This window comes from Bacteroides sp. K03 (genome assembly GCF_019734355.1).
Classification (GTDB): domain Bacteria; phylum Bacteroidota; class Bacteroidia; order Bacteroidales; family Bacteroidaceae; genus Bacteroides; species Bacteroides nordii.
Genome location: NZ_JAASHC010000013.1, coordinates 1 through 115,343, shown reverse-complemented (window position 1 = coordinate 115,343; position 115,343 = coordinate 1). Strand labels below are relative to the sequence as shown.

The following is a 115,343-nucleotide window of genomic DNA, read 5'->3' as shown; positions in this document are numbered from 1 at the left end:
AAATATATGAGAACAAGAGAAATTTATAATCAATCTTGGTGAGGTGTACCAGAGACTAATGGTACTACATATTTCAAAAGAAATGATGTCTCGAAATGATCATTCATTTGTCAGGATAAGTCCTGTAATAATATTTTTTTTACTTATAACTAATAATACAATGAAAAAAGGAATATTTACTAAAGTTTTTTACTTGGTAGCTATCTTATTGCTGGCTACGCAAGATATTTTCGCAGATGTTAGTAATCCACCCCAAACAATCCCTGTTCCCCCAACTCAGGAAGCAGCTTCTGTCAAATCGATTTTTTGTGAGGAATATACCGATATTACATCTATTAAAGGCTTTAGTGGGCGAGGAAGCGCTACTGCAACTGTAAAGTCTGTGATGGGGAATGATATGATTTATTTTGATCAGGGCCTTGGTGGATGGTCTTTTGTTGAATTAGGGACTACGATAAATCTTGATGATTGCGTAGCACTTTGCTTTGACATTTATGTAGTTAAAACCGGATTTACTTTAAAAGTTTATTTTGGACAGGGTGCTTCTGTCACAATACCAACACCTTTAGTAGAAGGATGGAATAAAATCGAGATTAAACTGGATGATTACCGAAATTTGCCTGCTGGAAAAATACCTGATCTTACCCAGATAAGTAAAATAGGTTTTATAAATGGCGGTGGATATGATAGGACTGTCTATATTGATAACATTTACGCTTATGGGGATTTAGGCGGCGATAATCCCTCAGTGGATCCGAATGCACCTACGGTGGCTGCTCCTACACCTAAGCATAAAGATACGGATGTAAAATCGATTTTTAGTGATGCCTATGACAACATTACTAATTTAATTTTAAACAATCCCGGCAGCCCGGCAGCGGAAATGGCAGTAGTAACACCTTTTGAAGGCGATAATATGCTTAGGTTCAATTCATTAAACTGGGCCTTGGTTAAATTTGACCCGACTCTAAATCTTGATGGCATGGATTATCTCCATTTTGATGTTTGGGCAGAAAGTACACGTACTATTAAACTCGGTCTTGGTAATTGGTCGTCACAAGCAAACACAGATGCTCTAACCTTAAATGCCGGATGGACAAGTTTTGACATACCGATGAGTGTGTTTAAGAGTGCTGACTTAACTAACATTATTGTTTCTAAAATATTCAGCGGCAATGGCTTTGCTATTACAAGGTTGTATTTTGATAATATATATACGTATAAAGGTGATCCGGTTGGGACACCCATAATATATATAGAACCTGCGCCGGAGCCGATATTAGCCCCTAAAACTGTTAAGTCTGTTTTTACGGACAAATACAACAATATAGCCAATCTTGAAGAAGGTGGTACTGTTGGCCTCACGGATTTTGATCTTGTATACCGTCTTACGGAGGCTGATAAAGTCTTGAGAATATGCTCTCTTGAAGAGATGACACTCCATACAACTGCTACACTTGACTTTAGTGATATGGAGAATATACATTTCAGTATGTATTGTGATGGCGAAGGAGGGAGTGGTACACTTGAAATTGGATTCCAGGCCCAAGGATCGGAAACGGCTTATTATTCCTCGTTATTTCCTGTTCTCAAAACAGACGAATGGAATTATGTGAATATCCCGGTTCACGAGTTGAAAGAAGCCGGACTGGATTGTTCTAAGATAGATAAAATACTTTTCCGTGGCTCGGGTAATATCTATATTGATAATATTTTTGCTTTTAAAGGTGACTATGCTATGGGATTAGGAGAAGAAGGGACTATTTCTGTTGACTGGAATTTGGCATCGGCAGATGATGTTCTTCCTGATAAGGAGAAGGCTTATTTAGGTGTAAATCTGGCGCAAGGTTCAGGGGGAACAGTTCATGGTGTATTTAATACAAACTATTCTTATCCAACATTTAAGGATCTTCACTATTTTAAATCAAAAGGTGTACGGCTTATTCGTTTTCCTTTTCGTTGGGAACGTGTACAACATGAAGTAAATGGACCGTTGGATATGGAACTTGATATGAAAAAGATCAAGGAGGTAATTGCTGAGGCCGAACGTATCGGTATGTATGTGATGCTTGATATGCATGATTATTGTCGTAGGAATGTTGATGGTGTAACTTGTAAGATCAGTGATTCTGGAAAATTGACAAAAGAACATTTAGCTGATGTGTGGAAGAAAATAGCTGTTGAGTGTCAGATGTACAAGAATATTTGGGGATATGATATAATGAATGAACCTTATGGTTTAGATAAGGGCGTATGGTATTCGACAGCACAAGCTGTTATTGATGCTATTAGAACTGTAGATATGCAAACGCCTATAGTAATAGAGGGTGAAAGTTATGCGTCTTCATCTACGTGGCCTTCAACCGGTGGAGGATTAATTGGATTGAATGATCCGGCTAATAATTTGATTTTTCAGGCACATTGTTATTTTGATAAAGATAAAAGTGGGCATTATAATTTGGGAGATTTTGATAAGGAAGTTTCTGATCCACAACAACATATTAAACGTTTGCAACCATTTGTAGAATGGCTGAAAGAACATAATCAACGTGGAATTTTAGGTGAATTTGGGGTACCAGGAAATGATGTTCGCTGGTTGAATTTGCTGGATGAAGTTATTGCTTATCTCAAAGAAAATCGTGTTGCTGCTACATATTGGGTAGCAGGTGGATGGTCATCTAATGATAAGGTAAGTATTCATCCGCTGAAAAACTATACTGTGGAAAGAGCTCAAATGAGAATTTTTGAGAAATACACAAAAGATTATGATAACACTTCGTCAGGAACAGGATGCATTTTACATAATGAATCTGGAGATTTGGAAATTTATTCTGATGTAACAGCTGATCATGTGTACGTTAAAGCGGATAAGGCTATGAAAAGTATTGCCCTGTTTACTATGTCCGGGCAGTGTATAAAGAAGGAAAGTATTGGCTCATCTGAAGCAAGAATTGTAACTGACGGATTAGTTCCGGGTGTATATCTGATCCGGATTCTTATAGAAAACGGAAGTGTTAGGAATTTTAAATTTGTAAAATATTAAAAGATGAAAGTTTCTCATATAATAGGTATTGTTTTATTTTTTTTTATGGCAGGAATGGTTTCTTGTAAGGAAACAGTTAAGCAATCCTTTAAAGAACCATCTGCCTTAAAAGTAAAAAAGAATGTTTTTATTAATGATTCAGGAAAGATTGTTAGATTGTGTGGCGTGAGTTTCTCAGATCCGGATAAGTTGAAAAAAGAGAATCAATGGAATTTACGTTATTTTGAAGAAGCGCGGCGTTGGGGATGTAATGTGATACGTTTACCAATACATCCTTACACATGGCGCTATCGCGGAGTAGAAGATTATCTAAAAATACTGGATCAGGGAGTGGAATGGGCCAGGCAAACCAATATGTATGTTATTATTGATTGGCATGCTATCGGTAATCTGCCGGAAAATGTTTATCCTCATTTTAATTATGCTACCAATTGGGCAGAAACTATAAACTTTTGGAAAATTATAGCTGAACATTATAAGGGTAATTCTACTGTGGCTTTTTATGAGTTGTTTAATGAACCATGTGATCAAGGAAAACCATTGAGTTGGGATGCGTGGCAGCCCCTGATGGAACAGTTGATAGATAGTATCAATATGATTGATGATCAGAAAGTATATTTGGTGGCTGGAATGAATTGGGCTTATTTACTTGATGAAGTCGTGCAAAAACCGGTAGATCGTAATAATGTTGCTTATGTGACACATCCTTATCCTCAAAAGGTAGATGCACCTTGGGAGGATAAATGGGAAAGAAACTGGGGGCATGTCGCTGACCATTATCCGGTGGTGGCTACCGAAATGGGATATGTGGTGAAAGGACAACGTGGTGAACACATTCCATGTATAGGTGATGAAAAATATGGTGAAGCTATTATTAATTATCTTGATAAAAAGGGAATTTCATACACAGTGTGGTGTTTTGATCCTTCTTGGGCACCTGCGCTTTTGGACGATTTTGACTTCAATCTCACACGACAAGGAGAATTCTTTAAAAGAAAGTTACAAATGAAATAGTTGTTTTTACTTACATTAAAATTTATTATTATGAAAAAGTTTTTATTCGTGTTGTTGGCCGTATGGGTTGCTACCACTAATCTTACGGCGCAAGTGGCTTCAGATGTCGTGATTTATAAAGGAACAGATATTGATCCGAATGGAAAGGCGGATGATAATATTTGGAAGGATATTACACCGGTTGATATAACTAACGTTTTTAATTATGAGGAGCCTACGGTAACCTCTTTCTTTAAGATGTTTTACACCGATGAATATATTTATGTCTTGGTTGATGTCACTGATGATGTTCATTATCCGGCTTGGTTGGCCAACGATGTAAAAAATCAATGGAAATATGATAAAGTAGAAATTTATTTTGATATTAACGATAATCTGAAAGATGGGCAAGGGCCTGCTTACATTGATGGTGTAATGGCACCTGGACATTACCAAATAGCACCTGCATTGACAGAAGAAGGTTATGGAGAACCATTTGTAACAGAGGGAGTATTATATGGGACTATGAGTGATATGGCTACAGTTTGTTATGATATGAAGCCCGACGGAAAAGGATATGTTGTAGAGTGCCAGATCCCTATTTATGCATTTGTTAATGATAAAGGCGAAGAGTTGGATGTAGATAAACTTACTTCTTTACCTCAAGGTATGGGCTTCGATATAATAATTGTTGATAATGACAATGATGGCAAAGGACGTAAAAGAGCTGTTTGGAAGAATATCGGACCTACTGAACCTTATAATAATATGGATGCCTGCGGTGTAATAACTTTTAGTACAGCTACTCCTTCCGGGTTATCTCAAACAGATACATCCTCTGTTTATGTTCACTATGATAAACGAGCGGAAACAGTTGCTGTTAAAGGTGATTGTAGTAGAGTTGTATTTATCGCTGCCTCTGGTTCAGAAGTGAAAACTGCTGAAACAAATATTTCGGAAATAGATGTGACTGATTTACAATCTGGTTTGTACCTTCTTAAATTATATTATGGTGACCATTTGCTGAAAGTGGTTAAGATCGTTAAATAATCTAATACTAAAGTTTATGAGAGAAAGTAGTTTAATACAGAAAGTTTGTTATAGTGCTTCTCGTAAAACATTTTTTTATTGTAAAATTACATTGTTGATATTATTGGGTGGGTTAATTCAATTGAATAGTACATATGTGTATGCGCAAAAAAATGTAAGTGAGGAGAAGGATAAAGGCGGGACAATTACAGGTAATGTAAGGGATGTAAACGGTGAACCGATTATTGGTGCTTCAATATTAGTAAAGGGCACAACGGCAGGTACTACAACTAACTTAGATGGATATTATACATTAAGTAATGTTGCTTCAAATGCAGTATTGATTATAAGCTATATTGGCATGAATACTCAGGAGGTGCATATTAAAGGAAAAGATCTGATAAATGTGACATTGGAAGATGCCTTCATTGGTATAGATGAAGTAGTTGTTGTAGGATATGGTACGCAAAAGAAGGTAAATCTAACAGGCGCTGTGTCAGCTGTAAAAGTGGATGAACAATTGGCAAGTCGTTCATTAACAAGTACATCATTGGCTTTGCAAGGGAAAGTGCCAGGATTATCAATAACGCAGAATTCTGGTATGGCTGGTCGTAATGATGTTAAAATGCTTGTTCGAGGAATGGGAACGGTGAATAATGCTGATCCGTTAGTTGTCGTTGACGGTATGCCTGATGTTGATATCGATCGTATTAATATAGATGATATTGAAAGTGTTTCTGTGCTGAAAGATGCTTCATCCTCTGCTATTTATGGTTCGCGTGCGGCCAATGGTGTTATTTTGATTACTACTAAATCCGGGCATGAATCAGCCCCCAAAATAAATGCTTCGGCTTCTTATACTATAGGTACTCCTACCCATGCATGGGAGTTTATGGCAGATTATCCACGGTCACTGACTTTGTTGCAACGTGATGCTGCTGTTTCTACTTTACCTGGTAATATAAGGTTCAAGGATGGTACTATCGATCAGTGGATGGCATTAGGAATGATCGATCCAGTTCGTTATCCGAATACTGATTGGTATGATGTTATTTTAAGAAATTCACAAGTTCAGAAATATAATCTTTCTGCGTCAGGGGGAAATAAAGTTTCTAACTTTTATATTTCTCTCGGAGTTATTGACGAGAAAGGTCTTCTTATTAATAATGATTATACTCGTTATAATTTGCGTGTGAATTATGATGCTAAAATTCGTTCGAATATGCATGTAGGAGTAAAAATTGCAGGTAATTGGTCGGATCTGCAGTATGCATTAACCAGTAATTTTGATGGTACTATCGATGCCAATGAAATGAGATATGCTATTGCGGGAGTAACACCTTATGATCCTATTACAGGATATTACGGAGGAGTGATGGCTTATGGTGAAGACCCTCAGATTTTTAATCCTTATAGTGCTTATAATACGCAGCTTACACAGAAAGAGAGACAGGAATTGAATGGTAATGTCTATTGGGATTGGAGTCCGGTAAAAGGATTGACTGCACGTTTGGACTATTCTTTGAATTATGGTAATGATTTTAGGTATCAGGCAGATACTCCTAATCGTGCTTATAACTTTCAAACGAATGATTTTGGTGCTCGCTATTTCGTAGAAGATAATGCTCCGATTTATAATTATACCAATAATAGCTATAAAACTCAGTTTAGTGCACGGTTAAATTATGATATTACCTTTTGTAAACATCATACGCTGAATGCTATGTTTGCTTTTAGTGAAGAGTATTGGCATACTCGTTATCAGATGTCAGGACGCAATGATCGTTTGCATTCATCTCTTCATGAAATTGATGCAGCTCTTACAGAGAAACAGTACACGGGAGGGAATTCAAGTGCTGAAGGATTGGTTTCTTATATCGGGCGTATCAATTATGCGGCGTATCAACGCTATTTATTTGAATTCAACTTGCGTTGTGACGGTTCATCTAAATTTCTTGACGGTTCTAAATATGGATATTTCCCATCAGCTTCAGTGGGATGGATTTTTTCAGAAGAGCCATTCATTAATAAATATGTGAAAGGATGGCTAAATCATGCTAAGTTGCGTGTATCTTATGGTGTGTTAGGAAATAATAGTGGTGTGGGACGCTACGAACAACAGGAGACTTTGACTACCAATAATTATATGATTGATGGCAAGATATTGAAAGGGTATGTCAATAAGAAAATGGTAAATCGTGATTTGAGTTGGGAAGAAACATCAGTTACCAATATCGGGTTGGATATGAAGTTTTTTAATAATCGTTTATCGGTTGAACTTGATTACTATGACCGGCTAACTAGTGGTATGATTCGGCCTTCAGATATGTCTGTTCATCTGACAGGTGCATATTCTGCTCCTCGTAAAAATATTGGTGAGCTGCGAAATAAAGGAGTAGAGGCCAACATTGTCTGGCGTGGAAGGGTTAATGAGTTTAATTATACTGTGAATGCTAATGCTTCTTATAATGCTACAGTACTGGAAAAGTGGAATGAGTATTTAGGGCGTAATCAGAAAAACAGCAATGATTATGTATTTATCAACATGCCATATAACTATGTATATGCCTATGAAGCTATTGGTATTGCACAAAGTTGGAATGATGTGTATAATGCTACTCCACAAGGTGCTCAACCGGGAGATTTATTATATAAAGACTTGAATGGTGATGGGAAGATTGATGATAATGATATGAAGGCTTTTCCACGCATTCAACGTGATCGTCCCACTACAAACTTTGCATTAAGTGGTAATTTTGAGTGGAAGGGATTTGATCTTTCTATAATGTTCCAGGGAGCTGCTGGCCGTAAAACATTTTGGTTAACTGCCAATAATAATCCCGATTTGCAAGAAGCGCGGCAAGCTACTACTTGGGATCATTGGACTAAACCTTGGTCGTTGGAGAACAGAGGAGGGGAATGGACTCGTTTAGGGGGAGCAAATAATCGAAAAGAATCTACCTTTTGGTTGGATAATCTGGCTTATTTGCGTCTGAAAAATCTGCAATTAGGATATACTATTCCTCAAAACCGGTTAAAAAAAATAGGACTTAGTTCTATCAGAATGTATGTATCTGCAGATAATCTGGCTACAATTACTAAATTTCGTGGATTAGATCCTGAAAAAGAAGGTAATATAAATGATGGTTATCCTCTGGTGAAATCGTTCACTTTTGGTATTAATGTAGGTATTTAAATTTAATATCATGAAAAATAGAAGAAATTATATATTGGGTATATTACTGGGTGGAGCATCAATACTTTTAATGGGGTGTGTAAATAGTCTTTTGGACCAAATTCCTACAACTGAATTAGGTAATACGGAATTTTGGCAAACAGAAGAGGATGCAACGAATGGCTTAATGGGGGCGTATGCTGATGTACGTGGTCTTTTTAGTAGAGATTATTATTTTGATGGGCAAGGTGAGTATGTCCGTGTCAGAGATGGTAGCGGTAGTCTGAGTAATACCACTACCAATATAACACAGGGGGCTGCTTATAAAGGAGGATGTTATTTTCCTGATCCGTCTTACCGTTTTGGAGCAAAGTTCGATACGTATTATAAGTTCTGTTATGGTGGCATACATCGGGTCAATTATGTGATAGAGAATACACTGAAAATGATCCCAAATGCAAAAACGGAAGAATCGAAGAAGAAGCTTGAAACCGTTATCGGTGAAGCCAGGTTGTTAAGAGGAATGATTTATTTTCGACTGATTTCTATGTGGGGTGATGTGCCGTATATAGATCATGTGGTGTACAATCAAACGGAGATGGATAAAATAGTACGTACTTCCATTGCAAAAATCAAAGATTATATTATTGAAGATTTTAACTATGCTTTTGAGAAACTTCCAATAAAATCAGAGCAGATAGGGCGGGCATCTAAGCCTGCAGCTTTAGCGTTTAAAGGTAAACTCGAACTTTATTGGGCTTGTTGGAATCATTTCGGATGGCCGGAACTTGATACTTTTACTCCAAGCGAAGAGGAGGCGAGAAAGGCGTATAAGGCTGCTGCTGATGATTTCCATGCAGTAATTAATGACTATGGATTAAATTTGTTTAGGAATGGTGAACCTGGTGAATGGGGAGAACTGGGTGATGCAAATGTACTACCTAACTACTTCTATTTGTTTCTTCCTACTACAGGTAACGTCAATACTGATGGTGAAATTATTTTTGCATTCACTCATGGAGGACCAGGAACTGGACAAGGGGAATCATTGATGCGTGATTTCGCAGGGCGTAACATTCAGAATTCTCAGTGTTGGGTAACACCTACATTTCGTTTAGCAGATCGTTATCAATCTACTATAACAGGTGATTTCACAGATCCGTTGATTCCAATGAACCCGAATGCGCCAAATGCAAGAACCACTAAAAATTCAGCAGTGAATCCGGAAAGTTATTTGAATCGTGATTATCGTATGAAAGCATCAATGTTGTGGGATTATGAAATGATCCAAGGATTAGCATCTTTAAAGAAAACAGATTGGGTACCATTCATATATAAATCATGGAATGCTAAAGTTACAATTGATGGAAAACAGTATACATCGTATAATACCGATGGTACAAACTCTGGATATGTTTTCCGTAAATTTGTTCGTAACTACGAAGGTGCAGATCGTGGTGAAGGTGACTATAACTGGCCGGTAATTCGTCTGGCTGATGTTTATCTAATGTATGCAGAAGCAACAAATGAATTGTACGGACCACAGGAGGGTGCTATTGCTTTGGTTAATAAAATCCGGCATAGGGGAAATTTACCTCCTTTGGCCTCCAGTAAGATTTCTGATAAAAAAGCTTTCTTTGACGCTATCGAACAGGAACGTATTATAGAACTGATAGCTGAAGGACATCGCGCTTTTGACTTGCGTAGATGGAGAGCTATTGAAAGAGTGTGGGGGGAACCGGGATCTGAAGAGGTTTGGATGGGTGATACACACAGTGATAAAGTATATAGCTGGTATAAGAATTTGAATGAGAGATTGTATCAACAAGCTTATATTTTTCAGATTCCACCTAAAGAACGTGATCGTAATCCGAACTTAACTCAAAATACTCCTTGGCTATAATAGCCAGAAGGCCTATAAAGAATGTTGAATTCAAATTAATAATGAAAGTAATGAAAAAATATATAGTTATTTTTTTTATAGTATTAACCTGGATCGGATGTACAAATTTTCCGATTGATGAAGATGGATTGTTAATTACCGAACGTTCAGAATGTTATGTAAGTAGTTTCGAACTTTTGGGCGTTGATTATCAGACTGTGAGACATGGAGCAGCCGTTATTGATACGATGAAGCAAACCATTCATGTGGAAGTACTGTATGGTACTGATCTGAAGAATCTTTATCCTCAGTTTTCTTTGGTAACAGATGCTAAATTGGAACCTAAGATAGAAGGGAAAGTTGACTTTTCGGATTTGACAAATCCTAAGCAATATACGGTTATTTCGGGTAATAGAAAAGTTCGGAAAATATATACAGTTTATGTTAGTGTACAACAGAAATAAAATGAATACGATGAAGTCTATTGAATATTATTTTTTAATGGTTATCGTTGGTTTATGTTTCGTTTTTACATCTTGTGAGAATGAATACGAGGTACCTGCGGCTGGAACAACTTTACAAAATGATTGTATAAAGCGTTCATTGGGACCTAATCTGGTGGGGGCGAAAATAGAATTTGCTTATGCTATGGCACTTCCTCCTTCCCAAGGAAAGCTGATTTCTGCAAAGGTCAAGGCTTCTATTGCCGGAGCAGACGGTACTTATCTGGAACACAGATCGTTTTATACGGATCAGGGAGGAGATGATAAAGGAGTTGAGATCGGTAGCCCGTCAGTAACAGAAGGAATGATGACGGAAGTTACATTTACGAAAGATACATGTGCAGCAACGTTACGTTACTATTATGTGATTCCTGAAGAAGCTCGTGGTAAGAATATCTCTTTTAGTTTTTATGCGACAGACAGTAATGGTAGAAGTGTCTCATACGACATGGGGACATATTTTATATCTAATATGGATATAAAACTTGATATGATAATTCCTACGGATAGTTATCTTTCTATCTCGGATATGGCAGTGTATACCAATGAGAATATGCCAACTAAAGCGGACAAGATTGATTTGGTATATCTATATCGTAGGATTTCCGGGATTGATTTTTTGCATGCATTAGTTTCACCAGGAGTCGGCTCGGATTATTTACCAGAGATTGTTTTGCCGGAAGGAGTGAATCGGATGACATCATTACAAAGAACTTTTGGAGCTATTGACCAACAACTTGCTCGTGATCAATATGGAACATTTATTGATGATTTGGATTTCTATCAGATGAATTTTAGTAATGCTTCCAATTTTATTGTTAACATAAAGAAAGATGCAGGAACATGGGTTGAAACTGCTGATGGAATATATCGTGCTTTTATTTATGTCAATAAAGTGGATAATGCAAAAAAAACAATGACAATTAGCGTTAAACGATTGCGAGTGAAATAATCGTTTTTTTCAAAATTTATATGTGAGACACTAAGGTGAAGTATACTTGTTATGGAACCTTAGTTGTCTCATGTAACCCCTTTTTCTATTCTCATTTTTAATAGGTTTGTAATTTAATATAAATAATATGGCATTGAAAAGTGTTCGTTTATTCTCTCTGTTTATTCTATTGGGTATTACTTTATATTCTAAAGCTCAGAATCTCCGGATCGATGGATATAAGGGGATTTGGTATACAATTGGCCAAAAGTCGGAGTATGGAGACAAATATTCTGGTGGATTGGCTACTTATACAGCTAATCATACTCCTGTGGCTATCTATGCCTCAAAAGTTGATAAAACCTTTTTTGTTTATGGAGGGACCACCAGTGAAAAAGATAAGCATTTACTGATTATGATATCTTGTTATGATCATAAAAGTGGAACATTGGCCCGCCCAGTTGTTGTGTGTGATAAGATGGGAGTGGATGATCCTCATGATAATGCTTCTCTTACTATAGATAGCGATGGATTTATTTGGGTATTTGTAAGTGGGAGGAATGTTAGTCGTCTGGGACAAGTATACAAAAGTACAATGCCATATTGTATTGATCATTTTGAGAAAAAGTATCAATCGGTAATAACTTATCCTCAGCCTTGGTATATAGAAGGTAAGGGATTTATTCATCTTTTTACGAAGTATACTGCTGAACGTACGTTTGGTAGAGAACTTTATTGGTCGACGAGTCCTGATGGAATAAACTGGACTCCGGATAAGAAATTAGCTGGTATGGGAGGACATTATCAGCTTAGTAATGTATGGAAGAACAAAGTTGTTACTGTTTTTAATTATCATCCTGACGGAGGAGCAGATTCTCGGACTAATGTTTATTTGGTTCAGACAGAAGATATGGGACAAACCTGGCAAACAGTGGATGGTGTGACATTAACTACTCCATTGACTTCTCCGCAAAGTGCAGCTTTGGTATATGATTATCAAAAAGAGAATAAATTAGTGTACTTGAATGATTTGAATTTTGATAAAGATGGTAATCCTATTATTCTGGCAGTTATAAGTAAACATTATCAACCGGGCCCCAAAGGAGATCCCCGAGAATGGGTTGTACTTCACAGAAAAAACGGACAGTGGTACTCACATGTGTTATGCTCTTCTTCTCATAATTATGATATGGGGTCTATTTATGTAGATAATGATGTCTGGACAGTGATTGGACCGACAGAGGATGGACCGCAAAAATTTGGTACCGGAGGAGAAATTGCTTTGTGGAAAAGTTGGGATGAAGGCCAACACTGGACTAAAGTAGCAAATGTTACTAAGAATAGCCCACGAAACCATTCGTATGTTCGTCGTCCTTTATATGCTCATAATGATTTTTATGCATTTTGGGCAGACGGGAATGCTGATAGTATGTCTGTGTCAAAACTTTATTTTACAGACAAAAATGGGAGTCAGGTATACGAAATGCCCTATCGGATGAAAACTGATTATGAAAAACCAATTGCAGTATATAATCAGAATTCGTATCAACCATTTGGTGTGAATTTGGCATGTGCAGAATTTGATGAAGCAAATTTACCAGGTAAATATGATAAGCATTATACTTATCCGAAAGTAGAAGAATTGGATTATTTTAAAGATAAAGGATTGAAACTGATTCGTTTTCCTTTTAAGTGGGAAAGGATACAGCATGAGTTGAATGGTGAACTTAATTCTGTAGAGCTGAAACGGATTAAAGATTTTGTAGGTGAGGCAGAGAAAAGAAGTATAAGCGTGATTCTTGATTTACATAATTATGCACGACGTTATCACCAAGGAGTGAAATGTATTATTGGTACTAATGGGGTAACCTTAGATCACTTTGCAGATTTTTGGCGGCGTTTTGCCATGGAAATGAGTTCATTCTCCAATATCTATGGCTACGGATTAATGAATGAGCCTCATGATTTAGGGAGTTCGGTTTCCTGGTTTCAAATGGCACAGAAAGGTATTGAGGCAATAAGAAAAAGTGATCAAGAACGACCAATAATTATTGGGGGGGACGATTGGAGTTCTGCGGAGAGATGGGTAGAGAAGAGTGATACATTGAAATATTTAAAGGATCCTGTGAATAATTTGATTTATGAGGCGCATGTTTATTTTGATGCGGATGCTTCGGGAAGTTATAATGGATCATATGATACGGAGAAAGGATCTCCTACACGAGGGATAGAAAGGGTTCGGCCATTTGTTAATTGGCTTAAAAATAATCAGTTAAAAGGGTTTGTTGGTGAATATGGTGTTCCGGATGACGATGAGCGTTGGTTGGTCACTATGGATAACTTTTTAAATTATCTACAGAGCGAAGGTGTGAATGCTACCTATTGGGCAGCAGGTCCATGGTGGGGTAAATATCCTCTTAGCCTTACACCAAAAGGTGGGAAAGATGCTCCGCAAATGAAGATAGTAGAAAAATATCTTACTACCAGTTATCGGCATTGGGTAGATGGAGCACTTGCTAAAGCCGAAAAACAGGCTTTATTGATGGCCAGACATCTGAAAGATAAAGAAGGTAAATTACCGCGCTCTTTGAACTCTAATGGAGAACTAGTGACCTCTTCTTCTGATTGGTGGTGTAGTGGCTTTTTCCCTGGTGTATTGTGGTATTTGTATGAAAATAATAAGGGTAGTGAAGAACTGTTTGATTATGCTAATTTATATACTAAACGTATTGAAAAGGAACAGTTCAACACGAGTACTCATGATTTGGGGTTTATGCTGTATTGTAGTTATGGGAATGGATTTAGATTGAATCCGACATCTGAATCAGAGGGAGTTCTTATTAACGGTGCACACGCTTTATCTGCAAGGTATAATCCGGTTGTGAAGTGTATCCGTTCCTGGAATAAATGGCGTGATTATTCTTATCCTGTAATTATAGATAATATGATGAATCTGGAGATGTTAATGTGGGCTTATAAGAGAACGGGAGACGATACTTTTAAGAATATAGCCATTTCTCATGCGAATACGACGAAATTGCATCATTTTCGAGAGGATTATAGCTCCTTTCATGTGGTTGCTTATGATTTGAAAAGTGGTAAAGTGTTGCAGCGAGGGACTGATCAGGGATATGGTGACGATAGTTCTTGGGCACGTGGACAAGCATGGGCACTTTATGGGTATACGATGATGTATCGTGAGACAGGAAATGAAGATTATTTGAATTTAGCATGGCATATCGCAGATTTTATACTGAATCACCCACATCTGCCGAAAGATAAAATTCCATATTGGGATTTTGATTCTCCTGGTATACCTGATGATTATAGAGATTCTTCGTCTGCTGCTATTATCGCTTCCGCTTTGTTGGAATTGAGTAAATATTCGGAGGGTCATCGTTGTGAAAGGTACTACACAGTAGCGGAACAGCAACTTCGTATGCTTGCTTCGGATGAGTATATGGCTGAAGTAGGAACAAATGGTTTTTTTATATTAAAACATGGAGTAGGAAATATTCCTCAGAATTCAGAATTGGATGCTCCTTTGAGTTATGGTGATTATTATTTCATAGAGGCTCTTTTGCGGTATCGAAATTATTAAAAACAGAGAACATATGAGAACTATTTTTCTTTTGATATTCTTTTTACTTTTTCAGGGGGAATTAAATATGTATGCACAAGTATTACCTTCACATCCCCGTATATTAATGTCTGGTGGAGAGGAAATAGAAATTAAAGAAGCTTTATCTATGGATACTCTTTGGACTGGTTTACATCGAAATTTCCTCAAAGAATGTAATAATCTGCTTAATCGGCCATTGTTGGAAAGGAAAAAGGTGGGTATGCGGTTATTAGCTACTTCTCGAGAAGCTCTTCGAAGAATATTATTTTTGTCTTATGCGTATCGTATTACTGGAGATGAAATATATTTTCAACGTGCAGAGGAAGAATTACTTACTGTTTGTCGTTTTTCTGATTGGAATCCATCTCATTTTCTGGATGTGGCTGAAATGGTCTTAGGAGTTGCCATTGGTTTTGATTGGTTGTATACTAAGTTATCGGCTGATTCACGCAGAATCATTAGTGAAGCTATCATGACGAAAGGGCTCTTACCTGCACAGGATGAGAGATATAATTGGTATTTGAAAGCAAATCATAATTGGAATCAAGTATGTAATGCAGGTATAGCAATTGCTGCTTTGGCGGTTTATGAACAAAATCCGGAAATGTGTAGATCTCTTATTCGGCAGGCAGTAGAATCTGTAAAGCTCCCTATGGCTGAATATGCACCTGACGGGGCATATCCTGAAGGGTATTCATATTGGAGGTATGGAACAACTTTTAATGTTCTTTTATTGGGAACCCTGGAGAAAGTTGGTGATTGGGATTTGTTGCCAGCTTTGTCGTCAGGTTTTATGAATACCCCTTATTATTATGAGCAGATGGTTGGTCCAACCGGGTATAGTTTTAATTATGCAGATTGTGGTGATGAGCATGGGTTAGCACCTGTTATGTTTTGGTTTGCAAAGAAAACTGGGGATCTTTCTTTATTATGGACAGAAAAAAGCTTCATGCAAAAAGATAAATGTTCTGGCTATTTGGCAAATAGACTGTTTCCGCTAATATTTTTATGGGGTAGAAATATAGAAATAGACAAAATTGTTCCTCCTGAAAAAATGATGTGGATAGGAGGGGGCATTACACCAGTTGCATTGATGCGTACTTCTTGGACTGATAAAAATGCTTTGTATGTGGGCATTAAAGGAGGAACTTCCAGTAGTAATCATTCACATATGGATGCCGGATCCTTTGTGATGGATGCTATGGGGATACGATGGGCTATGGATTTGGGAATGCAAGACTATGAATCTTTGGAATCGAAAAAAATGCAAATCTGGAGTAATGACCAACATTCAGAGCGTTGGAAGGTTTTTCGTTATAATAATTATGCTCATAATACCCTTACGATTAATAATAAATTACATGATGTAAAAGGGTATGCGTGTTGGAAATCATTTATCGATAGTGAGAGTTTGAAGTCTGCAACGATTGACTTGACTACTATTTTTAAGGATGAACTGCTCTTTTGTCAAAGAGAAATTGCGATGGTGAACGGTACTTATGTAGTGGTGAGAGATAGTGTGAAAACAGATGCTACAAAGCAAGCTCTTTTACGTTGGACTATGTTGACAAGAACTCAGGTAAGAGAGATACAGAAGGATGGCTTTATACTGGAGCAAGATGGGAAAAGGATGAATGTGAAAATTAAAAGTCGGAATCAGGTTCAAATAAAAAAATGGTCTGCACAATCCGGTAATAGTTATGACGCTCCGAACCCTAATGTTGTTTTGATAGGATTTGAAGCTATTATTCCGGCTGGAGAGGAAGCGGTTTTTGAAACAGTTCTATGCCCGGAACAATTGGTTAATTAGTATAGGTTTAAAAAATATCATAGAATAATATGAAAATACGATTTTTTTTCTTGTTAATATGTTTTCTATCCGCTGGCTATTCTTGGCGCCTGCATGCAAAAATTGTATTACCCGCTATGTTTACGGACAATATGGTATTACAACGACAAACTGAAGTAGCTTTTTGGGGAACGGCTACTCCGAGGTGTACTGTAACAATTAAAACTTCTTGGAACAATAAAGAGTATTTGGTTAATTCATCAGATAAAGGTGAGTGGCGGACAAGAATATCTACTCCTCAGGCAGGTGGTCCATATTATATTATTGTCTCAGATGAAACGAGCATTCGTTTGGATAATGTATTAATTGGTGAAGTTTGGCTTTGTGCCGGACAATCCAATATGGAGATGCCAATCGGAAGTTGGGGGAAAATAAATAATTATGAAGCAGAAATTCGTTTGGCTCAATGTCCCGAAATACGTGTTTTGCATGTTGAACGTGCTGCTAGTTTGTCACCACTCAGTGATTTGAAGAAGGTACGTAAGGGGACTTGGCAGGTTTGTTTGCCGGAGTTTGCAGCAAACTTTTCTGCCGTTGCGTATTTTTTCGCTAAGAATCTTCATCGCCATTTAAATGTTCCTATTGGAGTAATTACGGCCTCGTGGGGAGGGACTATTGCAGAATCGTGGATTAGTAAAGAAGCAATAACCCGGATAACTGATTTAGATAGTTGTGAAAAGGATACTCTCAAAGAATATTCCGTTGATAGAGATGGTCCTAATATCCATTCTGTACTTTTTAATGCAATGATTCATCCTATCATTCCTTATACTTTAAAGGGAATCATTTGGTATCAAGGTGAATATAATTGTGCCCGTGCAGAGCAGTATAAAGATATATTTCCGCTCTTGATTACTGATTGGCGTAAACAATGGAAACAAACGCTGCCCTTTTATTTTGTACAGTTACCTAATTTTGGAGAAAGAAATGAGGAGCCGACTGGTGCACAATGGGCTGAATTAAGAGAAGCTCAATTTGAAACGTTGTGTATGGCTAATACTGGGATGGCAGTAACTATAGAATTGGGAGAAGCCAAGAACGTACATCCCAAAAGAAAGAAAGAGGTTGGTGACAGGTTGGCATTAATAGCAAGGGCTAAGACTTATGGAGAGGATATTGTTTATTCCGGGCCTCTGTATAATTCATATATCATTGAAAATAATCAGGTGAGGATTAAGTTTGATCACGTTGATGGCGGGCTAAAGATTAAAGGAGGGGATTCGATAAAAGGTTTCTCAATAGCTGGTCCGGATCACAAGTTTTATTGGGCAGAGGCTGAAATAGATGGAGAAGAAGTAGTGGTTAGTTCTCCTAATGTTCCTTATCCACTTGCAGTGAGGTATGCTTGGGCTGCTAATCCAGAATGTAATTTGTATAACGGAGCTGATTTACCAGCCTCACCGTTTAGGACAGATCATTGGAAATAAAGTATGGTGCTGTTTTAAATTTTGATAGTATGAAAAATGTATTGTTAGGTTCTGATAATAAGGAAATTAGTTGTCAGTGTAATGATTCGTCTGTACGTCTTGAATTACCGTCGCTGAATATAAATGAGCTTCCGTGTTTAAATGCCTGGGTGTTGAGACTGGACAATGCTTTGAAATAAATGATAGAGGGTTTTGTACAACTATTATAAATATTGAAAGTAAAAATAAATTTGATGGATTATCATTCTTTTCTTTCTTGTATTGATTTTACTATTGTTGCCGTTTACTTGGGAGTATTGGTCTTTATAGGATTTCATTTGAAGCGTCGCGCATCTCAGAATCTGGAATCATATTTGTTGGGAGGTAAACATATCCCATGGTATTTGTTGGGATTATCTAATGCCTCTGGTATGTTTGATATTTCTGGTACTGTATGGCTGGTTGGTATAACTATTGTATATGGACTTAAGAGTATCTATATACCTTGGCTTTGGCCTGTTTTTAACCAAATATTTCTGATGGTTTATTTATCGGCTTGGTTACGTCGTTCCAATTGTACGACAGGAGCAGAGTGGATTCGCTTTCGTTTCGGAACGGATAATGGTGCTGTGACCTCTCATTGGATTATTGTTGTGTTTGCTATTTTGGTTGGACTGGGCATGTTGGCTTACGGTTTTATTGGTATGGGTAAATTTGTGGAGATATTTATGCCATTAAAAAGCGTCTTCCCTTTTTTGTCTTTTCTTCCTGATGCATATATTCCTCATGTCTGGGGTGTTATTTTTACTCTGTTTGCAGTATTCTATGCTTTGATGGGTGGAATGATGAGTATTGTTTGGGCAGATGTGGCACAATACATCATTATGGGTTTAGCTTCCGTGGCTGTAGCTATTATTGCGATATTACATTTAGATATCATTGAGTTTTCTTCGTGGTTACCAAATAGTTGGTTTTCTCCGTGGTTTGGGCAAGAGTTAAATATGACTTGGACAGGTAAGTTTGTTGAGTTTAACAATAAAATAGGTAGTGATGGTTACCAGCTTTTCAGCCTTTTCTTTGGATTAGTTCTTTTGAAAGGTGTATTAGCTAGCGTTGCTGGCCCGGCTCCTACTTATGATATGCAAAAAATACTGTCAACTCGTTCTCCTCGTGAAGCAGCTTTGATGAGTGGCTCGGTCACATTGGTATTGATGCCGGTTCGTTATATAATGATTACAGGCTTTGCCATATTAGGGCTTATTTTGTTTAATCAAATACAGGGGCAAATTACTACTCCTGCCGGTGTGATTGATTTTGAGTTAGTTCTTCCGGCAGTAATTAATCACCCTTGGATTCCAGCTGGAATAACTGGGTTGATTCTTGCTGGATTACTGGCTGCATTTATGTCTACTTTTGCAGGAACTCTAAATGCAGTTCAGGCATATATTGTTAATGATATTTATATAAAGTATTTTAAGAAAGATGCGACACCCGTACAAGCCAATCGTGCAAATATTGTTGTGGGTTTAATTGTTGTCGTTGTCAGTATTTGTTTTGGAGTATTAGCACAAGATGTGAATAGTGTGTTGCAATGGATTACTAGTGCATTGTATGGTAGCTATATTGCGGCGAATATCTTAAAATGGCATTGGTGGAGATTTAATGGACGTGGTTTTGCCTTAGGTATGGCTGCAGGCATGATTCCGGCATTGATTCTTCCGGTAGTTCCTTACTTTGATGGAGTGTTACCTTTATACTATTTTCCGATTATTTTTATTTGCTCCATTGTTGGATGTGTATGGGGAACTTATTCAGTACCTCCTACCGATTTAGAGGTTTTGAAAGAGTTTTATAAAACAACTCGTCCATGGGGGATTTGGAAGCCTATTGATGTACTTGTTAAAGCTGAAACTCCTGATTTTAAGGAAAATTCTGATTGCTGTAGAGATCTTATTAATGTTGGAGTTGGGATTATCTGGCAGACAGCTCTGGTGGCGTCGTCGATTTATCTCGTTTTACAGCAATTCATTTATTTTATTGTAGCAGTTATTATTGTTATAATTACTTCAGTAATATTAAAAAGGAATTGGTTTAATAAACTGGAAAATTGAATTTAATAAATAATATTATAGATTATGAAATTTGGATTTTTTGATGACGATAAGCGTGAATATGTGATTACAACCCCACGAACTCCATGGCCGTGGATTAACTATTTAGGAACAGAAGATTTCTTTAGCTTGATTTCTAATACAGGAGGCGGATATACGTTTTGTAAGGATGCAAGATATAGGCGTATTACACGATATCGTTATAATAATGTACCAATAGACGACGGAGGGAAATATTTTTATATCAATGATGGGGAAAATATATGGAGTCCGGGCTGGAAACCTTGTAAAACAGAGCTGGATAAATATATTTGCAGGCATGGATTGAACTATACGGTTATTACTGGGGCTAAAAATGGTCTCGAGGTAGAGGTCTTGTATATGGTACCATTGCATACATGGGCAGAAGTTCAGAAGGTTACGTTGAAGAATACAACAAATCAAATAAAACGATTTAAAGTATTTTCGTTTGTTGAATGGTGTCTGTGGAATGCTCAAAGTGATATGGAAAATTTCCAGCGTAATCTTTCCTTAGGTGAGGTGGAGGTAGAAAACTCAATTCTATTTCATAAAACAGAGTATAGGGAACGACGGAATCATTATTCTTATTATTCGGTGAATGTACCCATAAATGGTTTTGAAACGGATCGTGAATCATTTTTAGGAATGTACAATGGTTTTGATCAGCCTCAGGCGGTAACTCAAGGAAGGGCAAGTAACAGCATAGCACATGGTTGGTCGCCAATAGCGTCTCATTATATTGAAATTGAATTGAATCCGGGAGAGTTAAAAGATTTGATCTTTGTTTTAGGTTACGTTGAGAATGGTGAAAGTGAGAAGTGGGATGAGGAACAAAAACTAAATAAAAAGTGTGCATATGAAATAATTGATAGATTTAATACTGTTGATTCTGTAGACCGGGCTCTTAATGAATTAAAAGAGTATTGGGACTATTTACTGAGTGCATATGTACTGGAATCACCGGATCCGAAACTCAACCGAATGGTGAATATCTGGAATCAGTACCAGTGCATGATAACTTTCTGCTTTTCTCGTTCTGCCTCGTACTTTGAGAGTGGTATAGGGCGTGGCATGGGGTTTAGAGATTCTAACCAAGACTTAATTGGCTTTGTTCATCAGATCCCAGAACGAGCTCGTCAGCGTATTATTGATATTGCATCAACACAATTTTCTGATGGTGGTTGTTATCACCAGTATCAACCTCTGACGAAAAAAGGAAATAATGAGATAGGACAAGGGTTTAATGATGATTCTATGTGGCTGATTTTTGGCACTGTACATTACTTAAAGGAAACGGGCGATTTTTCCATCTTACATGAACAGGTTCCTTTTGATAATCAGAAAGGATCGGAAGCTTCACTCTTCTTCCATCTTCAAGTTTCTTTTGAGCATATTGTGAATAATTTAGGGCCTCATGGTTTGCCTTTAATAGGGCGGGCAGACTGGAATGATTGTTTAAATTTAAATTGTTTCTCAAGTAATCCGGATGAGAGTTTTCAAACTACGGAAAATAAATCGGAGGGTACAAAAGCTGAGAGTTTAATGATAGCTGGATTGTTTGTAATGTATGGACGAGAATATGCAAGACTGTGTAAGATATTAAATAAGAATATTGAGGCAGAAAAGGCATACAAGCATGTGGATGAGATGGTTGAGGCGGTGATGAAATATGGATGGGATGGCAATTGGTTCTTACGGGCCTATGATTATTGGGGGCGGAAAATCGGTTCGGAGGAGAATGAAGAAGGGAAAATCTTTATAGAATCGAATGGTTGGTGTACAATGGCTCAGATCGGATTAGAAGAGGGAATGGTGGAAAAGGCTTTGGATGCGGTGAAAGAAAGATTGGATTGCCAGTATGGTATAGTATTGAACAACCCGGCTTTTTCAAAGTACTATAAAGAGTATGGGGAGATATCGACTTATCCTGAAGGATACAAGGAAAATGCTGGAATATTTTGCCATAACAATCCATGGATTATGATAGGTGAAACCATTCGTGGACGCGGAGATAACGCTTGGGAATATTATAAAAAAATATGTCCAGCTTATCTTGAGGGTATCAGTGAACTTCATAAAATGGAACCTTATGTTTACTCTCAAATGATAGCTGGAAAAGATGCTTATAAACCTGGTGAGGCGAAAAACTCATGGTTAACAGGAACAGCTTCTTGGAATTATTTTGCCATAACGCAATATATTTTAGGTCTCCGGCCAGAGTATGACGGTCTGTTGATTGATCCGTGCATACCTTCTTCATGGCGTAAATTTAGGGTGAAGCGCAGATTTAGGGGAGCTATTTATGATATCGTAATAAATAATCCGGAAGGAAAAATGAAAGGAGTTAAGCAAATTATTGTGGACGGTGAAAAACTTGAAGGTTCTTTCATTCCAGCGATGTTAGCCGGTAATACTTATAAAGTTGAGGTAATAATGTAGTATTTATAAAACGAATAAGCATGAGAAAGAAAATGGATGTTTGGAGAAGAGGGGATGAATTCGGGAGGAAAGGGAGGCAGTCGTAGTTATTGTTAATAGTATTGTGTCTGCTAGAATCTATGTTAGCGATGTAAAAAGAAGGGGATTTTTATTGCTATATGTATAGGTGTAGTGTTCCCCTTTTTTATAAGTTGTTGATGTTACTAATTTGATGTTGAATTAAAAAAAGTGAATCTGATGAGAATCTTGAAACTGCTATTTTGGGTTTCTCTGTTGCCCTTTCTATCTGTACAAGGTAGAATAATAAAGGTCTTGGCTATTGGGAATAACTTTTCTGAGGATGCTGTTGAGCAGAATCTGTATGAATTGGCTGTTGGTGGTGGGGATACATTGATTATTGGAAATGTTTATCGTCCTGGACAAAGTCTACAGTCACATTGGAAAATGGCTATTGCAGAAGAAGTTTTCGAGTATAGAAAAATTGTGAATGGAAAGAAAACAAATGTTCATAAGAAAATACATGAGTGTATTACAGATGAAAACTGGAATTATATTACATTCCAGCAAGCCAGTTATGATTCAGGATTACTGGAGTCTTATGAACCTTGGTTATCTAATTTGTTGGAATATGTGAAGAGATATGTTACTAATTCTACTGTAAAAATAGGGTTACATCAAACTTGGGCTTACGCTCAGAACTCGATTCATTCAGGATTCTCTGTATATGGTAACAGTCAAATAGACATGTACCAAGCTATTGTAACGGCTGTTTCCATAATAGCTCAACGCCATGCTAATGAGATAGCGTTTGTGGTACCTTCAGGAACTGCTATTTCAGAATTTGCGTAACACTTCTGTCGGAGATACTCTTTGTCGTGATGGTTATCATTTGAGTTTGGGTTAGGACGTTATACTGCGGCATGCACTTGGCTTGAGATAATAACCGGACAGAATCCCGAAACGAACTCTTATAAACCTTTTGCATTGACAGAACAAGAGGCTTTGTTAGCAAAAAAGGCAGCGCATACAGCTGTCCTTTATCCCTATGTTTCTTTTAGGATGGATGAATAGGGACTTTCCATAATATGGCACTATCCCTTGGAAAACGTTATTTCTTTTCCTTCTTTAGTACCTTCTCTATTTCATGGCTTAGGCTGTCAGTTGGGATATCTCTTGCAAGTATCCTGCCGCCCGGAGATACGAGTATATTGGTTGGTAATTTCAATATGGCATATTGTTTGGCAGCCTCCAGATTCCATCCAGCAAAGGTACATACCTGTTCCCAGGTTAGTGTATCCTGCTTTATCTTATTTTTCCAGTCTTCTTTATTTATATCGAGCGAAATACCTAATATACCAAATTCTTTGTTCTTTTTATACTTGTTGTTTATCTTGCGCAGTTCCACATTTGTAGAATCACACTCTTCGCACCAGGATGCCCAGAAATTGATGAGCATATATTTGTCCTTGAACTTATCTAAGCGTGTTACTTTTTCTCCTTTTTGATTGGGAAGGCTGAAGAAAGGAGCTGTCTTACCTTCATTCGCCTTTTCTATTTGAGTGATATTTTCGGTCAACTGCCCAATGGAAGGTTTATCTTGAAGTACTCCTGCCATCACATCAATCAGCTCTTTTATCTTTTTAAAGTCAGGAGTTTCCTTTTGTACAAAATACTTGTCCAGCAGATAAATGCTGACGAAAGAATTGTTGTGCTGGCGGATAAATTCTTCTGCTTTTGCTTCGAGCATTTTTTCGGAGGGTATGGCCGGGTCTTGCAGCGTTGCCTGGAAGGCAGAGAACTCTTCATTATAAATATTTCCCTCAATATTCAGGTGGTCCAGGTTGTTTGCATTACCTTGTACCTTGATTTTCTCTTTTTTATCAAGAAAAATCGGATACTCTGTTTCTCCTTTCAAGAGTAGCATGGCTGTGGTGATGGTGTCTACTTTTAATGAATGAGAGAACTTGTCTCCCTTCACATATATAGTATCTATATGCTGGTAGAGTCCGTCGATGCCGTATAAATAGATTGTATCGTCTCCCAGTCCTTTAATTTCTCCGGTTATGCTTGTTGTATCTGCACTTTTCTTGCAGCCTGTCAGGCAGATTATCAGGATGAGCAGGATATTTATTTTCTTCATTTTTACATCTTTTCTGCGAAAGTACGGGTTTTATGGATAAAAAAAAAGAATTGCTCACCATAAATGGTGAGCAACTCCTTTTTTTCAAATAAAATACGAAGGATTCGTTTATTTGATAATATTCATAAAGTCTGAGTTAACGAAGTATTTTGCGAACTCAAGATCAGTTGCAGCTTTCTTAGCTAATGAAGAGTCTTTTGCAACTGCGCTTTTCAGACTGCTTGTTAACATAGAAAGATTGTTAGTTCTTGCACCTAATACAGCCATCAGATAGTCTGTGTAAGCATCCGGTTTTTCTACACCAGCCAATGTGTTTTTAGCTTTGTTGTAGTCCTTAGCCAGGATCTGAGCAAGAGCAGCACTATTTGTCTTAGCGTCACCGAATGAGTTTACAGCTCTTTCATACTGACCCTGTGCAATGTACAGGTTACCCATTGTTTCGCCCAGTTCTTTAGCACCAGAAGCCTTACCTAAGTAAGATTCAGCAGCGCTCTTATCACCTTTAGCCAAAGCTACAAGACCTAAGTTCATGTTAACTTCAGGAGCAGCCTGAATGTTAGCAGCTTTCTTCAGGTATGATTCAGCTTTGTCAATGTTACCAGCCTGATAAGCCAATTTACCAAGGTTGTTGAATGCACGGTAGTCATTCGGGAACAACTCAGTAGCTTTTGTATAGATTACTTCTTTCTTACCGTTGTCATTAGTCAGCGTTGCAGCATACAGCAATTCTTCCAAAGTCAGTTCTTTAGGATTAGAAGCAGCCAAAGAAGCGATTTCGTCGTCAGACTTACCAATGATTTCATAGTTCAAAGTCAAACGAGAACGACGCAATTGCGGCAGGATTTCGTCAGCCAAAGTTTTGTAAACAGAAGAGATGTTTTTGATTTCTTGTTCTCTTTGTTCAGGATCCTGATACATAGAGAGTACGCGAAGGATCAATTCTTTGTCCTGGATGTTTGATTTAGAAACCAGTTCCTGGAAACCTTCCCAGTCCTGAGCTGTGTATTTAGCATCGATAGCTGCATCGATCTTAGCTTTCTTAAGGTCTTTGCTCAACATCTTAGTCGTGTTGTCTTCACGATTTTCGGCCAGCTTAGTGTTCAAACCTACACCACCATCAGGAGATGCATAAGCAGAAACTTCAATGTTGCTGATTTTTTTGTTAGCAGCATCGTTTACGTTAGCTACTTCCTTGTTGAATTCTTTAGCAGTTTTCAATTCGCTTGCACGAATGTTAGCTTGCTGGATAAGGAACATAATGTTAGCATTGTGTTTCTCTTTGATGATACGTTGGAAAGCGTCGTCACCGTTAGCAGGGTTAGCACTTTGCAGCGTGTTTTCAATCAATTCTGAAGTAGAGATCACACCATCAGCAATTTTCACAGCAGGAATAGCTACTGTCTTGTTGCCGATTTTAGCATTGAATTCAAGGTACAATTCAGACTTAGCCATTGCAGGAACATAGTCAAATGAAGTTTTCATCGTGTAGTTACCACCCATCTTGTAAGAGATAGTCTGGTCGTTACCTTCAACTTTTTCACCTTGGAATACTGCAGGTTGGCCTTTAACTTCGCCACCATTCCATCTTAAAACCGGAGTTACTTCTACAACGGCTTTCTTTTTGAAATACTTTTCAGGAAACTTTCCGTTGATAGTTACAGGAACTTTACCACCCACTGCTTCCAACACCTGCGGAGTTGTAGTAAAGTAGTCAGATGATAATTCACCCATTTTGCTGCAAGACGAAAATGCAACAATCAATGCCATAAGGAAAGGCAAATAAAGCTTCTTAATCATTTTAGGTATAAATTAAATGTTTGTAATTGAAATATTCGTCCATTCATGCCTTTTCCATATTAACCCGGAAAAAGTAACGCAAAGATATTAAATATTAAGATATATATATAGCTAAAGTGTTGTTTTTATTATAATTTAATGAAATCAGCCTTTTTTTTCTTGACGATATTTAATATTACGCGGGTGATGCTCTATTATTTCACTCCGTAACATGTTCCGATCGATGTGGGTATATATCTCCGTAGTGGCAATGGATTCATGGCCAAGCATACATTGAATTGCTCGTAAATTGGCTCCTCCTTCCAACAAATGAGTGGCAAATGAATGACGAAATGTATGCGGACTGATGTTCTTGGTGATACCGCTTATCTGTGCCAGTTCCTTGATGAGGTGGAAGACCATAATACGGGATATGTTTTTACCCCATCGGGCCAGAAAAACAAAATCTTCATACTCTTTTTTTATTTTTCCCCGGTTCCGGTCAATAAAGTATAGTTGTATCTCTTTAATAGCTCGTGGAGAAATCGGTACCAGACGTTGTTTGCTACCTTTACCTTCTACTTTGATAAAACCTTCATCAAAATAAAGATCGGAAAGCTTTAAATTGGTCAGCTCGGATACGCGTAAACCGCAGCTATACAAGGTTTCCAGCATGGCACGATTGCGCTGGCCTTCGTTTTTGCTAAGGTCTATGGCTGAGATGATGGTATCAATTTCTTCAACTGTCAGTACCTCTGGTATTTTAAAGCCTATTTTGGGGCCTTCAAGCAGTTCGCTGGGATCGGCTTCTATATAGTCGGCCATAATGAGAAAGTGGAAGAAAGATTTGATACCTGAAATAATTCGTGCCTGCGAACGTGGGTGAATACCAATATCATGCAGTCCGGCAGAGAAGCGTTCCAGATCATTCAGGCAAACATCCAGAACTCCGGTATTTTCTGCTTGCAGGAAGTTGAGTAACTTACTCAGATCGGTCATGTAAGCATCCTGCGTATTTTTAGACAGAGACTTCTCTAACTTCAGATATTGTTGATACTTTTTGATTATCTGCTCTTGTGTATCCTTCTTCTCGGTTTTTTCGTTTACTTTCATTTCTTTTTTCTACCTTTGCTCCGCGAAGACAGGCTGCACCTCAGCAAAATACAAATAAATTTGCTTCTACATTCGGTTTGCGCTATCTTTGCACCCTGAAATAATGTTCCCGAGACAAAGGTATTAAAATTAGTAGGATTGTGTTATGAGGATACAAATTATTAATGGCCCCAATATTAATCTGTTGGGCAAGCGTGAACCTTCCATATATGGAAGCGTTACATTTGAAGACTATCTGGCTGAACTCCGCAAAGTGTATAAGGATATAGAAATTAACTATTTTCAATCGAATATTGAGGGAGAACTGATTGACTGCATTCAGCAGGTGGGTTTTGAAGCAGATGGTATTATTTTGAATGCAGGGGCTTATACACATACGTCTATTGCTTTACAGGATGCTATTCGTGCGGTGACTGCCCCGGTAATCGAAGTACATATCTCTAATGTACACAGTCGTGAAGATTTTCGTCATGTGTCTATGATTGCTTGTGCCTGTAAAGGAGTTATTTGTGGTTTTGGCCTCAATTCATACCGTCTGGCTCTTGAAGCTTTAAAATAATAATGTGAGGATAAAATAGATTCATATAATTAATGTGTAAATAAGCCGGAGGATAATTGGCATATGGGCACATTATCAAAATTAAATAATTATTTAAGATGTTGCTGAAACAGACTAAAATCGTAGCTTCCATCTCAGACAGACGCTGCGACGTAGACTTTATAAAACAGTTGTTTGATGCCGGGATGAATGTTGTTCGTATGAATACCGCGCATGCCAGCCGTGAAGGTTTTGAAGCTTTGATAGCTAATGTACGTGCCGTTTCCAATCGTATTGCCATCTTGATGGATACCAAAGGACCGGAAGTACGAACTACTGCTAATGCCGAACCCATTCCTTTTCAGATTGGAGAGAAAGTGAAGATTGTTGGTAACCCTGATTTGGAAACAACCCGCGAATGTATTGCTGTTTCATATCCCAATTTTGTACATGATCTGAATATCGGTGGAACGATTCTTATTGATGATGGTGATCTTGAACTTCGTGTGATTGATAAAACAAGTGACTATTTGCTTTGTGAAGTGCAGAATGAAGCTGTCTTGGGTAGTCGTAAAAGTGTGAATGTTCCGGGGGTACGAATCAATTTGCCTTCGTTGACAGAAAAAGACCGCAATAATATATTGTATGCTATTGAGAAGGATATCGATTTTATAGCACATTCGTTCGTACGCAACAGACAAGATGTGCTTGATATTCGTACCATTCTTGATGAGCATAATAGTGATATTAAAATTATAGCCAAAATTGAGAATCAGGAAGGTGTTGATAATATCGATGAAATCCTTGAGGTGGCTGATGGGGTGATGGTAGCGCGTGGTGATCTGGGTATTGAAGTACCGCAAGAACGCATTCCGGGTATCCAGCGTACACTGATTCGTAAATGTGTGTTGGCAAAGAAGCCGGTTATTGTAGCTACACAGATGCTTCACACTATGATTAATAACCCGCGTCCAACTCGTGCGGAGGTAACTGATATTGCTAATGCTATCTATTATCGTACTGATGCTTTGATGCTGAGTGGTGAAACGGCTTATGGTAAATATCCGGTAGAAGCTGTGAAAACGATGACCGCTATTGCCGCACAAGCTGAAAAAGATAAACTGGAAGAGAACGATATCCGCATTCCGTTGGATGAAAATAGCAATGATGTGACTGCATTCCTTGCCAAGCAAGCTGTGAAAGCTACAGCCAAGTTAAAGATGCGTGCTATTATTACTGATAGTTATAGTGGACGTACTGCCCGTAACCTTGCTGCTTTCCGTGGTAAATATCCTGTGCTGGCCATTTGTTACAAGGAGAAAACCATGCGTCATTTAGCTCTTTCTTATGGGGTGGAAGCGATCTATATGCCCGAATTGGCTAACGGACAGGAGTATTACTTTGCTGCACTACGCCGTCTGTTGAAAGAAGGACGTTTGTGTCCTTCGGATATGGTAGGTTATTTGAGTAGTGGTAAAGCGGGAACCCAAACTTCTTTCCTTGAAATCAACGTTGTGGAAGATGCGTTGAAACACGCTGAAGAGACCGTATTGCCTAATAAGAACAGATATTTATAATTTATAATTGGACGATTTACAATTTACGATTGAAATCACTCTTGTTTATCAGAAGTGATTTCAATCGTAAATTGTAAATCGTCCAATCGTAAATCCTTTTTCTCTTTCCATGGATACTATAGACGATTACATCCTGAGCCATATAGATGATGAAGGCGATTATCTGAAAGCCTTGTATCGTGACACACATGTTAAATTGCTCCGTCCTCGTATGGCTTCGGGTCATTTGCAGGGAAGAATGTTGAAGATGTTTGTCGAGATGATTCGCCCCCGGCAGGTACTTGAAATAGGTACGTATAGCGGATATTCTGCTCTTTGCCTGGCCGAGGGACTTCCGGAAGGAGGAATGCTTCATACATTTGAGATAAATGATGAACAAGAGGATTTTACACGTCCCTGGTTGGAAGGATCGGCTTATGCTGATAAAATAAAGTTCTATATCGGTGATGCCCTTGAACTTGTTCCCGGATTGGGTATTGTGTTTGATCTTGCCTTTATAGATGGGGATAAGCGTAAATATATCGAATATTACGAAATGACGCTTGCGCATCTTTCTACCGGAGGTTATATTATAGCCGATAATACTTTGTGGGACGGTCATGTCCTGGAAGAACATCCGCATAGTAACGATTATCAAACAATTGGTATTAAAGCATTCAATGATCTTGTGGCAAAAGATACAAGGGTAGAGAAGGTGATACTTCCTTTGCGGGATGGGCTGACGATTATCCGCAAGAAATAGTGCTAACTTAGTGGGTATGCTATTTCGATAATGAAAACTAAAAATATCATATAAATAGCCTGTCAAGCGATATATTTCTGTAACTTTGTGTTTTATATGAGTAGGTGAAGGTCGCCTGCTCAATATGAATAATTACATTTAATAAACCTGATAAATAACTTTATGGAAACAACCAGACAGAATAAGATATCCCGTTTGTTGCAAAAAGAATTGAGTGAAATCTTCTTGTTACAAACTAAGGCGATGCCCGGTATACTGGTGTCGGTAAGTGCAGTTCGTATCAGTCCTGATATGAGTATAGCGCGTGTATACCTTAGTATTTTTCCTTCTGAAAAGGGAGAAGAGATGGTGAAAAATATCAATAACAACATGAAATCTATCCGGTATGAGCTCGGAACGCGGGTTCGTCACCAGTTGCGTATCATTCCCGAACTGAAATTCTTTGTGGATGATTCATTGGATTATATAGAAAAGATAGATTCTCTTTTGAAGTGAACCTGCCCTTTTATATAGCCCGGCGCTATCTCTTTTCAAAGAAGAAGCACAATGCCATCAATATTATTTCCGGCATATCAGTATGTGGGGTAGCACTTGCTACACTGGCGTTGGTCTGTACACTTTCTGTATTTAACGGTTTCCAGGATATGGTGGCCAGCTTTTTTACAGCGTTCGATCCCGAACTGAAGATCAGTATTCGGGAAGGTAAGGTTTTCGATGGACAAGACGAACGCATACAAGCGATTCGTGCCTTGCCGGAAGTCGCTGTATTCACCGAAACGCTGGAAGAAAATGCGATGGTACAGTACAAAGACCGTCAGACAATGGCTGTAATAAAAGGAGTGGAAGATAACTTTGAGGATCTTACGTCTATTGACAGCATTCTTTATGGGGCAGGGGATTTTCTACTTCATGATTCCATAGTAGATTATGCTGTGATGGGTATCGAACTGGTTTCGACACTGGGTACAGGTATACAGTTTGTTGATCCGTTGCAGATTTATACCCCTAAGCGGAATGCTAAGGTGAATATGGCAAATCCTTCTGCTTCTTTTAATATGGAGTATCTTTTTTCTCCGGGTACTGTCTTTGTGGTCAATCAGCAAAAGTATGATAGCCGTTATATTCTTACTTCCCTTGATTTTGTGCGTCGGATGCTTGATTATACAACTGAAGTCTCTGCTATTGAATTGAAATTAAATCCTGGTGTGAGCACCTCTTCCGCCAAATCAAAGATTGCATCGATATTGGGTGATGACTTTGTTGTGCAGGATCGCTATGAGCAACAAGAAGACGTATTTCGGATTATGGAGATAGAGAAATTGATTTCATATCTTTTTCTCACGTTTATTTTGATGATTGCCTGTTTTAATGTAATAGGTTCTCTTTCTATGTTGATTCTTGATAAGAAAGAGGATGTTGTGACTTTACGCAATTTGGGAGCGGATGATCGTTTGATTTCCAGAATATTTCTTTTTGAAGGGCGTTTGATTTCTCTCTTTGGTGCTATATCCGGTATTGTATTGGGATTGATTCTCTGTTTGATACAACAAAAATTTGGTATTATCTCTTTAGGTGGAGGAGGTGGAAACTTTCTGGTGGATGCCTATCCGGTCAGCGTACATTTTGGGGATGTAGTGTTGGTGTTTGTAACGGTACTTGCCGTTGGTTTTCTTTCGGTGTGGTACCCGGTGCGTTATCTTAGCAAACGATTGCTCTCTTCAGGAGGGAAATAATAAATAATGATGTCTACCAAACGACTTCTATATTAAAAAACAACACCCCATATAATTTAGTACTAAATTATATGGGGTGCCCAAAAAGAACTCTTTTTTCTGTTACTGAATAGCTATCTTATAAGTACTAGTTGTGTTGTCTTTAGTTCGGATACATACAATGTATATACCTGTTGAGCCTACAGGTACTTCAATGCTCTGACTGGCTTCACCATTCGCTATTATTTGTCCCGTAGAAGTGAGTATGGAGTAAGTACAATCTTCTGTAGGGATAATTGTAATATTGGTATCGGTAGCATAAATTCGGGCTATATTCTCATTTGTTTTTTCCAGTCCTGTTCCTTGTGTTATTACACAGGAAGTTGTCTGATAGGGCTCATTGTAATCTGTATAATCAGGATATGCTTTGGAAGAGATAACACAGTAGATTGCACCATCTGGTATGGTATTGAAACGGAATTTACATCCTTCTGTTACCGTGTAGTCTTTTCCTGCACTAAGTTTTTCACCCGTACTGGCAAGATACCATTCAAAAGTAGGATAGACACCATTAGGGAAGTATGAACCGGCCAATCCTTTCTTTTTCACATACCAGTCCGAAAAATCAATTGTCTCATCAGTCCTATAACTGCTTGCCAGTTCATATTTCATCACTTTATCTTTCTGATATATGTATGACATTTTTATCTTCTCACCTTCGGGAAAGTTTGGCATGATCATATAATTGTATGAGCAGTCGATTTCCAGAATCTGATTCAGACTTTCGGGAACCAATATCTTTGTCAACTCGTTATATGAACAATCCAGATACGTCAGGTTGATATAAGAACTTATATCCAGTGTCTTTAAACCATTCTCTTTACATGTCAGAGAAGTCATGGCAGCTGCATTTTCCGGAAGAGTCACTTCTTTTATTCCACTACAGTTCAAAATATGCAAATTGGTATATTCTTTCAGATTAATGCTGGTCAATGCTGTGTATTCACAATTTAATTCTGTTAAAGCTGTTTTTACAGTCGGAAGAGCAAGAGTTGCAAGTTTAGTATTGCTCTTGCAGATTAATTTACTCAGTTTACTGCATGTATTAACATCCAATCCTTCTAATGAAGAATTACTGGTGGCTTCTAATGAAGTTAAATTGGTATACTTACTCAAATCTATTGTCTTTGAGGATAGTTTTTTCAGGATGACAGTTTCTAAATTCTCTGTTTCGTCCGGCAGAACAATTGTGGCGGCACTGGATGGAGCATAATTCAGATTTTTTAGTCCTGACCAATCATGTATATCCAGATTTCTTATATTACTGTTTTCAATAGTCAGACTGGTTATAGTCGTTACATTTTCGGGGTATGTAATTGTTGTGATTTTAGAGCTTTCTTTAATGGAAAGTATTTCCAGTGCTGCACATTTACTTAAATCAACTCCTGTGAGATAATCGCAGTAAGCTAAAGAAATTTCCTTTATTTTGGCTGCATCTGTATAAATTTTAATAACCTTTGTATCTGTAGGTGTACCTTGTATAGATGTTTTTGTTGAATTTATAACTTTATCAACCAGATTTCCATCTCCCCAGTCTATTTGAATGGTTGTATTATCTTCTGTTGCCCCAATAGAGAAGCCAATACTCCTTTCATTGGATGTAGTGAGGCTGATAACCGGATCGGCTGCTTTTTCGATAATTACATCCGTAGTACGATAAGGAGAGTTATAATCTTGATAATCAGGATATGCTTTGGAGGCAATGACACAATAGATACTACCCTCAGGGACTGCATTGAACCGGAATTTTGCAGATTCTGTCACAGAGTAATCTTTTCCTTCTTCCAGTGGCTCTTTGCTTCCATCTACATACCAAGTGAAGGTAGGATAAACTCCTTCCGGGAAATAAGAACCTTTGATACCTTTTTTAAGAATATAAAGTTCGGACAGGTCTATTATATCATTTGTGGTATATCTTTCACTTAGAGTGTATTGTGAGACTTTCTCTCTTTGGTCCATATAGGTCAAATCGATCTTCTCACCTTCCGGGAAATTGGGTAAAAACAGATAGTTGTAAGAACAGTCGATATTGATATCCTGGTTCGGATTCCCGGGAACTTTTATCTCTGTCAGTTCGTTATATGAACAATCCAGATACGTCAGGTTGGTACATGAACTTATATCCAGTACTTTCAGGCCATTTTCTTTGCAAGTCAATGAAGTCAAAGTAGACGGATCTTCGGGGAGGATTGTCTCTTTGATCCCGCTACAATTTAATACCTGCAATTTGCTATATTCTTTTAAGTCTATGGCTGTTAGTGCAGTATATTCACAATCCAGTTCTGTTAAAGTTGTTTTGATTTCCGGTAGAGTAAGAGTCGTTAGTTTGGTGTCTCTTTTACAAATTAGTTTTGTTAACTTGCTGCATTTACTCACATCCAGTGTTTCCAATGCAGAGTGAGAGGTTACTTCAAGAGAAGCCAGATTGACATATTTGTTTAAATCTATAGCTTTTAATGATAATTTACTGAGAACGATACTTTCCAGGTTTCCGGCTTCGTCGGGTAATACAATAGTACTGATACCGTAAGGACTATATTTTAGGTTTTTGAGGCCAGACCAATTATGTAAGTCTATATTTTTTATACTGCTATTGTCAATGGTGAGATTCTCCAGTGTGGTTATATCTTCCGGATAGACAATGGAAGTAATTTTAGAGCTTTCCTTTATTGATAAGGTTTGCAAAGCTGTACATTTACTTAAATCGACGCCTGTGAGGTAATCACAATAAGCTAAAGAAACTTCCTTTATCTTAGCTGCATCTGCATAAATTTTAATATTTTTTGTTCCTGCAGGAGTACCCTGTATAGAAGTCTTTGCGGAGTTTATAACTTTATCAACGAGGTTTCCATCTCCCCAGTCTATCTGTATAGAAGTATTATCTTCAGTAGCTCCTAAGGAGAAACCAATAACTCTTTCATTGGATGTAGTTAAAATGATAGCCGGCTCAGCTGCTTTTTCAATAGTAGTATCGGTAGTCCGGTACGGAGAATTGTAATCCTGATAAGCCGGATAGGCTTTGGAGGCAATGACACAATAAACACTATTTTCGGGAACTATATTGAATTTGAATTTTCCAGGCTCAGTTGTTATGTAGTCCTTTCCTTCTTCCAAGGGATCGCTGTTTCCGTTTGTATACCAGTTGAAGGTAGGATAAACTCCATCTGTAAAGTAGGAACCTCTAATTCCTTTTTTAGAAACGTAAAATTCAGACAGGTCAATAATGTCATTTGTTGTATAACTTTCATTTAAAGTGTATTGTGATACTTTTTCCCGCTGGTCCATATAGTATAAAGTGATGTTTTCACCTTCGGGAAAATGAGGCATGATCATGTAATTGTATGAACAGTCTACAGACAGATTTTTATCCGAACTGGGAGTTTGGATAGAGGTAAGAAAGTTATAAGTACAATCCAGATTTGTCAGATTGGTATATTTACTGATATCCAATGTCGTCAGACCACATTGTTGTAACGTTAAGTCATTCAGAATATCTGTATTTTCCGGAAGTATCAATGTTTCTAATGTTGCATCTGCATTGGATAAGGCAAGTGTCTTAAGCTTTGTACATTTACTTGCGTCAAAAGAAGCCAGATTGAGATATCTACAGTTGATCTTTGTCAATTGATTCTCTGTAGAGGAAGGGAGAATAATTTCAGTTACACCTTGGCAACTTGAACAGGACAGTTCTGTTAATGCCAGACATTTACTGAAATCAAGTACTTTTAGAAGTTTATTGGAAGAGATTTCAATCTTTTTCAGCTTATTGGCATCTCCGTATACGTTGACTGAAGTACCCGAAGCGGAACCATTGACTGCTGTTCCGGTTGTTTTAACCGTTTGTTCTATTGCTCCCTCACCAAAGTCTACCTGGAAAACAGTTTCTTCGGTTGCATACAGTTTAAAACTGATTTTACCGGCAGTACAAGTCATATTGATAATAGGTTCATCTTCATTTTTCTCTGCCCATACGCCAATGACTATCAGTGACATAAGACAGGTAATAAGTAGTCGTTTTTTCATATCTTCCGATGTGTATTAGTGAATAAATATTGTCCGGAACGTCAAATACGGGATTTTACGCCCGGACAATTGTTAAGAATAAAGTAAAGAGAGAGAGTTTTATTTTTTGATGACTTTTATAGAAGCATTGATAGAGCCGCCTCCAACTCTTATCAGGTAAATGCCTTCGGCCCAGTTTGACCCTGTAACAGTTATATTAGCTTCATTTGTAGTCTTCTCATAAACGGTTTGTCCGTTAGCATTGAATACACGAATTAATTTCGATGTATTATCTCCGGTTTTTATGTTGAAGTCAGAGTGGAATACCGTTGGATAAACGCTGATCTTATTGTCTTCTACCTTGTTGATAGAAGTTCCTTTTACCTGATGGAAAGTCATTTCCGGTGATAAATAGAAAGAGAATCCGGTTTTATCAATCTCGTTAAACGGCCAGGGAAGATCAGGTACACAATACCATCCTCCGTTAAGATTTAACTCTGCGGCTCCTGCTGCATGAATCCGGACATAAGCAGAAGCAACTTTATCTGCTCTGTACACATCACAAACCAAAGCTAATTTGGTAGTTGCATCCGGTACGATAGATTCGTCCAGTTCTATAGATAAATAGAATGTTCCTTTGACTTTTATAGGAGTTGCAAATTTAATTTTTCTGATGACATCTTCGTAGTCTACAGAAGTGGTACCGAAAGCACCGCTCATTGTTGTAACATATTCTCCAAATACATTATCCGGATCCGGTGCTCCCCATTTCTCTCCATATAATCTGACTTTTACAGGTTTACCTTTGTTAGTGGTAGCTGCTTTGTATACATACAATCTGAAATGAACGGCACTGACGGTTGCTTCAGCGTCAGCAGGCAGTTCAAATCTTTCAGCAAAGGTGGTATAATATCTATTTATACCACTAACGTAGTCATTTGAACCAGGAACATCTGTTTCCGGCATGAACAGTCCATCGTACATATCAGAACTGTTAGCAACAATGTCTGTAACATCCTCTTTTCCTAAAATACCTACATTTACAATGTCTGAGAATGAATCAGTGGATTTAGAGTTTGTTACAGTCAACAGAGGTTTGTAATCTCCACTCTCCGAATAGGTTACAACCGGACTTTCTTCGGTAGTAGTAGCCGGATTCCCGAATGTGTTCCATTGGTAATCAGTTGCATATTTAGACTGATTAATAAATGAGATAGGTTGTTCCGGATATACATAACGCAAGCGTTCTTTTATATGATTGGCATGAGTTGACCAAAGACCACCGTACGCAACGTATTTAGCTACAGCCGGAAAAGGATTTTCATTATCATAGACTTCAAAATTGTCTATTCCTACACCGTTTGCAGCAGTCGTGGTGAAACCAATTCCGAAGTAATAGATGCCATCGGTTTCAGGTATGAAATCAGCTTCTACTTTCTTCCATTCCTTGTACTTGATATTTTTTAAATCTACCAATGTGATACAATCAGCTTCCTTTGATTGTCCTTTACCAACAGTAAAACGTAAGCTTTCGCTCTTATTGGCAGACTCGGAGAGTCCCGGAGCCAATAACCAGAAACTGGCATGGTAAATTTTTCCGGCTTTCATCTCAAATCCGGGAGTATATGCCCAGTTATTTTCTGTTGCAGAAGAATAGGTACCGAGGCAATTAGGTTCGGAATATATATTTTTCCAACCATTGAATGTAGTGATGGCAAAAGCATCTTTGTCACCTGTACAAACCCATCCTTCGGGAACAGTCCGAATCTCATAACTATCAAAATCATTAGAATAGGGTAAAGTACCTAATGTAGTGGCCCGCGTTGTTACTGTCCGGGAGTTTGTTACTTCCGGTGTACCTACTTTCTCCGTTTTATTTCTTTGTGGCTTGATTTGTTGGGCATTCACCTGTGAACAAGCTAAAAAGACGAATAAAACCATCTGAATAAAAATGTAAAAACTCTTTCTTTTCATATTCGTAATTTTTATGTGGTTATTTAATGTATCTGATTGTTTTGAACCAAACAACGTCCGGGTTATCGTTTCTTCTGAATGTGATTTCACTCGGACTTTTCAGGTTGTTATAAGTCATGTTGTATGGTTCGTCATCACTCATGTATCCCAGAATCATTTTGAAATATTCCATATAGAAGTATCTGGCAAAATCATCTCCTCCTCCGGCGAAAATTATTTTCACCTGGTCGGCATCTTTTATCGGAACGAAGTCCATATAAAAATTAGCACTATACAATTTTCTGTCATTAATCGAATAACTGTATATAGTAAATACTTGATAAGGACTTTGTAAAGAGGCCTGTTGTAACTCTTCCGGACCTTGTCCATAAAGGTCTTTTTTCATGTTTTCGGCAGCAGTATTCCACATGGTAGTAAATCGGGGACCCATCTGTTTCGTGTCAAAGAACCAGTTACCTTTTTTTGTTACAAATGCTTCTCCTAAAGGCATTTGTGTGATTTGTACATTCTCTGCCCCTTCATCTGTACAAGTCAGGTGAGTTCTATCTTCCGAAGCAGTGAAATTCTGTATTGTTTTTCCTGCAATGGTTACGGGCTCTTTGAATTTGATGCCATCTGTAGTATAGATATAGGCCATTCCTTCGGCTGATGAACTGACTCCTTCCGGCAGATTGAAAGTCTGGTAACGTCCTATTTCCTCGGATTCTTCCATTTCTATAGTAGTACCATTTACATTCAAACGCATGGTGAATCCCGGAAAAGCTTCTATCATCTTATCCAACTTATTGCTGTAACTTTCCCATGTCATGTCATTGGGCAGAGGGATCATTTGCATTTTAGTCCCATTCTTTTTCCCCTTTAATTCGATTTTGTCTTTGGCTACATTAAGAATGATGAATTCATAGTCGCCCTCGTAACCAAGTCCATCCGGATTGGGATCGGAGAATTGGTGCAGTATGTGATTGTATGTATCAAAACTTAATATAGGGCCCATATCTCCCTTTATCTGATACATACTTGTAACCTGGTCGCCCGGTGATTCCAGTATGGGCGATTCTGCGGTAATACTTACTTCTCCCTGTTCGGAGAAGACCATGTAGAAACGGAAGCCTCCGTATTTGTTATCTTCGGGATAGTATTCAAAAATCCATCCGTTTTCCGAATCAGTCAGTATTTCCTTACACTGTTGCAACATTGCATTCATCCTGTTGGCAGAAGAACTGTCGAATATGTTTTTTTCATCTGAGCATGAAGTAATGCACAATGTAAACAAAGCAATGATAGTATAAGCTAATTTATTCATTGTATGTTGTTTTTTCATTTAAAATTGAATCAATATCTCCGGAACGTCTGATGATAATGGTTCTTAACTCATCAATGTCAATATTCCATGCAGTCATTAGCCATTCTTTTGCCATATCGAACTTGGTCTGTATTTTGGCAGCTCCCTCCGTTCCTGCATTTGCCAGCATGTTTTCCCAGAAACCATCCGGTTTAACAAGATAGTTGGCTATTATTTCTACAAAGTCTTCTTGTGGTTCCATACCTGCATAAGGAGTAACGAAACCAAGTTTCCAGGCTTGTTGCTCGGTTCTGTTTTGCCAGCCGGTAGACGAATAATCGGCTGCGGATATCTGATTATATTCGGTAGGATAGTTCTTTTTCTGATGCAGGATATGAGCAAATTCATGATGCATTGTTTCAAAATAGTATTCATTCAGCATCTCTACATCTGTAGGATCTATGGCATTCACCTTATATAATATGACTTTGATACCAGCTTCTGCCGAACCTAATACTTCTGTAGAAGAAGAGGCATTGATGGCTGATGAACCAACCAGCAGAATGACTTTGGGTGCATAGGTTCTCATGAAGTCTTTATTTTTTCCGGTTTTGTCGAATATTTCATCATAAGATTCAAGCCACAGATACTTGATAATTTTTGCCAGCTTTTTTGACTTCTCCACTTCGGCCGGAATAAGATTGTATGACATGTCTGCTTCTATGTCTTCCATCCGGTATTTGAAATCAATATTATATTCTTTCACATAGTTTTGAAGCAACCAATTGTCAAATTCTGTGCGCTCACGAGGAGTTGTATCAAAAATACTTTCTCCGAACTTATCATCAGAGCAGGAAGATATCATCACTCCGGTTAAAAAGATTACTAATGTGTATAATAAAACCTTCTTCATATGTTTCTGTACATTTATTTATTATTATCTGGGATTAGGTTGCATACCGGCTCCGATTGCATCTGCAGGTAATTGTAACACTCTTCTGGGGTCGTTTTTAGTCAGGATATCATCGGCTTGTCCGGATATATTGTGTTTGATTTCGATACCGAACCGTTTAATATCAAACCACCTAAGACCTTCGTGTACAGTTTCTATACGTCGGAAGTGCAAAAGACAGTACATAAAGTTTAGTTGCTTGTCACCGTCAATCTCAAACATTGGGTTTAATTCCGGACGCAATGCTTTATCTGCTGTTTTATAATAAGCATTGATGTAATCTTCAGTCAGCGGTTTTACCCCTTTCATCGTGTGTGAATCATACCAGGAAATCAAATCCTTTGCTGCATTGGAATAATCTTTCATATGAATATATGCTTCTGCGCGGCAAAGTAGTGTTTCATCAGTAGTGAAAACCGTATTTACGATATTCAGATACCCTATACCTGATATGACATCCGTATACTCAATAAATCCATAGAGTTTAGGATAGTAGGATGCCTGATCGCCTCCATATATTTTATTTGCATGATAAAGATATTCCGGAGTTACCCAGGGTCCTAAGCTCCAGTAGGTTTCCTGCAGTTTGGCTGTATTCATTGCATATCTGCAATATTTAGAACTCCAGTGGTTGTAATTCCACATAGATGTAGCGGGCATTAACAGGAGATTACATGGTAATTCAGCTTTTACATAGGCAATACCGCAATCTTTTGCAGCGGCAATGCTCTGGTATTGCGTAAGGTTACGGAGCACTTTTGCCGGATTGTCTCCAATGGCCTTTGTGGCGTATTTAGCAGCTTTATCATAATTACCGTAATATAGGTTGAATCGTGCGGCAAAAGCATAAGCTGCTTTCTGATTAAAATGGTATTTGATAACAGTACTTTTGTACTTTGTGTCGTCAATAAGTGGCAGACCTTCTTCTATATCACGATTTATCTTTTCATATACTTCCGCAACAGTACCTCTTTCATATTTTCCGGATACTATTTTTTCCGGTTTTTCTACATAAGGTATTCCCAGGTCTGCACTGCTTGTTTGTGGATTATATGCTTTACAAAAGACATTGGCCAGAATGAAGTGCGAGTAAGCGCGACAGATGAGAGCTTCTCCTTTGGCAGCCACTTCTGTTTCATCGTCTCCTTCGGAGGTGCTGAGGTATTCCATTGCATGATTGGCGGCGGCTATTGCCTTATAGTACTCATTCCAGATAAATTGTGGAGTATCCTGCTGGTTATCTGTAAAATCCTGCCATTTGTAGCTTTCTTCCACACTTTTATTAAAAGAGATATAGAGTGGTCCGTTGTCTGCAACATTGTCAGACATTAATTCTGTAACTTGTACGTAAGTTCCGGTAGGATAGGCCGAGACGAGTAGTTGCAGTACTTTCTCGTTATTGTCGAGCTCGGTTCTGTTATCCGGCATTTTGTCCAGAAAACCGTCACAAGAGGATATCATCAGGAGCATTGCTGTGACTCCAAACCAGGTTGAGTATTTATTTCTATGTTTCATATTCATTGCAGTCTTTTTATAATCCAAGTCTTAAAGTTAAAGTGAACTGTTTGGGTACAGGAGAAGCAACTCCTCCCGAGCGGAAGAATTCCGGATCCTGTCCGTTTAATTTGGAATCCGAATAAATCAGAAATAGGTTTGTAGCTTGTAATTTAAGTTGTAGATTGTTCAGCTTGAACTGTTTGATCCAGGCTGGATTGAAGTCATATGACAAAGAGATTTCTTTCATTCGGATAAAATCACCTTTTGCTACACGAACATCCGAATAGTTGTATGCATTATAGGCATATTTCAGGTTTGGAATATCTTTCACCTGGCGGGTATGAGCTATAACCGGTATGTTGGTATAGGCTTCATCTCCCGGTACGGTCCATCTGTTCCTGAATTCTTTGGGCATGGCGTCCAGATCGGAGTACTCGCTTTTGAATACAGGGTCAAGACGAACTACATTTCCAAAAGAATAAGTCATGAAAACATTCAATTTAAAACTCTTATACGAAAAGATATTGCCGAAACTTCCTGTAATAGTCGGGTCGGTGGGACCTTCATATTTCAGAAAATCTTTCTTTAGGGCTTCCTGGAAGTTGATATCTGTAATTGTGACCTCTCCGTCTTCGTTGATAAAAGTAGGGAGTCCATCTTCATTCAGACCCTGGAAAGGAATGGAAAATAATGCACGTACAGGATACCCTTTTTCTGCAAATCCCATACCGGAGATAAGGCTCATTACACGTGCTTTTGAATCCAGTTCGGTTATTTCATTCTTTGATTTTGAGAAGATGAAATCCGTGGTCCACTGAAAATCTTTAGTACGTATATTTTTTGTTGATAAGGTAAATTCCACTCCGCTTGATTTCATGGAAGCTACATTGGCATACTTAGTACCCTGTCCGCCACCGCCTTGAGTGTTGATAAGCCCTATTAAGTCGTAGTTATTACGGGTATAATAATCCAGGCTCAGATTAATTCTGTTGTCAATGAAGCCAAAGTCGGCACCCACATTAAACTCATGTTTCTTCTCGTAAGTCAATTCACTGTTTTCCAGATCTTCTATTTGCAAACCTGATTCTTTCACACCTGCAAAAGGACGAAAGGGGGAGTAGTTACGATATACAACACGGGAATTGGTGACAAAAGCGGGTCCTCTGTCGGCTGTAAGACTATAGGATGCTTTCAATGTAAAATGAGACAGAGCCGGAGTTAGCTTCTCAAAGAATTCTTCTTCGTGCATATTCCACGCAGCAGCTACATTCCATGTGGGTAGCCAGCGGGCTGAACGGGCTTTACCCAGTCTGTTGGAACCCTCATAGCGGATTGTTCCGGTAGCTGTATATTTTCCCATATATGAATAGGTACCCATCCCGAAAAAAGCGAGGTTACGTGAATAGGTCAAATCGTTGTAGTAATACTGGTTATTCTGTTCTATTCCTTGTTTAAATATAAGATAATCATAAAAGGGTATACCTCCCTTTTCGTATTGATATCCCCATCCTCTTGACCAGTATTGGGTTCGGTCGGCTGAATTGGCCTCTGTTCCGGCAAACAGATTCATGATATGTTTGTCTTTGAAACTTGTGTTGTAGCTTAAACTGGCTCTGAAATCATAGCCCAATAATTTATATTCGTTTTTATCAAATATACCTCCTTCCGGCAAAACGACAACTGGCAAAGAATTGGGGACATCCGGATTTTTATATAATAGGGGATTCCTGTCGCGTATAGTAGCGTCCCCTGCTGCTCGGTATGCTTCCGGTTGGTTTGAATTCTCTTTTATCAGATGGTCTTGTGAAGTCATCTGATATTTTACGGCTCCTACTACATTGGCCTCGAGTCCTTTGATGATTTTCCAGTTTAGTTCACCCTGAAATTTAAGGTCTACTACATCCAGGTCAATATAGTTTTTATCTAATTCATTCAGGATGTTGAAAGGGGCATAATTTCTTGTATAATATACAAGTCCTTCGGCATCTTTCAATGCCAATGTTCTTGAAGTGTTCAATGCGTAGCTATACGGGTTGATGTCAAAATCCCGTCTGACTTCTCCGCTTACCACGTCTATCTCCTGGCTTAAAGTTCCGGGAGCTTTCTGTTTTCTGTATGAACCATTGGATAATAATGTCAGTGTCAAGTTATTAGAAAGATTGAAAGAAGCATTTGCGTTGGCTGTATATCTCTTGACCGAGCTGGCTTTTGTCCATCCCGGGTCATTGTAGATACTGATTGAACCGTAGTATTTAGCTTTCTCCGTACCAGAACTGATACTTATTGAGTGGTTCATGGTAATATTATTGTTGAACAATTCATCAAACCAGTTTGTATTTCTCATTTCGGCCATTTGAAGGTAGGCGGCCTGTGCTTCCGGAGTATTCACTAATCCCCATGACTGATCCTTTGGGTTGTAGGAATTAATGAGCTGGTACATTTTTCCGTATACTCCACTGTTGGAAGCTCTGTAGGTATCAGAAAAAATCAACCAGCCTTTTTCTGCCATTTCATTATAAACACCCATTTGTTCTTGGGACCCCATTATGTTGAAATTGTCATAATTGGGCTTTAATCGGGAGGTAAATTCTCCCGTATAATTAATGCGGCTGACACCGGCTTGCCCTCTTTTGGTAGTAATAACCACAACACCAGCCATCGCTCTGGCACCATATATTGAAGTAGCCGATCCGTCTTTCAAAATTTGAAAGCTTTCAATATCATCGGCACTTAGTCCGGCTATTGCCGAACTTATAAGGGTTACAGCATCACCGGAAGATAAGTCGTCGGCATCAATTTCTACCGCATCTTCCATAACCACTCCGTCAACGACCCATAAAGGTTTCGAACTACCATAAATAGAAGTGGCACCACGGACACGTATTTTCGGGGCTGTACCAAATGTTCCGGATACATTTTGTACAGATACTCCGGCGGAACGTCCTTCCAAAGCACGGCTTACGTCCGGTATACCATCCAAACGTGCATCTTCTGCCTTAAGTCTGTCGGTTGCACCGGTAAACAAACGTTTATCCACCTTAGTCATACCTGTTACAACAACCTCTTCCAGCATTTGGGAATCTGAACTAAGCGTAATTTTTATGTTGCCCTCTTTTATAGGTAACTCTTTGGTTTCCATTCCAATGTAAGAAACAATCAGAGTCTTTGCTTTTTCGGGAATACTTATCTGAAAATGTCCGTCGAGGTCGGTTACCGTACCTACTGTCGCATCTTCTTTGAACCTGACACTTACCCCCGGCAGACTCTCTCCCATATCATCTACTACTGTACCTGATATTTGTTTGTTTTTTCCCTTTTCTGAATTTTGGCGGGGCTTGAATATCTGAATGTATTTATCTTTTATTTCATAATTCAAAGCTTGCCCTTTCAGGATAATGTCTAACGCTTCGTTAATGGACTTGTCTTGGAAGTTGATCGTTATTTTTCGTCCCAGATCCACTTCACTCACATTAAACCATAACGAATAAGTAGTTTTTGCTTTTAGCTGTTCTAAAGCTTCTTTGACTGTTACATTTTTCAATTCAAGAGATATATTTTTCTCTTGAGCAGAAACGATTTGTGCACAGACCAGAAAACAGGTGATTAAAGCCATCTTCATGAGGGCTTTCCATTCTTTTACATACATCGGCGCTATTGTTAAAGTTGTAATTAATTATTTCTTGATATGATTATTTCATCTCCATTGATTGTGTAGTGCAGGTTATTGTTAGCTGCCATAATATCGAGTATCTTCGTTATTGTTTCATCGTTCCGGAAATCACCATAGAAGCGCTCCGTACATAGTTGTTTGTCTTTTATTTCTATTTTGACATTGAATGCACGTTCAAGGTCGCGTACAATCTGGCTTAAAGGTTCTTCATTAAAGAATAGTGTGTTTCTTAATGTCACACTGGGAACCCGGATTGCCGCAGTAGGTTGTCCGGTTACATTGCTCGAAATGGCATCCAGTATTTCCTGTTTGGGCTGTGTCCACATTGCGTAACTTTGAGCATCTACGCTTTTTACAGTTACACGATTTTCTTTTTTATTAATAACAGCCTGTTGGTTGGGGATAAGTAATATGTTTTTTGCTTGTCCTTCTATACTGCCTACATTCAAGCTTCCTTCAACCAAAGTAACCCGGGCACTTTCATCTTCGGCATATGATTTGAAGTTGAATTTGGTGCCAAGTACTTTTATTTTCACTTTCCCGGAAAGAACACTGAATGGGAGAAGTTTATTTTTAGTAACTTCAAAATAGGCTTCGCCATCCAAAGAAACATTTCTATCAGATTGTCCAAAGCTCTCCTGATATGAGAGGCGGCTACCCGAATTTAACCAGACAGAAGTCCCGTCCGGCAAAGTTACTTTAGACTTGGAACCATAAGGTATTTCGATGGTTTGTGCCAGATGGGAAGAAGAGGGTGATGTAGAAAGTGCATAATAAGAGCCGACTCCTAATCCGAATGCGATAACAAATACAGCGGCATATTTCATCCATGGATGAAGAGTGATAGAGTGTAGTTTGCTTTTCCGGGGCTTTTTCAATCCGGTCTTCTTTACAAAATGCGTATATGCAGATTCTATATCCGATTTGAAGAAAAATCTGTTTCTGGATATACGCATGCTTTTTATTAAGAAATAGTATTCTTTGTATAGCTGCCTGTTTTCGGCACTACTTTCGTACCATGCTCTCAAAACTGCTTCTTCTTCTTTTGAAATCCGTTTGGAGAACTGTTTGTCTATAAGATTAAAAACATCAATATTACTATTCATACTTGTCGTCTTTTATAAGTAGGACGACCGAAGAATTCAATAGGGTAGTGAGAAACTATATATTTTCGATAAAAAGTTTATTTTTTATCGAAAAAGATATCACGAAGTCTGCCCGAATCGGATTTTATTGATTAAAGAGATAGAAATATAGAGCTGTAATAGCAAGAATGTAATCTTTCAATTCTTCTCTAAGCAAGCTGAGTGCTTTTTTTATGTGGTATTTTACGGTATTGACAGAAATATTTAGTTCGTCGGCAATCTCAGCATAACTTTTGTCACCGTACCGGCTGAGTAAAAACACTTTTCTACATTCTTCCGGCATTTCCCGGATAATGTCTTCTATTTTATCTTCCAGCTCTGATAAAATAATTTGTTCAAACATCTCTTGATCCGGAATATAGCAACTCGATGAACCAATTTCGCTTTCAAAGCTGACTACTTCTGCTTCCCGGGAGTAACTGCGTAAATAGTCAATACTCTTATTGTGTACGGAAGTTAGCAGATATGACTTTACAGATGTTGAAATGTTCAGTAGTTCTCTTTTTTCCCAAATAGAGAGCATAACATCTTCCGCTATATTTTGGCTTAGGTGATAATCTTCCACATATTCATATGCAATAGAACACATCAAGGCATAGTAATGGTCAAAGATGAATCTGAATGTATCATGATCTCCTTTTCTGATTCCATTAATGAGCTGTGCATCGTGCATGAAAATGTCTTTTTTATTATTCATCCGATCCGATATTCGTGTTATTCTATGAAATGTACGATTACTTTACTGATACTATGTCAGTTGTGTATTCTAATTTTTGTTTTTTTTAAAGTATTTATTATAGCAAATCAATAAGTATGAGTAGTTAATACAAGAAATAAAGAATGAAAATAATGACAAATGTATTGTTCCTACTCTTCCAACAGGGTCAAACCCACTCCCTTTACTGTTTTGATACTCACTGTTTCATCCTCTGCGAATAGTTTTCTTAATTTAGTGACAAATACGTCCAGGCTGCGTGAAGCAAAGTAATCACCTTCTGTACCCCATAGTTTTTCAAGAATAGTTTCCCGTTTTACCACTTCACCTTTCTTTTCACAAAGCATCTGTAAGAGTGCAGCTTCGCGTACTGTCAGCGTTCTGCTACTTCCTGATGCGTACTTTAGCGTAGCATGTTCCGCATCCAGTGTATAATTCTTACCTATCCGGTAGATAGCTTCATCTACTGTTGCTGTATTTGTGGGTGCTACAGGCTTTTCCGGTGCTTTTTGGCTCATCTTCATCAATGCCTGTACATGTGCATTCAGTTCTTCCGGGAGAAATGGTTTTTTCAGATAGTTGTTTACTCCCAACTCATAGCCTTTTACTACGTCTTTGGGCGATACCCGTCCCGAACTGAATAGAATAGGGGTGTCTGTATCCGTTTCACGAATGCGCTTCACCATTTCATATCCATCCATTACAGGCATTTCAATGTCCGAAACGATCACGTCCGGTTTCCATTCCTGCCATATTTTTAATCCTTCCACACCGTTCGCGGCATCTTTTATTTCATATCCGCCAATCATGTCTTCAAGCCCGCCCTGAATAATATACCTTAAGTTGGCATCATCTTCAACTAACAATAACCTTATCATACTATCTCTTTATTTTGTTGTGGAATATTTATAGTAAATTCGCTATATTCTCCTTCTATACTTTCAAGCTTTACGCTTCCGTGATGTGCCCGTACAACATGGAATACATAGTTTAATCCAAGTCCAAAACCCGGAGCTCCTCCTTTTCGATTTCGTTGTACGGCTGAGGCACGTTCAAATTTCTCGAATATCTTTCCTTGCTCTTTCAGTGGGATTCCCATACCGTTATCTTTCACACTGATGTGTGTATATCCATTGGATGAGGCCGAAGAGGATATTTTTATTTGTACACTCTCTTCCGAGTATTTGATGGCATTATCAATCAGATTGCTGATAGCCTCTTTCAGAAACTCCTCATCTGCATATACTTTTTCTTCCTGCAGATCAAGGATAAACTCAACATTTTTTTCTGCTTTGGCAGTAAACTTCTCGGTGAGATCTTCCATAATGGGACGCAGATTTACTTCCTTTTTCTCAAGTAGCAGTTTGCCCTCTTCCAGTTTTGACAAAGTCAGTACTTTATTGACCAATGCCAGCAAATGTTCTTCTTCGTCCTCCATGATATCGAAATACTTTTCCTTCCGTTCCGGTTTATCATCCAGTTTTCCGCTACGCAGGATACGTGTACCCATGAGGATAGAACTGAGTGGGGTTTTCATATCATGTATCATGGCATAGGAGAAGTCTTCGCGTATTTTGGCTATTTTATTTTGTTTCACAATCACTTTGATTTGTTGTACAAGGCAATAGATAACGATGAACAGAAGTAATACCGTTCCGATGAGGAACATTCGCATCTGGAGGATAATCAATTTATAAGGATTGTCGATGGTGGCCTGTATACCTTTGGAGAAATCTTCCCGAATAGGGAATATTTGGGTTTGCATTTCGTTGTGAAGCCGGACAAGGCTACTGTCTTCTGCAAAGTCCTCTACATATTTATAGCGTGTAGAATCAATGTCAACGGAATCTATACGGAAATGGAGTTTTCCGAGATTTACTTTGTCCAGCTCTTCCCTGTAACAAGAGTCAAGAGATTGATAGTTGAGAGGGATGTTATATTCGTGATGAATACTGTGCAGGGCAGTTATCAAAATCAATCTGTCAGCCATATCATTTTTCGCACGTATTTTGGTAGAATCCAGTTGGAGTACGGTACCATTGGGAATATTCCCTTTAAATTGCTTACTTGATTTTGAGGATTCCTGTAATTGTGCTTCCAGAAAAGCATTATTGATTTTTTCGTACAATTCATTCTCCAACAAATGATAGGAGTTGGAAAACCACATTCCTTGCAGTGCTACTACCGCCAGGATAGCAATGACAGTAATATATCGAAATAGCGGTTTATTCATGCTTTTTTCTTTTAATTCGTTGGCAAAGATAGAAAAATAGTTTGTGATTATTCACTTTTTTAAGTATTTGGTAACGTCGAATGTTTTGTACGTATGGAAATCTCCCCGCACAGGAAGTGCTTAACGTAGCGTTAACGTAATGATAACATTGTAATAACATACTTTTAATTTACTCCGTTTTATCTTTGCAATGCCGGGAGTAGAGAAAAATAGAAATCCTTCTTCCTTTATTTATATGGAATGAGATGACGACTGATACAGAAAATAAAAAGCCTCTGTTGGCCATTAGCTGTGGAGCAGGTGGGACGCAGATTATCTTGAGGACGGTTCCGTGTGCTTATTCGTTTATTGCATACGAACTTATTCGTGCATTTTTCTTTCTGTTTTTTGTGAAGCGGGGGGTCCGGTCTGTTTCCTTGACAATGAAGGGGAGGTTATTGTTTGCCAATTGTTCGTGTAGTGAACCTTTATATGTATGGCAATTTGTCATAGTATCTTTAATGCCTGCTCTTCTTTTGGGAGTTCTTCCTCTGTGTTACACTCTGTTTTCCGGACGGTTCGTTTTTCTTTTAATCAGCATTCCGTTTCTGCTGATGGGTATCAATGATTATAAAACAATTTGGCTGCTCAGATATTTCGAGGAGAATAATCTGGTAATTAATTATTTAGAGCGAAAGGAGAGGAGGATACATTAAACCGGGAAAGATAATGTGAACTCGCTGAACTTATTTTCTACACTTTCTACCCTGACTCTGCCATTATGTGCAACCATCACCTGCTGAACATAATTTAGTCCGAGTCCGAAGCCGTTGGCTTTACTTCGACTATTGGCTGAAGCACGCTCGAACTTATTGAATATTTTACTTTGTTCTTTCAGTGGGATGCCCAACCCGTTGTCGTGTACTTTAATTTTAATGAAGCCATTTTCTTCTTCACACACAATACTGATTTTTACTTCTTCGTGAGAGTATTTGATAGCATTGTCTATCAGGTTGCTGAGAATCTCACGCAGACAGAATGCATCGGCATAAACAGAATGACAACGGTGGAATACTTTCGAAAATTCTACCGGCTTATGAGCTTTTAAACGGAATTTTTCTATAAGATCATCTATCAAAGGTTCTAAATTCACATTCTCTTTATGTAACTGTAACTTGTCTTTTTCTATTTGTGTGAGTAGTATTACCCGGTTTGACAAGGTAAGCAGATGCTCGCATTCGTCGAACATAGTACGAAGATATCTTTCTTTTTTTACCGGATTGTCATTAATTCTCCCTGTCCCTAATATATGTGCTCCCATAAGAATAGAGTTCAGAGGTGATTTCATATCATGAATCATAGCATAAGTAAGATCTTTCTGGAACTGTGCAAGGCGGCGTTGCAGGAAGGTAATTTTCACCTGGTAGAATACGCAACCAACAATAAGGATAAACATTAATCCCAGTGAAAGCAGTAATGGCCACAACGGTTTTAGTATTAATAGTTGTGGAGAAGATATTGCTGCCTGTACTACTTTGCTGCTATCATTGTTCAGAGGGATGAACCGGGTTATGAGATCCGGTGCCCCGGTTGTATATCCGGAGCGTGTGCTTTCTTCTGTTTCTAAGGTGGGATATTTCAGTATATTGATACAGACCGGGTTTGTGATTCCTGCTTCCTGTAGATAGGTGATAAATACAGAGTCCATATGATGCAAAGAAAATGGAGCAGGGGTGGAGCAGGAGTTTATTGCTTCAAGCATTTTAAGAGCCGAACGTAGCGTATAATTTGCATCAATTGAGTTGTAGACGTGATAAACATATACTCTTGTTACAGGCGTTTTCGTTCGCATGGCCTCCTCTTTTTGCTTTTGTGCAAAAGGAGTAAGACCGGTTTCCGGGAAGTTGAGTATTACTTTTTTTTCTTTACTGGCCAGATAATGAGGAAACTGATGATAACTTACTTCATTGAAGAATGCTTCTTCAAAGTATGTATTTATTTTGTGTGCAAATGCTTCTTGTCCGGTATTGTATAAAAAAACAATCCAGATTATTAGTAATAGAAATGTACCTGCCAGACTGAGTATAGAAAGTGCTTTGGAAGAACGTTGTTTTTTTCCCTGATTCTGTTGTGTTGCCTCCCGGGCGGCTGTCAGAGTTTCTTCGGTCATCGTAAGCAGTGTATTGCTTTCATTCTCAATTTCCTGCCATTGTTCTTGTACTATTTTAACAGGAATATCAGAAACCGGAGCAGCCATGTTTCCGGCTAATACATAAAAAGAGTTTTCCTGTACCTTTATGGTTTGCTGTTGGCGAATGATGAGTTTTATCTGTGAAATGATACTGCATATTACTACGGTCATCAGGCCGAAAGTAAACAGATAGAGTAATGATACTTTCTTTAAAATCAAGACGTAGGGAGAAACAATAACGGCTTGTACGGCTATATCGTTTTCACGGTCTATAAAGAAAGGTTAGGAGGCTAATACACCTACGCTTCGGTTGAATGCCGGGTTTGTGCTGGCCAATGTCCGGTGAGTTTTCGTATCTATTTTGTTGATTACAACTTCGCTGTCAATATGATCTTGTTTCAGCTTCTTTTTCAGTACGGCTGCCAATTCATCAATAGGAAATTCTACACCGTATTCAGTTTTTAATATCCGGGCCAGATACTCATTACCTCGCAGATTTTGCTCGTCTGTCGGGAGGTCTGCATATGGTTCAATAGGTATATAGGTGACGGTTGTTCCGTCAGGATAGGGAAGCTGGTTGACCAGATTGTCGATGGTTTCGTAAAAGGCAATGGAAAAACTCTTTTTTACTGTGAGTTTCATCATTTCCATATTACTGCGATAGGCATAAAATAGCCCTCCGACTTGGAGTATCAGAGTTAATGTAAGTCCTACAAGGGTGATAATCGTTACTTTACGCGTACGCATCTCTTACAATTTTGTCGTAAAGATAGTACATTTTGGGAGAAGCGTTGTGCGGCTTATCGGTTTTTAGGTAGTTATTAGCTGCTATGGAAGTATTACTTTGAGAAGATTGTAAGGTAACTGAAGATAAAAACAAATGTATAAGATCTGCTTTGTATATAATTATAAACTATATATAGTCAACGTTGGCAAATAAAAGATGAATTTTGAAAGTAAATTGATATAACAATTTTGGGTTTTTGCAAACTGCTGTTTACCAATGTGTTATATAGTCTTCTTTTTTCTCTACGAGGAACGCATCGAAACTCTACGAGAAACGACTCGTTAGTCGTAGAGAAACAGGGCTTTTCTCTACGACCAACGAATTGAATATTTATAAGATTTGACAGAAACAACTGGAAAAGAAAAGACCACTTTTTATCAATGTAATAAAATATGATTTCTTTTTCGGGCTATTTCCATACATGGCTAATTTTTATTGTAGTACACAAACTTTGTGAGTGGTATTGGCTACTTTTACCAGATAGATACCCTGGTTTACTTTTTCGGTTGCTTTATTGTCACATATACCGTTAACGATCTGTTTGCCATCAATCGTGTTAATGACATAAGCCGTACTGCTGTCGCTTTCAATAATAATAGTACCATTGTTTACATATACGTTGGCAGTAACGACTTGAGTATTTCCGATACCACTGCCACCCGCTACATTCGCTACGATAAATTTACCACCGAGGTTACCATTATCCACAGGTTGTACGGCGAATTCATAATCAGTCGTATTGAACCCTTTCATACGAATCTGATGGCTATTAATCAGACGAGCTGCAACTTTAGAATCATAAGTTGTAGTCCCGAATATTTTATTCGCCTGGAGGCTTGCCGGGGCATAGGTATAGGTGTAAGTTACTCCGAAGTCATCTGCTTTTTTAGCTTTAATGTATATATTGTAACGGATGGCTTCTGCCGGAGTTGTATCGTCTGTCGCGTTTCCCCAGAAAATAATTACATCTGAACCGTCTTGTTTAACCTGTACATCTGAATTGCTTACAAATTCGGGAGCTTCATTCATAGCAAGATCACTGGTTAAATTATTGGGTACTGCCCGGTTGAACCAGTTAGGCTCCTTAGGTCCCCATCCACTGATAGAATAGTCGAGCGCACCGTCATGGTTGAAATCAATAAAGTTCACATCAGACTCGTGAGAGTTGGTGTTATCATTCAGGAATTCACGGGTGAAGCTGTTGTCTCCATTGTTGTAATATAAGTTAGTGAGGGAGTAGTCAGTTTCCGTCTGCCCGTCTGTTGATGACCATCCACATTGAATCATAATATCAATCTTACCATCATTGTTGATGTCACCTATGGCGGGCATTGCTCTGGCTGTAAGTAGATTGGTTACTTCTGTTTTCAAAGGATCGGCAAAAGTTCCGTCGCCATTATTGATGTATAAGTTTCCTACGGTATTATTGGTTTCTGTGTCACTATTCTTAAAGTCTCCAAACTCCAGAATATCGGGATAACCGTCATTGTTCACATCTGCAGTAAAGGTCGTACCGCTCTTTTGACCTTCGAAAAAGCCCTGCTGGGTTGTTTCGCGGAAAGTGCCGTCACCATTGTTAAAGTAAATAGTGGTAGTGGCAACCCAGCCGTTAGTCTGGTCATTACCGGATACGATGAGATCCAGATATCCGTCTTTATTTAAATCACTCAGATAAACGGAACCGGTTGTGATTGTTTTGAAGGGGTCAATTCCTTCTCCGTCTTCTCCCACGGGATTTTGTACTTCTTCGAAAACACCTTGGTTATTTCTGTATAGAATCACGTGCCAACTCTCATCTTTACGTGCCCAGCCTGTCATAAACAGATCGGTCCATCCGTCATTATCATAATCGCCGGCTGCACAGAAGTAACCCCGGTGTTGTCCTTCGGATTCTCCGATACCCAGTTCGTCTATCTCTTGCTGAACAGCATGCTCAAAAGGGTTATCGGGATCTCCTGTCCCTCTCCAGATAGCAGTATAATTTTCTCTGTTTTGTCCGCCCTCTCCGTTGTCAGTCACTTTTTTTCCCTGTACATAAAGATCCATGATACCGTCGTTGTCGAAATCCAATACAACTGCACCGGCAATCTCGAGCTTAGGAATATTAACGGGTATGTTGGTAAATTCGCTTCCTTCTTCATTTCTGAACAGATATGCATGACCCATATCCTGGTGTTTACCACCAATAAGGAAACGGTCCGGATAACCATCGTTGTTGTAGTCGAACCATAAGTCCTGTCCCCATTGAAACCAGGAACAGACATTGGCACCTTCAGGATCGCTGGGATCTCCCCACGGTTGTCTGATCACATCTCCCCATTCTACTTTTACAGGTTCGGTAGCGAATGCATTCGAAGCTACTAAAGCACTTAATGCCATTGTTGAAAGTAATTTTCTAATTTTCATAATGTAACTATTTAATGGTTAATACTAAAGTCGTTTATCGGAGCTGAAATCCATTCTCTCCATAATTTAGTTTTTGTAAATGAGTTTACTCTGACTGAGGCCTGGAGTAGTACACTTCACACAGTAATAGCCTCTCGACAGTTGCGCTATTGATATGCAGAGCGGATTATCTTTCTTTGTATAATCCGGATAGAACGGGCGTCCTGCAATATCGTAGAGATGAATGTCGGCTGTAAGTTCCCGTTCTGGGAGTTGTACATAGATACTTTCATTATTTTGTTCGTACCATATCTGCACCTTTTCCCGAAGTGCTGTGTTTTTGACGCTTGTATAGTTGGGATCGGGATAAATGCGCATAACAAAACCACCTCCTTCTGCCAGTTTGAAGCTCATCCGGGTTTGGCTGGTAACATCAATCGTATGGCATTTGCAAGCTGTTGCATCTCCTGTTGTACTTGATATATCATTATTTTTTTCCGGTACGTCTTCTATAATGTAAGCCTTATAAGGCATTCCGCGAGTAAGAAATGAAAAATCGACATCCAGTGTCCGTTCTGTCCAGTTGCTTAGTCCGCCTACATACCATTCCTTATCTGATCTGCGGGCCATGACAGCAAACTCACCTATTTTACCTTGCAGCGGTTTGGTTTCGTTCCAGATAGTAGGCACATGTTTTAGAAATTCCATTATTTCGGGGAACTTACGGTATTCTGTTGGCGCATCGCTTACGAATCCCAATGTCTGATGATATACTACATACTGGGCCATTTGATGTGCACGTGTGCCCAGACTCCAGGGAGCACCTGTCCCTTTCCAGGTCCATCCTTTCCGGGTCTTGTTACGCAAAGACCCAGGAGTCATATCCATTGCTCCTCCAAGCATGCGTAAGAAAGGAACGACGGTGTGATACAATGGATTACAGTTGTCGTTCCATTTGTTACTTTCTTCGCCTGTCACAGCTTCGTAACTGATGATATTCGGATAAGTACGGTGCCAGGCTACCGGTTTCGGGCAACCGTGAAGTAATAACATCAACTGGTATTTGGCGCAGCGTTCCGCCATTGTAGGTATCCAGCCTGACGCCACCTGGTCATCTCTTGACATAAAATCGGCTTTCACCCCCGATATACCCCATTCTTTGAAACGGGCAAGCATCGGTTCATCAACCAGCAGGAAGTTAAAATAGCTCCATACCATGATTTTGATATTCTTTGATTTGGCGTATGCACACAGCTCTTTGATGTATTCTTCTCCCCAGCCGGCATCACAAGTCATCCATTCAAATCCCATTTCCGCAGCAAAGTCTACATAATACTTATAAAATTCAAGTGTATGCGGACGTCCGTCTCCAAAAGGACCATAGATAAAGCCAAGATCTCCTTCAAGTTCTCCGTCGTGCAACCATTCAAAAGCTGTCCGGCCGGCCGATATCCAGGAGAAATCTCTTTCTGCCTGAGGCTTTGCCAGTTTGTAAACCAGGTCATTGTTCATTAATTCCGAATCATCACGGCTGATAATGAATCCACGCCAGGGATAAGTGCGTACGCCCGGTGTCAGGGCAATGTAATCATAACGCTCCAATACTGCCTGTGAATCATATTTACTGTCGTTCTTTATTTTTTTAGGATATTCGGCCCATTTGCCTACCAATTTAGTACCGGCTTCTTTTTTGAGCAGATACATGCCCGGGTAATTTTCTAAATCGGACTCAATAACGGTGATACCTATATTTTTCTTATTATTTCGGAAGAAACAGGGGTTGATGCCATAATCTCCTGTTTTAACAGATTTGACACTCAACTCACGTTTGTAAGGAAGTTCCCATTGACTCATCGTACGCTTGTCTTCATCGTAAGCAATCCATACTTGCGGGTTATCCTTAAAGTTGAATTCTGCTATTTCATTCCGGATGGTGATACTTCCGTTTATTTTACTTTCTATCCGGTATGCCACCCCTTCATCATAGGCACGGCAGTGCAAGGAATAGAGAGAACCCAGATCAAGGATCATTTCATTATAGGTATCATCAATCTGGTCATTTTCGCCTAAATGCATGGGAATTTTCTGACTGATGGAATTCCGGGAACACTTTTCTACTGCCGGATTCTCTCCCAGTGTGATCCGACGTCCGTTTCTCTCTACTACCATTGCTATCGGAGAGATTTCCGAAAGGGCTTCGCCGTCAGCGAATATCTGATAAGAGAGGGTGTCCCGCATGCTGATTTTGAGTTCCAGACTTCTGTTTGGGGAACTGACTGTATATTCTTCTTGCGCTTTTATTGGCAAGGTCGCGGTGAGGCATAAAGCGATGGTTAAAATAAGGTGTTTTTTCATATTCAGTATTGTTATTACAAATTCTATTAGCCTCTTTTATTGGCTGCTACAAAGAAACGGCACATTTGGCACATTTGAAATGGAGAATTCTATTCTGGATATGGATAATTTTACCTTTGCAGAAATAACGATATTGGAAAGTAAGATTATCCATATCGATGGTAAGATTATCTATTTCTTTTTTGCTATCTATCTGCTTATTTTGCACTCAGCTAATAGAACGCAAAAAGGGATAGCTTTTATATATGAAGGTAATTTTGTTTTCAGGATTTTTTGGAGGATATTATTTATAAATACGATAAAATGGAAATGAAAAGAAAGATGAGTAACACATTGGGAGCCGGACTTTTGCTGCTGGCATCCGCTTTTAGTTTTTCTGTTCAGGCACAACAGGTTTTTCTGCATAGTGGCGAGCCCGTTGTTGACTGGAAACTGAAGCCGCAGGCTGAAGTAAAAGGGGATGCAAACACTTTGTGCAATGCAGGCTATAATGTATCTTCATGGGTAGATGCAGTAGTTCCCGGTACGGCTTTTACGGCTTATGTAAATGCAGGGCTGGAAAAAGACCCTAATTTTGGTGATAATATTCATAAGGTGGACCGGGCTAAGTATGATCGTAGCTTTTGGTATCGTACCGAATTTAAAGTCCCTGCTGATTTTGACAAGGAACTGATCTGGCTCAACTTTAATGGCGTGAACCGTAAAGCCGAAGTTTATCTGAACGGACACAACTTGGGCATTTTGGATGGTTTTATGCATCGGGGACGTTTTAATGTAACCGACATTGTAAATAAAACCGGTGAGAATGTACTGGCTGTACTGGTACACATGCCTCAAACTCCGTTGGCCAACTGTGGTAGTCCTACTTATCTGTCGAGTGGAGGTTGGGACTGGATGCCATATGTTCCGGGATTGAATATGGGTATTACCGATAAAGTCTTTCTGAGTAATACCGGCGGCGTAACCCTGATTGATCCGTGGATACGTACAGATCTTCCAACTCGTGCCCGTGCAGATTTATCTGTTCAGCTGGAAGTGAAAAACAATGAAAGCAAACCGGTTAAAGCTGTTGTTACAGGAACCATCAATCCGGGTAACGTTACCTTTACGAAAGAGGTAGATCTGTCTGCAAATACTACTTCTACTGTTAGCTTCGATAAGCGTTATTATCCGCAGTTGATGATTAATAGTCCGAAATTGTGGTGGCCTAACGGATACGGAGAGCCTAATTTGTATACTTGTACCTTTGAAGTGAAAGTAGACGGAAAAGTATCTGAAGTAAAAGATGTCACTTTCGGTATTAAAAAATATACATATGATAAGGAGAATAACACTTTTCATGTTTATATAAATGACGTTCCTGTATTTGTAAAAGGGGCCAACTGGGGTATGTCGGAGTATATGCTTCGCTGTCGTGGTGCAGAGTATGATACAAAGATTCGTTTGCACAAAGAGATGAACTTTAATATGATTCGCAACTGGCTCGGCTCTGTAACCGATGATGAATTCTATGAAGCCTGTGACAAATACGGAATTATGTTGTGGGATGATTTTTGGATTAATTCGAATCCGAACCTGCCTTATGATCTCAATGTGTTCAATAATAATATGATGGAGAAGATTAAGCGTGTACGCAATCACCCGAGCATTGCCGTATGGTGTGGTGACAACGAATCTAATCCGCAACCACCGTTAGAAGGTTGGATGGCCGAGAATATTAAGACTTTCGATGGTGGTGACCGTTATTTCCAGGCAAATTCTCACGCACAGGGCTTGACGGGTAGTGGTCCGTGGGGAGCTTTTGAACCCCGTTTCTACTTTACTAAATATCCAGACGGGCTGGAAGGTGATCCGGCACGTGGCTGGGGATTCCGTACAGAGATCGGTACTGCTGCCATGACTACTTTTGAGAGCTTTAAGAAGTTTATGCCGGAAGAAAACTGGTGGCCACGTGATGAGATGTGGAACAAGCACTATTTTGGTCAGAATGCTTTCAATGCAGCTCCCGAACGTTATGATGCTTCTATCGAGAAAGGTTTTGGTAAACCCGATGGCATTGAGGATTACTGCCGTAAAGCACAGCTTATAAACCTTGAATCCAATAAAGCTATGTATGAGGGCTGGCTCGATCGTATGTGGGAAGATGCATCAGGTATCATGACCTGGATGGGACAGTCGGCTTATCCTTCGATGGTGTGGCAGACGTATGATTACTATTATGATCCGACAGGTGTTTATTGGGGTACAAAATCTGCTTGCGAGCCGATACATATTCTTTGGAATCCTGTAACGGATGGTGTAAAGGTTGCCAATACTACGGCCCGTGATCTGGAAGGACTGACTGCCGAAGTGAAAGTATACAATCTGGACGGTAAACCTGTGGCAGCATATACAAAGTCGGCTACGGTGAATTCGCCAAGCAATACCACTGTACAGTGCTTTACGATTGATTTCAATAAAGAACGGAAGAATCTTTCTTTAGGTAAACCGACCTATGCATCAAGCGTGACTCACGGACAGCCTTCGGATGCTACGGATGGTAAGAAAGATACCCGTTGGGCAGCAGCTAAAGCCGATAATGAATGGATTTATGTGGATCTGGGCAGTGTACAACCCGTAGGCGGTGTACGTCTGGATTGGGAAGCTTCCTTTGGAAAAGCTTATAAGTTACAGGTTTCCAGTGACGCGCAAAATTGGAAAGAAGTGTATAAAACGGATGAAGGCCGTGGTGGTGTAGATGAAATTACATTCCCTGAGGTAGATGCCCGCTATGTACGTATGTTTGGTATCGAATTGGGCTGGTGGTTCGGTTATTCGTTATGGAGCTTTGATGTATTGAGTGGTACACAGCCAAGTGAAGGTCTGAGTGATGTTCATTTTATCCGCTTGACCTTGAAAGATAAGTCTGGAAATGTACTCTCCGAAAATAATTATTGGCGTGGCAATGACCGTTTAGATTTCACCGCTGTGAATTCTTTGCCCAAAGCCGACCTGAAAGTTTCTTCCAAAATGGTGAAGAAAGACGGAGTTGCCGAGATACAGGCTACAATTACAAATCCGGCTTCAGCCAAGGGTGTGGCTTTTGCCGTACATGTACAGGCATATCGCACTTCGGATGGTGAACGTATTTTGCCCGCTATTATGAATGATAACTATTTTACATTAATGGCAGGTGAGAAAAAGAATGTAACAATCTCATTTGATGAGAAACTATTGCAAGGTGGTTCTTATAAATTGGCGGTAACTCCTTATAATAAATAAGGATAAGGTAATTCACCACAGAGTATACACAGGGCACAGAGTTCTAATTATTTAAAATCAATTATATAATAACTCTGTGCCCTTAGTGTATTAATTATAATATTACGTGCTTTAAATAACCATATTGTAGGCTATGATCGTTTTATTGGTATGCCAACGGAGTGGGTGCAGTCACTGCTGGAGTAGTAATAATAACCCTATTTATACTTTTAAATTACCAATACAAATAAGTCTTTTTGCATATTTCGCTTATTATCTATGATATCATGAATTGTATATTAAGAATAATAGTCATTAATTTATTTTACAATATTGTATAAAAAACAATGAGGCACAAAATCTTTATCTTATTACTTACCTTATCGACTGCTTTATATAGTCAAGATATAAATATTCCGGTTTCTCCCAATGTTGCCTCCATGGGCGAATTTGGTAACTTTCCTATAGGATATCATACCGGAACTCCTGTAATCGAAATTCCTTTCTATGAAATAGATTTGGATGGTTTAATCATACCCATAAAATTGAAATACAATTCATCCGGTATCCGGGTTGATCAGGAATCCGGATGGGTAGGGTTAGGTTGGTCTTTAGAAACGGGAGGATGCATAACTAAGGAAGTGAGAGGCTTTAATGATTTTAGTTATGACGATTCTACTACTCCTGAAGGAGTGTCTTTCGGGTATTATTATACATGGCGGTCTAACTATGATCAATATCTCTATAAAATTAATTATAATCCGTTGACTGAAGTGATTGAGCAGATAGCGGGAAATGAATTATTGACTACTGAAGCATCTTACTTGACAGGTCAGGACAACGAGCCGGATTTATATCATTTTAATTTCTGCGGTTATTCCGGTACCTTTTATTTTGAACCGAGGAAAAATGGTGTTCCTATCTCTGATTATATAAAACCTGTAATTAAATCTTCAAATCAATACTTGAACATTACATACAATACGAGAGAGAATAAATGGCTTGTTGTTGATCAACAAGGTTTTAAGCTTATTTTTAAAGAGAATGAATATACCCATGTCTATGCTGAACAAACGGAGCACGAAACTCCAGCTCTCAGTACAGATAAAAGTAGATTATATCTCAGAAAAAAAGGTTCCTGTACGGATACGAACTGTCAGTTGGAATCTATCGAATCCCCCAAAGGCCGAAAGGTTAGTTTTACATATAATCATGAGAATTCGAGTACACCCATAAGTACTTCTTATCAATCTGATATTCCGATATTTGATAAGAGTTTTGGCGATATAATTATTGGAGGCGGAACAAATAAGTATTATAGCTATACCTACTCCGGCATAGAGCAATTACTACCCTCTACTATCAGCTTTGATGGAGGTAGTATCTCTTTTATAACTTCGGCAAGGAAAGATATGGAGCGTTACGCTGATTTATATCGTGTCCGGCCGGGGATTTCATCTTTGCCTCCTCAGAAACTGGATAAGGTTATAATTAAAAATCGATCAGGTAATCATGTCAAAAACATAAAACTTTCCTATAGTTATATGAGTGATACGACGGATGTTAAGTTGAGTCGTTTAATGCTCAATTCGTTTGAAATAACTGATGCACAGGAACAGATACATCAGCAATACAAATTTACGTACAAAGAGGGAGTATTACCTGCCAAAAACTCTTATAATTCAGATTTGTGGGGATATTACAACGGGGCTGTGAATCAAGTCCAGCTTCCTACTTATACAGAATTAAAAACTCAGGGAAATATAAAGAATACTTGTAACTATCCTGAATCTTACATAAAAATAGGTGCTGATAAACTTACGAATGAAAAGTATATGCAGTATGGAACTTTGGATATGATTGAATATCCTACCGGAGGTAAAACACGATTTATATATGAATCACATGATTTCCGAAATGGGAGTAATGGTGGATTTATTAGAAAGTTTCCCTTAAGTTCAGGTGTTTCATACAGCCCGGATGCCAGTTTCCAACAAGGCAGTGAATACACTTATGGAAAAGATTTTGTTTTAGAAGATGATTCGTATCTAAGATTGTCTTTTCACTATCACGTACACGATTCATACAAACCGGCTTTGTCAAGAGCAAGTCGTATCTTCCTTCAGGAAAAGCATGGTAACAGCTATATAGATGTTTATAGTAAATTGATTAATCTGGAAAAAGAAGCTGAAACAATTGATTTAGATGCGGATGCCATTTATCTCAAAAAAGGAACATATAGAATTTATTTATGGAGAGAGGCAAAGGATCAAAACGGACAAAATAAATCTTTCAATTATCATCTATCAGTAAGTACCATGGCTTTTGCCTGGCATAGTGAGAGTAAGGGAGGTGGTCTTAGAATTAAAGAAATACAGAATATAGATAAGGGTGACATAGTAAGTACAAAGCGATATTCCTATTCGGAAAATGGACAATTATCGGGTTGCTTATTATCAATACCCGACTATGCTTTTTTGCAGATTTTAGACCGGACGATAGCGAACAGCACTTATTATGAAGGTATACGAATGAGGATGCTGAAATTTATGGCATACAATAAACAATTTAGTCCCAACTTTGGTACCCCTTTTATTCCCAACAATGGTGCTGCTGCTCAGGTTGTTTGTAAATACGTTGAAGAGAGCTGTGTGGATGCGAACAACCAAACGACAGGAAAAACTACCTACAGATACATGGCAGAGCCCTTCAAAACAAAGATCCCATTTCCAATACCTAAAGAGTATCATATAGGCAATGGTTCATTGCTGGAGGAGGCTCATTATGACAGTGACGGAATTCTACAGAAGAAAAAGATATTTAATTATTCTTTTAAACAGATACCGGGAGCTTTTACACAATATATACCTAAATTTTATGAACCTTTTGATGCCAGTAGGATAGGAATACAGTTCTATGAAGTCAAACCTGAATATTGGAGTTTGGATTCTATTTCGGAGAGTGATTATTTTGACTTTGGCAAGAAAGCTGTTCATAAGCAGACAAGGTATAAATATGATATGGGCAACCGGCTCGTTTCAGAGCAAATGGAGTCTTTAGGGGAAAATGACTTTGTAACCTTAACAAAGTATGCAAAAGATTTTTCAGACCAAATAGCTCTAAAAATGAAAGATAAAAGTATGATTGGAGTTCCTCTTGAAACTGTTACACTCAAAGATGGTAAAATCATATCCGGAAATAAATCTCAATATATTTTTGATGCAAGTTTGGATGCTGTATTAAAGAAAAGTTCTTACTCATTGAAAAAAGTACCTTCTCTGTCTCTGACAGATAATTATTCGCAATACTATGAAGCCGATTATACGGTTGTTAGTTATGATAATTACGGTAATCCTGCTGAGATAGAAAAAAGAGATGGTACTCATGTTGTATATCTTTGGGCGTATAATGGGCAATATCTGGTTGCTGAGATAAAAAATGCTACTTCCTCCACTGTAAATACTGCTTTGGTATCTGTTGGTCTGATATCTATTGATTCTTTGTCAACAAATGTCAATCCTGATAAATCGAAACTGGATAAGTTAAGAACCTTATCTGCCTTAAGTGACGCTCATATTACGACCTTTCAATATAAGCCATTGATTGGTGTAACTCAAATAACTGATCCCTCAGGTGTGACGGCCTATTATGAATATGATTCATTAGGTCGTCTGATACATGTAATGGATACGAATCACAATACTGTTGAAGAGTACGATTACCATTATAGGAATCAATAAAAAATAATACTTTGAACTTATGATTACGGACAATAAAAAGAGAGTCGCTCTGCTACTTCTACTTCTTGTAAGTACGGGCTTATGTTACTCACAATATACCTTACAAAAGGATTATATCCATATACGTGCTAACGACACAGTAGTGAAGCAAGAAGTGAATTATAAGGATCCGGGGCGTAGTGGGACTAATGTTTTCTGGAATTACAGTAATCTCCAACCGGTGAAGTTCCCTTATTGCGTTTGCTATGGTGGCAACGATACGGTGGTTTTTGTGAAAGAGCACCTGACAGAGTATAAATACCGGTTGAACTGTGGTGATTCTTTGATGTTGGAGGGATACCGTAATCGTACCACCTATTTCAATGCTCTTGTACCCGGCCTTGAATTTCGATATCCGTTTCATTATATGGACTCTCTGGAAAGTAATTTTTATGGAGAGGGGAAATATAGTGATAAGTTGGCATTCATTTCACAAGGTCGTGAAAAAGTGAAGGTAGATGCCTGGGGAACCATGTTGCTTCCGGGCAACGATACCTTGAAGAATGTGGTTCGGATGTGTCTGCAAAAAGATATTTGTGAACATATCTCTTGGACGGACTCCATCTTACTTAGAGTACACGGTGATTCTACTGTCCTTCGTAAAGCCCGTATTGAAGAGCATCTGAGAAGCGATACTGTATTACTGCGTCAGACAAATTATCGTTGGTATGCCGAAGGATACCGTTATCCGGTATTTGAAACCATCCGTTGTGAAACTTTTAAGTCCGGTAGCCCGATAGCATATTATGCGACTGCGTTTTATTATCCTCCGGAAGAGCATATCTATCTTGAAAATGATTCGCTCAACAAGCAATTACAAGAGTTACTGAAGGAGAATAGTCTCTCAGCTGGCCAGCATACTTCCAGGCCAGGAGAAGATGAATCTCTCCCTCCGTTGCAATCAGAATTGTTGGTCTTTTACAATATTTACCCCAATCCGGTAAAAACAGATGTTACTTTGGAGTATTACTTATCGGATGACGCACAGGTATGTATCAGTCTTTTTGATCTTAGCGGACGGTTGCTGAAGCAAACAGACAGCGGGAGGAAGCCTGGAGGAACCTATAATGAAACCATCTCAATGGATGCTTGTCCAAGAGGAAGCTACGTATTACGGTTAACGGTGGCTGATAAAACATTTGTTGAAAAACTAATAAAGGAATAGAATGATGAGACGTACATTATTATCCATGTTTATAAGTGGCTTATGTTTTTCTCTGCTGAACGGACAATCTGCTGATCAAAACTATATTCGCATTATTACTCCCAGCATTACTACTTCGGATGCTTCTTCATTGGTACCTTCTCAGTGTATCACTCGTATTCAGTATTATGATGGGCTTGGACGTCCTGCAGAGACTGTGATGAAGGGTATTACTCCACAAATGAATGATCTTGTTTCAATGGTGGAATACGATACTTTTGGGCGTATGTCACACGAATGGCAACCTGTTGCAATGGGTGGTACTTCGGGTGAATACCGTCCTACATCGGATGTGAAAGCACAGTCTTCTTCTCTTTATGGAGATGAATATGCCTATACGAGTACTTATTATGACTCTTCTCCTTTGAACCGTGTCGTGAAGCAAATTGGTCCCGGAGCGGATTGGCATGTCAATGATAAAGCCCAACGGACCGAGTATCAGGTGAATACGGCAACCGGAGAGTTATCCGTTCCTTGTTTCGTTGTTGAAAACAATCGCCTGAAGCGAAGTGGCTTTTATCCGGCTTCGAGCTTGATCATCACATTGACAAAAGACGAAGATGATGTTGCCTGCTATGATTTTGTTGACTTGGAAGGTAAGCACATTAAGTATAAGGGTGTTATTTATGTGTACGATAATCTGGGGCAACTTCGTTATGTTTTACCTCCTTTCTTTTTTAATACTTATGGATCTTCTGTATCGGCTGATGGCTTCTATGATGTCACTCCGGAAACGGGCTTGTATAAAATGTGTTATGTCTATAATTACGATGACAGGGGTAATTGTATCAGCAAGAAACTGCCTGGCATAGAACCTATTTATTACGTTTATGATAAAGCCGATCGACCGGTTCTTTCCCAATCTCCCAACCAACGTGCTCATGATGAATGGAGTTTTACAAAATACGATGCTTTGTCCCGTCCTATTTTGTCCGGTACAACAAAAATAAGTGGGAAAAGTCATGGACAGCTATGTGAAGAATATCGCAATCAACTCTTGAAAGAGACCTTTACAGGTAGTATCGTATCTGATTGTTATGGCTACAGTAATGTGAGCTTACCTACCCGGAATCTAACTATTCTAAAAGTGGACTTTTATGATAACTATACGTTTATAGGCAACCTTGGATTGCCTTCGCCGTTTAATTATCAGATGCAAAGTGGTTTTCCCACCTCTTATCTTACTACTCCTAAGGGGATACATACCGGTAGTATAGTCAAAGTCTTTGATTCTACTGTGACGAACAAGTTTTATTCGGTTTTTTATTACGATACTAAGGGGCGTGTTATTCAAAGCTGCAATAATAATTCCTTGGCAGGTTTTGATACTTATTTCACCTCTTATAATTTCTCCGGTTCTCCGGTTGATGTGCTGCATATCCATTCCAGTAGTACGATTTCCTCTTTGAATGAACGCTATCATTATACGTATGATCATGGCGGTCGATTGACGCAAACTACCCACTCTTTGAATAGTGGGGCAGAGCGAATTCTTGCACAAAATGAATATGATGAACTGGGACATCTTCGGAAGAAGAGTTATCCGGGAAATCTTGATTCCGCTACGTATGGTTATAACGTCCGTGGATGGATAGATCAAATCAATTCTACTCATTACAGGCAGGCTATTTATTACGGTTTTTGGCAGAATAAATCGAACAGTTGTTATAATGGCAATCCAGCCGGTGCATCCTATTTTACTACTTATCGTGATCCGGTTACAGGGGCATTGGCACAAACCGGCGAGCAATTAGCGGAGTACGGCTATAATAACGACATCTTATCTTCCAGTGTATCTAAAAAGGTTAGTAATGGCCAGTTTATATCCAATGTTATGTCAGAGACTATCTCTCCTATCACGGCTCATGCCATATCTCGTAGTTATAAGGGACGAAATGAAGATGATCTACGCCTGAACTTAAAGGGATATGAGTTGGATCGTCTTTATGAAGGTGGTATGAATAATGTTTCTTCCCTTCCTATTCAATTCACTTCTAAATATCCCAACATGACCCCAACTTTCTTCTATGATGATAATGGTAACTTATACAAAGACCTGAATCGTGGTATTACAGGTATTGATTACAACTTGCTGAACCTGCCCGAAAAGATAACTTTTGAAAATAGCAGTAATATCTGTTACCGTTACGATGCCGACGGTACTAAGCTCCGGGCTGATTATAAAACCGTTTTTAATGAACTGTATACTCCCATCGGCTTACCCGTACAAGCAAGTTCCGGTACTTTAACGGTCGAGCACCATATCGATTATTGCGACAACCTAATCTATGAAGATAATGTATTGAAAAAGATCCGAGTTGATGGTGGCTATATCAACTATAATCCCTCTACAAATAATGGTGAATACTGTTATTACATCACAGATCAAATCGGTAGTAATCGCGTTATATTAAGTGAGACCCGCGGTGTGATTCAGTATGCCGATTATTATCCTTATGGCATTCCTTTTTCAGAGATACCTATGGAAGAAGATAATTTCCTCCATGCCGGTAAAGAACTTGAAAAGATGCACGGGCTTTATTGGTATGATAACGGCAAGCGTTGGTACGATCCGATCCTATGTCGTTTTACGACGATGGATCCGCTGTGTGAAAAATACTATGATAAGAATCCGTATTCGTATTGTGCGGATAATCCAATGAGGTATGGAGATGTAAGAGGGGATAGTGTTACTGTGCTTAATCTTGGCAGTGGAACCGATCAGCACATGGGGCTTTTGATTCAGGATGAATCTGGTAAATGGAATTACTATTCATTCAATGGTGCGCCTGTATATAATAAAACATTGGGTATTGTGGGAGGAAGACCTTTTGATGATATAGAGGTTGGTCCTTTTGATTCGCCTGAAAGCTTTATGAACAGCTCTTATAATACGAAAGATAAAAGTAAGGAAGGAAAGGAAGATTCTTCGATTGATGCATATGGATATCCGGAAGGATATGTTATACCTACAACCCAAGAACAGGATAGAACAATTGAGGGGGCATATATCGATGCCATTGGTGAAGGCTATAGTTGGAGTGACAATCATTGCGCCAAAGTTGTTCAGAGAGCTTTGTCAAAAGCAGTTATAAGTGTATATGAATCTACAGTTACCAATCATTCGTATGCGAGTAGCGTAACAAGGACTCTTCCATATTTACCCAGTAATGCTTATTCTGTTATTAAATCAAATAATCCGCAAGGATATTCAGTGTATAAACGCAAATAATATAGTCTATGAAGAAGTTTACTATAAAAAGATTTTTCAAATGGCTGTTTGCTGTGATATTTATACTGCTTGGATTGTATAAATGTACGATACCTGTGTTTCTTTTGCGACCTTATGATATCCATTGTGATTCAATCTCTCAGATAATTAGTACCGAAAGAGATATTTGGTATTACAAACCTTTGTGTGATACCTTGATATTGAAAGATAGCTTGCGTGATATTCGTTTCCATGTACGTCAGGCTTGTGCGTATGAACTTCGTGGTGTAGATCAAATCTATTTCCGTTATTATTTGCCTTGGATTCGCTTTTATGAAATCGATAATACAAAAATATTCGGAATCTGGTTTGATCATATGGCTTTACGTAATAAGTATGATAGAATTACTGGGATTTACTATGATTTGGGTAGAGAGGATGTAGATAATATTTTTGCCGGTCCATGTGGCTGGGATGATGCAGAACGAGGTATTTCATATTATGGGAAACGACTGGGAACGCCCTTGCCCGATACTATTTATTTTTCGGTTTATGGGAATCCTTATCTCTATGTAGAAAAGTCTACCCGTCGAACTCTCCCCGAAGATAAGCGATGGGAGGTTTATAAAAAAAGTCGAGAACTGAAAAATGAACGCCGTATTTTAGGTCAGCTTGTATTTGTAAAGTCGGACAGCCTTATTTTTGAGAATAAGCGTTGTTATGATAATGACAAGTTATTGATAAAGCGTCCGGTAGATTATTGAATTATAGTGTACCACTGGCTTTAAATGCAAGATATAAAATGAAGTAGGGATATTCAGTAAATGTCTTTCTTTCGTAGAAATGAATTAAAAAAAATGACAAATTTGTGAATGAAAGTGTAGTAACAAATATTGTATATGGAGGAAATGCTCAAATCATGGATATTGCAGAGAATACGATAACATTAGATGCTTCTAAAGGTGGTGGAGCAATTGCTGTATTGGCAAGCGAAAACTCTACATTGAAACAGAATACAATTCTTATCAACCCCTCTATTAAAACACAGGCTACTGTATATGCTGTTACTCCAGCGTATTATGTAACACCTATAATCCCTGATAATGGACCACGATTTATAAAAGAAACAATATCTCAAGGTGTAAATGATGTCACATTTCATGAGATAGGTCATGTTATTTACCAAGGTAAAGCTCAAAACAATGTGATAAATTATCACAATAGGGTTAGGAGGATACTGAATTTAGCTCCACGACCATATGATGAAACTCACAATAGAAATGTAAAACAGGGAGTATATTAATATGAATAAGATTTGTATTGCTGCACTATTTTTGTTTGTTTTTGGGGTTCATTTGAGTGCACAAATGAAAGAACTAAAACCCAATAATTATGAGTCTGTATCCACGGATCGTTTGTGCTTACGTTTAGTTAATAAATCAAATGATTGTATGATTTTTGAATTCATTAATAAATCTGATGATAGTTTGTATCTCTTTGATAGTTATCTGAACGAAATTTCAATTTTATCGAAAGAAAATTTGTATGATACTAAATATTTGCATAGATATAATGAAAAAACAAAACAGCGTAAATTTTCTTTTTTACCGCTTTTGCCATACTTATCAGTAGAGTATGTTGATCTTACCGTAATAGGAGAAAAAAGGTTCGTAAGGAAAGGACAGATAATATATCATTTTAGTCCTATTCCTCCAGAAGGAAAACTTTATATTTCAATTCCTGAAACGTTTTTTTATTCAAAGAAATACGTTAAAGATATCTCCCTTAAAAGTTTCTCTATTTTTGATAAAAGAATAAAGTTTGATGATATATTAAAAAAAGAATGTGATCAGATAATAGTTGAATTTGCCATCTATAAGAATGTTGACTTATTGACTTCGATGGATGCTTATTATTTGGATGAGATTAGATTTAATGAACAGGCGCTTTCGTATGAAATCTTTTCTATCCTTATTGATTTGTAATGGTAAGTGTTGGTACGATTCGATCTTATGTCGTTTTACGACGATGGATTCTTTGCGTGAGAAGTATTATGATAAGAATTTGTATACTTATTGTTGGGTTAATACGATGAAGTAATAGTTTTGGAAGGAAAGTTGTATTTCTTGAAGTGGATTTATTCACGATACCTTATGATAGAATGATTACAAACCGAAACTATGATACTTTTACAGCGACTCATGAATTTGGGCATTTAAGTGGCCTTGAACATAATAAGCGTAATCCTTTTAACTTAATGAGGTCAAATGGTTCCTTTTACAATTTAAAACAGTTTATTCGAAATGGAAAAATAAAGAGCTAAATAAAGGATATAATTATGAAATTAACCCCTTAGGGAGGAAAAGGCCCAATAGAGGGAAGGCATCAATTTATGTTAGACCATAATTTGCATCATATGAAAAAGAGAAAAATTCTATTATTATTAGCAATGTCGTATTTTTTGATATTTGTTTCTAAAAACATTTATTGGTATGTTAGAAAGGATTGTACCAATTTGTCTTTTGTTTTATCAAATCATATTACATGTTGGAATGGAGAGAATACAGAGATATCTATTGAGGTTTATATTGATAACAAACTGTATTTCAGGAATAATAGATTCTCTGAGCTTTATTTGTTTATTGATAATATGAATGTATCTATGGGTTATCATCATCTTAAAGTTGTTGTAGATTCTCATTTTGTTGAAACGGAGGGCTTTTTTGTTTTTCCTATAAAATGGATTACTATTGAATGTTGGGGAGAAGGAGATATTGAGAATATTACGTTAGGGTTTTCCTCATCACCTCCAGGGCTAATGTAAGAGAGGATATATGGTAAGTATTTGGGAAGAGTCGGTTATAGTAAATTTTCGTGGTTTACTAACAGAAATGTAGAAAGTAGCCTGCATTCTATTCTTCAAATATCAAAAATATCTACATTGGTTATATTTATTGATACATTTATCACTATATGCGATAACCAATAACACTACATTTGCACACAAACCTTCGAGTTATTAACCAAATTAAAATAAAAATTATGAAGAACATTTTCTCTTTAAAGAAAAGCAGGTCTGCTCTGTCACTTGTTCTTTGCTGCTTACCTTTTATCACTATTACTGCGCAGCAAATGACGGCATTTGAAAGAGTAGGAACAGATGATGAATCTATTCAGGAGTTTTTTCCGGGTGAACACCGGGCTCGCCCGGTATTAGGGGCATATACCAATAGCGGTTATATGGGATTGTTTTGTGGCGGGCAGGATCTGGGAGGCTCCAGTGGCTGGTATATAGATCCGCGTTGGGGAGATTTGGGAGACGGAACGTTTGCCAATCCTATTCTGAATGGTGACTATTCTGATCCGGACGTTATCCGGGTAGGGAATAAATACTATATGATTTGTTCCGAGTTCCACTTTATGGGTATACCGGTTCTGGAATCGGATGATATGGTAAACTGGACCATTGTTGGTCAGATATACAATCATATCGATCTTCCTGGTTTTTCGGAAATGAAGCGTTATGGCGATGGCAGTTGGGCACCTGCTCTACGCTATCATGATGGAAAGTTCTGGATGTTTGTATGTATGCCAAACGATGGGTTGTTTATGTCTACAGCTACAAACGCTGCCGGCCCCTGGACACCTTTACATTGTGTGAAGAGTGCCGGTGGTTGGGAAGATCCTTGTCCGCTTTGGGATGATGACGGACAGGCTTATGTGGGGCGCAGCCAATTGGGTGGTGGTCCGATTTATATTCATAAGATGAGTGCAGACGGTAGTCGGCTTCTTGACGATGGAAAGAAAGTATACGAAGGTCCTGTTGCCGAAGGGACGAAACTCTTTAAGAAGGATGGTTATTATTACATCAGTATTCCCGAAGGCGGTGTAGGTTCGGGTTGGCAAACGGTGATGCGTTCTAAAAATATTTATGGACCTTATGACTCAAAACGTGTATTGGAAATGGGAGTGACGAAGGTCAATGGTCCTCATCAGGGAGCTTTGGTAGATACACCCGAGGGAGAATGGTGGTTTTATCATTTCCAGTCGGCCGATCCGCAAGGGCGTGTTGTACATTTGCAACCGGTGGTATGGGAAGACGGTTTCCCGGTTATCGGCACGGACTATGACAAGAATGGAATTGGTGAACCGATGAAAGTCTGCAAAAAGCCTGCTGTTAAATGTGATGTAACTCCGCATGCACCGCAGGCCAGTGATGATTTTTCTTCTGATAAGCTGGCTGTACAATGGCAATTCAATCATAATCCGGCAAATGAAAACTGGTCGCTTACTTCCCGTCCGGGATGGTTGGAGATCAAAGCATTGAAAGCAGAAAGTGTGCGTGATTCCCGCAATCAGTTTACTCAAAAGACGATGGGGTATAAGGGCGAAGCCGTTATCCGGATGGATTATTCTGCTATGACCGAAGGACAACGTGCTGGTTTAGAGTGTATTGGTGATAAATTTTGTGGAGCAGGTGTTCTGATGCAGAAGGATGATGGAACATTAACCCCGGTTGTTTATTACGAGAACGAAGGACAGATAAAGCTGATTAAAACAATAGAAAAAGCCGGTGATCCGGTGATTTATGTAAAATTAGTGATCGATGCCTTGAATAATAAGCATCAATTCTCTTATAGTCTGGATGGTCAAAACTATCTGGAGTGTGGTGATTCCTTTCAGGAAGGCTCTCGTGACTGGAAAGGTTCTCGTGTAGGGCTTTATTCATATAATACAAAGGAAGAGGGTGGAAGCGCCTGGTTCGACTCGTTCGAATATAAATTTGACGGCCCTGGCGGTCTGGTAACAGAAGAATAAAAGGAGTGGTTTATGAAAAAGAGATTAATTGCTTGTTTGCTTGCAACGTTACCGTGCATCGGAGCTGTTGCTCATGTCTGGGATGAATTAGCTATCCTCGCCCGGCGTAATGGTGATGGTACTTTCACCCTTGAGAAAGACTCTTATCTGGCTGTAAGTACCTATACGAATGCTGTCTTTTTTGATTATAACAATGACGGAAATCTTGATTTGCTGATCATGGGGCAGGGAGGAGACTGGAATGTCAGTAGTGATATTAAAATAGTTGCTTTGTACCGGAATCTGGGAGAAGAGAATGGATATCGTTTTGAGAAAGTTGCTGCTCCGGGTTTTCTGCCATACAAGGATGAAGGATTTTTCAATCCTGTATCCGTAGGCGATTATAACCATGACGGATATACGGATGTAGTTGTGATGAGTTATCACAACGGACGCCGCATTGATCTGTATCTCAATGATCGTGGAAGTGGTGCCTTTATTCGTCAGGAACAACAGGTGTTTGAGGCAGCTACCAATGGATCGGTCCTGTTTGGTGACCTGAATAATGACGGTTGGCTCGATATTGAGTTCACCGGATATAGTGACAAAACTTCTACTGCGCTTAAAACGTATATTAATAAACGTGACGGTTCGTTTGTGGATGAAACGCCTTCAAATATTCGCGGAGCTTTTCAGGGACAGTCTACACTTGCAGATATTAATGGCGACGGTACATTGGATATCATCAGTACCGGAAACGGAGACGGTTGGGTCTGTCTCTCTTCTTTGTATTATAGCACTGTAGATAAAGATGGTAAATGCATCTATCGGTATGTATCCGAAAAAGAAAGTAATATTCTGGGAGTGAGCCGTGCCAATCCGTTGGTTGCCGATTTTAATGGCGATGGGCTGATGGATATGGTGATCAATGGAGAACCCAGTGATGGCTCCGGTTTTAGAAACCGTATTTATTATCAGACGCGGGAGGGTAAGTTTGTTATGGATAAATCCTATCCGGTGGTTCCTGTCAATCAGGATGGTGGTATTAACATGGGTGACGTCAATGGAGATGGTAATATGGACTTGATTGTTGGCGGCTATGTGGGTACTTACGAGAAGGCTCCTGCCTCCTATTATACGGCTCCGTTACGCGTTTATGAGAATAATCCGCAAAAGGTAGGACTTTCCGGAAATACTTTTCCCGAACCGCCATCCAAAGTTACGGCTGTGATGGAAGGTGATGAACTTGTTATCTCCTGGCTACCCGGTTCTGATAAGGAAACGTCGGAAGCTGCTTTGCGTTACAATATTTATGTTCGTAACGAAACGACCGGAGAATTATATACAATGATTCCGGTAGATATTGAAACCGGTAGGCTGAAAGTAGGTACCGACTTACAAACTTCTCTCTCTTCCGCCCTCAACTCCTATCGGATGCGTGTGTTCGGCAATGGTAGATATACTGTAGGTGTTCAGGCGTTGGATCAGTCGTACGCCGGTAGTAAGTTTGCAACCGCCGGTTTATCTGTTGCGACCGGCATTCGGTCAATCGCATCATCCGATCATTTCAGGGTTGTTCCGGTAGATACCGGAGTAATGGTTCGTGGTATGGATAATCACAAAGTAGTTGTGTATACTATGGACGGTAGAACTGTGAATACCGGTTTTTCTAATACGGTTATTCCTTTGTCGGAAAGAGGGGTATATCTTGTTTCTGTGAGTGGAGAAAGAACACCGCTGAAGTGTATGTATTAGTAATGATTGGGTGTATTTGTGCTATCGTAAAACCAAAAGAATAATAAAAAATGAATAGAAGATTATTACTGATTGTAGTAAGTGTGATTTGTGTTTTTTCAACTCAGGCACAAAATAACAGAGACATTTATCTGAATATGGATGCCTCTCAGCATGAACGTATCCTTGATTTATTGTCAAAACTGACCGTTGAAGAAAAAATTTCATTATTACGTGCCACTTCACCGGGTATTCCCCGGCTTAACATAGATAAATATTATCATGGGAATGAAGCCCTTCATGGAGTTCTGCGTCCGGGAAACTTTACTGTATTTCCGCAAGCCATCGGATTGGCTGCGATGTGGAATCCACAACTATTGCATGAAATATCAACGGTAATCTCTGATGAGGCTCGTGCAAGGTGGAATGAATTGGAACGTGGTAAGAAACAATCGGCACAATTTAGTGATTTGCTTACATTCTGGTCTCCTACCGTAAATATGGCAAGAGATCCGCGTTGGGGACGTACTCCGGAGACTTATGGTGAAGATCCTTTTCTGTCGGGCAAGTTGGGCGTTTCATTCGTCAGAGGATTGCAGGGAGATGATCCTCGTTATCTGAAAACGGTGTCGACCCCTAAACATTTTGTAGCCAATAATGAGGAACATAATCGTTTTGAGTGTAATGCCATTATCAGTGAAAAGAATCTGCGGGAATATTATTTGCCCACATTTGAAAAGTGTATTACGGAGGGGAAAGCCGCTTCTATAATGACTGCTTATAATGCTATTAATGATGTTCCCTGTACACTGAATAATTGGTTGTTGAAGAAGGTGCTTCGTCATGATTGGGGATTCGATGGATATGTGGTTTCTGACTGCGGAGGCCCGAGTCTCTTGTTCACAGATCATAAATATGTAAAAACGTTGGAGACTGCCGCTACTTTGTCCATACAAGCCGGGCTGGATCTTGAATGCGGGGATAATGTCTATATAGGACCTTTACTCAACGCTTATAAACAGTATATGGTTACTGAAGCAGAAATAGATTCTGCAGCTTATCGTGTATTAAGAGGACGTATGCGCCTGGGATTGTTCGATGATCCGGATTTGAATCCTTACAATAAGATATCGCCTTCGGTAATCGGTTGCGAGAAACACAGTAAATTGGCTCTTGAGGCAGCTCGTCAGAGCATTGTCCTGTTGAAGAATGAAAAGAATTTTCTTCCTTTAAATCCTAAAAAGATAAAATCGATAGCCGTAGTGGGGATAAATGCAGGAAATTGCGAATTTGGTGATTATAGCGGAACTCCGGTTAATCATCCTGTATCGGTGCTTGAAGGTCTTAGAAACAGATTGGGCGATCAGGTTGAGGTTGTGTATACTCCTTGGGTCTCTTCAGTTTCAGGATATGATATGATAACGAAATCGTATTTTCCGAATGGTCTGAAGGCAGAATACTATGATAATAAGGATTTGACAGGTACTCCTAAAGTACGTATAGACGATAATATCAACTTTGAACCGATCAATCAAGCTCCGGATCCTTTTTTACCGAAATCTCCATTGTCTATCCGTTGGAGCGGCGACCTCGTGCCTACTGCTTCGGGGAAGTATACATTGGCTTTTACTTCAGACGATGGTTGCCGGTTGTATATTGACGGAAAGAAAATTATAGATTCATGGCATAACCGAAGTGTAGAGACGGATAGTATATCTTTGTCTTTAGAGAAGGGGAAAAAGTATAAACTCGTTGCTGAATATTTTGATGGTGGAGGCAGTGCATCTGCAAAGTTGTATTGGCGTGTACCCGATACCGATCAAAGAGCGGTGATTGACTTGTACGGAGAAGCCGGAAATATTATGAGAAAATGTGATTTGACGGTTGCTGTATTGGGAATAAATCAATCCATTGAGCGGGAAGGACAAGACCGTTCTTCAATAGAACTTCCGAAAGAGCAACAAGCATTTATCGAAGAGGCTTATAAAATAAACCCGAATACGGTGGTCGTTTTGGTTGCTGGTAGTTCATTGGCCATAAACTGGATGGATGAACATATTCCTGCTATTGTCAATGCCTGGTATCCCGGAGAGGCGGGAGGTACTGCTATAACCGAGGTTCTGTTTGGAGATTATAATCCTGGCGGAAGATTACCATTAACCTATTACAACAGTTTGGACGAACTGCCTGCATTCAATGATTATGATATTCGTAAAGGGCGTACTTATCAGTTCTTTGAAGGCAAGCCGTTGTATGCGTTTGGTTACGGACTAAGTTATACCACTTTTTCTTATAAAAAACTGAATATTGATTCTTCCGGTGATACTGTGAAAGTAAGTTTCACATTGAAAAATACCGGAAAGTATGAAGGCGATGAAGTTGCTCAGTTATACGTAAAATACCAGGGAACAGATTCGTCTGTAAAGATGCCTTTAAAACAGTTGAAAGGTTTTGAGCGGGTACATCTGAAGAAAGGAGAAAGCAGACAGGTGATTTTGACTGTTCCGAAATCTGAATTGAGATTCTGGGATGAAGCAAAAGGCGAATTCTTTACTCCTTCGGGTGATTATCTGTTTATGGTTGGTAGTGCCTCCGATGCTATACAGCTTCAGCAAATTCTGAAAGACCTCTAGTTAAGGTAATTCAGATAAGATAATTTGTTGAAGAGGGGAGTATATCTTGTTCCTGTAAGTGGAGAAATAGCTCCGCTAAAGTGTATATATTAGCAATGATTAAGTGTATAGTATTTAAATGTTTATTACATAGTGTGTTGTGCGCTTGTTATATGATTTCTTATTATAAAACATCCGGGTGTTATTGTTGAAAACATCCGGGTGTTTTACTCAAGAACATCCCCATGTTTTATTGTAGAACATGGGGATGTTCTTGATTCTTACCTTTGGAGATGATGGATAGAGAAAGCATATTATTTGTAAGAAGAAAGTGTACTATGTTAAGTACAAGACAGTATATGTTTATTGCTTAGTTATAATGTCTGTTTCCAGCAAATATGATAGAGTCTATTGCAGTGGGTAAGGAACTCTTCAATACGGTTATTACATTGAAGTATATCCGAGATTTATTTAGTGTATCTGATGTGTATATGTTAAACTACGATATATATTGGGATACTTAGAGTGGGAAGTAATTCTTTTATTAATATAATACTTTTGTTCCATTTCTTTTTTGGACTGTCTCATGTTGTTTTTTGATATGATTCTGTTAGTATTTGATATATTATTTTTATGCGACATTGTATGGGCAGTCTATCTTTGTGATATAATCGAGCTCGTAAAACTGTTATGAAACAATTAATTTAGAAAATCTATTAAACTATTTTTGTGTGATTTTCTGAAGTTTAATGTTGATTTTAAAATTGTATATTATGGAAATATTCAGAAGATTTTTTTTAGCCTGTATGGCACTTTTGTTACTCACATTTACAGCATGTAAAGATACAGAAGACGAACTGTTACCGGAAACTACACTTTCAATTAGTTCTACACCTATAACTGTTGTAGAGGGGAAACAACTTTATCATTATATAATTACTACGGAAGTAGTCAATCCTAACGGAACTACTGTTATCACGGCTACAGGAGTCCCTTCATGGGCTGTTTTTAGTGATGCAGGTGATGGCACGGCAGAGATTAAAGGAGTTGCTCCGGAAGAGGCTTCTTCTTCAGATATTATTATCCATGCAATAAATAATGGGAAAGAAGTTACTCAATCGTTTAAGTTGACTGTCTCTTATATTCCTAAAGAAACACTTATAAATATTGTACCTATAACTACTCCCGTATTATTGCCCGGTGGATATGATTTTAGTTATACAATAAAGACTTCGGTTATTGACCCCGATGGAGATACTAAAATTATTGCTGATGATGTGCCGGATTGGTTAACTTTAAAAGACAATGGAAATGGAACGGCTGTTTTATCAGGAACTGCTCCTAAAGTGACTTCTGTGCATATAGAAAATATAGAAATCTCAGCAACTAATAATAATGCCGTTGCAAAACTGAATTTTACCATCACCATTAAAGATGTTATAAAAGTTGCTTGTGTTGGTAATAGTATTACTTTTGGCTCTATGTTGACGGATCGGGTAAATGATTGCTATCCTACACAGCTATCTCACTTATTGGGGAATGGATATAATGTAGGTAATTTTGGAAAAAGTGGTGCGACGTTGTTAAGGAAGGGGGATAGGCCTTATGTGAATCAAGCAGAATATACAAAAGCTATAGAATTTGCTCCGGATATTGTTATAATAAAGTTGGGTACTAATGATACGAAACCTATGAACTGGACTTATAAAAGCGAATTTAAAAGTGATGCTAATTATTTGATTGATAAATTTAATGAACTCCCTTCTGTTTCTGCTATTTATGTATGTACTCCCTGTAAAGTTTATAAAAGTAATTATGGTATTACTGATGATGTGGTATTTAATGGGGTAATTCCTATACTAAAAGAGGTAGTGAAAGATAGAGAATTAGTGTTGATTGATATTTATACTGCTGTTTCGGGACATGATGAGTGTTTCCAAAAAGATGGTGTACATCCGGATGCTGCGGGAGCAAAATTGATTGCAAATGAAATTTTTAGAATGCTTTCAGTTAAATAAAAGCAGAATAAAGTTTTGCTTTTAGGGTGTAATTTCATAAAGTAACTGGTTTATTTATGAATTCAGGCATTCGGATCAAGAGTTATAATATAGTTGAATTACAAATATTATTCTAATATGTATGGAAGGTGAAGAGTATATTAACTCTGTATTTATATCTGCCAGATATTAGTGAGATCGAATGTCTGTGCTATATTTTTGAATGAAGATTTAGATTATGTGATTGTTAAACCGGATTATACCTTTTATTATTATGGTGTAATCCGGTGATTTTATGCATTTATTCCATGTCATAATGTGATGAGACCTAGTATCTGTAAATAAATTATTGAAATGCAGGAGGAGAAAAGAATGGTTATTTTAAATATATTCGTATTTTAATAGAGAAGGCTGAATGTATGCTTATGTGTCTGTTGTAAAACATGTTTGATTATGATGTAGTGTATGGTTTATATGTGTATATTTGTAAACACATGCAAAAAAACGAAAAGACGTAATTTTATTTATATGAAGTTCTATTTTCTTTTTTGTGTATGTTAATAGCTAAACATACATAATTATGAAATCACTACTGTTCTTTTTATTGTCTGTTATTATTCCAATTCAGCTGTTTTCACAGCATTCTCTCGGGATTGCAACAAATCTTCCCCGTTCCGGTGATCATCTTCAGAAACAGGAAGTGTCCTATAAATCTCCCGGATCAAAAGGCCTGGGAATCGTTTGGGATTTCAGTGAGTTAGAGAATAAAAATGCGAACTATAAGCTCAGATATACCTCTCTCCATTCTGATTCGGATACCATTATCGGTATCGAGCACCGTACGATGTATTATTACCAATTGTGCGGTGATACTCTTTTTACTCCCGGGTATGAGAACCCTACTACCCGCATCATGTATTGTGAGCCCGAAGCTTTACTTGTATTTCCCTTTCCTTATGGGCGTACCTTTACCAATTTTTTCGGTGGAAAGGGTAATTATTGCAATCGTATGAAAATTGATATTTGTGGTAATTCTACGGTTACGGCAGATGCTACCGGCATGATGGTCCTTCCTGGCGGGGATACTTTGCAGCATGTCCTGAGAATTCATACCCGCAAGTTAATCTTTGAGCAGATGAGTCCGGGATTCGTAAGTATTACTGCCGGTTTGGATACTTTACCTTCTGCGGTTTGTTATCGCGACAGTGTTAATTTGCATCTGGCTAATGATTCTTCTTATTTCCAAATTGACACCTGGCGCTGGTATGCGGAAGGTTATCGTTATCCTGTTTTTGAAAGCATAAACAGTGCCATTTGTACATCCGGCCAGAAATCGACTCATTTCTCAACCTCCTTTTATTATCCTCCTGAGGAACAATACTATGGCTTAAACGAAGATTCTGATAATCAGGAGAAACGGGATCGGATAGAGGCGGATAAACAGCCGGAATCTTTTATCCAGGGAGCTCCTGAAAATGAGAATAACGGTCACGGATATGAGGATGAATTTATTCATTACACCTTCACTTTAAGTGATCATGTGGTATCCTTGAATTATACCCTGAAAGTTGGTTCGGATGTGACTCTCGGTTTGTATGACATTCAGGGCCGTCAACAATCCTCCATACAGAAAGCCTGTCAGGCTGAAGGCAGTTATCAAAAACAGTTTCCGTTGGATGGTCTACCGGGCGGAGAATACCTGTTGCGTATCGTTGTAGGTGATAAAGCATACGGCGAGAAGATTCTGAAACGATAATCATTATTCTTTCCTTAAAAACAACACACTTATGAAACGTACCGGTATATTGGCAATTCTGTTTGTATTTGTTTTTGCCTGTGGCTTTTCTCAGGATATTAATCAAAACTATATCCGTACCCGCGTCATGCTACACGAAAGTGACCCTTCCAAATGTCTTGAAACGATACAGTATTATGATGGTCTGGGGCGTCCGTTCCTGAATGTACAAAAAAATGTGACCCCTTCGGGTACCAATCTTGCCACCCTTCAGGAATATGACGGAGTGGGGCGTGAATCCATATCCTGGTTGCCATATGTAACCTCTTCAGATTATTTATCGCCTCAAAACATAAAAGGTAGTATTTATTCCAGTTATTCCGATTCCCGGCCTTACAGTGAATCTGTTTATGAAGCTTCTCCTTTGAATCGTATTGTCAAACAATATGGTCCTGGTACAGCTTGGGCAACCCATCCGGTATCAACAGACTATCTGATAAATACTGCTACCGGTACGCTTTGCTGTAAATTATATAAAGTGGACACTTCCGGTTCATTGGTGCAGAATGGCAATTATGCCGCCGGTTCATTATACGTTAATCAGGCGGCAGACGAGGACGGGCGTCTATCCTACTCCTTCACGGATATGCTTGGACAAGTCGTTTTAACCAGGCAATTGGTTAGTGGTGAGCCTTATGATACTTACTATGTATATGATGATTTTGGTAACATGCGTTTTGTACTTCCTCCTGCCTATCAGGATACGCCCGATCTTTCTTTATATGGTTATCAATATAAATATGATACCCGCAACCGGTGTGTTGAGAAGACTCTGCCGGGTTGTGAGCCTATATGGTATGTGTACGACAGGGCAGATCATCCGATTCTTTCTCAAAGTGGCGTGCAACGTGCAAAACAGGAGTGGAGTTTTATGCTATATGACGCCCTCAATCGGGTTGTTGTAACGGGAACTATTCAAACACAACGTTCGAGGGAGCAATTGGCAAATGACTACAAGGATGTCTTATTCAAAGGAACACTCAGCACGAATTGTTCTTCTGATCTCAGCAAAGCAGATAACTTGTTGGGATACGAAGCCCCTGTTTTGTCGGGCTATAAAGTTAAGGTGCTGTTGGCTAACTATTACGACCGGTATGATTTCCTTTCTTTGGATTGTTTCAATACCTATGTGATGGATTATGTGGAAGATGCTTCGTTTGGTATCAGGCATGAAAGTGCTCAGGGGCTATTGACGGGAACGTATGTCCGTCAATTGGATGATTTGAAGAAAGGAGAATTTATTGCGCATTATTATGATGTGAGAGGGCGGGAGATACAGACGGTGAGTAAGCTGGCCCCGTACGAGCACTCTAATCTTTGCCAAACCAAGTATAACTTCACCGGTCAGCCATTACTCAGGAAATATCTGCATTCTTCCTCCTATTATATCTATCCCTATCTTCCCGGTGATCCCCGGGCTGAGAATCATCAGCAGGAACTTTACGAATATGACTATGATAATGCCTCGAGATTAATAAAAACCTATCACACTCATAATGGCGGACAGAGAGTCTTGCTTTCCGAGTTGATCTACGATAATTATGGCAGGCTACAGGAGAAGAAACGCCATGACGGGCAAGATACCGTGCGGTATACATATAATATAAGAAACTGGACCTTATCCATAAAAAGTCGGGGATTTGAAGAGGAGCTGTTTTACAATACCGGTTCATTTACCGATGCGGACCCTTGTTATAATGGCAATATATCCGCTATAAAATATCATCAAAACGGGAATAAATATACTTATCAGTTTCTCTATGATGGATTAAGTCGTCTGTCGGCTGCCAATGCTTATGACAGTCAGGGAATCAGGGTGCCGCATCATGAGTTTTATATGTATGACAAGATGGGCAATATTACTTATCTGGAACGCAGACTGAATAGTAGTAAAATAGATGCGTTGGAAATCCGGTACACAGGCAACCAGATAAAAAATGTATCTTTAAGAAATCCTATATCCGGTTATAGTTATGATTTTGGCAGTATGTCTTATCCTGATTTGTCAGATGCAGCCATTGAATACTATTATGATACTAACGGTAATTTAATTAAGAATTTAGATAAGGGAGTTGTTTCTACGCGGTATAATTTCTTAAATTTGCCGGATACCGTTCAATTCCAGAATGGGAATCAGATTATAAATAGTTATTTGGCTGACGGTAGAAAGGTGAAAACCGTTTATAAAACATATAGTACGGGGATAGTTGTTCCCCAGGATTCTGTCTATCATGGTAATGCTTCTTATAGCAAAGCTACGGATGAATGGAACGGGCATTACATGTATCGTACCTGGCAAAACAGTACCCCTGAGATGTTTATGGTTCAAACTCCCGAAGGTTATATCGGTGCAGATCATGTAGGCATTGATTCTCACCGTAACTATGCTTATTATTACTATGTCCATGATCATTTGGGTAATGTTCGTCTCACCCGTAATTCTCAGGGCTATTACCAGGATCAGTCTTTGGAATATTATCCCTCCGGTGTTCTGTTTGACCGTAGTGTTGACCTTTATCGTCAACCTTATATGTTTGGTGGGAAAGAACTGGTGAGCATGCATGGGCTGAATGAATATGACTTTACAGGACGGCGGCAGGATCCGCTTATACAGAGTTTTACTTCGATAGATCCGTTGTGTGAGAAATACTATTCGATAAGTCCGTATGTGTATTGTTTTAATAACCCGATCAAATATTTTGATCCGGATGGAAAGCAGCCCAGACCGGTAAGACCACCGGTTAGAAGAGGATATAGAAACGGCGGAAGACCAAATCCTTATACTTTTTATCCGGGAGGCGCTAAACCACAATCTTATATGCAAACTACAAACCTCTCTTATACAGGGAATGGGTTGAGAGGAACAGTAGCAATGGAACCACAATCTTTTTTGCTAACAGTAAATACAGCGGGAGGAAATAGTGTGCAGATGAGTAATAATAATGCAATAGCTCATTTTGCTACTGGTGTTGCGGAATTTACTGATGCGCATATAGATTTTAAGAACAAGTTAGCAAGTCTTGTTTCTACAGTGAAGTATGGCGAAGATGGTGTCATCCAAAATAGTACAGAACTTGTGATTAATGATCCTGATTTGGCAATACAGCAACTTAGTTATGAGACTCAGGCTACAGAGATGAATGAGAGTTTAGGTGAACTTGACTTTACTGGCAAATCGTTAGAGGAAATGGTAGAGATGTCTGCAGAGCGAAAAGCTACTATACAGAAAAAGTTAGGATTATCACCCAAAGATTTAATAATGATTGAATTTTTTACGAATCCAAATGCTTTTCAATCTACTCAACAAGAAAGAAGATTTTTACCAGAATTTAATCAACGATGATGAATTATGAAAAAGAGAAAAAATAAAAAGTGGACAACTAAAAATACTCATATAAAAAAAGAAAATAAAAGTATTGATATAAAACCTGAAAAATGGTATTTTAAATGGGGAACATGGATTATTATAGCATTGGCCATTTTAATTATAATATTACGTGCTTTAAATAGCCATATTGTAGGCTATGATCGTTTTATTGGTATGCCAATAGAGTGGATGCGATCACTACTTGATTAGTTTGTATAATGTGTATTGCTTATACTTTCTATTTCAGTCAATGTGACAGGTAGGAGGAATTTGGTTAATAATAATGAATTATGAAAAAGAGAAAGAATAAAAAGTGGACAACTAAAAATACTCATATAAAAAGATTTAATAAAAGTCGTGAGATAGAACCTGAAAAATGGTATGATAAATTAGCAACATGGGTTGTTATTGCAGTGGCTATTGCACTTATAATATTAATTGCTCTGAATAATCATATTGTAGGTTATGATAATTTTATTGGTATTCCAATGGAGTGGGTACGATCACTGTTTGAGTAATAGTCTTTTTATGGTTTTAAATTATCAATACAAAAAAGTTCTTTTGTATGTTTTGCTTAGATGGGAGAAACCCAATATTGGCATTATACAAGGCATATTGAGGATATAAGGCTTATAGGGCAGCAAGAGTAGCAGCTACGGCAGTGAGAGTTACGGATGCCACAACAATAGCCACAGCTACCACTGCGACTGCCACTTATAGTTATAATTATTTTCTAAGTCCTGAACAAGCAGCAAAAGCACAGCAATCATTACTTGATGGAATTAAGAGTGTTGTAAACCAAAATTCTGTAGTTTCTCCGGAATATAATAACCAGCGAAAACGTGAAAGGGATGCAAGAGATCAGCGAAATCAAGAACAAGCGAATATTGCCCAAAGTATTGATACTAATATATCAGGTACTATGCCAAATGGTGATCCTGCACCTAAAAGAGATCCTAATGATGGTCAAAAAGGGACAAAAACGGCTATTGGTGTTGTAATCGTTGCTGGTGGTGTTAGGAGTGTATTGGAGTTGACTAACCCAGATCCTAATAAAGATGCGATTGAAGCACATGAAGAAAGGGCTAAAACCTCTTAAACACAACCGGTACAAGATGACCAGGGATTATGGGAGAAATTCAAAAAATGGATGTTTAATGAATAAAGTTTGTTTATGAAAGATTTTTTTATTAATGTAGGTAGAAAGTTATTTATCCCTACGATTACTTTAATAATTACTTATTGTGTTTTGTATCAATATATAGCAAATTTCTCTTATCTTATTGTTATAAAACTAATATTGTTGATTTTATCCGTATTCTTATTTATAGGATGGATATTCGAATTCTTTAATGAGTTAAAACATAACAACAAGAGTCAAAAGCCTACGAAGAAAAGAGTTAAGAACTTCTATTTGAAATCATATGTGATAATTGTTCAAGTATTTTGTTATTATTGTGCGATTTATTTTCTGTTTTTTTTAGATAAGGAATCTATTCTATTCAATTACTTACTATTGTTTTTATTTGGATTATTGATTGGATGTAGAATTACACGTAAAGCCAACAGCTCTTTCGAGAACATTCAAGATAAATGAGTGGTCATGAGTGTGTATCTATTGGTTGTTAATATAATGAATATATTGGGATTGAACAATGAAAACCGTTTATAAAATATATACGATAGGGATAGTTGTTCCACAGGATTCTGTTTATCATAGTAATGCTTCTTATAGCAAAGCTACGGATGAATGGAACGGTCATTACATGTATTGTACTTGGCAAAAAAGTACCCCTGAGATGTTTATGGCTCAAACTCCCGAGGGTTATATCGGTGCTGATCATGTAGGCATTGACTCCCGTCGTAACTATGCTTATTATTACTATGTCCATGATCATTTGGGTAATGTTCGTATCACCCGTAATTCTCAGGGCTATTACCAGGATCAGTCTCTTGAATATTACCCCTCCGGTGTTCTGTTTGACCGTAGTTCTGAGCAGAGTCGTCAACCTTATATGTTTGGTGGGAAAGAATTGGTGAGCATGCATGGGCTGAATGAATATGACTTCACAGGACGCTGGCAGGATCCGCTTATATCGCGGTTTACTTCGATAGATCCGTTGTGTGAAAAGTACTATTCGATAAGTCCGTATGTGTATTGTGCGAATAATCCGATGAGAAATATTGATATTAAAGGTGATAGCACTACTATTTTGAATCTGGGATATGGTTTAAATCAGCACATAGCAATGCTTATACAAAATAATGAAGGGTTATGGCAATACTATTCTGTTAATGGAGATAATGTATATGCATCAGAAAATCATACAGGTGGACGTGAATCGGATGACTTGAGTAAAGGATTTTTTAGCTCTCCTCAAGAATTTATGGACAGTGAATATTAATCAAGCTGGTGATAAGAATGATGAGAACATTAATTCTTATGGATATTCTGAGGGGTACATATTGCCAACCACAGCAGAGCAGGATAATATAGCGAGAGAGACATTTGTTTCTATAAGTGAAAATGAAGAATATAGCTTTAATCCTTTTAATCCTAATCAATGCGCTACAGTTACTCAGAAAGCATTAAATGCAGCGGGAATCAAAACGGCAAGGAATAATATACGTATTGTGCAACGACAGTTTAGGCAAAAAGAATATGTGATTGACATGAAGCCTTATTTGCCTAGTTGTACTTTTAAGTCAATAATAAGGTACAATCCTAATGGTCAAATAATAAATAGAAAAAAATAAGATGCAGTTAAAGTATAAAATATTCTGGAATTTAAAGTTGGGCTATTGGATAGTGCAGGCTATATTACTTTTTGGAATAAAAGGTTATGGTTTACTCCCAGTCATAACAGCCATTGCAATTATATTATTATGTATATATGCTTTTTTTTGTTCCAATAGTCGGAATCGTATGATTTTATCGTTACTATTTATCGCATATACTGTACTTTTTGCATTTATCGCTATTATAAGTTCCGTTTTTATACATGATATTCTCATTAAAACAATGTTTTTTATGATAACTATTGTGAATTTTATTATTTCAATATCAATGTTTGTGGGTGTAAAAAATATTTAAATCACTAATGAAATAAAAATTTATACAAACAATATTATGAGAATTATTGGCTTAATTCCCCAGGTGTACCTGTTGGTCGTAAATAAATGCAGCTTATTCATTGTTGTTGTATTTTCCATGTTGTCTTGTTATTCTGTAAGAGACCAACAAACAAATGATGCTATACAGTATGATGATTTGACAAAGAAATACGTATATACCTTTGTTGAACAAATGCCCAATTACAAGGGTGGTGATGATACTTTTATAAAAGATTTTAGAGATAATTTTAGTTATAGTTTTAAACCATATGAAGATATTCAAACCAAACTTAAAGTTCTGTTTGTTATTGATACAAAAGGGAAAGTAATTGGTGTAAGAATTTACAATAAGGAAAAAAAACTAACTGATTTTGAAAAGGCAGGATTAAAAGCATTAGAGTTAATGCAAAATTGGGAAAGTGGAAAATATAATAACAAAAATGTTAATGTTATATTAACAAGGACGATAAATGTAGATTTTAGATAATCCGTTGGCGGAATCAAATTAGCATACGTTTATCTGTCAACGAGCTAATAATGGTAATTTAATAAAAAAATGAGGCGAGAGAGCACTTTAATCTTGCATAATTTCTTAAATCTGCTGGATACGGTTAAATTTTACCAGGGTTAAGATACATAATAAAAAAATTGAAGTAGTATGAAACAGAATATTTCTATAATATGGTTGATATTAACGCTTTGTATTATGTCGTCTTGTTTTACAGAGACAAAAAGAGAGTTTAAGTTCTATATTTCTGAAGTAAATATGTATGTGACTACTTTCAAACGTCCTGGTAAATTCTATGTTCTTATAAGTCCGACAAGATATGAGACATCACTTTCTGATAGCGTCGATTATATTGAATTAAGAATAGGTGCTTATGCCAATATTATTCTTGATTCATTGGATAATAGGAATGTATTTATCGAAGATTATTATGGAGACAAAAAGCCGAAAATTCATAAAGTTAACTATAATATCAATCTTGTGGAGAGTAATATCTTTTCAAAACAATATTTTGATAATCATCTCGCTAAGAAAGGATATATTCTTATGAACCTATCTACAGATGTATATGGAATAAATGTGGGCGGGAAGGTGATAAAGAAGGAAAATATATGGGGAGATTAGAAATCTATTGTATTGAATTTCTTGGAGTGCAGTGGATTATTCATATGTATATTGCATGAATGATCTATTTGTGGCAGTATGAGTGAATGGAGAAGCTTCTCAAAATCGTAAAGGGTGAAAAAATATAGCAGTTCAATAAGGATTATAGTGAAAATAGTACTTCAATAGAAAAAGTAAGTAAGCAAAGAATATAGAATAAGAGTGAAAATGATGCATTAGAAAGGAAGAATAGGGGATGGACTTCAAAACCATAATGATATTTATAGTAACTGTGCTGAATGTGCCTTATGGTTTAGGACAGAAGGATACACTCTGTTTTGACGAATATCATGGTGTCGATTTGAATGGTACGTTTATGAAAGATATTCCGGATGCGGTCCGGTCTATACCTTATTATTGGGAATTGAGTCCGGAGCAGTTGGAAGAACATTTGGATAAGATAAAGAAGCACAACGATAACGGTAGCGGTAACTCGCTTTATCATTCTGAGATAGGCGTTCAATACTAAGGGATTTATTATTCAGCTATAGCTACTTTAATCGTTTATGTGAGGTTTATCGAACTTTCTTTTAGCTCAATAGTAACCTTGGTAGGGAGAAACTCCCATCCTTTGTAATATAGGGGAATATCCTGCGAAAAACGATGGGATCCGATTTCTAAGGTATTTACGATAGTGTTGTATTACTATTGACATAATCGTCTTAGTACCTCTTCGTGCTCCGGAAAAAGCTTAGATAATTCATCAAATGTACCTAACTCGAAATTATCGAAAGTAAAGGCAGGAGCAACCGCACAACTAATCAATGCATATCCGAAATGTGAAGGCAGTTCAGCGGCAAACCAACATCCGGGCTCGATGGCTACTTGCTGTTCACCTGAAATATCGGTATTCATCAAATGAGTGACTAATCTTCCGTCAGGGTGAATTACATATAACATTAATGGGTAACCGGCATGATAGTACCATACTTCCGGCGAAGAAAGTCTATGAAATGCTGATATTTCATTATTCTCTAATAAATAATATATGGAAGTCATAGCGGGTTTGTTACCATCTACCATTTTTCCGGTTCGGAAAATTTCTCTGTAATACCCTCCCTCCGGGTGACGACGTAAATTTAGATGTTCTATCCAATCTGCTGCTTTCATAAGGTTACTGATTTATTAATATAGTCCGGGATGAGGACTATTATATTGTCTGAATTACAAATGTATATGAATGTATGAACAGTAACAAGTAAAGTAACTAATATATTAGTTATATTAACTCTTCATTTATTCCGGCAGATACCAGTGAGATTGAATGGTTATATACATTGGGTTACGTATCCTGTAAGGATTTGTGTAACCCAATGCTTAAAGTGTTTATACCGCCATAATATGATGGGATGTTTGTACTGTAGTTCTGAAATATATGGTTCTATTCTTATTTTCTCTATACTGTGTGGGAGATAATTTCAGATAATTAGTAAATAGTCTTGAAAAATAAAGCGGGTCATCAAATCCTACCAATGGGCTGATTTGATTGACTTTCATTTCTGTCTCTTCCAGGTAATGGCAGGCTTTCTCCATACGGAGTTGTGCCAGATACTTGGAAGGAGAAGTACCGGTCTGGGCTATAAATATTCTGGAGAAATAGGATACGGAGAGATTTACATGTTCTGCCATATTTTTTAGGGAGAGATGCTTGTGCAGATTCTCCCGCATAAATTTTAAGGAAGTATCAATGATATTACTTTCTTTAATGGTTTCTGATTCCTTTTTATTCTGATTGGAACATCTGATAATACCCAGGAAATGGAAGAATACACTGGTTGCATAAGACATCTGTTCGGTGCTATTTTCTTGTTGTAATGTGTTGAATATCTCTTCGAACATGTCTATCTTATTTTTAAATCTCGACTGTGAGTTATAAGGCATGTCCTGAGGTACATCAAACCCTTTGCTGAAATATCCTGCTTTTTTACCGTTGAAGTGAATCCAGTAAATGGACCATGGTTTCCCTTTACTGCTTCCATAAGCGTGCGGGGTTCCCTGAGGGATAATAAAGAATTGATCTTCTGTTACTTTTGACTTCTTACCATTGTATTCGAGCCATCCTTCGCCTTTTACACAATATATAAGAATGTAATTGGTGGAGCTTTCCGACTCTCTACGGCAGTAATGATATTCGGCATTTGGAAAATAACCCATATTGGAGAAATACAACTCTTTGCCTAATTCGTCGTTTTTGAATTTTTCAATTGCGAATGAGGGAAGACTTATCAGTCGTTCACCTTTGAATCCTTCTTTGATCTTCAGCATAGTATTAAAATAATTAAAGGTTATTGCTCATGGTGCAAATATAAAGGAGCGGTTTTGCAATGGATATTCGATAAAAATGAAAAAGTATCAGATTTTGATTTTGTGGGGTGTAAGTACTTTTTTTAGTGAATATATTATATTTTAGTATCGAAATTTTATATTTTTCGGTGTTTGTATCGGGAAAAAGATATTTTATAATACTTAATAGTTATTTTTGTATCCATATATTGTATTACTATGAAAGCAACTTTGTGTCTGATCCTTTTTCTTAATCTATCAGTTTGGCCATTATTGGGACAGGTTCATTTTACCCGTTTGAATAATGAAGACGGATTGTCACATAGTGAAGTAAAGGCTATATTGCAGGATAGCTACGGATATATGTGGATCAGTACGCGTAATAAACTGAACCGCTATGACGGGTGTGAGTTTAAGGTATTGGATTGTTATGACCCGATAGCGAATAAGCGCAATAACAATACGGCTGCTCTGTGTGAGGATATGAACCGGCTATTGTGGGTAGGCACGGATGAAGGTGTTTTTATCTATGATCCGGTAGTGGAGACTTTTACTTATCTGGAACGTTGGCTGAATCTTCGGGACGCAGGTTTTCTATATAACTGGGTTTCAAATATCGTAGCTGACAAGGAGGGGAATATGTGGATTGTTCTACCTTCTTGTGGCATACTGAAAGTGAATGTACAGACAAAAGCATACAAACTTTATTCAAATTTTGGGCACACTGTGTTTGAAAAAGGAGGACCATTGTCATTGACAGTGGACGGACAGGGTGCTGTCTGGGTTGGATGTATTGACCAGGGAATTTGCCGGTATGACAAAGCGAAAGATGATTTTGTACAAGTACTGGAAGAAACCGGGGTATTCCGGGGGAAAGGAGTGTATGCAATGCTGTCCTGCAAAGAATCTTTATTTGTTGCTTTACACGAGGGGCGATTACTGAGGTATAATAAGGAGACAGGAACGCTGGCTCTGCATGACTTTCCGGAAGTAGACAATGTGATGATCCGCTGTTTGATGATGCCAAAGGATGAAGAACTATGGGTCGGTACAAATAATGGGGTGTATATCTATAATTTGTTGACTAAAAATTGTACTGTATTCAGGAACGATTCTTTTGATTCACACTCGCTTAGCTGTAATACAGTTACTGATATGTATATTGATAAAGAGAAAGGCATCTGGGTTGGTACTCTCTACGGAGGGCTGAATTATCAGAGTCGTAGTGCCGGGAACTTTACGGTTTATATACCGAATGATCATCCGCAGAGCGTACAAAGCCAGTGGATTCATGGCTTGTATTGGGATGCCGATATGCAGAAGCTTTGGGTGGGAACAGAAGATGAAGGCTGTTCGGTTTTTGATAAGAAGACATCGGAGTTTAGCAGGATTAGTGCACGTCATACAGCTCCCATCACTTATATACGAAAAATCAACGGGAATATCTGGATTGGTTATTTTAAGAATGGGTTGGATATTATATCTCCTTCCATGAAGATAACACACTATTCAAGTTTTGAACTGGGCTTGAGAGAAGAAAGTATCTATGCCTTTTGTGAAGATCACACGGGTACCATTTGGATCAGTGATGGTGGAGGAGTATACAGGGCGCAGAAAGGGACGATGCGTTTTGAGAGAGTAACAGAATTCGGAAACGGATACATACAGGATATTATGGAGGATAGCCAAGGGAATATCTGGATTGCGGCGATGGGTAGTGGATTATACAAATACAATATTCATTCCCGTAAATCGAGGCAATATCTTGCTGACGGTAAACCTGGGTCTATCAGTTCGAATTCGGTCAGTAGTATTTTAGAAGATAGTAAGGGACGCATCTGGGTCAGTACGGATCGTGGTGGCATTTGCTGTTTTCAGAACGGGGCTTTTCAAGCCTATTCGCTTGCTGAGGGACTTCCGGATGATATTGTTTACAGAGCAGTGGAAGATGCCCATGGAAATATCTGGTTTGGAACAAATCACGGACTTGTGCGGTTGGAACCGGATACTAAAGAGGTACAGGTCTTTGATAAGAAAGACGGTTTGAGTGTCTCCAGATTCAACTATAACTCAGTGGCGATGACAGATAAAGGCACCATTTTTATGGGGACGATGCATGGATTGGTTTCGTTTAATCCGGGGCAATTTGTGAGAAATGATTTAATCCCTTCTGTCTATTTCACCGATTTTCTGGTAAATGGTAAGAATCTTCTTCCCAATGTTATTAACCAGTATGAAAAGGACTATAAGATCACGCTTAATTATGATGAACGAAATATCAGTATCCGTTTTGTTGCATTGAGTTTTGCTTCTCCTGGGGCAAATCGCTATGCTTATCGTATGAGCAATGTAGACAATGATTGGATTTATACGGATAAGAATGTGATTTCTTATGCCGGACTTACTACCGGAAAATATGTGCTTCATGTGAAGGGAGCCAATAACATGGGAGTATGGGATGAAACTGAAAAGGTGTTGGTCATTGATGTATTGCCACCGTGGTGGGCATCTCCTATGGCTTATGTAATCTATGTGCTGGTGGTACTTTCATTACTTTTCTACTGGATTCGTACGTATTTGAAAAGGGTAGCCCGCAGAAATGAGGAAAAGAATCTCATCTATACAATCGAAAAAGAGAAGGAACTTTACGAGTCGAAAGTGGCGTTCTTTACGAATATCACGCATGAGATACGTACTCCGTTGACACTGATTAACGGCCCGTTGGATCTGGTAATACAGGAATCTGCACTTTTCCCGAAGAATGTACAACGTTATCTGGGATTGATAAAGCAGAATGTGGAACAACTGTTGAATCTGGTCAGTCAGTTACTGGATTTTAAGGCTGCCGAAAATATGAATAAACCGTTGATTTTCTCAGAAATTAAGGCTTTGCATCTGATTGAATCTCTGAAAGAACGATTCTCTGTGTTACTTTTGGAACGGAATAAAACCTTTGAAGTTATAGCGGACCGCGTAGACCCGGATATTTGTGTCATTGCAGATAAGGATGCGGTTGATAAGATAATGAATAACCTCATCTTTAATGCGATCAAGTATAGTGATACGCGTATTACTGTGCGGGTGAGCCGTGATGATGAGTTTTTGATACTTGAGATCATAAACGATGGTTTGCTGGTATCAAAAGATATGCACGAGGCAATCTTTGAACCTTTTGTCAGGGCAGAAAACAGTAAGGAAAATATAGGGGTAGGCATTGGATTATCGCTTTGCCGGAGCCTGGTGGAACAACATCGGGGTACTTTAACTTATCAGGAAATGGAAGGTTTGAATTGTTTTGTACTGAAACTTCCCGTTCGTCAGAAAATAACGGAGAACGTACAGGCTGTTGAAATGAGCAACGGGCAGATTCAGCTGAACCGAAACAGTATAAGAGTGACTTTACTGATCGTGGACGATCATCCGGATGTGGTGGATTTCTTATCAGAGCAGCTATATGAGGAGTATACCATCCTGACAGCTTCGGACGGAGTACAGGCCCTCAATATAATAGAGCATAATAAAGTGGATATTGTATTGAGTGATATTATCATGCCTAATCTGGATGGATTGTCTTTGTGCCGTAAACTGAAGTCGGAGGTAAACACCAGCCATATATTGGTGGTGTTGTTAACATCGAAGAATGATGTCAGTACAAAGATTCAAGGACTGGAAGCCGGGGCGGATGCATACATTGAAAAACCATTTAATCTGAATTATTTGTCGGCTTTACTAAAGAGCCTGATAATAAATAAAAACCGCGATATCAGCTTGCAGAACTCTAAACCATTGGTACCTATCGGCCAGGTAGAGATTAATAAGGCTGATGAGAATTTTGTGAATCAGGTAGTAGATATCGTGAATGCGAATATATCCGATCCTGCTTTTAATGTAGAAGTGCTGACTAATAAGATGTGTATGAGCCATTCTAATTTCAGCAAAAAACTGAAGGGAATTGTGAATATGAGTCCTGTGGAATTTATCCGCTTTGTTCGTTTGAATCGTGCGGCAACTATTCTTTCACAGGAGGATTGCCAGGTGAATGAGGTGAGTGTACTGGTAGGTATAAACTCTACAAGCAATTTTATTCAGCAGTTTCAGAAGCAGTTTGGTAAAACTCCCAATGAATTCCGAAAAGAATGTAAGCGGAAGGGGATTGAACCGGAAAAGTAAAATTGTCCATACTTTAAGTAATTCTCTCTATTTCTTTATAGGCTAAATCCCGGTTACTTTGCGGTCATCAAATTAATGATTAATATTTGTATGATCCTAATGAAAACACAATCAAATCTTTATCTGTTCCTGATAGCTTTAATATCGGCTATGGGAGGTTTCCTTTTCGGCTATGACTGGGTAGTGATAGGGGGAGCCAAACCTTTCTACGAACAATATTTTCAAATTGCGGATAGCCCGGTCTTACAAGGCTGGGCAATGAGTAGTGCACTGATAGGCTGTCTGGTGGGTGCACTGAGTGCCGGAAAGATGAGTGACCGTTTCGGGCGGAAGCCTATTCTCACATTGGCGGCAGGGCTTTTTATCTGTACGGCTATTGGTACAGGTGCCGCTCACTCCTTTACTTTTTTCAATATTTTCAGATTGATAGGTGGATTTGCTATTGGTATAGCTTCCAGTCTATCTCCTATGTATATTGCTGAAATTGCTCCGGCTCATTTGCGCGGACGTTTTGTCTCTATTAATCAGTTGACGGTTGTATTAGGTATTCTTGCTTCTCAGATTGTGAATTGGCAGATTGCAGAGCCGGTGGCTGTAGGAGCGACTTACGAGATGATACGTGAGTCATGGAACGGACAAATGGGTTGGCGTTGGATGTTCTGGGCCATGACAGTTCCTGCGGCATTGTTTTTTGTTTTTAGTTTTATACTTCCTGAGAGTCCCCGTTGGCTGGCATCTTCCGGGCATAGAGAGGCTGCTTTTAAAGTCTTCAGCCGAATGGGTGGGCATGATTATGCTCGCCAGGAGTTGGATGCAATTGCTATGGCTTCTTCGAATGGCGAACAACAAGGAGGCTTTAAACAATTGTTGCGTCCTGCAATGCGCAAAGTGCTGATTATTGGTATTGTGATGGCTGTTTTGCAGCAGTGGTGCGGCATTAATGTGATATTCAACTATGCACAGGAGATATTCATGGCTGCCGGATATGGCGTCTCGGATGTGTTGATGAATATTGTGGTGACCGGAATCACTAATGTGATATTTACAATTCTGGCTATGTTTGTGGTGGATCGTTGGGGGCGTAAGGCGCTTACCCTGATAGGCTCATTCGGGTTGACTGTGATTTATGCTTTTATGGGGGCGGCCTATTATTTTCATATTACCGGTATTGTACTGCTCATTATTGTAGTGATGGCTATTGCATGTTATGCGATGACACTGGCAACAACGATGTGGGTGATTATTTCTGAAATTTTCCCCAACCGGGTTCGGGGGGTAGCTATGTCAGTCTGCACATTTGCTCTGTGGGGGGCTTGTTTCATTCTTACATATACTTTCCCGGTACTGAATAGCGGATTGGGAGCTGCCGGAACCTTCTGGCTTTATGGCATCATCTGTCTTGCCGGGGGGATTTTTGTGGTGTTCTGTCTGCCCGAAACCAAAGGTAAGAGTCTGGAAGAATTAGAAAAAGAATTAATAAAATAGTTGTTATATAATATGGAAAAAATAACCCAATATTTAATTCAAAGTACGGTACATACCAGTGAGGTACGTGCCTGGGAAGAAGATATTTTGCTCCCTACCTATGAAATAGGAAAGGAAGAAAAGAATCCCATTTTCTTGGAGAAGCGAGTATATCAAGGTAGTAGTGGCTCTGTATACCCTTATCCTGTAGTAGAAAAAATATCCGATAATAAAGTTGATAAGAAGTATCATGCTCTTTTTATAGAGAATGAGTATATCAAGGTTATGATATTGCCGGAACTGGGTGGACGTATACACATGGCTTATGATAAAGTGAAACAACGCCATTTTGTGTATTACAATCAGGTGGTGAAGCCTGCTTTGGTGGGGCTTACCGGTCCATGGATTTCGGGTGGGATTGAATTTAACTGGCCTCAGCACCATCGTCCCTCCACTTTTCTTCCTACTGATTTTTCTATAGAAGAGAATGCGGACGGTAGTAAGACAATCTGGTGTAACGAAGTGGAACGCATGTTCCGTACCAAAGGGATGCAGGGCTTTACCCTCTATCCGGGTAAGGCGTATATTGAAATCAATGTGAAGATTTACAATCGTACAGCTTTCCCTCAGACATTTTTGTGGTGGGCTAACCCGGCTGTGGTGGTGAATGATCACTATCATTCGGTATTCCCACCCGATGTAAATGCGGTGTTTGATCATGGCAAGCGCGATGTGTCGTCCTTTCCTATAGCTACCGGAGTTTATTATAAGCAAGACTACTCAGCGGGAGTGGATATTTCAAAATACAAGAATATTCCCGTTCCTACTTCTTATATGGCTATTCAGTCGAAATATGATTTTGTGGGTGGTTATGAGGCTGATGTCCAGGGTGGTTTGTTGCATGTAGCCGATCATCATGTGTCTCCGGGTAAGAAACAATGGACCTGGGGAAATGGGGATTTTGGCAAGGCTTGGGACAGGAACCTGACTGATGAGGACGGCCCTTATATTGAACTGATGACAGGAATGTATACGGATAATCAGCCGGACTTCTCATGGTTGCAACCTTATGAAGAAAAATCGTGGGTACAGTATTTCATGCCTTACAGTGAAGTGGGCTATGTGAAGAATGCTACCAAAGATGTTCTGTTGAATGTAGAGCTAAAAGAGGATAATGCTCATCTGGTACTTTATACCACAGGAGTGAATAAAGATGTACATCTGTTGGCAAAGGATATTCAAGGTAAGATATTATTGGATAAGATAATTCAGATTTCTCCGGCAGATCCGTTTACTGTTACTTTCCCGGCAATAGGATTAAAGGAAGAAGATATCCGGATAGAAATCAGAGACTGCGAGGGAAAAGTAATGCTTACTTATCAGGCTGATAAACCGGAAATAAAACCGGTACCCGACCCTGCCAAAGCAGCGAAAGATCCTAAAGATATTGCTTCTATCGAACAGTTGTTCCTGACCGGACTTCATTTGGAACAATATCGCCATGCCACTTATAATCCAATGGATTACTATCAGGAAGCTCTGCGTCGTGAACCGGGTAATGTGCGTTGCAATAACGCTATTGGTTTGCTGTTAATGCGTAAAGGGCAGTTTGCCGCAGCTGAAGCGTATTTCCGTACGGCTGTAGCTACTTTGACAGAACGTAATCCGAATCCGTATGATGGAGAACCATCCTATAACCTGGGCTGGAGTTGTAAGATGCAGGGTAAAGCAGACGAAGCTTATGATGCATTTTTCAAATCGGCATGGAATGCCGCCTGGCAGGATGCTGCCTATTATGGACTTGCACAAATAGATACGGCAAAGGGTAAATATGAGAGTGCTTTGGATAAAGTAGACCGTTCTCTTATCCGTAACTGGCATAATCATAAAGCACGTCAGCTGAAAGCTTCGATTCTGCGTAAGCTGAACCGTAAGGAGGAGGCTTTAAGCCTGATAGAGGAGTCTTTGAAGATAGACCGTTTCAATATGGGATGCCGTTTTGAGTATTATCTGTTGACTAAAGACGAGAACTCACTGGTGGAAATGAAGGAACTGATGCGACAGTGGGAGCATGCTTATATTGAATATGCGCTTGATTTTGCAGGGGCAGGCTTGTATGAAGAAGCCATCTTGTTTTTGCAAAGTTATGTTGCTGGATCCGGCAAGGTATATCCTATGATTCACTATGCTCTTGGCTATTTCTATGCTTGTCAGGGAGATAACAACAAAGCATTGGATTGCTATCGGAAAGCAGAACAAGCTGATCATTCTTATTGCTTCCCGAACCGTATCGAGGAAGTGGTGATTTTGCAAAATGCATTGGCTTTGAATACTCAGGGAGCTAAGGCAGCCTATAGCTTAGGAAACTTCTGGTATGCTGCCCGGCAGTATGAGAACGCCATTAGTTGCTGGGAGACTTCTGTCGCTATTGCTCCGGACTTTCCTACAGTGTGGCGTAATCTGTCATTGGCCTATTATAATAAACAGAATGATAAAGCAAAAGCACTGGACGCTTTGGAAAAAGCATTTCAGTTGGATGAACACGATTCGCGCATTCTGATGGAACTGGACCAGTTATATAAACGTTTGGGATACTCGCACGAACAGCGTCTTGCATTTCTGGAGGCTCATTTGCCTGAAACAGAAGAAAGGGATGATTTATCTATTGAACGCATCACTCTTTACAATCAACTGGGACGTTATGCTGAGGCTAAAGCATTGATAGAAAGTCGTAAATTCCATCCTTGGGAAGGGGGAGAAGGAAAAATTACGGGACAATATGTACTTTGCCGGGTAGAACTTGCCAGAATAGCTTTGCGTGAACAGCGTTATGCAGATGCATTGGCTCTGCTGAAAGAGACTGAAAACTATCCTTATAATCTGGGAGAAGGTAAGCTGGCAAATGCTGAAGAAAATGATATCTGGTATTATAAAGGTGAAGCTTATCGGGGACTGGGTGATGAGGAGAACGCCAAAGCTTGTTTTGAGAAAGCAACGATTGGCTCCCCGGAACCACAACAGGCATTTTATTATAATGATCAGCAGCCGGATAAAATATTCTATCAGGGATTGGCATGGCGAGCATTAGGTGATGAAGATAAAGCGCGTAGTTGTTTTAATAAGTTGATTAAGCATGGTGAAAAACACCTTTTTGATACGTGTCGCATAGATTACTTTGCTGTTTCGTTGCCGGATCTGGCTATCTGGGAAGATGATTTGAACAAGCGCAATCGTATTCATTGTAATTATGTGATGGGATTGGGTTATTTAGGATTGAATGAAACATCCAAAGCAATTAAATTTCTGGATAAAGTCATAGAACTGGATATTAACCACCAGGGAGGGCAGAGTCATAGAGGCCTTATTTAGAAGGGAGAAGGGAGAATTGAGAAGGGAGAAGTGGGCTGCGCTATCACGCTGCATAATACTTCTCTTCTCTCCATTCTTTTTTAATATTTTGTTTATGAAAGTAACGCATGAAATAGCAGCTTATACGGCGACAGGTGAACCTGTTTTTTTATTTAAAGTGGTCAATGGGGCCGGAGCTTATGTTGAGTTTACGAATTGGGGGGCCAGATGGATAACAGCAGCAGTACCTGATATTAACGGACATCTGACCAATGTGATAGTAGGTTATGATACTCTGGAAGAGTATTTGTCTGATACTTATTATATGGGGGCTACGATAGGACGTTTTGCCAACCGGATAGCAAATGCTTCATTTGTTATAGATGATATTACTTATCAGCTGGAAACAAATGATGGGTGTAATACCAATCACGGAGGGACCACCGGATTCGATCAGAAACTGTGGCAGTGGGAGGAATTACCCAATGGAGTTCGTTTTATGCTCACGTCACCCGATGGTGAAGGCGGTTATCCCGGAAACCTTGATGTGGTGGTAGATTATTGCTGGAATGAGTGCAATGAACTGACAGTTAGCTATTTCGGGAAATCAGATAAGACTACTTATCTGAATATGACAAATCATGCTTATTTTAATCTTAGTGGTACAAGGGAGAAGGTTACTTCGCATCTTTTGACTATTCCTGCCGGGAGAATACTGGATACAACACCCGCGTTTATTCCTACAGGTAAAATAATACCAGTGACAAATACTCCTTTTGATTTTACACATTGTAAACAGATAGGGCAGGAACTTTATGCCGATAACCGGCAATTACACAATAATAGAGGATATAATCATTGTTATGTATTAAAGGAACATCCTTCTTGCGATATGCTGCAAGCTGCCTGTCTCTGCGAACCCGTATCTAAACGGCGTTTGACTGTAACAACTGATTTACCCGGAGTACTGCTCTACACGGCAGGTTATTATAAACTTCCCGATACAGCGGTATGCCTGGAAACTCAGTTTTTTCCCGATACACCTTCACACTCTCATTTTCCCTCTTGTTTGTTGCCCTCGGGACGAGCGTATAATCAGCGAACTATATATAAATTTGATATAGATGACCGGGAAGTGTATTCATAACTATCCCTTTTTCTTAGCTTTATACTCCGAAGGTGGAATCCCCATTGTTTTGGTAAACAACCGGGAAAAATAAAGAGAATCTTCATAACCTACTAACGGACTTATCTGACTGATTTTCATATCAGTGAAGTCCAGGTAATGGCATGCCTCCTGTATTCTAAGATAGTTCAGGTATCGCAAAGGTGAAGATCCGGTTTTTTCTTCAAACAGGTTCGAAAAGTAAGAGGCAGACAGCTTCACTTCGCGGGCAATATCCGTAAGACGGATTTTCTTATTCAGGTTTTCTTTCATATAATGGATGGCAAGCTGTACTACGTCTTTACGTGAGTTGTTCATAGAACCGCAGTCGCGATATTCTCCGATAAATTTCATGGAACCCAGAAAATGAAACAGGCTGGTGGTGGCGTACAGCATATAATTCTTGTTGTATCCGGAACTGATGGAAGAATAAATTTCTTCAAAAAGTGTCAGTCGTTCTTTGATCCGGGAGTGTGCTTCGGGAGTAATATTACGTGGACGGTCAAAGCCTGCACTAAAAAATGCTGCTTTATCCCCGTCAAAATGTATCCAATAGATTGTCCATGGATTAGTAGCATTACTGCCATAAGCATGAGCTTGGTGTTTGGGAAGAATAAAAAATTGATTAGAGATAATTTTGTATCGTTGATGGTCCAACTCAAACCAGCCTTCTCCTTCTACACAGTAAATAAGAACAAACTCATTCACTTCTTCGGCACTTCGCTCACGATAATGAAAACTGGCATGCGGATAATAACCAATATCAGTGATATGGAGTTCCCGGCCCAAAGGGTCCCGTTTTAGCTCTTCGATCAGGAAATCCGGCAATACAATAGCACGTTCTCCTTTGAATCCTTCTTTAATTCGTGGCATGTTTTGTCAGGTATTGGATTTTATAAATCTGAATGAAGCGGCTTATGCTCTCAGCACCCAAAGTTACAAAAAAATCTCTGGAATAAACGAATAAAAAGGGGGAAAATGGCATTGAATGACCAACGGGCAGATTGCTTATATCGTTGGGTAGCAAAGTTCTTTACTAAGAGTCGGAAATTCAGAGAATGCAGAGAAAAGCAAGCTGAAAATTGTAACATCGAACTGGATACTCTAATTTATTAATTGTTTTTATTAATCAGATTTACAATTACTTTTACCATCGTTTCCATCTCTTCTGTACGGCTTTCGGCAATCATCAGTGTAAGAGCAACAAGGGTGTTGTTTCCAATTCGTTTACTTCCGTCGGTATTGTACAGAATACCATTTCGTTCCATAAACCAAAGAAATAGAAATGCGGCAATCCGTTTGTTGCCATCACTGAATGAGTGGTTCTTGGTAACCAGATAGAGCAATATGGCTACCTTCTCTTCGATGCTTGGATAGAGATCCTGCTGGCCAAAAGTTTGATATATCGCACCAATGGAACCTTTGAACGATTGATCCTTTTCGTTGCCAAAGAGTGAACTTCCGCCAAATTTTTCTCGCAATTCATCAATCGCAGCCATCGCGTTATCGTAGGTGGCTCTGAATTGTTCCGTGTTAGTAGTCTTTTCAATTTCCAGCTGTTGATAATCGTATCTATCAAGCGTATCAAGTGCGTATGCATAATCCGTAACCACTCTCAATAAGCCCGTTGCTTCGGAATATTCCAATGTTTTGTGGTCGAGTACATTTGCAAGCACTTTGATGGTTTGCTTTAAATCTTCGTACTGATCCAACTTAATATTCTCTTTGACGGCATATCCTTTTATTAAATACTCTTTGAGTACCTTATTTGCCCAGATACGGAACCGGGTTGCATTTTTAGAGTTTACACGATAACCTATTGATAAAATAGCGTCGAGGTTATAATAAGTTGTTCGATAGTGTTGTTTCCCGTCATTACCCATATGTTCCAAAATGGAACATGTGCTATTTTCGTCAAGCTCGCCTGACGAGAATATGTTTTTGAGGTGTTTGGTTATTGCTGGACGCTTTGTACCAAATAGCTCCGCTATCTGCTTTTGAGTTAACCAAATAGTTTCTTGTTCAAGTCTAACATCCAGAGCAGTTGTCCCGTCCGAGGTTGTATATAATATGATTTCTCCTGTGTTCATAACATATAAATTGCTGAGATGTAAACTTACAGAAAAATAGTTATAATAGTGACTGACTCCTCCTAAGATTTTAGTTGACCGGCATAGATTTGATTCATCACAGATGTGCCAATGAACCGACGTAATATAAATGTGGTGTATGTATCAAAAAGTCAGACTGTCAAAGTGATATTCCTGAGCTCCAAGAATTCGTTTGTTTGTGGAGAGCGGCAGCAAAGGTGTCCGGAATTGTCTTTATTGGGGAGTTGGAGTTTTCAGATTGTTAGGGTTTGATGCTGATTGGATTTATTTTGTACCCTTGTTTTGTATTTACTATGCAGTTTGTTCCCAAATATTATCTATCTTGCTCTTTATTCTATTTTTTGGATAGCTCTGTTCCGGGGAGCAACTAGCGAAAAAATAGGTAGTCCGGTAGAGATTCAGATGTTTCTCTACGACACTCTTATCGTTTCTCTACGACATTCGCATCGTTCCTCGTAGAGTCTCGGAGCTTTTGAAGTAATGAAACCGTAACTAATGTGCCGGAATAAATGCATTTATATCCGGATAAAGTGATAATATGCAGTTCCTGTTGCATGTTATTGCGGCTTTTTATGCAGTTTTTCTTCTGGTTGTAGCAGGATTCTAAAAGTTCTTGTTATTAAAACAAACGATATTCGTGTAAAATGTTTGTTTATTCCTTGTTTTAATGACTTTTGTACAAAATCTCCGGAGGATAAATTCATGCTGCAAGGGGGAGAGGCTGATTGGCTTTTCCTTTGGGTAAGATTCTCCATATCCATGATGTTTTTGTCTATTGATTACTGTCCTTTTTTAAGCTTCCTTTGCATATGATAAACATTATTCTTATGAGTGTATAATCTTGTAATGAAATTAAGTGATGATTTAAAATAATTATGTATGGAAAAACACATGTTTGAGAAGCTTTCTTTCCGGAAAGTATTTAAGTTCATTTTGGCCTTGTTGCTGTTTTCCTGTAGTGTATCGGGCTATGCTGAAGTACTCGATAACAGAGTGGTGAAGGGAGTAGTTAAAGATGAATTGGGTGAACCGCTACCTGCTGTAACCGTAGTAGTAAAAGGTACGACCAACGGGGTAACTACTGACCTGGATGGTGAATATACACTGTCTAATGTGCCTGCCGGATCTACATTGGTGTTTTCTTTCTTAGGAATGCAGACACAGGAAATTGTAGTAAGAAATCAGAAACGTATTGATGTGGAAATGAAAGAAGATGCTGTCAGTATTGATGAAGTAGTAGTGGTAGCATTTGGTACGCAGAAAAAAGAGAGTATGGTTAGCTCTATCCAGACGGTAAAACCTGCGGCTTTAAAGGTACCTTCCAGTAACCTTACTACTGCACTGGCGGGGCGTATGTCCGGTTTGATTGCTTATCAGCGCAGTGGTGAACCGGGGCAGGATAATGCTGACTTTTTTATCCGTGGTGTGACAACTTTCGGCTATAAGAAAGATCCGTTGATTTTGATTGATGGTATTGAAACGACCTCTACTGAACTGGCACGTTTGCAGCCGGATGATATAGCTGCCTTTTCTATCCTGAAAGATGCTACTGCTACGGCTTTATATGGTGCACGTGGTGCCAATGGCGTTATTCAGGTACAGACAAAAGAAGGTAAGGAAGGTCCGGCTAAGGTCAGTCTGCGTGTAGAGAATTCCTTCTCTTCCAATACATCGAATATAGAGCTGGCAGATCCTATTACTTATATGCAAATGGCGAATGAGGCGGTAACAACACGCAATCCGTTGGCTCCTTTGGCCTATTCACGTGAGAAAATAGCCAATACAATTGCCGGTAAGAATCCGTATCTGTATCCGGCTAATGACTGGCGTAAGCTGATGACCAATCCGTTGGTAGCAAACCAGCGCGCTAACCTGAGTGTGAGCGGTGGTGGTAAAGTGGCTCGTTATTATATTGCTGCCACTTTTTCGAAAGATAATGGTAATCTGAAAAATGATAAGTATGCCGGTTATAAAAATAACATTGATCTGAGCACTTACCAGCTGAGATCGAATGTAAATATTAATCTGACGAAAACGACCGAAGCAATTGTCCGGTTGGCAGGTACATTTGATGATTATACCGGACCGCTTGATGGAGGAGATACGATGTATAAGAAGATTATGGTTTCCAATCCGGTATTGTTCCCGGCTTATTACCCTGCTTCCGATCTTCCTTCTGCTAAACATGTGCTGTATGGTAACGCATTGTATAATAATAATGTGGAATATACGAATCCTTATGCGGAATTGACCAGAGGATATAAGGATTATTCTAAATCGACAATGGATGCACAATTTGAACTGAAGCAGGATTTGTCATTTATCACCAAGGGACTGAATGTACGTGGCTTATTCAATACGTCCCGTTATGCTTATTTTGAAGTAGGTCGTGCATCGAGTCCTTACTTTTATAATGTAAGCTCTTATGACAAAGGGGGCTCGTATTCTATCATGCAATTGAATGAGGATTCAAATCCGACGGAATACCTGGAGTCTACCGGTTCCTGGACGGATGTACAGTCTACTGTATATATGGAGGCTGCGATGTCTTATAACCGTTCTTTTGGGGAACATGATGTAAGCGGTTTGCTGGTATATCAGCGTCGTGAAAAAAGAGTATCGAATATTAAAGATGACTCACAAAAAGATAATCTGCAAAAATCTTTGCCCTATCGTAATCAGGGATTGTCCGGTCGTTTTACCTATGCTTTTAATAATCGGTATATGGCTGAATTTAACTTCGGTTATAATGGTTCCGAACGTTTTTATCGTTCTGAACGCTATGGCTTCTTTCCTGCCATCGGTATAGGTTATGATATTTCCAATGAGAAGTTTTGGGAACCGTTGAAGAAGGTGCTTCCGAAGTTTAAATTGAAATACACCTACGGTCTGGTAGGAAATGATGCTATTGGTGACGAAAATGACCGTTTCTTCTATCTGTCTGAGGTAGATGCAAATGATAGTGGTAAGAGTTATGGTTTTGGTACGGACTTTAATTATACTAAGAACGGAGTAACAGTAAGGCGTTATGATAACCGGGATATTACCTGGGAAAAGGCTTATAAGTCTAACTATGGTCTTGAACTGTCGTTGTTTGACGGTCTGAATGTGCAGGTGGATTATTTTACCGAACATCGTACCAATATCCTGATGGACCGCGAATCTATTCCTTCTACTATGGGACTTTCGGCAAAGGTACGTGCCAATGTGGGTGAGGCGAAAGCGAAAGGATTAGATTTGTCTGTGGATTATAACAAGGTGTTCCGAAAGGGGATGTGGTTGCAATTACATGGTAACTTTACGTATGCTCATAGTGAGTTCCTGAAATATGAAGAACCGGAATACAACGAAAAGTATAAACTCCACGTAGGACAGTCTCTGAAACAGGAATATGGTTATATTGCAGAACGCCTGTTTATCGATGAGGCCGATGTGGCTAACTCTCCGAAGCAGACATTTGGCGAATATGGAGCCGGTGATATTAAATATCGTGATGTAAATGGTGATGGACAGATTACTGAACTTGACCAGGTACCTATTGGCTTCCCGACAGTTCCGGAAATTATTTATGGCTTTGGCTTCTCTTTTGGCAGTGCACGTTTTGATGTTTCGGCTTTCTTCCAGGGATCTGCCCGTTCTACTTTCTGGTTGGATGCTAAAAACACTTCTCCGTTTGTACATGTATATGAAGACACTAACTGGGATAATGTATCAATGTGGAAAGACATTCCTTTGTTAAAGGCCTATGCTGATAATCATTGGACAGAAACCAATCGTAATATCTACGCTTTGTGGCCACGTCTGAGCAGTACTCGTATGGAGAATAATATTCAAAAGAGTACCTGGTTTATGCGTAACGGAGCTTTTCTGCGTATGAAGACACTGGAAGTTGGATATACCTTCCCGGAAACATTGACAAAGAAGGCTTATATAAATTCTGCGCGTATTTATTGTAGTGGTAATAACCTGTTTGTGCTCAGCGGATTCCATATGTGGGATATTGAGATGGGAGGTAACGGATTAGGTTATCCTATTCAGCGGGTTATTAACCTGGGTGTCCAATTAACTTTTTAAATAGAGGAGACGAAAAGCTATGAAATATAATTTGAAAAATAAACTAAGAAACCTGGCTTGTATCTCTTTGTGTGCCAGTGGAATGTGGATGTTGAGTGCTTGTGGCGATTATCTGGATGTTGTGCCCGATAATGTAGGTACTATTGAACACTCTTTCAGTAACCGTAATGAAGCCGAGAAGTATTTGTTTACCTGCTATTCTTATATTCCGGAGTATCATAGTGAACGGGCAAATGTTGGTTTGATGGGTGGTGATGAATTAGCTACTTTCTATCCTATTCAGAGTGGCGATGATTATGCTACCTGGCGTATCGGGTTGGGATATCAGAATGTGAATGATCCTTATCTTAATTATTGGGATGGAGGTAATGGTGCGGCTCATAGTCTGTATGAAGGGCTTCGTGATTGTAATACATTTCTGACTTATGTGTCTGATACGGATTATGTAGGCGATCTTGCCCCTTCGATGAGGAAGAGGTGGTTGGCAGAAGTGAAGTTCCTGAAAGCCTATTACCATTATTTACTGTTGCGTATGTATGGTCCGATTGTGATAGCAGATGAAAATCTGCCAATCTCTGCTACTCCGGAAGAAGTACGGCTGAAACGTGCCCCGGTTGATAAAGTAGTCTCTTATATCTCTGATTTGCTTGATGAGGCAAAGATAGATTTACCTGTGAAGATAGATGATCAGGCAACAGAACTGGGACGCATAACTCGCCCGGCAGCCTTGATGCTGAAAGCTAAATTGCTGGTAATGGCTGCCAGCCCGTTGTTTAATGGTAACCCGGATTATGCTGATTTTGTGGATAAAGACGGTGAGCATTTATTTAATAGCGAGTATAGTGTACAGAAATGGGTCGATGCCCAGGAAGCTTGCGAACAGGCCATTGAAATGTGTGAGCAGGGTGAAGGTGGAATAAGTCCGGACATTGTATTGCATGAAACACATACGAATCTGGTATTCAGTGCTAAACTGAAACGTGAGTTAAGTTTACGTGAGTGTGTGACAGAAAAGTGGAATGATGAGTTGATCTGGGGACTGTCCGGTCGCCTGACAGGTGGTTTACAGCAGTCTTGTATGTCACGTGTGGGTAAGTATCCGTCGAATATGCACGGTGCATCTGAAAAAATAAATCCGACAATGTACATTACCGAATTGTACTATACAAAAAATGGTGTACCTATTGATGAAGATAAAGAATGGGAATATGCTAACCGTCTGAAGGTAAAGAAGAATACCAATAATACAGCGAATGAGTTTTATTTGATTCCGGATTATGAAACGGTAAGTGCCAATTTTGACCGGGAACCCCGTTACTATGCAAATGTTGGTTTTGACGGATGCTTGTGGTATCAAAACAACTGTGTTTCCGGGAATTCATCTGATATCTGGCAACTGAAGGGACGTGCCGGACAAGCACAAGGTATTTTGGGAGCTTACGGCTATTCTAAAACAGGGTATTGGGCTAAGAAATTAGTGAGCTTGGGATTCGTGAATACCGAAAGCGGATGGAATACAGAACAATATCCGTGGCCGGAGTTCCGCCTGGCCGATCTTTATCTGCTTTATGCAGAAGCTGTTAATGAAGCTTCGGATTCTGAAGCTGCCCGTACATTGGCAATTAGCTATGTGGATAAAATCAGAGCACGTGCAGGTCTTTCCGGAGTCAAAGAGTCCTGGGAACAACATTCACGTAAGTCGAATAAGTTCAGAACTCAGTTGGGATTGCGTGAGATTATTCAGCGTGAACGTGCCATTGAGCTGATGTTTGAAGGACAACGCTTTTGGGATGTGCGCCGCTGGAAAATAGCTGATAAGGAATATAATAAAACACTGATGGCATGGAATCCTCGTGGCAAAACGGTGGATACTTATTATCAGTTGACCGCCATGTATACTCAGCAATTTGTGGCACCACGTGATTACTTCTGGCCCATTAAAGAAAAGTCATTGGTGATCAATCCCAATCTGGTACAAAATCCGGGATGGCAATAAATCGTTTATTTGATTAAAAACAGAAAGAGATATGAAATCAATAAGAATATATATACTTATGTTGGGGATGTTGATGGCCCTTGCCGGCTGTCAGACCGACTTTGTGAAGCCTTTGGAAAATGATAGCGAAGCACCTGCACCGGTGCGTGATGTAACTTATATCAAGATGCCGGGTTCTGTACTTCTTACATATACATTGCCTTCAGATCCCGATTTACTTTATGTAGCGGCCAGTTATACAAATAAAGAAGGCAAGAAATATGAATTTAAGGCTTCTTACTTCACGAATACATTGCTGGTCGAAGGTTTTGGAGATATGGATACCTATTCATTGGATGTATATGCCGTGGACCGTAGTGAGAATTATTCTGTACCGGTGAATATACAGGTTTCTGCAGATACCCCTCCTGTACAGGCGGCTTATGAAACGCTGGAAGTACAACCCGACTTTGGGGGTATGACCTTTTCGTTTGCAAATACATCAAGAGCTGACTTAACAGTTTATGTTTCTACTCCGAATGAGGATAATGAAATGGTCAATGCAGAAACTTTCTATACAGGGCTGCCCAAAGCTACATTCTCCGTGCGTGGTTATCTGGATATATCCCGTGATTTTGAAATTTATTTTCAGGATAAATGGGGTAATAAGTCACAGGTAAAGAAAGAAACCCTCACTCCGATATACGAGGCCGAACTTGATAAGAAAAAATTCAAAGAGGTGATTCTGCCCGGTGATTTTCCATGTACTTTCTATGAAAGTAAGATGGAGTATATCTGGGATGGACGGGCGGCTGCCGATGGTGACGGACAGACAGGAGCCCATACAGGTATTGAAGAGCATAACGGGCCTACCTGGTTTACCTTTGACCTTGGAGTCCTGGCGAAGTTGAGTCGTTTTAACTTGAAGTTTGTACAGGATGACAAGCACTTTTATAACGACGTTTCTCCGAAAGTGTATGAGGTCTGGGGATGTGCAGAACTGGATAAATCCGGTAGCTGGGATAGTTGGATAAAATTACTTCATATTGAAAATGAGAAGCCTTCCGGTTTGCCAGGAAGTGAACTGACTGAGGATGACCGTCTGGCTGCGCGGGAAGGTGATAATGCTGATTTTCCGTTGGATGCGCCACGTGTGCGTTATATCCGTATCAAATGTATTGATAACTGGACCGGTAACTCTAATATGGTATTTACTGAGGTTACTTTCTGGGGAGATGATAAATCAGAAACGAATAATTGATAAATGCTTGAATTATGAAATTGATGTTTAAATATATAGTGGCAATAGCGGCTTTGTTCTTATTTCTTGGCAGTTTTTCTTCTTGTACACAGATGGATGAGTATCTGAAGTATACGGATGGAAAGGAGATACTGTATATTGGTAAGCCGGAGGGGATGCAAATGCGTTCGGGAAAAGGGCGTGTACAATTCTACGGTATTCTTATTGACCCTAAAATTACCCGGTTACGTATTACCTATAATATGGGAAAAGAAGTAATTGACCTGCCTGTTCAGCGCGGAGAAGGAGCGGAGGTATTTACTTACGATATCCCATTGAAGGAGGGGATTTATAATTTTGTTGTTCAGACCTTTGATGACAACGGACATGCTTCTGTGCCGGAATCACTCATTGGCTCTTCTTATGGTACTATTTATGAAAGTACATTATATAGCAGGGGTATTTCGTCTGTGAAATGTGAAAATAATGCTACTACGATAAAATGGGCTACCGCTGATACTCATTCACCTTATGTCCGTATCTGGTATACGGATGTTAATGCTCAGGAACGTATGGTAGAAGTAGAACAAGCTGAGCAGGAAACGATTCTGGAAGACTACAAGTCGATGAGTGGTTTTAAGATGAAAACTTACTATCTGCCGGATGTTACAGCCGTGGATATCTTTGAGATTGAGGCAAATGTAGAAGCGGATGAAACGTTGACGGCCAGCGTATTGAAAAATGCCACTGACCCTGTGATGCGGAGTGACGATAGTACAGAGAAAAGTGGAATTCTGAAAGACTGGAAGTATACCTCTAATCTGTTGACACAGAATAATGGTACTACCGGTACTTTTTATGAGGCTTCTGCCGGTAAGACATTTATAAATATATCTACGATGAATTATGCCGCTGCCATCGAAAATGGTAAAATATGGCAGGAAGTAACTCTGCCTGCCGGGACATACGAGTTCTCATTCAATGTGAATACTTCGAAAGGCAATAATCTGAATCCATATGGGGTAGTGGTTGCCGGCAGTGAAATACCAGACGTAGATCAGGTTGAAGCACTGTCTTTGGCTTACCTTAATTGGGGGCGTACCACGGGAGTAAAAACATTGAGTTTTACATTGGATGAAGAGACAACCGTTCAATTGGGATGGGTTGCAAGTATGGGTGAAAAGAGTGCCGATATTCGTATAAATAGTGTTGCTCTGAATAAGATACATAAAATAAATACGATAGAAAGAGGCATTGAATGATGCTATTTGCTTATCTAAATGAACATTAGTAATAATATGAAGAAAAAGAGCTTTTTGATAGTTTTAGGGGTATGTATCGGGACTACCGGTTTTGTATGGGGAACCAATGATAAACCATTGTATAAGAATCCGGATGCCCCCATTGAAAACCGTGTGGAAGACCTACTGCGGCGTATGACTTTGCAGGAGAAGGTATTACAACTACAGAACAAACCCGTTGGCAGGATTGATGAGATAGAACGTGTTTTTGGCGGACAGAGTTATGGATGTACTCATGAAATGGGGCAGACAGCAGAAGAATGTGCCCGAATCTATAACGAGTTACAGAATTATATGCTGACTAAAACCCGGTTGGGGATCCCAATTTTAACAGCTGTAGAAGGAATCCAGGGCATTTTACAAAATAATTCTACCTTGTTTCCGCATGCTATTGCACAAGGGAGCACGTTTAACCCCGGATTGATAGAGCGCATGACGGAGGCGGCAGGTGCCGAAGCGGCAACGATGGGTATTCATCAGGTTTTATCTCCTGTGTTTGATATTGCCCGAGAACTGCGCTGGGGCAGGGTGGAGGAGACTTATGGCGAGGATCCTTATCTGATTGCTGAAATGGGGATTGGTTTTGTGAAGGGATATCAGAAACATCGTATTACATGTACTCCGAAACATTTTGTAGCACATGGTACACCAACAGGAGGGCTGAATTGTGCCTTTGTGAGTGGAGGTGAACGTGAATTCCGAAGTATGCATCTTTATCCTTTTGCACGCGTTATTAAAGAAGCCGATCCGCTTTGTATTATGAGCTGCTATAGTGCCTATGATGGTATTCCTGTTTCAGCATCTCCTTATTATATGACTGATGTCTTGCGCGATGAACTCGGATTTAAAGGATATGTATATTCTGATTGGGGATCTGTTGATCGGGTGATGACTTTTCATTATGCTGCCTCTACCCGTGAAGAAGCTGCCCGTCTATCGTTGATAGCAGGTGTTGATCTGGACGTGGATTCTGATTATGAAACACTGGAACAACAGGTGAAAGAGAACATTATAGATGAAAGCTATATTGATAAGGCTGTACGGCGTGTTTTGTATGTGAAGTTTGCTTTAGGTTTATTTGACCGTCCTTATTTCGGTGATCCGAAACAGGTGAAAAAGGTCGTTCGTTCTGCCGAACACATCGCTTTGGCAAAAGAGATCGCGGATGAGAGTGCTATCTTGCTTGAAAACAAGAATAACATCTTACCACTTGATTTATCGAAATATAAATCGATTGCTGTAATAGGGCCTAATAGTAATCAGACTATCTTCGGAGATTATGCATGGACTACTCCGGATACGAAAGAGGGAGTAACTTTATACCAGGGTTTAAAAGAGGTAATGAAGAATAAGGTAAAACTGCAACAGGCAGATGGATGTGACTGGTGGAGCCAGAAGGAGGAGAATATTGCGGATGCAGTAAGAGTTGTAGAACAAAGTGATTTGGCTATTGTGGCGGTAGGTACCCGTAGTACTTTCCTGGGACGTGGCCCACGTTATTCTACGGCAGGTGAAGGATTCGATTTGTCTTCTTTAGAATTACCTGGTAAGCAAATGGAACTATTGAAAGCTGTAAAAGCAACAGGCAAACCGATGGTGGTTGTTTTTATATCGGGTAAACCACTGGTGATGACCTGGGCGAAAGAAAATGCGGATGCTGTATTGACACAGTGGTATGCTGGTGAGCAGCAAGGGCGTTCTATGGCCGATATTCTGGTTGGCAATGTTAATCCTTCAGGACGTGTAAATGTATCGTTTCCGCGCAGTACGGGAAATACACCTTGCTTTTATAATTATTTTCCTACGGACCGTGTACAGCGATTTGACCGTCCGGGTACTTACGAAGAACCGGCAGGGCATTATATTTTTGAGCATCCTTATGCGCTATGGGAATTTGGTTATGGTTTGAGTTATACCGAATTTAAGTATACCGATTGTAATTTAAGTGATTCTATTTTCTCAGACAGAGGTAAGTTGACTGCTACTATTGAGATTGAGAATACCGGAAAACGGGATGGGAAAGAGGTTGTTCAGTTGTATGTTCGTGATAAGATTAGTTCGGTTGCTACCCCTGTCAAACAACTGAAAGCTTTCAAAAAGGTATCGGTCAAAGCGGGTAAAAAGGAAACGGTAACGTTGGAGCTGCCGATTTCGGAATTAGCTCTTTATGATGCCCGTATGAAGCATATAGTAGAACCGGGTGAATTTGAGATACAGATTGGTAGCTCTTCCGATCGTATCCATTTCAATAAGACCATTGTGGTGAAATAAAAGGGATTACAGAGTGACTTAATACAGATTTACTTTACACCGTTTTAACATTATAAAAATTCATATGGCAAGTAAAGTATTTCCTCGTTGT

General features: G+C 38.9%; 71 protein-coding genes and 1 pseudogene. 51 read left to right on the top strand and 21 right to left on the bottom strand.

Going from position 1 to position 115,343, the window contains the following annotated elements:
• Positions 1-160 precede the first annotated feature (160 nt).
• From HCG69_RS11315 to HCG69_RS11250, 14 genes and pseudogenes are all read left to right on the top strand, one after another.
• The gene (locus HCG69_RS11315) at positions 161-3,043 is read left to right on the top strand and encodes a cellulase family glycosylhydrolase (RefSeq protein WP_221650134.1); all 2,883 of its coding nucleotides are present in this window, start codon (positions 161-163) and stop codon (positions 3,041-3,043) included.
• 3 nt (positions 3,044-3,046) lie between these two features.
• Complete coding sequence (locus tag HCG69_RS11310) at positions 3,047-4,057, top strand: glycoside hydrolase family 5 protein (RefSeq protein WP_007482869.1); 1,011 nt, start codon at positions 3,047-3,049, stop codon at positions 4,055-4,057.
• 30 nt (positions 4,058-4,087) lie between these two features.
• A complete protein-coding gene (locus HCG69_RS11305; protein WP_195350177.1) occupies positions 4,088-5,086 on the top strand; it encodes a sugar-binding protein in 999 nt (332 codons plus the stop codon).
• A gap of 16 nt (positions 5,087-5,102) precedes the next feature.
• Complete coding sequence (locus HCG69_RS11300) at positions 5,103-8,261, top strand: TonB-dependent receptor (RefSeq protein ID WP_221650133.1); 3,159 nt, start codon at positions 5,103-5,105, stop codon at positions 8,259-8,261.
• Positions 8,262-8,271: 10 nt separating this feature from the next.
• Positions 8,272-10,143 carry a RagB/SusD family nutrient uptake outer membrane protein gene (locus HCG69_RS11295; protein ID WP_221650132.1) on the top strand — a complete coding sequence of 624 codons (1,872 nt, stop codon included), beginning with the start codon at positions 8,272-8,274 and terminating at the stop codon, positions 10,141-10,143.
• 50 nt (positions 10,144-10,193) lie between these two features.
• A complete protein-coding gene (locus HCG69_RS11290; RefSeq protein WP_007482860.1) occupies positions 10,194-10,586 on the top strand; it encodes a hypothetical protein in 393 nt (130 codons plus the stop codon).
• A gap of 1 nt (position 10,587) precedes the next feature.
• Positions 10,588-11,577, top strand: coding sequence for a DUF4466 family protein (locus HCG69_RS11285; protein ID WP_223381581.1), 990 nt, complete (start codon positions 10,588-10,590; stop codon positions 11,575-11,577).
• A 127-nt stretch (positions 11,578-11,704) separates the two neighbouring features.
• Positions 11,705-15,157 (top strand): cellulase family glycosylhydrolase, encoded by a 3,453-nt coding sequence (locus HCG69_RS11280; RefSeq protein WP_122201407.1) that lies wholly within the window; start codon positions 11,705-11,707, stop codon positions 15,155-15,157.
• A gap of 13 nt (positions 15,158-15,170) precedes the next feature.
• Positions 15,171-16,988: a heparinase II/III family protein gene (locus HCG69_RS11275; RefSeq protein ID WP_221650131.1), complete on the top strand. Its 1,818-nt coding sequence runs from the start codon at positions 15,171-15,173 to the stop codon at positions 16,986-16,988.
• A 116-nt stretch (positions 16,989-17,104) separates the two neighbouring features.
• The gene (locus tag HCG69_RS11270; RefSeq protein ID WP_255585831.1) at positions 17,105-18,454 is read left to right on the top strand and encodes a sialate O-acetylesterase; all 1,350 of its coding nucleotides are present in this window, start codon (positions 17,105-17,107) and stop codon (positions 18,452-18,454) included.
• A gap of 29 nt (positions 18,455-18,483) precedes the next feature.
• Positions 18,484-18,633 (top strand): hypothetical protein, encoded by a 150-nt coding sequence (locus tag HCG69_RS11265; RefSeq protein WP_221650129.1) that lies wholly within the window; start codon positions 18,484-18,486, stop codon positions 18,631-18,633.
• A gap of 54 nt (positions 18,634-18,687) precedes the next feature.
• Complete coding sequence (locus HCG69_RS11260; protein WP_221650128.1) at positions 18,688-20,544, top strand: sodium:solute symporter family protein; 1,857 nt, start codon at positions 18,688-18,690, stop codon at positions 20,542-20,544.
• Between the two features lie 24 nt (positions 20,545-20,568).
• Positions 20,569-23,004 carry a GH36-type glycosyl hydrolase domain-containing protein gene (locus HCG69_RS11255; RefSeq protein ID WP_221650127.1) on the top strand — a complete coding sequence of 812 codons (2,436 nt, stop codon included), beginning with the start codon at positions 20,569-20,571 and terminating at the stop codon, positions 23,002-23,004.
• 237 nt (positions 23,005-23,241) lie between these two features.
• Positions 23,242-24,075: pseudogene (locus HCG69_RS11250) on the top strand (DUF4886 domain-containing protein).
• A gap of 37 nt (positions 24,076-24,112) precedes the next feature.
• On the opposite strand, the gene HCG69_RS11245 reads toward HCG69_RS11250, so the two are convergent.
• The 3 genes from HCG69_RS11245 to xerD form a co-directional block, all read right to left on the bottom strand.
• Positions 24,113-25,144, bottom strand: coding sequence for a TlpA disulfide reductase family protein (locus HCG69_RS11245; protein WP_221650126.1), 1,032 nt, complete (start codon positions 25,142-25,144; stop codon positions 24,113-24,115).
• 108 nt (positions 25,145-25,252) lie between these two features.
• Complete coding sequence (locus HCG69_RS11240) at positions 25,253-26,941, bottom strand: tetratricopeptide repeat protein (protein ID WP_221650125.1); 1,689 nt, start codon at positions 26,939-26,941, stop codon at positions 25,253-25,255.
• Positions 26,942-27,085: 144 nt separating this feature from the next.
• Positions 27,086-28,033 (bottom strand): site-specific tyrosine recombinase XerD, encoded by a 948-nt coding sequence (xerD, locus tag HCG69_RS11235; protein WP_221650124.1) that lies wholly within the window; start codon positions 28,031-28,033, stop codon positions 27,086-27,088.
• A gap of 145 nt (positions 28,034-28,178) precedes the next feature.
• Here xerD and aroQ point away from each other — a divergent pair, with 145 nt between their 5' ends.
• The 5 genes from aroQ (at position 28,179) to HCG69_RS11210 (ending at position 32,623) form a co-directional block, all read left to right on the top strand.
• Complete coding sequence (aroQ, locus tag HCG69_RS11230) at positions 28,179-28,592, top strand: type II 3-dehydroquinate dehydratase (RefSeq protein ID WP_221650123.1); 414 nt, start codon at positions 28,179-28,181, stop codon at positions 28,590-28,592.
• 98 nt (positions 28,593-28,690) lie between these two features.
• Positions 28,691-30,148, top strand: coding sequence for a pyruvate kinase (gene pyk, locus HCG69_RS11225; RefSeq protein ID WP_221650122.1), 1,458 nt, complete (start codon positions 28,691-28,693; stop codon positions 30,146-30,148).
• Between the two features lie 109 nt (positions 30,149-30,257).
• Positions 30,258-30,890, top strand: coding sequence for an O-methyltransferase (locus tag HCG69_RS11220; RefSeq protein WP_221650121.1), 633 nt, complete (start codon positions 30,258-30,260; stop codon positions 30,888-30,890).
• Between the two features lie 162 nt (positions 30,891-31,052).
• Complete coding sequence (rbfA, locus tag HCG69_RS11215) at positions 31,053-31,385, top strand: 30S ribosome-binding factor RbfA (RefSeq protein ID WP_002558310.1); 333 nt, start codon at positions 31,053-31,055, stop codon at positions 31,383-31,385.
• A complete protein-coding gene (locus HCG69_RS11210) occupies positions 31,382-32,623 on the top strand; it encodes an FtsX-like permease family protein (protein ID WP_221650120.1) in 1,242 nt (413 codons plus the stop codon). The genes rbfA and HCG69_RS11210 overlap by 4 nt, the downstream gene beginning before the upstream one ends.
• A 102-nt stretch (positions 32,624-32,725) precedes the next feature.
• On the opposite strand, the gene HCG69_RS11205 is transcribed toward HCG69_RS11210, so the two are convergent.
• The 10 genes from HCG69_RS11205 to HCG69_RS11160 all read right to left on the bottom strand — a co-directional run bounded on the left by HCG69_RS11205 (position 32,726) and on the right by HCG69_RS11160 (position 50,132).
• Entirely contained in the window at positions 32,726-36,685 is a 3,960-nt protein-coding gene (locus tag HCG69_RS11205; RefSeq protein ID WP_255585829.1) for a leucine-rich repeat protein, read from the bottom strand.
• Between the two features lie 99 nt (positions 36,686-36,784).
• The gene (locus HCG69_RS11200; protein ID WP_221650119.1) at positions 36,785-38,638 is read right to left on the bottom strand and encodes a T9SS-dependent choice-of-anchor J family protein; all 1,854 of its coding nucleotides are present in this window, start codon (positions 38,636-38,638) and stop codon (positions 36,785-36,787) included.
• 19 nt (positions 38,639-38,657) lie between these two features.
• Positions 38,658-39,941, bottom strand: coding sequence for a DUF4302 domain-containing protein (locus tag HCG69_RS11195; protein WP_221650118.1), 1,284 nt, complete (start codon positions 39,939-39,941; stop codon positions 38,658-38,660).
• Positions 39,934-40,833 (bottom strand): putative zinc-binding metallopeptidase, encoded by a 900-nt coding sequence (locus HCG69_RS11190; protein ID WP_221650117.1) that lies wholly within the window; start codon positions 40,831-40,833, stop codon positions 39,934-39,936. The genes HCG69_RS11195 and HCG69_RS11190 overlap by 8 nt, the downstream gene beginning before the upstream one ends.
• A gap of 24 nt (positions 40,834-40,857) precedes the next feature.
• Positions 40,858-42,387, bottom strand: coding sequence for a RagB/SusD family nutrient uptake outer membrane protein (locus HCG69_RS11185; protein WP_255585828.1), 1,530 nt, complete (start codon positions 42,385-42,387; stop codon positions 40,858-40,860).
• A 16-nt stretch (positions 42,388-42,403) separates the two neighbouring features.
• Positions 42,404-46,015, bottom strand: coding sequence for a SusC/RagA family TonB-linked outer membrane protein (locus HCG69_RS11180; RefSeq protein ID WP_221650115.1), 3,612 nt, complete (start codon positions 46,013-46,015; stop codon positions 42,404-42,406).
• Between the two features lie 23 nt (positions 46,016-46,038).
• Positions 46,039-47,145, bottom strand: a complete 1,107-nt coding sequence (locus tag HCG69_RS11175) for a FecR family protein (protein ID WP_221650114.1) — start codon at positions 47,143-47,145, stop codon at positions 46,039-46,041.
• Between the two features lie 124 nt (positions 47,146-47,269).
• Positions 47,270-47,881: an RNA polymerase sigma-70 factor gene (locus tag HCG69_RS11170; RefSeq protein WP_223381569.1), complete on the bottom strand. Its 612-nt coding sequence runs from the start codon at positions 47,879-47,881 to the stop codon at positions 47,270-47,272.
• A gap of 170 nt (positions 47,882-48,051) precedes the next feature.
• Positions 48,052-48,777 (bottom strand): response regulator transcription factor, encoded by a 726-nt coding sequence (locus tag HCG69_RS11165; protein ID WP_221650113.1) that lies wholly within the window; start codon positions 48,775-48,777, stop codon positions 48,052-48,054.
• Positions 48,774-50,132, bottom strand: a complete 1,359-nt coding sequence (locus tag HCG69_RS11160) for a cell wall metabolism sensor histidine kinase WalK (RefSeq protein ID WP_221650112.1) — start codon at positions 50,130-50,132, stop codon at positions 48,774-48,776. The genes HCG69_RS11165 and HCG69_RS11160 overlap by 4 nt, the downstream gene beginning before the upstream one ends.
• A gap of 245 nt (positions 50,133-50,377) precedes the next feature.
• On the opposite strand from HCG69_RS11160, the gene HCG69_RS11155 reads away from it, so the two are divergent.
• Positions 50,378-50,827, top strand: coding sequence for a DUF3267 domain-containing protein (locus HCG69_RS11155; protein WP_221650111.1), 450 nt, complete (start codon positions 50,378-50,380; stop codon positions 50,825-50,827).
• Here the strand turns inward: HCG69_RS11155 and HCG69_RS11150 are convergent.
• The 4 genes from HCG69_RS11150 to HCG69_RS11140 all read right to left on the bottom strand — a co-directional run bounded on the left by HCG69_RS11150 (position 50,824) and on the right by HCG69_RS11140 (position 57,829).
• Positions 50,824-52,521 carry a sensor histidine kinase KdpD gene (locus HCG69_RS11150; protein WP_255585826.1) on the bottom strand — a complete coding sequence of 566 codons (1,698 nt, stop codon included), beginning with the start codon at positions 52,519-52,521 and terminating at the stop codon, positions 50,824-50,826. The two genes, HCG69_RS11155 and HCG69_RS11150, sit on opposite strands and share 4 nt — an antisense overlap.
• Before the next feature lie 63 nt (positions 52,522-52,584).
• Positions 52,585-53,049: a hypothetical protein gene (locus tag HCG69_RS20710; protein ID WP_255585825.1), complete on the bottom strand. Its 465-nt coding sequence runs from the start codon at positions 53,047-53,049 to the stop codon at positions 52,585-52,587.
• A 472-nt stretch (positions 53,050-53,521) separates the two neighbouring features.
• Positions 53,522-55,495, bottom strand: coding sequence for a VCBS repeat-containing protein (locus HCG69_RS11145; RefSeq protein ID WP_221650110.1), 1,974 nt, complete (start codon positions 55,493-55,495; stop codon positions 53,522-53,524).
• A 66-nt stretch (positions 55,496-55,561) separates the two neighbouring features.
• Positions 55,562-57,829, bottom strand: a complete 2,268-nt coding sequence (locus HCG69_RS11140; RefSeq protein ID WP_221650109.1) for a glycoside hydrolase family 97 protein — start codon at positions 57,827-57,829, stop codon at positions 55,562-55,564.
• Positions 57,830-58,150: 321 nt separating this feature from the next.
• Between HCG69_RS11140 and HCG69_RS11135 the strand changes: the two genes are divergently transcribed.
• The 22 genes from HCG69_RS11135 (at position 58,151) to HCG69_RS11030 (ending at position 90,319) form a co-directional block, all read left to right on the top strand.
• On the top strand, positions 58,151-61,090 hold the full coding sequence (locus tag HCG69_RS11135; RefSeq protein ID WP_221650147.1) for a discoidin domain-containing protein: 2,940 nt from the start codon (positions 58,151-58,153) through the stop codon (positions 61,088-61,090).
• A 326-nt stretch (positions 61,091-61,416) separates the two neighbouring features.
• A complete protein-coding gene (locus HCG69_RS11130; protein ID WP_221650108.1) occupies positions 61,417-64,809 on the top strand; it encodes an RHS repeat domain-containing protein in 3,393 nt (1,130 codons plus the stop codon).
• Between the two features lie 19 nt (positions 64,810-64,828).
• Positions 64,829-66,013 (top strand): T9SS type A sorting domain-containing protein, encoded by a 1,185-nt coding sequence (locus HCG69_RS11125; RefSeq protein WP_221650107.1) that lies wholly within the window; start codon positions 64,829-64,831, stop codon positions 66,011-66,013.
• A gap of 1 nt (position 66,014) precedes the next feature.
• Complete coding sequence (locus HCG69_RS11120) at positions 66,015-69,284, top strand: DUF6443 domain-containing protein (RefSeq protein WP_221650106.1); 3,270 nt, start codon at positions 66,015-66,017, stop codon at positions 69,282-69,284.
• 8 nt (positions 69,285-69,292) lie between these two features.
• Positions 69,293-70,027 (top strand): hypothetical protein, encoded by a 735-nt coding sequence (locus HCG69_RS11115; protein ID WP_221650105.1) that lies wholly within the window; start codon positions 69,293-69,295, stop codon positions 70,025-70,027.
• A 104-nt stretch (positions 70,028-70,131) separates the two neighbouring features.
• A complete protein-coding gene (locus HCG69_RS11110) occupies positions 70,132-70,566 on the top strand; it encodes a hypothetical protein (RefSeq protein ID WP_221650104.1) in 435 nt (144 codons plus the stop codon).
• A gap of 1 nt (position 70,567) precedes the next feature.
• Positions 70,568-71,248 (top strand): hypothetical protein, encoded by a 681-nt coding sequence (locus tag HCG69_RS11105; protein ID WP_221650103.1) that lies wholly within the window; start codon positions 70,568-70,570, stop codon positions 71,246-71,248.
• 431 nt (positions 71,249-71,679) lie between these two features.
• A complete protein-coding gene (locus tag HCG69_RS11100) occupies positions 71,680-72,087 on the top strand; it encodes a hypothetical protein (RefSeq protein WP_221650102.1) in 408 nt (135 codons plus the stop codon).
• A 218-nt stretch (positions 72,088-72,305) separates the two neighbouring features.
• On the top strand, positions 72,306-74,081 hold the full coding sequence (locus HCG69_RS11095; protein ID WP_221650101.1) for a glycoside hydrolase 43 family protein: 1,776 nt from the start codon (positions 72,306-72,308) through the stop codon (positions 74,079-74,081).
• A 12-nt stretch (positions 74,082-74,093) separates the two neighbouring features.
• Positions 74,094-75,815, top strand: coding sequence for a VCBS repeat-containing protein (locus HCG69_RS11090; RefSeq protein ID WP_221650100.1), 1,722 nt, complete (start codon positions 74,094-74,096; stop codon positions 75,813-75,815).
• A 50-nt stretch (positions 75,816-75,865) separates the two neighbouring features.
• Positions 75,866-78,427 (top strand): glycoside hydrolase family 3 protein, encoded by a 2,562-nt coding sequence (locus tag HCG69_RS11085; protein ID WP_221650099.1) that lies wholly within the window; start codon positions 75,866-75,868, stop codon positions 78,425-78,427.
• Between the two features lie 752 nt (positions 78,428-79,179).
• A complete protein-coding gene (locus tag HCG69_RS11080) occupies positions 79,180-80,424 on the top strand; it encodes a GDSL-type esterase/lipase family protein (RefSeq protein ID WP_221650098.1) in 1,245 nt (414 codons plus the stop codon).
• A 559-nt stretch (positions 80,425-80,983) separates the two neighbouring features.
• A complete protein-coding gene (locus tag HCG69_RS11075; protein WP_221650097.1) occupies positions 80,984-82,159 on the top strand; it encodes a T9SS type A sorting domain-containing protein in 1,176 nt (391 codons plus the stop codon).
• A 31-nt stretch (positions 82,160-82,190) separates the two neighbouring features.
• On the top strand, positions 82,191-85,541 hold the full coding sequence (locus HCG69_RS11070) for a DUF6443 domain-containing protein (RefSeq protein ID WP_221650096.1): 3,351 nt from the start codon (positions 82,191-82,193) through the stop codon (positions 85,539-85,541).
• Between the two features lie 6 nt (positions 85,542-85,547).
• Positions 85,548-85,775: a hypothetical protein gene (locus HCG69_RS11065; protein WP_221650095.1), complete on the top strand. Its 228-nt coding sequence runs from the start codon at positions 85,548-85,550 to the stop codon at positions 85,773-85,775.
• An 80-nt stretch (positions 85,776-85,855) separates the two neighbouring features.
• Positions 85,856-86,083, top strand: coding sequence for a hypothetical protein (locus HCG69_RS11060; protein WP_221650094.1), 228 nt, complete (start codon positions 85,856-85,858; stop codon positions 86,081-86,083).
• Between the two features lie 143 nt (positions 86,084-86,226).
• Positions 86,227-86,664 (top strand): hypothetical protein, encoded by a 438-nt coding sequence (locus HCG69_RS11055; RefSeq protein WP_221650093.1) that lies wholly within the window; start codon positions 86,227-86,229, stop codon positions 86,662-86,664.
• A gap of 556 nt (positions 86,665-87,220) precedes the next feature.
• Positions 87,221-87,970 (top strand): RHS repeat domain-containing protein, encoded by a 750-nt coding sequence (locus HCG69_RS11050; protein ID WP_221650092.1) that lies wholly within the window; start codon positions 87,221-87,223, stop codon positions 87,968-87,970.
• Positions 87,960-88,322, top strand: coding sequence for a hypothetical protein (locus HCG69_RS11045; RefSeq protein WP_221650091.1), 363 nt, complete (start codon positions 87,960-87,962; stop codon positions 88,320-88,322). Before HCG69_RS11050 ends, HCG69_RS11045 begins: the two co-directional genes overlap by 11 nt.
• Before the next feature lie 373 nt (positions 88,323-88,695).
• Positions 88,696-89,166, top strand: a complete 471-nt coding sequence (locus HCG69_RS11040; protein ID WP_221650090.1) for an energy transducer TonB — start codon at positions 88,696-88,698, stop codon at positions 89,164-89,166.
• 171 nt (positions 89,167-89,337) lie between these two features.
• A complete protein-coding gene (locus HCG69_RS11035) occupies positions 89,338-89,811 on the top strand; it encodes a hypothetical protein (protein ID WP_221650089.1) in 474 nt (157 codons plus the stop codon).
• A 253-nt stretch (positions 89,812-90,064) separates the two neighbouring features.
• Positions 90,065-90,319 (top strand): hypothetical protein, encoded by a 255-nt coding sequence (locus HCG69_RS11030; RefSeq protein ID WP_221650088.1) that lies wholly within the window; start codon positions 90,065-90,067, stop codon positions 90,317-90,319.
• A 176-nt stretch (positions 90,320-90,495) separates the two neighbouring features.
• Here the strand turns inward: HCG69_RS11030 and HCG69_RS11025 are convergent, their stop codons facing one another.
• Together HCG69_RS11025 and HCG69_RS11020 are read right to left on the bottom strand one after the other, a co-directional pair.
• Positions 90,496-90,960: a cupin domain-containing protein gene (locus tag HCG69_RS11025; protein WP_221650087.1), complete on the bottom strand. Its 465-nt coding sequence runs from the start codon at positions 90,958-90,960 to the stop codon at positions 90,496-90,498.
• 216 nt (positions 90,961-91,176) lie between these two features.
• The gene (locus HCG69_RS11020; RefSeq protein ID WP_221650086.1) at positions 91,177-92,115 is read right to left on the bottom strand and encodes an AraC family transcriptional regulator; all 939 of its coding nucleotides are present in this window, start codon (positions 92,113-92,115) and stop codon (positions 91,177-91,179) included.
• Between the two features lie 237 nt (positions 92,116-92,352).
• Here HCG69_RS11020 and HCG69_RS11015 point away from each other — a divergent pair, with 237 nt between their 5' ends.
• From HCG69_RS11015 to HCG69_RS11000, 4 genes are all read left to right on the top strand, one after another.
• Positions 92,353-96,303, top strand: coding sequence for a hybrid sensor histidine kinase/response regulator transcription factor (locus tag HCG69_RS11015; RefSeq protein WP_221650085.1), 3,951 nt, complete (start codon positions 92,353-92,355; stop codon positions 96,301-96,303).
• A gap of 90 nt (positions 96,304-96,393) precedes the next feature.
• Positions 96,394-97,788, top strand: a complete 1,395-nt coding sequence (locus HCG69_RS11010) for a sugar porter family MFS transporter (protein ID WP_221650084.1) — start codon at positions 96,394-96,396, stop codon at positions 97,786-97,788.
• 12 nt (positions 97,789-97,800) lie between these two features.
• Positions 97,801-101,136 (top strand): DUF5107 domain-containing protein, encoded by a 3,336-nt coding sequence (locus HCG69_RS11005; RefSeq protein ID WP_221650083.1) that lies wholly within the window; start codon positions 97,801-97,803, stop codon positions 101,134-101,136.
• Between the two features lie 94 nt (positions 101,137-101,230).
• Positions 101,231-102,262 carry an aldose epimerase family protein gene (locus HCG69_RS11000; protein ID WP_221650082.1) on the top strand — a complete coding sequence of 344 codons (1,032 nt, stop codon included), beginning with the start codon at positions 101,231-101,233 and terminating at the stop codon, positions 102,260-102,262.
• Here the strand turns inward: HCG69_RS11000 and HCG69_RS10995 are convergent, their stop codons facing one another.
• Together HCG69_RS10995 and rhuM are read right to left on the bottom strand one after the other, a co-directional pair.
• Entirely contained in the window at positions 102,263-103,153 is an 891-nt protein-coding gene (locus HCG69_RS10995; RefSeq protein ID WP_221650081.1) for an AraC family transcriptional regulator, read from the bottom strand.
• A 239-nt stretch (positions 103,154-103,392) separates the two neighbouring features.
• Positions 103,393-104,370: a virulence protein RhuM/Fic/DOC family protein gene (gene rhuM / locus HCG69_RS10990; RefSeq protein ID WP_221650080.1), complete on the bottom strand. Its 978-nt coding sequence runs from the start codon at positions 104,368-104,370 to the stop codon at positions 103,393-103,395.
• Between the two features lie 900 nt (positions 104,371-105,270).
• On the opposite strand from rhuM, the gene HCG69_RS10985 reads away from it, so the two are divergent.
• From HCG69_RS10985 to HCG69_RS10965, 5 genes are read left to right on the top strand one after another with little or no spacing between them, the layout of a single operon-like run.
• Positions 105,271-108,465 carry a TonB-dependent receptor gene (locus HCG69_RS10985; RefSeq protein ID WP_221650079.1) on the top strand — a complete coding sequence of 1,065 codons (3,195 nt, stop codon included), beginning with the start codon at positions 105,271-105,273 and terminating at the stop codon, positions 108,463-108,465.
• A 19-nt stretch (positions 108,466-108,484) separates the two neighbouring features.
• Positions 108,485-110,461: a RagB/SusD family nutrient uptake outer membrane protein gene (locus HCG69_RS10980; RefSeq protein WP_221650078.1), complete on the top strand. Its 1,977-nt coding sequence runs from the start codon at positions 108,485-108,487 to the stop codon at positions 110,459-110,461.
• A gap of 31 nt (positions 110,462-110,492) precedes the next feature.
• Positions 110,493-111,701, top strand: a complete 1,209-nt coding sequence (locus HCG69_RS10975; RefSeq protein WP_221650077.1) for a DUF5000 domain-containing lipoprotein — start codon at positions 110,493-110,495, stop codon at positions 111,699-111,701.
• Positions 111,702-111,715: 14 nt separating this feature from the next.
• Complete coding sequence (locus HCG69_RS10970) at positions 111,716-112,942, top strand: DUF4998 domain-containing protein (protein ID WP_221650076.1); 1,227 nt, start codon at positions 111,716-111,718, stop codon at positions 112,940-112,942.
• Between the two features lie 36 nt (positions 112,943-112,978).
• On the top strand, positions 112,979-115,252 hold the full coding sequence (locus HCG69_RS10965; protein WP_221650075.1) for a glycoside hydrolase family 3 N-terminal domain-containing protein: 2,274 nt from the start codon (positions 112,979-112,981) through the stop codon (positions 115,250-115,252).
• Positions 115,253-115,343: the final 91 nt, after the last annotated feature.

Excerpts from the sequence above, each read along its gene's own strand:
- HCG69_RS11315 (WP_221650134.1), top strand. The coding sequence starts at position 161 with ATGAAAAAAGGAATATTTACTAAAGTTTTTTACTTGGTAGCTATCTTA.
- HCG69_RS11310 (WP_007482869.1), top strand. The coding sequence starts at position 3,047 with ATGAAAGTTTCTCATATAATAGGTATTGTTTTATTTTTTTTTATGGCA.
- HCG69_RS11305 (WP_195350177.1), top strand. The coding sequence starts at position 4,088 with ATGAAAAAGTTTTTATTCGTGTTGTTGGCCGTATGGGTTGCTACCACT.
- HCG69_RS11300 (WP_221650133.1), top strand. The coding sequence starts at position 5,103 with ATGAGAGAAAGTAGTTTAATACAGAAAGTTTGTTATAGTGCTTCTCGT.
- HCG69_RS11295 (WP_221650132.1), top strand. The coding sequence starts at position 8,272 with ATGAAAAATAGAAGAAATTATATATTGGGTATATTACTGGGTGGAGCA.
- HCG69_RS11290 (WP_007482860.1), top strand. The coding sequence starts at position 10,194 with ATGAAAAAATATATAGTTATTTTTTTTATAGTATTAACCTGGATCGGA.
- HCG69_RS11285 (WP_223381581.1), top strand. The coding sequence starts at position 10,588 with ATGAATACGATGAAGTCTATTGAATATTATTTTTTAATGGTTATCGTT.
- HCG69_RS11280 (WP_122201407.1), top strand. The coding sequence starts at position 11,705 with ATGGCATTGAAAAGTGTTCGTTTATTCTCTCTGTTTATTCTATTGGGT.
- HCG69_RS11275 (WP_221650131.1), top strand. The coding sequence starts at position 15,171 with ATGAGAACTATTTTTCTTTTGATATTCTTTTTACTTTTTCAGGGGGAA.
- HCG69_RS11270 (WP_255585831.1), top strand. The coding sequence starts at position 17,105 with ATGTTTACGGACAATATGGTATTACAACGACAAACTGAAGTAGCTTTT.
- HCG69_RS11265 (WP_221650129.1), top strand. The coding sequence starts at position 18,484 with ATGAAAAATGTATTGTTAGGTTCTGATAATAAGGAAATTAGTTGTCAG.
- HCG69_RS11260 (WP_221650128.1), top strand. The coding sequence starts at position 18,688 with ATGGATTATCATTCTTTTCTTTCTTGTATTGATTTTACTATTGTTGCC.
- HCG69_RS11255 (WP_221650127.1), top strand. The coding sequence starts at position 20,569 with ATGAAATTTGGATTTTTTGATGACGATAAGCGTGAATATGTGATTACA.
- HCG69_RS11245 (WP_221650126.1), bottom strand. The coding sequence starts at position 25,144 with ATGAAGAAAATAAATATCCTGCTCATCCTGATAATCTGCCTGACAGGC.
- HCG69_RS11240 (WP_221650125.1), bottom strand. The coding sequence starts at position 26,941 with ATGATTAAGAAGCTTTATTTGCCTTTCCTTATGGCATTGATTGTTGCA.
- xerD (WP_221650124.1), bottom strand. The coding sequence starts at position 28,033 with ATGAAAGTAAACGAAAAAACCGAGAAGAAGGATACACAAGAGCAGATA.
- aroQ (WP_221650123.1), top strand. The coding sequence starts at position 28,179 with ATGAGGATACAAATTATTAATGGCCCCAATATTAATCTGTTGGGCAAG.
- pyk (WP_221650122.1), top strand. The coding sequence starts at position 28,691 with ATGTTGCTGAAACAGACTAAAATCGTAGCTTCCATCTCAGACAGACGC.
- HCG69_RS11220 (WP_221650121.1), top strand. The coding sequence starts at position 30,258 with ATGGATACTATAGACGATTACATCCTGAGCCATATAGATGATGAAGGC.
- rbfA (WP_002558310.1), top strand. The coding sequence starts at position 31,053 with ATGGAAACAACCAGACAGAATAAGATATCCCGTTTGTTGCAAAAAGAA.
- HCG69_RS11205 (WP_255585829.1), bottom strand. The coding sequence starts at position 36,685 with ATGAAAAAACGACTACTTATTACCTGTCTTATGTCACTGATAGTCATT.
- HCG69_RS11200 (WP_221650119.1), bottom strand. The coding sequence starts at position 38,638 with ATGAAAAGAAAGAGTTTTTACATTTTTATTCAGATGGTTTTATTCGTC.
- HCG69_RS11195 (WP_221650118.1), bottom strand. The coding sequence starts at position 39,941 with ATGAATAAATTAGCTTATACTATCATTGCTTTGTTTACATTGTGCATT.
- HCG69_RS11190 (WP_221650117.1), bottom strand. The coding sequence starts at position 40,833 with ATGAAGAAGGTTTTATTATACACATTAGTAATCTTTTTAACCGGAGTG.
- HCG69_RS11185 (WP_255585828.1), bottom strand. The coding sequence starts at position 42,387 with ATGAAACATAGAAATAAATACTCAACCTGGTTTGGAGTCACAGCAATG.
- HCG69_RS11180 (WP_221650115.1), bottom strand. The coding sequence starts at position 46,015 with ATGTATGTAAAAGAATGGAAAGCCCTCATGAAGATGGCTTTAATCACC.
- HCG69_RS11175 (WP_221650114.1), bottom strand. The coding sequence starts at position 47,145 with ATGAATAGTAATATTGATGTTTTTAATCTTATAGACAAACAGTTCTCC.
- HCG69_RS11170 (WP_223381569.1), bottom strand. The coding sequence starts at position 47,881 with ATGAATAATAAAAAAGACATTTTCATGCACGATGCACAGCTCATTAAT.
- HCG69_RS11165 (WP_221650113.1), bottom strand. The coding sequence starts at position 48,777 with ATGATAAGGTTATTGTTAGTTGAAGATGATGCCAACTTAAGGTATATT.
- HCG69_RS11160 (WP_221650112.1), bottom strand. The coding sequence starts at position 50,132 with ATGAATAAACCGCTATTTCGATATATTACTGTCATTGCTATCCTGGCG.
- HCG69_RS11155 (WP_221650111.1), top strand. The coding sequence starts at position 50,378 with ATGACGACTGATACAGAAAATAAAAAGCCTCTGTTGGCCATTAGCTGT.
- HCG69_RS20710 (WP_255585825.1), bottom strand. The coding sequence starts at position 53,049 with ATGCGTACGCGTAAAGTAACGATTATCACCCTTGTAGGACTTACATTA.
- HCG69_RS11145 (WP_221650110.1), bottom strand. The coding sequence starts at position 55,495 with ATGAAAATTAGAAAATTACTTTCAACAATGGCATTAAGTGCTTTAGTA.
- HCG69_RS11140 (WP_221650109.1), bottom strand. The coding sequence starts at position 57,829 with ATGAAAAAACACCTTATTTTAACCATCGCTTTATGCCTCACCGCGACC.
- HCG69_RS11135 (WP_221650147.1), top strand. The coding sequence starts at position 58,151 with ATGAGTAACACATTGGGAGCCGGACTTTTGCTGCTGGCATCCGCTTTT.
- HCG69_RS11130 (WP_221650108.1), top strand. The coding sequence starts at position 61,417 with ATGAGGCACAAAATCTTTATCTTATTACTTACCTTATCGACTGCTTTA.
- HCG69_RS11125 (WP_221650107.1), top strand. The coding sequence starts at position 64,829 with ATGATTACGGACAATAAAAAGAGAGTCGCTCTGCTACTTCTACTTCTT.
- HCG69_RS11120 (WP_221650106.1), top strand. The coding sequence starts at position 66,015 with ATGATGAGACGTACATTATTATCCATGTTTATAAGTGGCTTATGTTTT.
- HCG69_RS11115 (WP_221650105.1), top strand. The coding sequence starts at position 69,293 with ATGAAGAAGTTTACTATAAAAAGATTTTTCAAATGGCTGTTTGCTGTG.
- HCG69_RS11105 (WP_221650103.1), top strand. The coding sequence starts at position 70,568 with ATGAATAAGATTTGTATTGCTGCACTATTTTTGTTTGTTTTTGGGGTT.
- HCG69_RS11100 (WP_221650102.1), top strand. The coding sequence starts at position 71,680 with ATGAAAAAGAGAAAAATTCTATTATTATTAGCAATGTCGTATTTTTTG.
- HCG69_RS11095 (WP_221650101.1), top strand. The coding sequence starts at position 72,306 with ATGAAGAACATTTTCTCTTTAAAGAAAAGCAGGTCTGCTCTGTCACTT.
- HCG69_RS11090 (WP_221650100.1), top strand. The coding sequence starts at position 74,094 with ATGAAAAAGAGATTAATTGCTTGTTTGCTTGCAACGTTACCGTGCATC.
- HCG69_RS11085 (WP_221650099.1), top strand. The coding sequence starts at position 75,866 with ATGAATAGAAGATTATTACTGATTGTAGTAAGTGTGATTTGTGTTTTT.
- HCG69_RS11080 (WP_221650098.1), top strand. The coding sequence starts at position 79,180 with ATGGAAATATTCAGAAGATTTTTTTTAGCCTGTATGGCACTTTTGTTA.
- HCG69_RS11075 (WP_221650097.1), top strand. The coding sequence starts at position 80,984 with ATGAAATCACTACTGTTCTTTTTATTGTCTGTTATTATTCCAATTCAG.
- HCG69_RS11070 (WP_221650096.1), top strand. The coding sequence starts at position 82,191 with ATGAAACGTACCGGTATATTGGCAATTCTGTTTGTATTTGTTTTTGCC.
- HCG69_RS11065 (WP_221650095.1), top strand. The coding sequence starts at position 85,548 with ATGAAAAAGAGAAAAAATAAAAAGTGGACAACTAAAAATACTCATATA.
- HCG69_RS11060 (WP_221650094.1), top strand. The coding sequence starts at position 85,856 with ATGAAAAAGAGAAAGAATAAAAAGTGGACAACTAAAAATACTCATATA.
- HCG69_RS11050 (WP_221650092.1), top strand. The coding sequence starts at position 87,221 with ATGAAAACCGTTTATAAAATATATACGATAGGGATAGTTGTTCCACAG.
- HCG69_RS11040 (WP_221650090.1), top strand. The coding sequence starts at position 88,696 with ATGAGAATTATTGGCTTAATTCCCCAGGTGTACCTGTTGGTCGTAAAT.
- HCG69_RS11035 (WP_221650089.1), top strand. The coding sequence starts at position 89,338 with ATGAAACAGAATATTTCTATAATATGGTTGATATTAACGCTTTGTATT.
- HCG69_RS11030 (WP_221650088.1), top strand. The coding sequence starts at position 90,065 with ATGATATTTATAGTAACTGTGCTGAATGTGCCTTATGGTTTAGGACAG.
- HCG69_RS11025 (WP_221650087.1), bottom strand. The coding sequence starts at position 90,960 with ATGAAAGCAGCAGATTGGATAGAACATCTAAATTTACGTCGTCACCCG.
- HCG69_RS11020 (WP_221650086.1), bottom strand. The coding sequence starts at position 92,115 with ATGCTGAAGATCAAAGAAGGATTCAAAGGTGAACGACTGATAAGTCTT.
- HCG69_RS11015 (WP_221650085.1), top strand. The coding sequence starts at position 92,353 with ATGAAAGCAACTTTGTGTCTGATCCTTTTTCTTAATCTATCAGTTTGG.
- HCG69_RS11010 (WP_221650084.1), top strand. The coding sequence starts at position 96,394 with ATGATCCTAATGAAAACACAATCAAATCTTTATCTGTTCCTGATAGCT.
- HCG69_RS11005 (WP_221650083.1), top strand. The coding sequence starts at position 97,801 with ATGGAAAAAATAACCCAATATTTAATTCAAAGTACGGTACATACCAGT.
- HCG69_RS11000 (WP_221650082.1), top strand. The coding sequence starts at position 101,231 with ATGAAAGTAACGCATGAAATAGCAGCTTATACGGCGACAGGTGAACCT.
- HCG69_RS10995 (WP_221650081.1), bottom strand. The coding sequence starts at position 103,153 with ATGCCACGAATTAAAGAAGGATTCAAAGGAGAACGTGCTATTGTATTG.
- rhuM (WP_221650080.1), bottom strand. The coding sequence starts at position 104,370 with ATGAACACAGGAGAAATCATATTATATACAACCTCGGACGGGACAACT.
- HCG69_RS10985 (WP_221650079.1), top strand. The coding sequence starts at position 105,271 with ATGGAAAAACACATGTTTGAGAAGCTTTCTTTCCGGAAAGTATTTAAG.
- HCG69_RS10980 (WP_221650078.1), top strand. The coding sequence starts at position 108,485 with ATGAAATATAATTTGAAAAATAAACTAAGAAACCTGGCTTGTATCTCT.
- HCG69_RS10975 (WP_221650077.1), top strand. The coding sequence starts at position 110,493 with ATGAAATCAATAAGAATATATATACTTATGTTGGGGATGTTGATGGCC.
- HCG69_RS10970 (WP_221650076.1), top strand. The coding sequence starts at position 111,716 with ATGAAATTGATGTTTAAATATATAGTGGCAATAGCGGCTTTGTTCTTA.
- HCG69_RS10965 (WP_221650075.1), top strand. The coding sequence starts at position 112,979 with ATGAAGAAAAAGAGCTTTTTGATAGTTTTAGGGGTATGTATCGGGACT.